Origin of the sequence: Trujillonella endophytica (genome assembly GCF_900110555.1) — a bacterium.
Taxonomy (GTDB): domain Bacteria; phylum Actinomycetota; class Actinomycetes; order Mycobacteriales; family Geodermatophilaceae; genus Trujillonella; species Trujillonella endophytica.
Window position 1 is genome coordinate 111,838 of record NZ_FOEE01000009.1, and the last position, 95,405, is coordinate 207,242.

General features: G+C 74.9%; 104 protein-coding genes, 1 tRNA gene and 1 pseudogene (1 of these 106 running past the window's edge). 48 read left to right on the forward strand and 58 right to left on the reverse strand.

Going from position 1 to position 95,405, the window contains the following annotated elements:
• From bcp to BMY88_RS15130, 3 genes are all read left to right on the forward strand, one after another.
• On the forward strand, positions 1-240 hold the 3' end of the coding sequence (bcp, locus tag BMY88_RS15120) for a thioredoxin-dependent thiol peroxidase (protein ID WP_091945064.1). The gene continues 258 nt to the left of window position 1, outside the view; the window shows 240 of its 498 coding nt (coding positions 259-498); its start codon lies off the left edge, out of view; its stop codon occupies positions 238-240.
• 181 nt (positions 241-421) lie between these two features.
• On the forward strand, positions 422-1,213 hold the full coding sequence (locus tag BMY88_RS24155; RefSeq protein ID WP_091945066.1) for a hypothetical protein: 792 nt from the start codon (positions 422-424) through the stop codon (positions 1,211-1,213).
• A complete protein-coding gene (locus tag BMY88_RS15130) occupies positions 1,210-2,757 on the forward strand; it encodes a multicopper oxidase family protein (RefSeq protein ID WP_211435675.1) in 1,548 nt (515 codons plus the stop codon). The genes BMY88_RS24155 and BMY88_RS15130 overlap by 4 nt, the downstream gene beginning before the upstream one ends.
• 8 nt (positions 2,758-2,765) lie before the next feature.
• Here the strand turns inward: BMY88_RS15130 and BMY88_RS15135 are convergent, their stop codons facing one another.
• The 6 genes from BMY88_RS15135 to BMY88_RS15160 form a co-directional block, all read right to left on the reverse strand.
• Entirely contained in the window at positions 2,766-3,251 is a 486-nt protein-coding gene (locus tag BMY88_RS15135) for a DUF4262 domain-containing protein (protein WP_091945071.1), read from the reverse strand.
• Between the two features lie 107 nt (positions 3,252-3,358).
• Positions 3,359-4,312 carry a DNA polymerase domain-containing protein gene (locus BMY88_RS15140; RefSeq protein WP_091945073.1) on the reverse strand — a complete coding sequence of 318 codons (954 nt, stop codon included), beginning with the start codon at positions 4,310-4,312 and terminating at the stop codon, positions 3,359-3,361.
• A gap of 39 nt (positions 4,313-4,351) precedes the next feature.
• Positions 4,352-5,089, reverse strand: coding sequence for an MBL fold metallo-hydrolase (locus BMY88_RS15145; RefSeq protein ID WP_091945075.1), 738 nt, complete (start codon positions 5,087-5,089; stop codon positions 4,352-4,354).
• A 140-nt stretch (positions 5,090-5,229) separates the two neighbouring features.
• Positions 5,230-6,180, reverse strand: a complete 951-nt coding sequence (locus tag BMY88_RS15150; protein WP_091945077.1) for a PLP-dependent cysteine synthase family protein — start codon at positions 6,178-6,180, stop codon at positions 5,230-5,232.
• 53 nt (positions 6,181-6,233) lie between these two features.
• Complete coding sequence (locus BMY88_RS15155) at positions 6,234-6,512, reverse strand: MoaD/ThiS family protein (protein WP_091945079.1); 279 nt, start codon at positions 6,510-6,512, stop codon at positions 6,234-6,236.
• Positions 6,513-6,693: 181 nt separating this feature from the next.
• A complete protein-coding gene (locus tag BMY88_RS15160; protein WP_091945369.1) occupies positions 6,694-7,167 on the reverse strand; it encodes a M67 family metallopeptidase in 474 nt (157 codons plus the stop codon).
• A 128-nt stretch (positions 7,168-7,295) separates the two neighbouring features.
• On the opposite strand from BMY88_RS15160, the gene BMY88_RS15165 reads away from it, so the two are divergent.
• On the forward strand, positions 7,296-7,652 hold the full coding sequence (locus BMY88_RS15165) for a hypothetical protein (protein WP_091945081.1): 357 nt from the start codon (positions 7,296-7,298) through the stop codon (positions 7,650-7,652).
• Here the strand turns inward: BMY88_RS15165 and BMY88_RS15170 are convergent.
• Both BMY88_RS15170 and clpS read right to left on the reverse strand, forming a co-directional pair.
• On the reverse strand, positions 7,591-8,088 hold the full coding sequence (locus BMY88_RS15170; protein WP_091945083.1) for a DUF2017 family protein: 498 nt from the start codon (positions 8,086-8,088) through the stop codon (positions 7,591-7,593). The two genes, BMY88_RS15165 and BMY88_RS15170, sit on opposite strands and share 62 nt — an antisense overlap.
• On the reverse strand, positions 8,085-8,381 hold the full coding sequence (gene clpS / locus BMY88_RS15175) for an ATP-dependent Clp protease adapter ClpS (RefSeq protein ID WP_091945086.1): 297 nt from the start codon (positions 8,379-8,381) through the stop codon (positions 8,085-8,087). The genes BMY88_RS15170 and clpS overlap by 4 nt, the downstream gene beginning before the upstream one ends.
• A 68-nt stretch (positions 8,382-8,449) precedes the next feature.
• Here clpS and BMY88_RS15180 point away from each other — a divergent pair, with 68 nt between their 5' ends.
• Positions 8,450-9,733 carry a nicotinate phosphoribosyltransferase gene (locus tag BMY88_RS15180; protein WP_091945089.1) on the forward strand — a complete coding sequence of 428 codons (1,284 nt, stop codon included), beginning with the start codon at positions 8,450-8,452 and terminating at the stop codon, positions 9,731-9,733.
• Positions 9,734-9,747: 14 nt separating this feature from the next.
• Complete coding sequence (locus BMY88_RS15185) at positions 9,748-10,323, forward strand: nicotinamidase (RefSeq protein ID WP_091945093.1); 576 nt, start codon at positions 9,748-9,750, stop codon at positions 10,321-10,323.
• A 123-nt stretch (positions 10,324-10,446) separates the two neighbouring features.
• On the opposite strand, the gene serB is transcribed toward BMY88_RS15185, so the two are convergent.
• The 7 genes from serB to BMY88_RS15220 form a co-directional block, all read right to left on the reverse strand.
• Positions 10,447-11,721 carry a phosphoserine phosphatase SerB gene (gene serB, locus BMY88_RS15190; RefSeq protein WP_091945096.1) on the reverse strand — a complete coding sequence of 425 codons (1,275 nt, stop codon included), beginning with the start codon at positions 11,719-11,721 and terminating at the stop codon, positions 10,447-10,449.
• Positions 11,722-11,931: 210 nt separating this feature from the next.
• Positions 11,932-13,689: an aa3-type cytochrome oxidase subunit I gene (ctaD, locus tag BMY88_RS15195; protein WP_091945099.1), complete on the reverse strand. Its 1,758-nt coding sequence runs from the start codon at positions 13,687-13,689 to the stop codon at positions 11,932-11,934.
• Positions 13,690-13,756: 67 nt separating this feature from the next.
• Positions 13,757-14,632, reverse strand: coding sequence for a putative RNA methyltransferase (locus BMY88_RS15200; protein WP_091945102.1), 876 nt, complete (start codon positions 14,630-14,632; stop codon positions 13,757-13,759).
• Entirely contained in the window at positions 14,629-15,132 is a 504-nt protein-coding gene (locus tag BMY88_RS15205; protein WP_091945105.1) for a metallophosphoesterase family protein, read from the reverse strand. Before BMY88_RS15205 ends, BMY88_RS15200 begins: the two co-directional genes overlap by 4 nt.
• Before the next feature lie 4 nt (positions 15,133-15,136).
• Positions 15,137-16,093, reverse strand: coding sequence for a cytochrome c oxidase assembly protein (locus BMY88_RS15210; protein WP_244524701.1), 957 nt, complete (start codon positions 16,091-16,093; stop codon positions 15,137-15,139).
• Positions 16,094-16,167: 74 nt separating this feature from the next.
• Positions 16,168-17,103 carry a cation diffusion facilitator family transporter gene (locus tag BMY88_RS15215; RefSeq protein ID WP_091945108.1) on the reverse strand — a complete coding sequence of 312 codons (936 nt, stop codon included), beginning with the start codon at positions 17,101-17,103 and terminating at the stop codon, positions 16,168-16,170.
• A gap of 127 nt (positions 17,104-17,230) precedes the next feature.
• Complete coding sequence (locus BMY88_RS15220; protein ID WP_091945111.1) at positions 17,231-18,484, reverse strand: M23 family metallopeptidase; 1,254 nt, start codon at positions 18,482-18,484, stop codon at positions 17,231-17,233.
• Between the two features lie 291 nt (positions 18,485-18,775).
• Between BMY88_RS15220 and BMY88_RS15225 the strand changes: the two genes are divergently transcribed.
• The gene (locus tag BMY88_RS15225) at positions 18,776-19,957 is read left to right on the forward strand and encodes an alcohol dehydrogenase catalytic domain-containing protein (protein WP_091945114.1); all 1,182 of its coding nucleotides are present in this window, start codon (positions 18,776-18,778) and stop codon (positions 19,955-19,957) included.
• A 37-nt stretch (positions 19,958-19,994) separates the two neighbouring features.
• On the opposite strand, the gene BMY88_RS15230 is transcribed toward BMY88_RS15225, so the two are convergent.
• The gene (locus BMY88_RS15230; RefSeq protein WP_091945117.1) at positions 19,995-20,612 is read right to left on the reverse strand and encodes a TetR/AcrR family transcriptional regulator; all 618 of its coding nucleotides are present in this window, start codon (positions 20,610-20,612) and stop codon (positions 19,995-19,997) included.
• A 1-nt stretch (position 20,613) separates the two neighbouring features.
• Positions 20,614-21,921, reverse strand: a complete 1,308-nt coding sequence (locus BMY88_RS15235) for a D-arabinono-1,4-lactone oxidase (protein WP_244524702.1) — start codon at positions 21,919-21,921, stop codon at positions 20,614-20,616.
• A 77-nt stretch (positions 21,922-21,998) separates the two neighbouring features.
• Here BMY88_RS15235 and BMY88_RS15240 point away from each other — a divergent pair, with 77 nt between their 5' ends.
• The gene (locus BMY88_RS15240) at positions 21,999-23,222 is read left to right on the forward strand and encodes an alanine racemase (protein WP_091945124.1); all 1,224 of its coding nucleotides are present in this window, start codon (positions 21,999-22,001) and stop codon (positions 23,220-23,222) included.
• Between the two features lie 37 nt (positions 23,223-23,259).
• Positions 23,260-23,649, forward strand: coding sequence for a Fur family transcriptional regulator (locus BMY88_RS15245; protein WP_280138723.1), 390 nt, complete (start codon positions 23,260-23,262; stop codon positions 23,647-23,649).
• A gap of 36 nt (positions 23,650-23,685) precedes the next feature.
• Here BMY88_RS15245 and BMY88_RS15250 read toward each other — a convergent pair whose 3' ends face one another.
• The 7 genes from BMY88_RS15250 to BMY88_RS15275 form a co-directional block, all read right to left on the reverse strand.
• The gene (locus tag BMY88_RS15250) at positions 23,686-24,699 is read right to left on the reverse strand and encodes a metal ABC transporter solute-binding protein, Zn/Mn family (RefSeq protein ID WP_091945129.1); all 1,014 of its coding nucleotides are present in this window, start codon (positions 24,697-24,699) and stop codon (positions 23,686-23,688) included.
• A gap of 76 nt (positions 24,700-24,775) precedes the next feature.
• On the reverse strand, positions 24,776-26,395 hold the full coding sequence (locus BMY88_RS15255) for an ABC-F family ATP-binding cassette domain-containing protein (RefSeq protein WP_091945132.1): 1,620 nt from the start codon (positions 26,393-26,395) through the stop codon (positions 24,776-24,778).
• 32 nt (positions 26,396-26,427) lie between these two features.
• Complete coding sequence (locus tag BMY88_RS15260; RefSeq protein ID WP_091945135.1) at positions 26,428-27,411, reverse strand: zinc-binding dehydrogenase; 984 nt, start codon at positions 27,409-27,411, stop codon at positions 26,428-26,430.
• Between the two features lie 34 nt (positions 27,412-27,445).
• Positions 27,446-27,667 (reverse strand): three-helix bundle dimerization domain-containing protein, encoded by a 222-nt coding sequence (locus tag BMY88_RS15265; protein ID WP_091945138.1) that lies wholly within the window; start codon positions 27,665-27,667, stop codon positions 27,446-27,448.
• 110 nt (positions 27,668-27,777) lie between these two features.
• Positions 27,778-28,209: a DUF1801 domain-containing protein gene (locus BMY88_RS15270; RefSeq protein WP_091945141.1), complete on the reverse strand. Its 432-nt coding sequence runs from the start codon at positions 28,207-28,209 to the stop codon at positions 27,778-27,780.
• 13 nt (positions 28,210-28,222) lie between these two features.
• Positions 28,223-28,348 (reverse strand): hypothetical protein, encoded by a 126-nt coding sequence (locus tag BMY88_RS24685; RefSeq protein WP_280138725.1) that lies wholly within the window; start codon positions 28,346-28,348, stop codon positions 28,223-28,225.
• 24 nt (positions 28,349-28,372) lie between these two features.
• Entirely contained in the window at positions 28,373-28,951 is a 579-nt protein-coding gene (locus tag BMY88_RS15275) for a class I SAM-dependent methyltransferase (RefSeq protein WP_091945144.1), read from the reverse strand.
• A 54-nt stretch (positions 28,952-29,005) separates the two neighbouring features.
• Here BMY88_RS15275 and BMY88_RS15280 point away from each other — a divergent pair, with 54 nt between their 5' ends.
• Both BMY88_RS15280 and BMY88_RS15285 read left to right on the forward strand, forming a co-directional pair.
• Positions 29,006-30,070 carry a winged helix DNA-binding domain-containing protein gene (locus tag BMY88_RS15280; protein WP_091945378.1) on the forward strand — a complete coding sequence of 355 codons (1,065 nt, stop codon included), beginning with the start codon at positions 29,006-29,008 and terminating at the stop codon, positions 30,068-30,070.
• A 50-nt stretch (positions 30,071-30,120) separates the two neighbouring features.
• Complete coding sequence (locus BMY88_RS15285; protein ID WP_091945147.1) at positions 30,121-31,092, forward strand: aldo/keto reductase; 972 nt, start codon at positions 30,121-30,123, stop codon at positions 31,090-31,092.
• Here BMY88_RS15285 and BMY88_RS15290 read toward each other — a convergent pair.
• From BMY88_RS15290 to BMY88_RS15305, 4 genes are all read right to left on the reverse strand, one after another.
• On the reverse strand, positions 31,089-31,577 hold the full coding sequence (locus tag BMY88_RS15290; protein WP_091945150.1) for a hypothetical protein: 489 nt from the start codon (positions 31,575-31,577) through the stop codon (positions 31,089-31,091). The genes BMY88_RS15285 and BMY88_RS15290 overlap by 4 nt on opposite strands.
• 81 nt (positions 31,578-31,658) lie before the next feature.
• Positions 31,659-32,120: a nitroreductase family deazaflavin-dependent oxidoreductase gene (locus tag BMY88_RS15295; protein ID WP_091945151.1), complete on the reverse strand. Its 462-nt coding sequence runs from the start codon at positions 32,118-32,120 to the stop codon at positions 31,659-31,661.
• A 9-nt stretch (positions 32,121-32,129) separates the two neighbouring features.
• The gene (locus BMY88_RS15300; RefSeq protein ID WP_091945154.1) at positions 32,130-33,395 is read right to left on the reverse strand and encodes a glutathionylspermidine synthase family protein; all 1,266 of its coding nucleotides are present in this window, start codon (positions 33,393-33,395) and stop codon (positions 32,130-32,132) included.
• Entirely contained in the window at positions 33,392-33,784 is a 393-nt protein-coding gene (locus tag BMY88_RS15305) for a hypothetical protein (protein WP_091945157.1), read from the reverse strand. The genes BMY88_RS15300 and BMY88_RS15305 overlap by 4 nt, the downstream gene beginning before the upstream one ends.
• A 104-nt stretch (positions 33,785-33,888) precedes the next feature.
• Between BMY88_RS15305 and BMY88_RS15310 the strand changes: the two genes are divergently transcribed.
• From BMY88_RS15310 to BMY88_RS15325, 4 genes are all read left to right on the forward strand, one after another.
• Positions 33,889-35,481 carry a helicase HerA-like domain-containing protein gene (locus BMY88_RS15310; RefSeq protein WP_091945160.1) on the forward strand — a complete coding sequence of 531 codons (1,593 nt, stop codon included), beginning with the start codon at positions 33,889-33,891 and terminating at the stop codon, positions 35,479-35,481.
• A gap of 64 nt (positions 35,482-35,545) precedes the next feature.
• Positions 35,546-36,394: a formate/nitrite transporter family protein gene (locus BMY88_RS15315; protein ID WP_091945164.1), complete on the forward strand. Its 849-nt coding sequence runs from the start codon at positions 35,546-35,548 to the stop codon at positions 36,392-36,394.
• A 28-nt stretch (positions 36,395-36,422) separates the two neighbouring features.
• Positions 36,423-37,340 carry a KPN_02809 family neutral zinc metallopeptidase gene (gene ypfJ / locus BMY88_RS15320; protein ID WP_091945167.1) on the forward strand — a complete coding sequence of 306 codons (918 nt, stop codon included), beginning with the start codon at positions 36,423-36,425 and terminating at the stop codon, positions 37,338-37,340.
• A 130-nt stretch (positions 37,341-37,470) separates the two neighbouring features.
• Positions 37,471-38,274: an enoyl-CoA hydratase/isomerase family protein gene (locus tag BMY88_RS15325; RefSeq protein ID WP_091945170.1), complete on the forward strand. Its 804-nt coding sequence runs from the start codon at positions 37,471-37,473 to the stop codon at positions 38,272-38,274.
• Between the two features lie 5 nt (positions 38,275-38,279).
• Here the strand turns inward: BMY88_RS15325 and BMY88_RS15330 are convergent, their stop codons facing one another.
• A complete protein-coding gene (locus BMY88_RS15330; protein ID WP_091945173.1) occupies positions 38,280-39,122 on the reverse strand; it encodes a siderophore-interacting protein in 843 nt (280 codons plus the stop codon).
• 316 nt (positions 39,123-39,438) lie between these two features.
• On the opposite strand from BMY88_RS15330, the gene BMY88_RS15335 reads away from it, so the two are divergent.
• The 10 genes from BMY88_RS15335 to BMY88_RS15380 all read left to right on the forward strand — a co-directional run bounded on the left by BMY88_RS15335 (position 39,439) and on the right by BMY88_RS15380 (position 46,542).
• On the forward strand, positions 39,439-40,299 hold the full coding sequence (locus tag BMY88_RS15335; RefSeq protein WP_091945176.1) for a hypothetical protein: 861 nt from the start codon (positions 39,439-39,441) through the stop codon (positions 40,297-40,299).
• Positions 40,300-40,302: 3 nt separating this feature from the next.
• Positions 40,303-40,824: a phage holin family protein gene (locus tag BMY88_RS15340; protein WP_091945178.1), complete on the forward strand. Its 522-nt coding sequence runs from the start codon at positions 40,303-40,305 to the stop codon at positions 40,822-40,824.
• 41 nt (positions 40,825-40,865) lie between these two features.
• Entirely contained in the window at positions 40,866-41,540 is a 675-nt protein-coding gene (locus tag BMY88_RS15345; RefSeq protein ID WP_091945180.1) for a DUF3618 domain-containing protein, read from the forward strand.
• Positions 41,541-41,701: 161 nt separating this feature from the next.
• Positions 41,702-42,091 carry a response regulator transcription factor gene (locus tag BMY88_RS15350; RefSeq protein ID WP_091945183.1) on the forward strand — a complete coding sequence of 130 codons (390 nt, stop codon included), beginning with the start codon at positions 41,702-41,704 and terminating at the stop codon, positions 42,089-42,091.
• The gene (locus BMY88_RS15355; RefSeq protein ID WP_091945185.1) at positions 42,088-43,362 is read left to right on the forward strand and encodes a sensor histidine kinase; all 1,275 of its coding nucleotides are present in this window, start codon (positions 42,088-42,090) and stop codon (positions 43,360-43,362) included. Before BMY88_RS15350 ends, BMY88_RS15355 begins: the two co-directional genes overlap by 4 nt.
• Positions 43,363-43,672: 310 nt before the next feature.
• Positions 43,673-44,284 carry a TasA family protein gene (locus tag BMY88_RS15360; RefSeq protein ID WP_091945188.1) on the forward strand — a complete coding sequence of 204 codons (612 nt, stop codon included), beginning with the start codon at positions 43,673-43,675 and terminating at the stop codon, positions 44,282-44,284.
• A 50-nt stretch (positions 44,285-44,334) separates the two neighbouring features.
• Positions 44,335-44,514, forward strand: a complete 180-nt coding sequence (locus BMY88_RS15365; protein WP_091945190.1) for a hypothetical protein — start codon at positions 44,335-44,337, stop codon at positions 44,512-44,514.
• Complete coding sequence (locus BMY88_RS15370) at positions 44,508-45,164, forward strand: response regulator (protein ID WP_091945193.1); 657 nt, start codon at positions 44,508-44,510, stop codon at positions 45,162-45,164. Before BMY88_RS15365 ends, BMY88_RS15370 begins: the two co-directional genes overlap by 7 nt.
• A 157-nt stretch (positions 45,165-45,321) precedes the next feature.
• Positions 45,322-45,963 carry a signal peptidase I gene (locus BMY88_RS15375; RefSeq protein WP_091945194.1) on the forward strand — a complete coding sequence of 214 codons (642 nt, stop codon included), beginning with the start codon at positions 45,322-45,324 and terminating at the stop codon, positions 45,961-45,963.
• 120 nt (positions 45,964-46,083) lie between these two features.
• Complete coding sequence (locus tag BMY88_RS15380) at positions 46,084-46,542, forward strand: hypothetical protein (protein WP_091945197.1); 459 nt, start codon at positions 46,084-46,086, stop codon at positions 46,540-46,542.
• Positions 46,543-46,546: 4 nt separating this feature from the next.
• Here BMY88_RS15380 and BMY88_RS15385 read toward each other — a convergent pair whose 3' ends face one another.
• Positions 46,547-47,248 carry a response regulator transcription factor gene (locus BMY88_RS15385; protein ID WP_091945200.1) on the reverse strand — a complete coding sequence of 234 codons (702 nt, stop codon included), beginning with the start codon at positions 47,246-47,248 and terminating at the stop codon, positions 46,547-46,549.
• A gap of 106 nt (positions 47,249-47,354) precedes the next feature.
• Positions 47,355-47,915 carry a class I SAM-dependent methyltransferase gene (locus tag BMY88_RS15390; protein ID WP_139220492.1) on the reverse strand — a complete coding sequence of 187 codons (561 nt, stop codon included), beginning with the start codon at positions 47,913-47,915 and terminating at the stop codon, positions 47,355-47,357.
• 145 nt (positions 47,916-48,060) lie between these two features.
• Here BMY88_RS15390 and BMY88_RS15395 point away from each other — a divergent pair, with 145 nt between their 5' ends.
• Both BMY88_RS15395 and BMY88_RS15400 read left to right on the forward strand, forming a co-directional pair.
• A complete protein-coding gene (locus BMY88_RS15395) occupies positions 48,061-48,351 on the forward strand; it encodes a flagellar FlbD family protein (RefSeq protein WP_091945203.1) in 291 nt (96 codons plus the stop codon).
• 50 nt (positions 48,352-48,401) lie between these two features.
• Positions 48,402-48,587 carry a hypothetical protein gene (locus BMY88_RS15400; protein ID WP_091945206.1) on the forward strand — a complete coding sequence of 62 codons (186 nt, stop codon included), beginning with the start codon at positions 48,402-48,404 and terminating at the stop codon, positions 48,585-48,587.
• Between the two features lie 6 nt (positions 48,588-48,593).
• On the opposite strand, the gene BMY88_RS15405 is transcribed toward BMY88_RS15400, so the two are convergent.
• Positions 48,594-49,385 carry a MerR family transcriptional regulator gene (locus BMY88_RS15405; RefSeq protein ID WP_139220493.1) on the reverse strand — a complete coding sequence of 264 codons (792 nt, stop codon included), beginning with the start codon at positions 49,383-49,385 and terminating at the stop codon, positions 48,594-48,596.
• 81 nt (positions 49,386-49,466) lie between these two features.
• Between BMY88_RS15405 and BMY88_RS15410 the strand changes: the two genes are divergently transcribed.
• The 3 genes from BMY88_RS15410 to BMY88_RS15420 are packed head-to-tail and all read left to right on the forward strand — an operon-like array spanning position 49,467 to position 53,099.
• Entirely contained in the window at positions 49,467-51,311 is a 1,845-nt protein-coding gene (locus BMY88_RS15410; RefSeq protein ID WP_244524703.1) for a hypothetical protein, read from the forward strand.
• Positions 51,308-51,757, forward strand: a complete 450-nt coding sequence (locus tag BMY88_RS15415) for a cupredoxin domain-containing protein (protein WP_244524704.1) — start codon at positions 51,308-51,310, stop codon at positions 51,755-51,757. The genes BMY88_RS15410 and BMY88_RS15415 overlap by 4 nt, the downstream gene beginning before the upstream one ends.
• Before the next feature lie 7 nt (positions 51,758-51,764).
• Positions 51,765-53,099 (forward strand): hypothetical protein, encoded by a 1,335-nt coding sequence (locus tag BMY88_RS15420; protein WP_091945214.1) that lies wholly within the window; start codon positions 51,765-51,767, stop codon positions 53,097-53,099.
• Between the two features lie 70 nt (positions 53,100-53,169).
• On the opposite strand, the gene BMY88_RS15425 is transcribed toward BMY88_RS15420, so the two are convergent.
• The 4 genes from BMY88_RS15425 to BMY88_RS15440 are packed head-to-tail and all read right to left on the reverse strand — an operon-like array spanning position 53,170 to position 56,885.
• Complete coding sequence (locus BMY88_RS15425) at positions 53,170-53,727, reverse strand: hypothetical protein (RefSeq protein ID WP_091945217.1); 558 nt, start codon at positions 53,725-53,727, stop codon at positions 53,170-53,172.
• 60 nt (positions 53,728-53,787) lie between these two features.
• Positions 53,788-55,251, reverse strand: coding sequence for an aldehyde dehydrogenase family protein (locus BMY88_RS15430; RefSeq protein WP_091945220.1), 1,464 nt, complete (start codon positions 55,249-55,251; stop codon positions 53,788-53,790).
• A 6-nt stretch (positions 55,252-55,257) separates the two neighbouring features.
• Positions 55,258-56,076 (reverse strand): mycofactocin-coupled SDR family oxidoreductase, encoded by an 819-nt coding sequence (locus tag BMY88_RS15435; protein WP_091945224.1) that lies wholly within the window; start codon positions 56,074-56,076, stop codon positions 55,258-55,260.
• Between the two features lie 35 nt (positions 56,077-56,111).
• On the reverse strand, positions 56,112-56,885 hold the full coding sequence (locus tag BMY88_RS15440; protein ID WP_091945227.1) for a carboxymuconolactone decarboxylase family protein: 774 nt from the start codon (positions 56,883-56,885) through the stop codon (positions 56,112-56,114).
• A gap of 90 nt (positions 56,886-56,975) precedes the next feature.
• Here BMY88_RS15440 and BMY88_RS15445 point away from each other — a divergent pair, with 90 nt between their 5' ends.
• Positions 56,976-57,647, forward strand: coding sequence for a TetR/AcrR family transcriptional regulator (locus BMY88_RS15445; protein WP_091945230.1), 672 nt, complete (start codon positions 56,976-56,978; stop codon positions 57,645-57,647).
• A 7-nt stretch (positions 57,648-57,654) separates the two neighbouring features.
• On the opposite strand, the gene BMY88_RS23455 is transcribed toward BMY88_RS15445, so the two are convergent.
• Both BMY88_RS23455 and BMY88_RS15450 read right to left on the reverse strand, forming a co-directional pair.
• A complete protein-coding gene (locus tag BMY88_RS23455; protein ID WP_139220494.1) occupies positions 57,655-57,843 on the reverse strand; it encodes a hypothetical protein in 189 nt (62 codons plus the stop codon).
• Between the two features lie 54 nt (positions 57,844-57,897).
• A complete protein-coding gene (locus BMY88_RS15450; protein WP_211435676.1) occupies positions 57,898-58,806 on the reverse strand; it encodes a Dyp-type peroxidase in 909 nt (302 codons plus the stop codon).
• A gap of 98 nt (positions 58,807-58,904) precedes the next feature.
• Here BMY88_RS15450 and BMY88_RS15455 point away from each other — a divergent pair, with 98 nt between their 5' ends.
• Positions 58,905-59,687 carry an acyl-CoA thioesterase gene (locus tag BMY88_RS15455; RefSeq protein ID WP_091945236.1) on the forward strand — a complete coding sequence of 261 codons (783 nt, stop codon included), beginning with the start codon at positions 58,905-58,907 and terminating at the stop codon, positions 59,685-59,687.
• Positions 59,688-59,699: 12 nt separating this feature from the next.
• On the opposite strand, the gene BMY88_RS15460 is transcribed toward BMY88_RS15455, so the two are convergent.
• The 5 genes from BMY88_RS15460 to BMY88_RS15480 all read right to left on the reverse strand — a co-directional run bounded on the left by BMY88_RS15460 (position 59,700) and on the right by BMY88_RS15480 (position 62,674).
• Positions 59,700-60,524, reverse strand: coding sequence for a VOC family protein (locus BMY88_RS15460; RefSeq protein ID WP_139220495.1), 825 nt, complete (start codon positions 60,522-60,524; stop codon positions 59,700-59,702).
• 210 nt (positions 60,525-60,734) lie between these two features.
• A tRNA-Ala gene (locus tag BMY88_RS15465) sits at positions 60,735-60,807 on the reverse strand.
• A gap of 92 nt (positions 60,808-60,899) precedes the next feature.
• Complete coding sequence (locus BMY88_RS15470) at positions 60,900-61,313, reverse strand: VOC family protein (RefSeq protein WP_091945241.1); 414 nt, start codon at positions 61,311-61,313, stop codon at positions 60,900-60,902.
• Between the two features lie 20 nt (positions 61,314-61,333).
• Positions 61,334-61,747, reverse strand: coding sequence for a helix-turn-helix domain-containing protein (locus tag BMY88_RS15475; RefSeq protein WP_170861130.1), 414 nt, complete (start codon positions 61,745-61,747; stop codon positions 61,334-61,336).
• A gap of 144 nt (positions 61,748-61,891) precedes the next feature.
• On the reverse strand, positions 61,892-62,674 hold the full coding sequence (locus BMY88_RS15480) for a M23 family metallopeptidase (RefSeq protein ID WP_170861131.1): 783 nt from the start codon (positions 62,672-62,674) through the stop codon (positions 61,892-61,894).
• 455 nt (positions 62,675-63,129) lie between these two features.
• On the opposite strand from BMY88_RS15480, the gene BMY88_RS15485 reads away from it, so the two are divergent.
• Genes BMY88_RS15485 through BMY88_RS15500 form a run of 4 tightly spaced genes read left to right on the forward strand, consistent with a single transcriptional unit; the run spans position 63,130 to position 67,421 of the window.
• A complete protein-coding gene (locus BMY88_RS15485) occupies positions 63,130-64,674 on the forward strand; it encodes a mannitol dehydrogenase family protein (RefSeq protein ID WP_091945247.1) in 1,545 nt (514 codons plus the stop codon).
• Complete coding sequence (locus BMY88_RS15490) at positions 64,671-65,489, forward strand: HAD family hydrolase (protein WP_211435677.1); 819 nt, start codon at positions 64,671-64,673, stop codon at positions 65,487-65,489. The genes BMY88_RS15485 and BMY88_RS15490 overlap by 4 nt, the downstream gene beginning before the upstream one ends.
• Entirely contained in the window at positions 65,477-66,613 is a 1,137-nt protein-coding gene (locus BMY88_RS15495; protein WP_091945250.1) for a CDP-glycerol glycerophosphotransferase family protein, read from the forward strand. Before BMY88_RS15490 ends, BMY88_RS15495 begins: the two co-directional genes overlap by 13 nt.
• On the forward strand, positions 66,600-67,421 hold the full coding sequence (locus BMY88_RS15500; protein ID WP_244524705.1) for a phosphocholine cytidylyltransferase family protein: 822 nt from the start codon (positions 66,600-66,602) through the stop codon (positions 67,419-67,421). Before BMY88_RS15495 ends, BMY88_RS15500 begins: the two co-directional genes overlap by 14 nt.
• 102 nt (positions 67,422-67,523) lie before the next feature.
• Here BMY88_RS15500 and BMY88_RS23460 read toward each other — a convergent pair whose 3' ends face one another.
• From BMY88_RS23460 to BMY88_RS15525, 5 genes are read right to left on the reverse strand one after another with little or no spacing between them, the layout of a single operon-like run.
• On the reverse strand, positions 67,524-68,594 hold the full coding sequence (locus tag BMY88_RS23460) for a hypothetical protein (RefSeq protein WP_139220496.1): 1,071 nt from the start codon (positions 68,592-68,594) through the stop codon (positions 67,524-67,526).
• Positions 68,595-68,597: 3 nt separating this feature from the next.
• Positions 68,598-69,266, reverse strand: coding sequence for an SCO family protein (locus BMY88_RS15510; protein WP_091945253.1), 669 nt, complete (start codon positions 69,264-69,266; stop codon positions 68,598-68,600).
• Complete coding sequence (locus tag BMY88_RS15515) at positions 69,263-70,018, reverse strand: YcnI family copper-binding membrane protein (RefSeq protein ID WP_091945256.1); 756 nt, start codon at positions 70,016-70,018, stop codon at positions 69,263-69,265. Before BMY88_RS15515 ends, BMY88_RS15510 begins: the two co-directional genes overlap by 4 nt.
• A 29-nt stretch (positions 70,019-70,047) precedes the next feature.
• Complete coding sequence (locus BMY88_RS15520) at positions 70,048-71,853, reverse strand: copper resistance CopC family protein (RefSeq protein ID WP_091945395.1); 1,806 nt, start codon at positions 71,851-71,853, stop codon at positions 70,048-70,050.
• On the reverse strand, positions 71,850-72,491 hold the full coding sequence (locus BMY88_RS15525) for a zf-HC2 domain-containing protein (RefSeq protein WP_091945259.1): 642 nt from the start codon (positions 72,489-72,491) through the stop codon (positions 71,850-71,852). The genes BMY88_RS15520 and BMY88_RS15525 overlap by 4 nt, the downstream gene beginning before the upstream one ends.
• A gap of 75 nt (positions 72,492-72,566) precedes the next feature.
• On the opposite strand from BMY88_RS15525, the gene BMY88_RS15530 reads away from it, so the two are divergent.
• The 5 genes from BMY88_RS15530 to BMY88_RS15550 all read left to right on the forward strand — a co-directional run bounded on the left by BMY88_RS15530 (position 72,567) and on the right by BMY88_RS15550 (position 77,574).
• A complete protein-coding gene (locus BMY88_RS15530) occupies positions 72,567-73,121 on the forward strand; it encodes a sigma-70 family RNA polymerase sigma factor (RefSeq protein WP_091945262.1) in 555 nt (184 codons plus the stop codon).
• 107 nt (positions 73,122-73,228) lie between these two features.
• The gene (locus tag BMY88_RS15535) at positions 73,229-73,846 is read left to right on the forward strand and encodes a DUF47 domain-containing protein (RefSeq protein WP_091945265.1); all 618 of its coding nucleotides are present in this window, start codon (positions 73,229-73,231) and stop codon (positions 73,844-73,846) included.
• 19 nt (positions 73,847-73,865) lie between these two features.
• Complete coding sequence (locus BMY88_RS15540) at positions 73,866-74,882, forward strand: inorganic phosphate transporter (protein WP_091945269.1); 1,017 nt, start codon at positions 73,866-73,868, stop codon at positions 74,880-74,882.
• 7 nt (positions 74,883-74,889) lie between these two features.
• Positions 74,890-76,329 carry an MFS transporter gene (locus BMY88_RS15545; protein ID WP_244524706.1) on the forward strand — a complete coding sequence of 480 codons (1,440 nt, stop codon included), beginning with the start codon at positions 74,890-74,892 and terminating at the stop codon, positions 76,327-76,329.
• A 249-nt stretch (positions 76,330-76,578) separates the two neighbouring features.
• Positions 76,579-77,574, forward strand: coding sequence for a sulfite exporter TauE/SafE family protein (locus tag BMY88_RS15550; RefSeq protein ID WP_091945272.1), 996 nt, complete (start codon positions 76,579-76,581; stop codon positions 77,572-77,574).
• A gap of 26 nt (positions 77,575-77,600) precedes the next feature.
• On the opposite strand, the gene BMY88_RS15555 is transcribed toward BMY88_RS15550, so the two are convergent.
• The 5 genes from BMY88_RS15555 to BMY88_RS15575 all read right to left on the reverse strand — a co-directional run bounded on the left by BMY88_RS15555 (position 77,601) and on the right by BMY88_RS15575 (position 82,573).
• Positions 77,601-78,578 (reverse strand): NAD-dependent epimerase/dehydratase family protein, encoded by a 978-nt coding sequence (locus BMY88_RS15555; RefSeq protein WP_091945275.1) that lies wholly within the window; start codon positions 78,576-78,578, stop codon positions 77,601-77,603.
• A gap of 74 nt (positions 78,579-78,652) precedes the next feature.
• Positions 78,653-79,147 carry a DUF5994 family protein gene (locus tag BMY88_RS15560; RefSeq protein ID WP_091945278.1) on the reverse strand — a complete coding sequence of 165 codons (495 nt, stop codon included), beginning with the start codon at positions 79,145-79,147 and terminating at the stop codon, positions 78,653-78,655.
• 291 nt (positions 79,148-79,438) lie between these two features.
• The gene (gene typA, locus BMY88_RS15565; RefSeq protein WP_091945281.1) at positions 79,439-81,331 is read right to left on the reverse strand and encodes a translational GTPase TypA; all 1,893 of its coding nucleotides are present in this window, start codon (positions 81,329-81,331) and stop codon (positions 79,439-79,441) included.
• Between the two features lie 213 nt (positions 81,332-81,544).
• Positions 81,545-81,886 carry a hypothetical protein gene (locus BMY88_RS15570; RefSeq protein WP_091945284.1) on the reverse strand — a complete coding sequence of 114 codons (342 nt, stop codon included), beginning with the start codon at positions 81,884-81,886 and terminating at the stop codon, positions 81,545-81,547.
• A gap of 123 nt (positions 81,887-82,009) precedes the next feature.
• Entirely contained in the window at positions 82,010-82,573 is a 564-nt protein-coding gene (locus BMY88_RS15575; protein ID WP_091945287.1) for a YceI family protein, read from the reverse strand.
• 85 nt (positions 82,574-82,658) lie between these two features.
• Here BMY88_RS15575 and BMY88_RS15580 point away from each other — a divergent pair, with 85 nt between their 5' ends.
• Positions 82,659-83,144, forward strand: coding sequence for a MarR family winged helix-turn-helix transcriptional regulator (locus tag BMY88_RS15580; protein WP_091945290.1), 486 nt, complete (start codon positions 82,659-82,661; stop codon positions 83,142-83,144).
• 102 nt (positions 83,145-83,246) lie between these two features.
• Here BMY88_RS15580 and BMY88_RS15585 read toward each other — a convergent pair whose 3' ends face one another.
• The 5 genes from BMY88_RS15585 to BMY88_RS15605 all read right to left on the reverse strand — a co-directional run bounded on the left by BMY88_RS15585 (position 83,247) and on the right by BMY88_RS15605 (position 88,820).
• Positions 83,247-84,833 carry an ABC transporter substrate-binding protein gene (locus BMY88_RS15585; RefSeq protein WP_170861132.1) on the reverse strand — a complete coding sequence of 529 codons (1,587 nt, stop codon included), beginning with the start codon at positions 84,831-84,833 and terminating at the stop codon, positions 83,247-83,249.
• A gap of 106 nt (positions 84,834-84,939) precedes the next feature.
• A complete protein-coding gene (locus tag BMY88_RS15590) occupies positions 84,940-85,959 on the reverse strand; it encodes an ABC transporter ATP-binding protein (RefSeq protein ID WP_091945297.1) in 1,020 nt (339 codons plus the stop codon).
• A 1-nt stretch (position 85,960) separates the two neighbouring features.
• Complete coding sequence (locus BMY88_RS15595; protein WP_091945300.1) at positions 85,961-86,992, reverse strand: ABC transporter ATP-binding protein; 1,032 nt, start codon at positions 86,990-86,992, stop codon at positions 85,961-85,963.
• A complete protein-coding gene (locus tag BMY88_RS15600) occupies positions 86,989-87,870 on the reverse strand; it encodes an ABC transporter permease (protein WP_091945303.1) in 882 nt (293 codons plus the stop codon). Before BMY88_RS15600 ends, BMY88_RS15595 begins: the two co-directional genes overlap by 4 nt.
• Positions 87,870-88,820, reverse strand: coding sequence for an ABC transporter permease (locus tag BMY88_RS15605; protein WP_091945306.1), 951 nt, complete (start codon positions 88,818-88,820; stop codon positions 87,870-87,872). Before BMY88_RS15605 ends, BMY88_RS15600 begins: the two co-directional genes overlap by 1 nt.
• A 167-nt stretch (positions 88,821-88,987) precedes the next feature.
• On the opposite strand from BMY88_RS15605, the gene BMY88_RS15610 reads away from it, so the two are divergent.
• The 6 genes and pseudogenes from BMY88_RS15610 to BMY88_RS15635 all read left to right on the forward strand — a co-directional run.
• Entirely contained in the window at positions 88,988-89,536 is a 549-nt protein-coding gene (locus BMY88_RS15610; protein ID WP_091945309.1) for a hypothetical protein, read from the forward strand.
• 83 nt (positions 89,537-89,619) lie between these two features.
• Positions 89,620-90,810: a sensor histidine kinase gene (locus tag BMY88_RS15615; RefSeq protein ID WP_091945312.1), complete on the forward strand. Its 1,191-nt coding sequence runs from the start codon at positions 89,620-89,622 to the stop codon at positions 90,808-90,810.
• Positions 90,807-91,508 (forward strand): response regulator transcription factor, encoded by a 702-nt coding sequence (locus BMY88_RS15620; RefSeq protein ID WP_091945315.1) that lies wholly within the window; start codon positions 90,807-90,809, stop codon positions 91,506-91,508. The genes BMY88_RS15615 and BMY88_RS15620 overlap by 4 nt, the downstream gene beginning before the upstream one ends.
• 325 nt (positions 91,509-91,833) lie before the next feature.
• Positions 91,834-92,586, forward strand: a complete 753-nt coding sequence (locus tag BMY88_RS23890) for an ABC transporter ATP-binding protein (protein WP_091945318.1) — start codon at positions 91,834-91,836, stop codon at positions 92,584-92,586.
• Between the two features lie 5 nt (positions 92,587-92,591).
• Entirely contained in the window at positions 92,592-95,048 is a 2,457-nt protein-coding gene (locus BMY88_RS15630) for an ABC transporter permease (RefSeq protein ID WP_091945321.1), read from the forward strand.
• Between the two features lie 129 nt (positions 95,049-95,177).
• Positions 95,178-95,405 (forward strand): annotated as a pseudogene (locus BMY88_RS15635) (leucine zipper domain-containing protein); the annotation flags it as partial.

The window sequence follows — 95,405 nt, forward strand, 5'->3', positions numbered from 1 at the left end:
AAGCTGCTGCGCTTCCGGGAGAAGGAGCAGCTGGGCATCACCCTCGTCTCCGACGTGGACAAGGCCGTGCTGAAGGCCTACGGCGCGTTCGGGCCGAAGAAGCTGTACGGCAAGGAGGTCATCGGGGTCATCCGGTCGACCTTCGTCATCGACGCCGACGGCCGGATCGAGAAGGCCGCGTACAACGTCAAGGCGACCGGCCACGTCGCCAAGCTGCGCCGGGATCTCGGCCTGGCCTGACCCGCCCCCGCTCCACCGACGCCCCGCCCGGCACCGCCGGCGGGGCGTCGTGCTGTCCGGGGACGCCCCGGCGTCCCGGGCGCGGCGTCCCGAGTGATCGGGACGGCGGTCCCTCGTGCTCGGGTCACGCGGAACGCGAGAGTCCGGTCGACGAGATCACCGACTCCGGGAGAGACACCTCATGCTCCGCACCACCCTGCCGACCCGCCTGCTCGCCGCGGGCTGTCTCGCCGCCGCGCTGGCCGTCACCGGCTGCAGCGCCGACGACGGCGACGACAACGCCACGGCGGCCGACGACTCCGCCGGGACCACCCCGGCCGCGGACCTCGCCGCCTTCTGCCAGGGCGTCGTGGACTACGACGCCACCCCCGAGCCGACGGGCGGCGAGACCGGGGAGCCCAGCACGGCCGACGTCGCCGCGTACGGGGAGGCGCTCGCGGAGCCCGTCGAGGCGATCGTCGACAACGCCCCGGCCGCGGCCACCGACGCCGCCGCCGCGCTGCACCACCTGCAGCAGCAACTGGCCGACGGCGACTCCAGCGGGCAGTTCGAGCCCGACGCCGTCGAGGCGGTCGGCACGATCGAGACCGTGGTCGCGCAGGAGTGCGACGTCACCGCCGTGACCGTGACGGCGGTGGACTACACCTTCGAGGGCGTGCCCGCCGACCTGCCGGCCGGGCTCACGACCTTCGTGATGCCCAACGAGACCACCGCCGACGAGGAGCACGTGATGCTCATCGCCCGCGTCGTGGACGGGGAGACCCTGACGCCGGAGCAGTTCGTCGCCGACCCCGAGGGCTCCTTCGCCGCGATCGAGCTGCTGGGCGAGACGTACGCCCCGGCCGGCGCCACCGGCGGCGTGACCCTCGACCTCGCGGCCGGCGAGTACCTGCTCATCTGCCCGGTCGCCCACGACGAGGCCAGCCCGCCGCACTTCGTGCTCGGGATGATCTCCGCCGTCACCGTCGCGTGAGCCCCCGTGCCCCCGGGGGAACCGGCCGCCCCGGTTCCCCCGGTCGGCACCCGGCCGGCGTCCTGAGCCGGCGGGCGTTGCTCGGTACCGCCCTCGCCGGGCTGGCCCTGCCGGCGCTGTCCGCCTGCCGGGGCGGTCCCACGCCCCGCGCCACCTCCTCGACGCCGCCGCGGCGCCCCGCCCCCGCCCTGGCCGACGACGGCATCCCCCTGGTCCCGACGCCGCCGCTCGCGCCGTCGACCATCGACCCCGACGGCGTGCGGGTGTTCCGACTCCGCGCCCGGGCCGGCACCACCGAGTTCCGCCCCGGCGTCGCGACCCCCACCTGCGGATACGAGGGCGCCTACCTCGGCCCGACCCTGCGCGCGCGGCGCGGGGAGACCGTGCGGGTGGAGGTGGTCAACGAGCTCCTGCAGGACACCACGCTCCACTGGCACGGCATGGAGCTGCCCGGAGCCGCGGACGGGGGCCCGCACGCCCTCATCCCCTCCGGCGGTTCCTCCTGGCCCACCTGGACCGTCGCCCAGCCCGCCGCGACGCTCTGGTACCACCCGCACCCGCACGGAGCCACGACGGCGCAGGTGCTGCGCGGTCTGGCCGGCGCCTTCCTCGTCGACGACCCCGACGGTCGGGGCTCCCCGGGCCTGCCCGACGAGTACGGGGTGGACGACGTCCCGCTGCTGCTGCAGGACCAGCGGCTGACCGCCGACGGCCGGATCGACGAGGAGACCCGGACGGCGATCGGTCCGCTCGGCGACGTCGTCCTGGTCAACGGCGTGGCCGGCGGCTGCCTGCCGGTGACCACCACGCGGGTGCGGCTGCGGGTGGTCAACGCCTCCCCGGCCCGCGTCTACGCCCTCGCCGCCGCCGATGGCCGCGACCTGGTCCTGGTCGGCACGGACGGCGGCCTGCTCGCCGCCCCGGTGCCGGTCCGGTCGGTGCGGCTCTCGCCCGGCGAACGGGCCGAGGTCGTGGTCGCCCTGACACCCGGCGAGCGGCTCGGCCTGGTCTCCCTGCCGCCCGACCTCGGCCTGCTCCCCCAGCTCGCCGGCACCTACGGGGCGGCGGGGACCCTTCCGCTGCTGGAGCTCCGGGCCGCGGCGGAGCTCCGCCCCTCGCCCGATCTGCCGGCGACGACGGCCGTCGTCCCGCCCGCCGACGCGGCTTCCGCGGGGGGCGAGCGGCGGTTCGAGCTGTCGGCCGGCCGGATCAACGGGCGCACGCCCGACCCGGGCCGCATCGACCTCCGGGTCCCGCTGGGCGCGACCGAGGTGTGGACGGTGACCAGCGCCCACGAGCAGCCGCACAGCTTTCATCCGCACGGGGTCCGGTTCCGGGTGCTCTCGGTCGGCGGGGCGGCACCGCCGCCGGAGCTGGCCGGCTGGAAGGACACCGTCTACGTGCCCCCGCGGACCCCCCTGCGGCTGCTCGTGCGGTTCGACCAGCCCGCCGACGAGCGGACGCCGTTCATGTACCACTGCCACGTCCTGTGGCACGAGGACCAGGGGATGATGGGTCAGTTCGTCGTCGACCCGGAGACCTGACCGGCTTCTCACGCCTCCCACGTGCCCGGCCGCGGCTGGCACGCCGGCGGGCCCGCCCAGCCGACGTCCCACGGATAGCGGCCGGCGTGGTCCGGCCACGCCAGCTGGTACGCCGGGACCGAGTGCTCGGCCGGCCGACGGTAGGAGCGGTTGGCGCCCAGCACGACCTCGCCCGGGTTGGGACAGACCTCGACGACCACCTCGCCCGGCCCGTGCCCGACGGACAACCGCTCGCCGGGGACGACGTCGCGGCCGTCGGCGACCTGCTCCGCCACCGGCTGCAGCAGCCCGTGCGCGTTCCAGGCATCGAGGCCGACCACGACGAGTTCCGGATGGCCCAGGCCGAACAGGCCGATGGTGTAGCCGAAGGCGGGCTGTCCGGGCTCGTCGCCGGCACCGACGTACTGCACCGCCCAGCGGTGTGCACGGATTACGGCGGCCAGGTGGGCGTCCTCCTGGTCCAGCCAGGCGGTGGTCTGCGGGTCGAGGTACATGCCCGGGATCGTGCGGTCCGGGGACGACGCGCCGCCGAGGATCGCCGCCGGGGCTGTGGACGCGCCCGACCCGGGGGACGGGACGACGGAACCGTCACCCCGACCTGCTAGCCGTCGCCGGCCTCCCGGCGGGCGCGGGCGCGGCGCCGCCCCTCGTGCATGGCCGCCACGCGGGCCACGGGGATGGTGTGCCCCTCGGCCACCAGCTCCGCCGGCAGCTGCTGCGGCTCGGGCAGCTCGGCCGCCCAGAGGTCGCCCCCGCCGAGCAGCTCCCCCGCCGTCCGCACGGTCACCCGCCCGGGATCGGCGTCGTCCAGGTCCGCCCAGTCGACCGGGGCGGAGACGGGCAGCCCGGGGCGGATCCGCGGGCTGTAGGCGGCCACGATCGTCGTCGTGCCGGAGCGCGTGGAGTCGACGAACACCCGCCCGTGCCGGTCGTCCTTGATGTAGGCGGTGGTGGCCAGCTCCGGCTCCAGCCGCTCGGTGCGGGCGGCCAGCGCCCGGGTCGCGGCGGCGGCGTCGTCCGGCTCGGCGTCCCGGATCGGGACGACGACGTGCACGCCCTTGGACCCGCTCGTCTTGACCGCGCCGGCCAGCCCCGCGTCCGTCAGCGCCCGCCGGACGAGGTGCGCCGTGCGCACCACCACCTCGAACGGGGCGCCCTCGGGCGGGTCGAGGTCGAGCACCAGGCCGGTGGGCCGCGTCGCCCCGGCCGGGAGGAACGGCACGTGGAACTCCACGGCGCGCTGGTTGCCCAGCCACAGGAGGGTGCGCCGGTCGTCGCACAGCACCTGGTGGATCTGCCGGGACGTCGACGCCGACCAGACCGGCACGGTGGCGACCCAGTCCGGCGCCCCCTTGGGCACGTTGCGCTGCATGAACGGCGCCGCTCCCGGGCGCACGCGCATGACCGACAGCGGCCGGCCCGCGAGCAGCGGCACCAGCCGGTCGGCGAACGCGTCGAGATGGTCGACGAGGTCGCCCTTGGTCACCCCGAGCCCGTCCCCGAGGGGAGAGTCCAGCGAGGTCAGCCGGACGCCGTCGCGCTCGTCGTCCACCACCGGGCCACCGTGCCCGTCGACCGGCGGGCCGGCAAGTCCTCAGACCTGGTAGGTGGCGCCCGGCGTGACCAGCTCGGAGCGCCGGAACGCCGTGCGGGCCGCGGCCAGCTGGGCGGCCGGGTCGACCCAGGAGGGCACGTGCGTGACCAGCAGCCGGCCCACCTGCGCCGCGGCGGCGAGCTCGCCGGCCTGCCGGCCGGTCAGGTGCAGCCCCGGCGGCAGGTCCGCCACGTCGGGGTACGCGGCCTCGGCCAGCAGCACGTCGGCGCCCTGCGCCAGCTGCGCCACCCGGGCGCTGGGCCCCGTGTCACCCGTGTAGACCAGCGAGCTCCCCTGCGCGCTCAGCCGGACGGCGTGGCACTCGACCGGGTGCTCGGTGCGGGCGGTCCGCAGCGTGAAGGGACCCAGTTGCGCGGTGACCGGCACGGGCACGAACTCGAAGACGTCGCTGAGCGGCTTGCCGCCCTCCTCGCAGACCACGGCCAGGCGCCGCTCCGCCCCGGCAGGGGCGACGAGCGGGATCCGCCGCCGGGAGCTGCGGCCCGACCACCGGTGCCAGACCACGAACGGCGCCACGTCCAGGCAGTGGTCGGCGTGCAGGTGGGTGAGGAACACGGCATCGACGGCGTCGGGGTCCACGACGCCCTGGAGCGGACCGAAGGCGCCGTTGCCGAGGTCGAGGAGCAGCCGGAAGCCGTCGTGCTCCACCAGGTAGCAGGAGGCGGCCGACACCGGCCCCGGTCCGCTGCCCGAGCAGCCGACGACCGTGAGCCTCACGCCTCACCCTTCCGCAGCATCCCCATGGCGGGCGCCAGGCTAACCGGCGGCACGATGCGCCGTGCACGGTGATCGAACCGCCCCCGGGCAAGGTCCCGCGCCGCGTGGAGCCGGGCGCGGGGGCCGAGGGGATCCTCCGACTACGCCCAGAGCTGGCCCTCGAGGGCTGCGGTCGCCTCGTCGAGGGTGCCGGCGTACGCGCCGGTGGACAGGTACTTCCACCCGCCGTCGCAGACGATGAAGACGATGTCTGCCCGCCGGCCCGCGGCGACCTCCTTGTCGGCGATCCCGAGCGCGGCGTGCAGGATCGCGCCGGTCGAGATGCCGGCGAAGATGCCCTCCCGCTCCACCAGCTGGCGGGTGCGGTGGATCGCGTCCTCGGGGCCCACGCTGAACCGCGAGTCCAGCAGCGAGGCGTCGTAGAGCTCGGGGATGAAGCCCTCGTCGATGTTCCGCAGGCCGTAGACCAGCTCCCCGTAGCGGGGCTCGGCCGCGATGACCTGGACGTCGGGCTTGTGCTCGCGGAAGTAGCGGGAGCAGCCCATCAGGGTGCCGGTCGTGCCGAGGCCGGCCACGAAGTGGGTCATCGACGGCAGGTCGGCGAGGATCTCCGGGCCCGTCCCGGTGTAGTGCGCCTCGGCGTTGGCCGGGTTGCCGTACTGGTAGAGCATCACCCAGTCCTCGTGCTCGGCGGCCAGCTCCTTGGCCATCGCCACGGCCTGGTTGGAGCCGCCCGCGGCGGGCGAGCTGATGATCTGCGCGCCGTACATCTCCAGCAGCTGCCGCCGCTCGACGGAGGTGTTCTCCGGCATCACGCAGATCAGCCGGTAGCCGCGCTGCCGGGCCACCATCGCCAGCGAGATGCCGGTGTTGCCGCTGGTCGGCTCGAGGATCGTCGCCCCCGGCGTCAGCGAGCCGTCCTTCTCCGCCGCCTCGATCATCGCGATCGCCGCGCGGTCCTTGATGGACCCGGTGGGGTTGTGGTCCTCGAGCTTGGCCCACAGCCGGACATCGGGGGTCGGCGACAGCCGCGGCAGCCCTACGAGCGGGGTGCCGCCGAGCGAGTCGACGAGGGAGGCGAAGCGGGCCATGGCGGAGCTCTTCCGGGGAGGGGGCGGGGCGGGGGGACGGCGGCGCGGCTGCCTCAGCAGCCGCCGGCGACCGCCGGGAGGATGGTGACGGAGTCGCCGTCCTTGACCTCGGTGTCCAGCGCACCGGTGAAGCGCACGTCCTCGTCGTTGACGTAGACGTTGACGAAGCGGTGCAGCTTGCCCTCCTCGGTGACGAGGCGATTCTTCAGGCCGGGGTGCTGGCCGTCGAGGTCGTCGACGAGGGCGCCGAGGGTGGCGCCGGAGCCCTCGACGGTCTTGGCCCCACCGGTGTGGGTGCGCAGGATGGTCGGGATGCGGACCTCGATGGCCATGGCGGACGGTTCTCCTCTGGGTCGGAACTGGCTTGGGGGGGCACCGCTGCGCACAGCGGCGATGGTGGTGCGTCTGTCCGGGCGAACGCCCGGCCGCCGCCCGAGATTCCTCTGGCGCGCGGCGGCCCCGTCCAGAGGCTCACCCCGAGCGTGCGAGGGGTGAGGAGGACGGGGTCCTTGATCAGTCGTAGACGACGGTGGTCGGCGAGTGGCCGAACAGGTAGGAGTCGAGGATCTCGACGCCCTCCTCCGTGACCTGGCCGTCGACGATCCGGAAGCTGCGGAACTCGACGTCGTCGCCGGCGAGACCGGTCTGCTCCCCGTGGTGGCGGGTGGACACCAGCACGTAGTGCGCGTTCGGCTCGGAGGCGAGGGAGACGTCGGTGCGGGAGGGATGCGCCTCGGTGGCGGTGTGCGAGTGGTAGATCACCACCGGCTCCTCGTCCCGGTCGTCCATCTCCCGGTACAGCCGCAGGAGGTCACCGGAGTCGAACTCGTAGAAGGTCGGCGACCGCGCCGCGTTGACCATCGGGATGAACCGCTCGGGCCGGTCGCTGCCCTCGGGGCCGGCGACGACGCCACAGGCCTCGTCCGGGTGGTCCTCCCGGGCGTGGGCCACGATGGCGTCGTAGGTCGCGCGGTCGATGCGCAGCACGCCCCCCATCCTAGGCGGCCGCCGCGCGCGATCCCCGCCGTCCTCCGGACGGGGGACCCCACGCACGGTGGGCGACGCCTCATCGGTGGCGCGGGTCACGCCGTGGCGGACGGGTTACGGTCCGTGCCGTGCTCGTCGACATCGTCCTGGCCGCCGTGACCGCGGCGCTCGCGCTGCCGGCGCTCGTCCTGGGGACCGCCGGGGTCCTGCGCCGCCGCGGGCGGTTCAGCGGCGACCCCGGCGCCGACCGCGCCTCGCGGATCGTGGTCGTCGTCCTGCGCGGGGTGGCCCTGCTGCTGCTGCTCGGCGCGGCCGCGCTCACGCTGGTCTCGACGATCGGCGCCGCGATCCAGGACGTCGAGCTGCACGGCTTCGTCTACGTGTTCTTCGTGCTCACCGCGCTGCTCGCGCTGCTGGTGCTGACTACCTTCGGGCGGCGCGCCCCGCGGCGAGCGAGTCCACGAGCGACCCCTGCACGGCGGTGAGCCAGTAGTAGACCGCCAGCTGCTGGTCGGTCTCGCTGACCAGCTCCGCGGGCGGCTCGGTGTCCGCGCTGATCCCCAGCCGGGTGCCGAGGGCCAGCCGCAGGTCGTTGGTCGTCCGCAGCCACGCCCCGGCCTGGTCGGCGTCCAGGTGCAGCGTCCCGCCGTCGGGCGGCAGGGTGGCGCGGACGGCAGCCAGGTCGTCGGACTTGCCGGCCACGAGCGAGTCGCGGGTCAGCTCGCGGTAGTCGGCGGCCAGGTGCGGGTCGCCCCGGTGCCCCTCGGGCAGCAGCCGCGCCAGGACCTCGTCGCCCTCGACGTCCTCGTCCTCCCCGGAGAGCAGCTGCTCCAGCTGGTCGAGCAGCAGCCCGACGATGCCCGCCTCGGCGGGATCCAGGCGGGCGACGTAGGAGTCCCCGCGACGACGGAACGGCTTCATGTGTCCTTCTGGTAGCTGGCCCACAGCCCGTAGGCGTGCAGCCGGCTGGTGTCGTGCTCCATGCGCTCGCGGGGGCCGGAGCTGACGATCGCCCGGCCCTCCTGGTGCACCTGCAGCATCAGCTCGGTCGCCTTCGCCTCGTCGTAGCCGAAGAGCTCCTGGAACACGTAGGTCACGTACGTCATGAGGTTGACCGGGTCGTCCCAGACGATGGTCACCCAGGGTCGGTCGAGGTCGGCGTCCACCTCGACCACGGTCTCGGGGGACCGGGTGGGAGCGAGCGGTCCGGCCACGCCCCCGAGCTTAGGACGCCGGGCACTGGCCGGGTCGACCCCCACGGCGCCGCCTAGTCTCGGGAGCCATGCCGACCGGAACCGCCCTGCTCACCGACCGGTACGAGCTCACCATGGTCGCCGCCGCGCTGGCCGACGGCACCGCCGACCGCGACTGCGTGTTCGAGGTCTTCGCCCGCCGGCTGCCGCACGGTCGCCGCTACGGGGTGGTCGCCGGCACGGGGCGGCTGCTGGAGGTCCTCCCGCACTTCCGCTTCGGCGACGAGGAGCTCGCCACGCTGCGCGCGCAGGGCGTGACCGACGCCCGGCTGCTCGACTGGCTGGCCGACTACCGCTTCGGCGGCGACGTGGACGGCTACGCCGAGGGCGAGTACTTCTTCCCCGGCTCCCCGGTGCTCACGGTGCGCGGGTCCTTCGCCGAGGCGGTGCTGCTGGAGACGCTGGTGCTGTCGGTGCTCAACCACGACAGCGCGATCGCCTCGGCCGCGGCCCGCATGATCGGCGCCGCCGCGGACCGGCCGTGCATCGAGATGGGGTCGCGGCGCACCCACGAGGCCGCCGCCGTCGCCGCGGCCCGCGCCGCGTCGCTGGTCGGCTTCGCGTCGAGCTCCAACCTGGAGGCCGGCCGCCGCTACGGCGTCCCGACCACGGGCACCAGCGCGCACGCGTTCACGCTGCTGCACGACGACGAGGCGTCGGCGTTCCGCGCGCAGGTCGCGACGCTGGGCACCGGCACCACGCTGCTGGTCGACACCTACGACGTCGAGCAGGGCATCCGCACCGCCGTCGAGGTCGCCGGGCCCGGGCTCGGCGCGATCCGGCTGGACTCCGGCGACCTGCCCACGCTCGCCGTCTCCGCCCGCGAGCTGCTGGACTCCCTCGGCGCCCCCCGGACGAGGATCATCGTCACCAGCGACCTGGACGAGTACGCGATCGCCGGGCTCGCGGCCGCACCGGTCGACGGCTACGGCGTGGGCACCTCCCTCGTCACCGGGTCGGGGGCGCCGACGGCCGGCATGGTCTACAAGCTCGTGGAGCGGGACGGGGTCCCCGTGGCGAAGCGGTCCGAGGGGAAGAACTCGGTGGGCGGCCGCAAGCACGCCGTCCGCCGGCACGACGCGTCGGGCACCGCCACCGCCGAGGTGGTGTGCAGCGGCCCGATCGATCCCGCCGACGGCGACCGCGACCTGGTCGTGCCCCTCGTCCGCGGCGGGGAGAGCTGCAGCGGGCTCGCCCCGGCGCAGGCCCTCGCCGAGGCCCGCGCGCACCACGAGCGGGTGCGCGCGACGATGCCGGCGGAGGCCTTCGCGCTCTCCCGCGGCGACTGCGCCATCGAGACCATCCACCAGTGACGGGAGGACGTCCCATGACCCGCGCCCTGCTCGTGATCGACGTGCAGAACGACTTCTGCGAGGGCGGCAGCCTCGCCGTGGCCGGCGGCTCCGACGTCGCGGCCGGCATCAGCGAGCACACCCGCACGGCCGGCGGCGACTACGCGCACGTCGTCGCGACCCGGGACCACCACGTCGACCCGGGGAGCCACTTCTCCCCCGCCCCCGACTTCGTCGACAGCTGGCCGGCGCACTGCGTCGTCGGCACCGGCGGCGTCGACCTGCACCCCCGGCTGGACCGCGGCCCCCTCGAGGCGGTGTTCGACAAGGGCGAGTACGCCGCCGCCTACTCCGGCTTCGAGGCCCGCTCGGCGGGAACGCCGCTGGCCGAGTGGCTCCGGTCGCGCGGGGTGGACGCCGTCGACGTCGTCGGCATCGCCACGGACCACTGCGTGCGCGCCACGGCCCTGGACGCGGTGGCCGAGGGATTCCGCACCCGCGTCCTGCTGGACCTCACCGCGGGGGTCTCGCCGGCCACGACCGAGGCCGCGCTGGAGCAGCTCCGCACGGCGGGCGTCGAGCTGGCCGGCGAGGTCCACCGCGCCGGCTGAGCTCGTCGTCGCGGGTGTTCCTCGCGCTCTGACGGTCCTGCGGGACCCGCAACGCACGGAGAAGACCGCCACTGGCATGGGCGCTCGCCACGCGGCCCCGATGTCGTCCGGAGGACCGCCCCGTCAGTCGCAGGCGTCGAGGACCTCGTCGCGCGTGAAGCCGAGCACCTGCAGGACGGCGTCGAGGTAGGGCTGGTTCAGGGCGGTGTGCGCCTGCTCGCGGACGACGGGCTTGGCGTTGAACGCGATGCCCAGGCCGGCCGCGTTCAGCATGTCGAGGTCGTTGGCGCCGTCGCCGACCGCGACCGTCTGCTCCAGCGGGATGCCGTACTCCCGGGCGAAGCGGGCCAGCGCCCGGGCCTTGCCCGCCCGGTCGACGATCTCGCCCACCAGGCCGCCGGTGAGCCGGCCGTCCGCGACCTCGAGGGTGTTCGCCGCGGCGAAGTCCAGCCCGAGGCTCTCCGCGAGCGGGTCGGTGATCTGCGTGAACCCGCCGCTGACGATGCCGCAGCGCAGGCCCAGCCGCTGCAGCGTCCGGATCAGGGTGCGCGCGCCGGGGGTCAGCACCAGCGCCTCCCGCACCTCGTCGAGCACCTCCACGGGCAGCCCGGCGAGGGTGGCGACCCGGGCGCGCAGCGACTCGGCGAAGTCCAGCTCGCCGTTCATCGCGGCCGCGGTGATGGCGGCGACCTCCGCGGCGCGACCGGCGCGGGCGGCGAGTTCGTCGATGACCTCGCCGCGGACCAGCGTGGAGTCCACGTCGAGCACGATGAGGCGCTTGCTCCGCCGGGCCAGGCCCACCTGCTCGACGGCGATGTCGGTGCCGGTCTCGGCGGCGACGGCGGCGAGCACGGTGCGCAGCTCGGTCGCCTCGGCACCGGAGACGGTGAGCTCGAAGCTGGTGACCGGGTAGTCCGAGAGCCGGCGGATCGCGTCGATGTTCGCGCCGGTGCCGGCGATGGCCGTGGTGGCGCCCGCGACGGCCGCCGGCGACACGGGTCGGCCCAGCAGGATCACGTGGTGGGGGCGGTCCGCGGCACCCGCCGCGGCGCCGGGGCCGGTGGCCTCGACGCGCACCTGCATCCCGGTGTCCCGGGCGACGTCGTCGGCGAGCCGGCCCAGCCGGGCGACCAGGGCCGCCTCACCCCCCTCGCCTCCCTCGCCTCCCTCGGCCGGCGTGCCGACGGCGACCACGATCCCGAGGACGAGCTGCCCGTGGACGACGACCTGCTCGAGATCGAGCACCTCCACCGCCGGCACCCCCTGCCCGGGGGCGGCCAGCGCGGTGAACAGCCGTGCGGTGACGCCGGGACGGTCGGGGCCGCTGACCGTCAGGACGGCGCTCGGCCGGGAGGAGCCCTCCGGGGCCGGCGTGCGGGGGGCGGGGTCCGGCGACACCCGGTCATCGTGCCGCACCGCCCGCGACCGGCCGGGACCCGGCCCACCGCCCGGACCGCGCCGCACCCGGTGCCGTCCGCCGGGTGGTCCGGACCCCGCCGGTCCCCCGGCCGCGCGCCCCGGCCACGCGCCCCGGCCACGCGCCCATGCCGCGCACATGACGACGCCCCGCCGGCCCGAAGGCCGACGGGGCGTCGTGAACAGGCTCTCCTACGTGAAGTCGGGGTCGTTCTCGCCCTGACGACGCCCGGCGGTGCCACCGATCTCGCTGACCCCGCCGTAGGGCTCGTGCCGCTTGCCCACGTGCGCCTCGCGGTGCAGCCGCTCCACCAGGTGCGGGTAGTGCGCCTCGAAGGCCGGCCGCTCGGAGCGGATCCGCGGGATCTCCGTGAAGTTGTGCCGCGGCGGCGGCGACGAGGTCGCCCACTCCAGCGAGTTGCCGTGGCCCCAGGGGTCGTCGCGCAGCGCGAGCTTCCCGTGCTTCCAGGACTTGATCACGTTGTAGAAGAACGGGATCACCGAGGCGCCGAGCACGAACGAGAAGATCGTCGAGACGACGTTCAGCGTCGTGAAGCCGTCGATCTCCTGGTAGTTGACGTAGCGGCGCGGCATGCCCTCGCCGCCCAGCCAGTGCTGGACCAGGAACGTGCCGTGGAAGCCGATGAAGGTCAGCCAGAACTGCAGCTTGCCCAGCCGCTCGTCCATCATCCGGCCGGCCATCTTCGGGAACCAGAAGTAGACGCCGGCGTAGGCGGCGAACACGACCGTGCCGAAGACGACGTAGTGGAAGTGGGCCACGACGAAGTAGCTGTCGTTCAGGTGGAAGTCCAGCGGCGGGCTGGCCAGCAGCACACCGGTCAGACCACCGAGGAGGAAGGTGATCACGAAGCCGAGCGAGAACAGCATCGGCGTCTCGAACGTCAGCTGGCCGCGCCACATGGTGCCGATCCAGTTGAAGAACTTGATGCCGGTCGGCACGGCGATCAGGTAGGTCATGAACGCGAAGAACGGCAGCAGGACCGCGCCGGTGGCGTACATGTGGTGCGCCCACACGGCGACCGAGAGGATCGCGATCAGCAGGGTCGCGCCGACCATGCCCTTGTAGCCGAACAGGGGCTTGCGGCTGAACACCGGGATGATCTCGGTGACGATGCCGAAGAACGGCAGCGCGATGATGTAGACCTCGGGGTGGCCGAAGAACCAGAAGAGGTGCTGCCACAGCATCGGCCCGCCGTTCTCGGCGGAGAAGATCAGCGAGCCGAGGTTGCGGTCGGCCAGCATGCCCATGATCGCGGCCGTCAGGATCGGGAACGCGAACAGGATCAGCAGGCTGGTGACCAGCGTGTTCCAGGTGAAGATCGGCATCCGGAACATGGTCATGCCGGGCGCGCGCAGGCAGATGATCGTGGCGATGAAGTTGACGCCACCGAGGATCGTGCCCAGGCCGCTGACCGCGAGGCCGGCGAACCACAGCGTCGCGCCCGCACCCGGGGAGTGCACCGCGTCCGACAGCGGCGCGTAGGCGTACCAGCCGAAGTCGGCGGCCCCGCCGGGGGTGAGGAAGCCCGAGACCGCGATGGTCGAGCCGAAGAGGAACAGCCAGTACGACAGCGCGTTCAGCCGCGGGAACGCGACGTCCGGCGACCCGATCTGCAGCGGCATGATCAGGTTCGCGAACGCGAAGAACAGCGGCGTCGCGAACATCAGCAGCATGATCGTGCCGTGCATGGTGACCAGCTGGTTGTACTGCTCCGGCGAGAGGTACTGCAGACCCGGCTGCGCCAGCTCCCCGCGCATCAGCATGGCCATGAGGCCGCCGATCACGAAGAACACGAACGAGGTGACCAGGTACATCAAGCCGATGGTCTTGTGGTCGGTGGTCCGCAGCAGGTTCGAGAGCCGCGAGCCCTTCTCGACCTCGCGAGCCGGGCTGGGCCTGCTCACGATCGGAGCCGGTGCGATCGTCACGCCGCCACCTTAGACGGTGCCTCCGGCCCACATCGCGCCGACGCCGGAGGCGACGGTCACGGTGCGGTCACACCCCACGGACCCAGCTGGTGACCTGCACGGCGACGGTCACCCGGACCGGCTCGGGCAGCCCCGCGACCGCGCCCACGAGGGCGTCGGGCGACAGGTGCCGGGCGTGCGGACCCATGCCCACGAGGGTGACGACGTCGGCGCGCGGCAGCTGCCGCACCTCCCGGTGGACGGTCGTCGCCGCGTGCGCCAGGTGCGGCTCCAGCGTCCCGGCGAGGCGGGCGTCCTTGTCGGGGTCGACCCGGAGCAGGCCCAGCGGAGCGACCAGCTCGACGAGGTGGTCCGGGGCCGGGGTCACGACCACCAGGCGCCCGCCGGGCGCGAGCACCCGCGCGGTCTCGGGTCCGTTGCGCGGCGCGAACACGCCGAGCACCCGGTCGACCGCAGCGTCGCGCACCGGCAGCCGCGCCCACGCGTCGGCCACGACCGCCAGCACCCTCGGCGAGACGCCGGCGGCCCGGCGGGCGGCGTAGCGGGAGGCATCGAGGACGACCCCGACGGCATCGGGCAGCCGCTCCAGGACGGCGGCCAGGTGATGGCCGGTGCCCCCGCCGAGGTCCAGCAGCGTCGCCGGCGGCTCCCCCGCCGGCCCCTCCCCCGCGAGGACGGCGTCCCCCAGGGCCCGGCTGACCCCGGCGAACGCGCCGGACCCGAGGAACTCCACCCGGTCGGCCACCATCTGCGCCGAGTCGCCCGTCGGCGGCGTCCGCCCCGGTGGCAGGAGCGTGACGTGCCCCTGGCGGGCCCGGTCGAACGCGTGCCCGGCGTCGCACCGCAGGCCCGCGTCGCCGTCCACCGGCGCCAGCGGCGCGCCGCACCCGGGGCAGGCGAGCAGGGCGACGGCGGCGGCGGGCAGCGGCCGCCGTCCGCTCACCGCGGGACCGCGTGCAGCGTGACGTCGTGCAGCGCCCCGCCGGCCGCGACGGCGGTGAGGAAGGTGCCGTGCGGCTGCCGCCGGCGGTCGGTCGGCGACCCCGGGTTGAGCAGGCGCAGGCCGGTGGCGGCGGTGGTGTCCCAGGGGATGTGGCTGTGGCCGAAGACCAGCACGTCCTCGTCGGGGAACCGGGCCGCGCACCGGACCTCCCGCCCGTTCGCCTCGCCGGTCTCGTGGACGACGCCCAGCCGGACCCCCTCGACCTCGACGCGGGCGACCTCCGGCAGGCGCTCGCGCAGCACGCCCGTGTCGTTGTTGCCGTACACCGCGACCAGCCGGCGGGAGCGGCGCTCGAGCTCGTCGAGCAGGCCGGCGTCGACCCAGTCCCCGGCGTGCACCACGACGTCCGCCGCCTCGACCGCCTCCCACAGCAGCGGCGGGAGGTCTCGCGCCCGCCGGGGGACGTGCGTGTCGGCGATCAGCACCAGCGAGGCGGGCACGGCGTCAGCCGTCGGCGGCCAGGGCGCGGAGCCTGGCGTTGTAGGCCTCCAGCTCGGCGTCCCCGGAGCGGTCGGCGCTGCGGTCCAGGCGCCGGGCCCGCCGCTCGTCGGACCGCATCCAGGAGAACAGCACGACGGCCAGCACGAGCGCCGTCGGCAGCTCGCCGAACGACCACGCGATCCCGCCGGCGATGCCCTGGTCCGCGAGCGGGTCGATGCCCCAGGCGGCCGGCGGCTGCGCGAAGCTGTCGACGACGAGGCCGGTCGCCATCATCACCGCGACGCCGAAGAAGGCGTGGAAGGGCACCGGGGCCAGCAGCTCGAGCATCCGGCCGGCGTGCCCGACCGAGCGGGGCCACGGGTCCTGGGCGAGGACCGGCCCGAAGAACAGCAGCCCGGTCACCACGAAGTGCGTGAGCATGAACTGGTGCCCGACGGGCGAGGACATCAGGTCGTCGAACAGCGGCGTGAAGTAGATGCCGTAGAGGCTCGCGATGAACAGCGGCACCGTGAACAGCGGCGAGGCGACCGCCTGCGCGAGCCGGCTGTGCAGCCCGTCGAGCAGCAGCGCCCGCGGCACCCCGGCGAGGCCGGTGCCCCGCGGCAGGGTGCGCAGGGCCAGCGTGACCGGCGACCCGACCAGCAGCAGCAGCGGCGTCAGCATCGACAGCACCATGTGCTGGGTCATGTGCACGCTGAACAGCACCATGCTGTAGCCGTTGAACCAGGTGCCCGTGACCGCGAACAGCGAGACCGCGCCGGCGACCCAGGCCGCGGTCCGCCACCACGGCCAGGCGACCCCGGTCCGGCGCAGCCGGACCACGCCGGCCAGGTAGACGACCAGCGCGAGCACGGCGAGCACCGGCAGGACCGACCAGGCCTCCAGGTGCGGCAGGAACAGCCGCCCCGGGCTCGGCGGCTCGCCCGGCACCCACATGCCCGAGTGGTGCCCGTGGTCCACCTGTACCTCCGGTTCCGACGACGTCGGCGTCCATGGTCCCACCGCTCCCGGAGCAGAGCGGCCGTCCGGGTCGCTCAGTCGTGGACGGGGGCCTCGTGCGCGGCATGGGTGGCCGCCTCGAGCTGGAAGGTGCAGTGCTCGACGTCGAAGCAGTCGTCGAGGCAGGCGCACAGGGCGTCGAGCACCCGGCCGCCGTGGCCGCCGTCGAGGGCCTCGTCGGTCACGACCACGTGCGCCGAGAGCACGGGCAGCCCGGAGGTGATGGTCCAGGCGTGCAGGTCGTGGACCCCGAGCACGCCGTCGACCTCGAGCATGTGCTGGCGCACCTCGTCGAGGTCCACGCCGCGCGGGGCGGCCTCCAGCAGCACGTCGAGCGCCTCGCGCAGCAGGGACCACGCGCGCGGCAGCACCAGGCACCCGATGAGCAGCGAGGCGACCGTGTCGGCCGGCGTCCAGCCGGTGACCGCGATGACGCCGGCCGCGACGAGGACGGCGACGGAGCCCAGCGCGTCCGAGAGCACCTCGAGGTACGCGCCGCGGATGTTGAGCGACTCCCCCCGGCCGCGGTGCAGCAGCGCGAGGCCGATCAGGTTGACCACCAGCCCGGCCCCGGCGGCCAGCAACATCACGCCGGCGTGCACCTCGGGCGGGTTCTCGATCCGGCGGGCGGCCTCCACGAGGACGTAGCCGCCGACGCCGAGCAGCAGCATCCCGTTGGCGACGGCGGCGAGGATCTCCACCCGCTGCCAGCCGAAGGTCCGGCGCCCGCGCGGGGGCCGCTGGGCCAGCGACACCGCGCCCAGCGCCAGGCCGATGCCGAGGGCGTCAGTGGCCATGTGCCCCGCGTCGGCGAGCAGGGCCAGCGACCCGGACACCACGGCCCCGACCACCTCGGCCACCAGGACGACGACGGTGAGCCCCAGGACGGCGGCCAGCCTGCGCCGCTGGCCCGCGGCCGCAGTGCCGTGCGCATGACCGTGCCCGTGCCCGTGCGAGTGGCCGGCACCCATCAGCGGCTCACCTCCCCGACGCATCTCCGCTCCCGCGAGTGTGCCCCAGGCCGGCCTCCCCGCACGGACGACGCCCCCGTCCCCGGGCAGGCCGGGGCGGGGGCGTCGTCGTGGTGGAGGGTGCGGCTCAGATCTGGACGCCGCGCTCCCGCAGCCAGGGGAGCGGGTCGACCTTCGGGCCGCCGAGCCCGCCCACGTGCACCTCGAAGTGCAGGTGCGGACCGGTGGACTGACCGCGGTTGCCCAGCAGCGCGATGGTGTCGCCGGCGCGGACGACCTGGCCGGCCTCGACCAGGATCCGGTCCATGTGGCCGTAGACGGTGACGTCGCCGTTGTCGTGCTGGATGTACACGGCCAGGCCGAAGCCGCTCGCCGGGCCGGCCTCGAGCACGACGCCGTCCATGGCCGCGTACTCGGGCGTGTGCATGGGGGCGGCCAGGTCGACGCCGGCGTGCAGCGTGCCCCAGCGGGCACCGAACCCGCTGGTGAGGCGGGCGCCCTGGACCGGGAGGACGGCGTCGGGGCGGGCCGCCTCGGCGATCGCCAGCGAGGTCAGCTGGTCGGCCTCGTTCTGCGCGGCCGCGGCGACGTACCGCTCCAGGTCCCGGCTCTGCCGGCTGGAGGCGAGCTCCGCGAGGTGGATCGCGTCGACCTGCACCGGTGCGGGCTCGCTGCCCTCGATGCCGAGGGCGCGGGCCACGCTGACGGACTCGTTCACCGGCTGCGCGGGGTCGGCGTGCGCCTGCGTCTCGCCGCCGGTGACGACGCCGAGCCCGGCGGCCGCGGCGAGCGCGGCGGCCACGTAGAGGGCGGGACGACGACGGGCCAGCGTGGCGCGGTGCCGACCGTGCCCGGCGGTGACGACCGGCACCGAGCAGCGCTCCGGACCCTCCTCGGCGGTCGCGGTGTCCTCGGCCCGAGCGACCTCCTCGGCCTGAGCGACCTCCTCGACGGGGGCCACCGCCTCGAGGCCGGCCCTGGCCGTCGCCTCGGCGGCGCCCGCGAGGTCGGCCAGGTCGTCGGCCCCCGCGAGGTGCGCGTCCGGGGTCGGCGCGGCGTCGTCCGGGCGTCCCCAGCGGGCGACGACGGAGCGGGCACCGACGGCAGACCGGGAGCCGGCCCGCACGGTGCCGCGCCGGACGCCGCGCGCCGCGGCGGCCGCACGGGAGGCCACGGAACGGGTGGAGGAACGGGACGCCCCGTCGTCCTCCCGTCGCTGCGCGTCCCCCGCGCGCTGCGTCGAGAGGATCGGGGAGACCTCCGCCCCGGCCGCGTCGGGGCGCCGAGCGGGCGCGTCCGGAAGGCCGTCGAGAGGCGTCCCGGCACCCGGAGCGGGCACCGTCGCCTCGTCGAGGACGGGGTCGTGGTGGAGCTGGGACATGCACCTGACTTCCGCAGGGGACAAGGACGTGTTGCGTGGTGGTCCGGGGAAGGAACGGGAGCCATGTAAACACGCCGTGATCGGTTCGTGATCTGCATGACGGGGTATCAGCGGTCAGTTCTGTGGTCTTGGCCACTGAGCTGCACGGATGTAATTCGACGTTGCGTAGAACTAACATGACTCTCCGTGAGCGCCGCGCCGGTTGAGCGTTGAACCAGGCGCGACGAGCCTCACCACCGGGCAGAAGCCCCTGGTCGGACCTGCCGACGACGACTATGAGGAGTTCCCCGCATGCGCGCAGTGACTTGGCACGGCCGAGCCGACGTCCGGGTGGACACCGTTCCCGACCCCACGATCCAGGAGTCCACCGACGTCGTCATCGAGGTGACGTCCAGCGGCATCTGCGGCTCGGACCTCCACCTCATCGAGGTCATGGCGCCGTTCATGAGCGTCGGCGACGTCATGGGGCACGAGCCCATGGGGATCGTGCGCGAGGTCGGCAAGGACGTGACCGCCGTCGCGCCCGGGGACCGGGTGGTCGTCCCCTTCAACATCTCCTGCGGCACCTGCTGGATGTGCGCCCAGGGTCTGCAGTCCCAGTGCGAGACCACGCAGAACCGTGACCAGGGCTTCGGCGCCTCCCTGTTCGGCTACACCAAGCTCTACGGCCAGGTGCCCGGCGGGCAGGCCGAGTACCTGCGCGTGCCGTTCGGCAACACGCTGCCGATCAAGGTCCCCGACGGCCTGCCCGACGACCGCTGGGTCTACCTCTCCGACGTGCTCCCCACCGCGTGGCAGGCCGTCCAGTACGCCGCGGTGCCCCCGGGCGGCACGCTGCTGGTCCTCGGGCTCGGCCCGATCGGCGACATGTGCACGCGCATCGCCCACCACCTGGGGATCGAGAAGGTCTACGCGTCGGAGGTCGTGCCCGAGCGCATCGCCCGGGCGACCCGGCGCGGCACCGAGGTCATCCGCTCGACCACGCAGGCCGAGGTCGTGCAGGCGATCCGGGACGCCACGGACGGTCGCGGCCCGGACGCCGTCATCGACGCGGTCGGCATGGAGGCGCACGGCTCCCCGCTGGCCAGCCTCGCCCAGAAGGCGACGGCGATCGTGCCGGACGCGATCATGGCGAAGGTCATGCAGGTGGCCGGCATCGACCGCCTGGCCGCGCTGAACACCGCCATCGAGGCGGTGCGCCGCGGCGGAACCATCTCGCTGTCGGGCGTCTACGGCGGCGCGACCGACCCGCTGCCGCTCATGCGCATGTTCGACAAGCAGATCCAGCTGCGCATGGGCCAGGCCAACGTGTGGCGCTGGGTGCCCGACATCCTGCCGATCCTCGCCGAGGGCGACCCGCTGGGCGTGGACGAGTTCGCCACCCACCACGTGCCCCTCGAGCAGGCGCCCGAGGCGTACGCGAACTTCCGGGAGAAGAAGGACGGCGCGGTCAAGGTGCTGCTCACCCCCTGAGCGAGCCGGACGTCCCCGGCCTGGGGGCACGCGCTCCTCAGGCGGGGACGACGGCGTAGCGGGCCACGAGGAGGTCGACCGCCGCGTCCAGCGTCGCCCGCGTCGCCGCGGTGTCCCGGTCGACCAGCCAGGTCGTCGTCGCCCCGTCGACCAGCGTCACCAGCACCCGGGCGGGCTCGGCGAGCGGTCCGCGCCACCGCGCGCCGGTGCGGGCCGCCGCGCGCTCGAGCAGGGCCGCCGCCGCGGCGGCGTAGGCGCGGTACTGCTCGCGGGCCACCGGGCGCAGGTCGGGCTCCCGCACGGCGTGCAGGGTCAGCTCCAGCATCAGCTGCTCGGCACCGGGGTCGGCCTCGAGGTGGCCGAGGTAGCCCCGCGCGGCGGCGCGCAGGCAGTCCGCCGGCCCGGCGGCGGGGTCGATCGCCGCGGCGTCCAGGGCGGCGGTGGCGGTGGCCAGCTCCCGGCCGACCACCCGGCGGACCAGCTCCGCCAGCAGCTCGTCGCGGGACGCGAAGACGTAGTGGAAGCTCGCCAGCGACATGCCGGCCTCGGCGACCACCGCGCGCGTGGTGCCGGCGGCGAGCCCGTCGCGCCCCATCACCCGCAGCGCGGCCTCGACCAGCGCCTCCCGCCGGTCGCCGGCGGCCAGCCGCGGCACCTCACGCCCGCCCGAGCACGCGGTCGAGGTGGGGGCCGGCGAGGACGCCGGCGGGATCCAGGCGGTCGCGCAGCTCGGTGAACGCGCCGAAGAGGGGGTAGCGCCCGGCCAGGTCCGCGGCCTCCAGGGAGTGCAGCTTCCCCCAGTGCGGCCGCCCGCCCACCGCGCCGGCGATGGCCTCGAACGCGGCGAAGTACTCCCCCGGGTCGCTGCGCGCCGGCACGTGGACGGCGACGTAGGCGGTGTCGCGGCCGTACGCCGTCGACAGCGGGACGTCGTCGGCGGCGGCCACCCGCACCTCGACCGGGAACGGCACCCGCCAGCCCGAGGCGTCCACGACCCGCCGCAGCTCGGCCAGCACGCCGGGAGCCGCGGCCCGCGGCACCGCGTACTCCATCTCCCGGAACCGGACCCGGCGCCGGGAGACGAAGACCCGGTGGCTGACGTCGGTGTACGTGCGGGAGCCCAGCGCGCCGGCGGCGAAGCGGGCGAGCGGCCCGACCAGCGCGGGCACCCGCCGGCCGGTGGCGACGACCGCCGCCAGCCCGGCGTTGGCGAGGACCTCGTCGTCCCAGAACGCGCGGGCGCGCGGCAGCGGCGCGACCTCCGACAGCGGCACCCGCGTGTTGCGCAGGGTGCGGCACCGGTCGGTGTGCGGGAACCAGTAGAACTCGACGTGGTCGGTCGAGGACATGTACCGGTCGAAGCTCTCGATCAGCTCCGGCAGCCGCGCCGTCCCCTCCTCGGCGCGCAGCGCGAAGGCGGGCACCGCCTGCAGGGTCACCGTGTCGAGCACGCCCAGCGCGCCGAGGGAGATCCGCGCGGCGGCGAGGACGTCCGCGTTCTCGTCCGGCGCGCAGCGGAGCACCTCGCCCCCGCCGGTGACCAGCGTGAGGCCGCGCACCTGGGTGGCCAGGCCACCGAACCCCGCGCCCGTGCCGTGGGTGCCCGTGGACAGCGCCCCCGCGACGGTCTGCCGGTCGATGTCGCCGAGGTTGGTCAGCGCCCAGCCGCGCGCGGCCAGCGCCGCGGTCAGCCGGTGCAGCGGCATCCCGGCCTGGACTGTGACCAGCCCGGTGGGGCCGACGTCGACCAGCGCGGCGTGCCGGTCGAGGGACAGGGCGAGGTCCACCGGCCGGCCGACGGCGCTGAACGAGTGGCCGCTGCCCAGCGGCCGCACCTGCCGGCCGGCGGCGGCCGCGGTGGTCAGCGCGGCGGCGAGCGCCTCCGTGCCCGACGGGTGCAGCACGGTCACGCCGCCGGCCCGCTGGTTGCCCGCCCAGTTCCGCCACGTGCCGGTCCGCGCCACGCCGCCTCCTCGCGATCCCGCGGCAGCGTACTGGGACGCTTGACCCACTTCGCCGCGGCGCAGCATGCTCCCGTTCCGTGAGCCGTTCCGCCAGCAGTGCCGACGCCGCCCGGGCCCGGCTGGACGCGGCGACGGCCCACCTGGACCCCCCGCTGGCCGTGCTCGACCTCGACGCACTGGATGCCAACGCCGCCGACCTGGAGCGGCGCGCGGGCGGTCGGCCGATCCGGGTGGCGAGCAAGTCGGTGCGCAGCCGGCCGGTGCTGCGGCGGGTGCTCGCCCGCCCGGGCTTCGCCGGCGTCCTGGCCTACACGCTGCCCGAGGCGCTGTGGCTGGCCGGCGGGCCGGACCCGGTGTCCACCGACGTCGTCGTCGGCTATCCCACCGCGGACCGGGCGGCGCTGCGGGCCCTGGCCGCGGACCCGGTGCTCGCCGGCCGCGTGACGCTCATGGTCGACTCCCCCGCCCAGCTGGACCTGGTCGACGCCGTCGTCCCGGCGGCGACCCGGCCCGCGCTCCGGATCTGCCTGGACCTGGACGCGTCGCTGCGGGTGGCCGGCGGCCGGGTGCACGTCGGCGTCCGCCGGTCGCCGGTGCACACGCCCGGCCAGGCCGCGGGGCTGGCCCGCGCCGTGACCGGCCGGCCGGGGTTCCGGCTGGTCGGGCTCATGGCCTACGAGGCCCAGGTGGCCGGCGTTCCGGACGCGCCCCCGGGGCGGCCGCTGCGGGGGCTGGCGGTCCGCGGGATGCGGGCGCTGTCCGTGCGCGAGCTGGCCGGCCGGCGGGCCGCGGCGGTCGCCGCGGTGCGCGCCGAGGCGGACCTGGAGTTCGTCAACGGCGGGGGCACCGGCAGCCTGGAGACGACGTCCGCCGATCCCGCGGTGACGGAGGTGGCGGCGGGCTCGGGGCTGTACTCCCCGCTGCTCTTCGACGGGTACCGCGCCTTCCGGGGCCGGCCCGCCGCGCTGTTCGCCCTGCCGGTGACCCGCCGCCCGGCGCCGGGGACGGTGACCGTGGCGGGCGGGGGGTGGATCGCCTCGGGGCCGCCCGGCGCGGACCGGTCGCCGCGCCCGGTGTACCCGGCCGGGCTGCGGACGGTGGGCACCGAGGGCGCCGGCGAGGTGCAGACCCCGCTGCGCGGACCGGCGGCCGACGGGCTGCGGATCGGCGACCGGGTGTGGTTCCGGCACGCCAAGGCCGGGGAGCTCGCCGAGCACGTCGACGTCCTGCACGCGCTGGCCGGCGACGAGCTGACCGGCGGGTTCGCCACCTACCGCGGCGAGGGCCGGTCGTTCGGCTGATGCCTTCCTCGTGGCGGCCCGTGTCACGATGGACGGCGTGACCCGCCCGACCCCGCAGCGCGATGCGATCCGATCGCTGTTCGAGGGCCTCGACGGCTTCCACAGCGCGCAGGACGTCTACGCCAAGCTGCGGTCCACCGGCGGCAAGGTCGGTCTCTCGACCGTCTACCGGGCGATCCAGTCCCTGGCCGACGACGGCGAGCTGGACTCGATCCGCACCGACAACGGCGAGGCGCTCTACCGGCGCTGCAGCAGCCAGCACCACCACCACCTGGTGTGCCGCTCCTGCGGCCGCACGGTGGAGGTGGCCGGCCCCGCCGTCGAGCGCTGGGCCGACGAGGTCGCCGGCGAGCACGGGTTCGCCGACGTCAGCCACACGCTGGAGATCTTCGGCACCTGCGCCGACTGCCGCGCCGTCGCACGCTGACCCCGCGCGGCGCCGGCCGCGCCGGGCCAGGCGTCGTCAGCCGCGCCGGGCCAGGGCGTCGGACAGGGCGCGCAGCTGGGCGAGCTGCCAGTCGACGAACGAGCCGCCCCGCTCGGTCCCGGACTCCGTGACCTCCACGACCGGGATCCCGGCCTCCTCGGCGGTCGCCCGCAGCTGATCGGGGACGCCGCCGTCGGTCTGGGAGTTGTGCACGAGCACGTCGACCCCGCCGGACCGCAGCAGCGACTCGAACGCCGCCACGTCCCCGGGCGTCGGGTCGGTCTCGTTGCTCGCCGACTCGCGGTAGCCCTCGGGCGTGGCGTCGGTCAGGCCGATCGCCTCGGCCATGTACTCGAAGACGGACTCGGTGGCCGCGTAGGACCGTCCGCCGGCCGCGGCCCGCAGGCTCTCGATCTCGGCCAGGTAGGGGGCCAGCTCCTCCCGCCAGGCGGCGGCCCGGTCGGCGAAGTGGCCGGCGGCCGCGGGCGAGAGCCCGCCGAGCTCGGTCGTCACGGCCTCGGCGGCCCGCTGCACGAGGTCCGGCGCGTACCAGACGTGCGGGTTCACCCCGCCGTGGCCGTGCCCCTCCGCCCCGGCGTGCTCCCCGCCCTGCTCCTCGGCGCGCTCGGCGCCAGCGTGGTCGTCCTCGTGCTCGTCGTCCTCGACCCCGACCACCTCGGCGAGGTCCAGCACGACGGGCGCCGGGTCGAGGTTGCCGGCGGCGTCGGCCGCCCACGAGTCGTAGCCGGCGCCGTTGAGGACGACGAGGTCGGCCTCCTCGAAGGCGGCGAGGTCGCCGGGAGTGGGCTCGAACTCGTGCGGGTCCACGGCGGTCGAGCCGATCACCGTCGTCACCGACGCGCAGTCCCCGCCGAGCGCCTCGACGACGTCGCCCCACTGCCCGACGGACACGACGACGTCGACGACCGCACCGGGGCAGGCGTCGGCGTCCCCCGCGCTGGTGGTGGGGCCGGCGCCGTCCGTTCCGCAGGCGGTGACGACCAGGCCCGCGGAGAGGACGACGAGGGCGGGACGGAGACGGCGGCGCATCGGGAGCTCCAGTGCTTGATGGGAATGATTCTCACTCCCATCCTGCACCACGCCGCCCGGCGGCGCGCACGCCGCCTCAGCGGGCGCGGACCACCCGGGTCTCGTCGAACACCGGCTCGGCCGACTCGTACACCCGGCCGTCGGCGCCGAACACCAGGAACCGGTCGAACGAGCGGGCGAACCAGCGGTCGTGGGTCACCGCGAGCACGGTGCCGTCGAAGGCGGCCAGCGCCTCCTCCAGCGACTCCGCCGACAGCACGTCGAGGTTGTCGGTGGGCTCGTCGAGCAGCAGGAGGGTGGCGCCCGAGAGCTCGAGCATCAGCACCTGGAACCGCGCCTGCTGCCCGCCGGACAGGGTGCGGAACAGCTGGTCGCCGGAGTCGGCCAGGCCGTACCGGCGCAGCGCCGCCATCGCCCGGCCGCGGTCGACGCCCGGCCGGCCCGGCTCGCCGTGCCACAGCAGGTCCACCGGAGTGCGGTCCAGCCACTCGGGGTGGGCGTGGGTCTGCGCGAACAGCCCGGGGACGACGCGCGCGCCCAGCCGCCACTCGCCGGTGTGCGCCACGTGCTGGCCGGCCAGCAGCCGCAGGAAGTGCGACTTCCCCGCGCCGTTGGCCCCCAGGACGCCGACCCGGTCGCCGTAGAAGATCTCCGCGCCGAAGGGCTTCATCAGGCCGGTCAGCTCCAGCCCCTCGACCGTCACCGCGCGCACCCCCGTGCGGCCACCGCGCAGCCGCATCGCCACCTGCTGCGGCGGCGGCGGCTCCGGCGGCGGCCCGGCGGCCTCGAACTTCGCCAGCCGGGTCTGCATGGCGTGGTAGCGGTTGGCCATGTCCGGGGAGTTGGCGGCCTGCTGCTGCATGGTCCGCACGAGGTCCACCAGTCGCTGGTGCTCCTCCTCCCAGCGGCGGCGCACCTCGGCCAGCCGCTCGTGCCGCGAGGACCGGGCCTCCGAGTAGCTGGGGAAGCCGCCGCCGTGCACCCACGCCGACCCGCCCTCGACCGTGACCACGCGGTCGGCGACCCGGTTGAGCAGCTCGCGGTCGTGGCTGACGAACAGCACGGTCTTGCGGGTCTCGAGCAGGCGCTCCTCCAGCCACCGCTTGCCGGGGACGTCGAGGTAGTTGTCCGGCTCGTCGAGCAGCAGCACCTCGTCGGGCCCGCGCAGCAGCGCCTCGAGCGCGAGCCGCTTCTGCTCGCCCCCGCTGAGCGTCGACAGCTCCCGGTACTTGCACCCGTCGTAGGCGACGCCGAGGGCCGCGACGGTCACGGTGTCCCAGGTGACCTCGGCGTCGTACCCCCCGACGTCGCCCCAGTGCGCCAGAGCCGTCGCGTAGGCCATCTGGGTGGGCTCGTCATCGGCCTCCATCAGCGCGAGCTCCGCGGCCTGCACGGCGTCCCAGGCGGATCGGACGGCGGGCGGCGAGAGGTCGACGAGGAAACGCTGCACGGTGGTGTCGTCGCGGACCGAGCCGATGAACTGGCGCATGACACCCAGGCCGCCGGTCCGGGCGACGGCGCCGTCCTCGGGCACCAGGTCGCCGGCGATGATCCGCAGCAGGGTGGTCTTGCCGGCCCCGTTCTCCCCGACCAGGGCGGCGCGGGCGCCGTCGCCGACCCGGAACGAGACGTCGGACAGCAGCACCCGCCCGTCGGACAGGGTGTGCCGGATACCGCTGACGTCGATGTAGCCCACCCGGCCAGTCTCCGGGCCGCGACAAGTCCGCGTCAGCCGGTCCGGAGCACGACCTTCCCCAGCGCGCGCCGCTGCTCCAGGTCGGCGTGGGCCCGGGCGGCCTCGGCGAGCGGATAGGCGCTGACCAGCGGCCGCCACCGGCCGGCCGCCACCCGGTCCAGGGAGCGCCGCGCCAGCCCGGGGATGCCACCGGGCAGGGCGTTCATCCGCGGCCCGAGGGACCAGCCGGCGGTGATCCCCAGGCGCACGACGTCGCCGGTGTCGAACCGGGTCGGCGCGCCGGAGGAGTAGCCCAGGAGGACCAGCCGCCCGCCGGGCCGGAGCAGCTCCAGCCCGCAGCGGCCGACCGCGCCCCCGACCCCGTCGTAGACCAGGGTGACGCCGCCGAGCGCGTCGCGGACGCGGGCGTCCCACCCGGCCTCGCCGTAGTCCACGACGAGGTCGGCCACCAGCTCGGCCAGCCGCGCCGTGCGCCGCCCGCCCCGGGCCGCGGCCACCACGGTGGCGCCGCGCTCGCGGGCCGCCTGCACCAGCAGCCAGCCCAGCCCGCCGGCGGCCGAGGGCACGAGGACGACGTCGTCCGGGGACGGCGGCTCGAGCTCGAGCACCCCCAGCGCCGTGCGCCCCGTACCGACGGCCGTCACCGCGTCCGACCAGCCCACCTGCTCCGGCAGGGCGAACAGCTGCCCGTCGACGGCGGTGACCGCCTGCTCGGCGTACCCGCCGGGGACCGGCCCGAGGTGGGCGACGACGCGCCGCCCGAACCAGGCCGGGTCGACGCCGTCCCCGAGCCCGTCGACCCGGCCGGCGACCTCGCGGCCGGGGATCGTCGGCAGTTCCGGCAGCGGGAGGGACACCGGCCCGGAGTCCCCGCGGCGCAGCGTCGTGTCGACGAGGTGGACCCCGGCGGCCGCCACGGCGATGCGTACCTGGCCCGGTCCGGGCGTCAGGTCCGGGAGCTCGTCGAGGACCAGGCGGCTCGGGTCGCCGAACTCGTGCAGTCGGATGGCTCGCATGCACGGGAGGCAACCGCCTCACGCGCACTGGAGGTCAAGCGGAACGGTCCTCCGACTGCAGGCGGGCGCGGGCGAGCCGCTCCACCAGCTCGGGGAGGGCGGTCGCCGGGACACCGCTGAGGTCCCTCCGGCTGTTGCGGACCACCGTGCCGATGACCTGGGGGCGCAACCGGGTCCGGAACTCCGCCGTCAGCCGCAGGACTGCCTGGTCGACCGCGGCGTCGTCGTCGGAGGCCCTGGCCAGCGCGTGCGTCATCCGTCGTCCTCTCCCCCACCGGATGCGCCGGGCCGATCCCCCCGACCGGCGCCCCGTCACGGTGCCCCCGCCGCCGCGGCCGGGCCAGGGACCAAGGGCCCCGGTGCAGGTCAGCCGGCGTAGTACGCGTTGTCGCCCGCGCGCGTCACCGCGAGGGCGTCGCGGACCAGTGCGCTCAGCTCCGCGGCGTCCACCCGGTCCAGGGAGGCGAACCGGATGCAGCTCTTCCCGCAGGAGACCCGGCCCAGCCGCTCCGCGCGGGCCTCGGCGATGTACTCGCCGTCGACGACGGCGCACACGTACAGCGAGAGGTGGCGCTTCTGCGCGGCGAGGGCGACCACGGGCCAGGTGGTGGCGACCTTCGCCGAGCGGGGCTTGTAGGGCATCAGGCCGTAGCCGAGCATCTGCCCGCTGCCCGCGGCCACCAGCTCGCGGTCGATGCCGGGGACGGCGGCGGTGACCAGCGCGTCGACGGCGCGCAGCTCGGCCTCCCGGACCCCCGCCGCGGCGAACCAGGCCTCGATCTCCCCGGACGTGGTCATCGGCGCCTGCCCCTCAGTCGAGGACGAGGGAGAGCGCGGTCGTGATCGCGGCGAGCACCATCACCGCGACGACCACGGCCGCCACGATCCGCCGGCGCCGCTCGGCGTCCCGCCCGCCGGCCCCGCCCATCCCCATCACGGGCCGAACGCTACCGCCGTCCGGTCAGGGAAGGCGGCGTCCGACGAGCACCGTGTCGAGCGCGGTGCCGGCCGGCGTCTCGCGGGGCACCTGCGCCAGCCGGTCGACCGCCAGCAGGGCCGCGACCGGGGCGAGGCGCTCGACGCTGTGCAGGATCGCCGTCTCCTGCGGGCCGCCCACCCCGTGCGCGACGTTGTCGACGTCGTGGCCGAGCACGAGCAGGCGGCCGCCCGGGCGCAGCCAGCCGACCGCGCGCACCAGCAGGCCCTCCATGTCGCGCGGCGGCAGGTGCAGGTAGGCGACCAGCACGAGGTCGACGGGCTCGTCGGGGCCGGGCCAGGAGACGACGTCGGCGGTCACCCACTCCACCCGCTCGGCGCCGGGACGGTCCCGGCCGCGGGCCAGGCCGGTCGCCGAGAAGTCGACGGCGGTCACCCGCCAGCCGCGGCCGGCCAGCCACAGCGCGTGCCGGCCCTCGCCCGCCGCCAGGTCGACGGCGGTTCCCGGCGGGACGTCGGCGAGCAGCTCGGCGATCAGCGCGTTCGGTTCCCCCGACCACTGCTGGCGCTCGGCGTATCGGGCGTCCCAGGCGTGCGCGTCCACGGGCCGATCCTGGCAGGACCGCCGATCGTCGTCGGTGCCTGGGACGCTGCCGGCATGACGACGTCGCCCCGCGAGCTGGCCCGGTTGCGGCTGGTCGCCCAGCGGCTGGCGGGCGCGCCGGCGGCGAGCGCGGCCGAGGCGGTCCGCGGCCTGCTGTGCGCGCAGGGGCAGGACCTCCCGGGCGCGGTGACCTCGGTGGCCCTGCGGACGCGGGACCGGTCAGCGACCGGCGTGCGCGCGGCCTTCGACGCCGGGGAGGTCGTGCGCTCGTGGCCGATGCGCGGCACCCTGCACCTGCTGCCGGCCGAGGAGCTGCCGTGGCTGCTGGAGCTGTGCGGGCCCCGTGCGGTGGCCGGGGCGGCGAAGCGGCGCGCGGCGCTGGGCATCACCGACCGCGACGTCGACCGGGCCCGGGAGCAGGCGGTCGGCGCGCTGACGGGCGGCCGGCGGCTGGGCCGGGCGGCCCTGCTGGCGGCGATCGGCGAGGCCGTGGACGTGAGCGGCCAGCGGGGCTACCACCTGCTGTGGTTCCTGGCCCAGACGGGCACGCTCGTGCTCGGCCCCACCGAGGGCACCGACCAGGCGTTCGCGCTGCTCGACGAGTGGGTCCCCGCGCCGCGCCGGCTGTCCGGCGAGGAGGCCCTGGCCGAGCTCGCCCGGCGCTACCTGACCGGCCACGGCCCGGCCACCGACGCCGACCTCGCCCGCTGGGCGGGGCTGACGCTGCGGGACGTGCGGGCCGGCATCGCGGCGGTGCGGAGCGAGCTCGCCGCGGTCGAGGTCGACGGCCGGGAACTGCTCATGGCGCCGGACCTGCCCGACCGGCTGGCCGCCTGCCGGTCCGAGGTCGAGGACGCCGTCCTGCTGCTGCCGGGCTTCGACGAGTACGTCCTCGGCTACGCCGACCGCACGTGCGCGGTGCCCGAGGAGTTCGCCGAGCGGATCGTCCCCGGCCGCAACGGGATGTTCCGCTCCACCGTCGTGCACGGCGGCCGGGTGCTCGGCGTGTGGCGGTGGGCCGGCAGCGGGAGCAGGCGGGTGCCCGCGCCCGAGCCGTTCACCACCTTTCCCGACCGCGTGGCCGCCGCGATCCCGGAGCTCGCCGCCGCCCTCCCCTGACGTGCAGTCACGCCGCGGGGAGGGAAGGCTGGCGGCATGGAGACGACGGCATGAAGTACGTCCGCCTGGGCAGCACCGGTCTCGAGGTCTCGCGGATCTGCCTGGGGATGATGAGCTTCGGCGATCCGCAGCGGGGCGCCCACCCGTGGAGCCTGCCGGAGGAGGAGAGCCGGCGGCTGATCGAGAAGGCGCTCGCCGCCGGGATCACGTTCCTCGACACCGCGAACGTCTACTCCGCCGGCTCCAGCGAGGAGATCACCGGCCGCGCGATCCGGAGCTTCACCACCCGGGAGGACGTCGTCCTCGCGACCAAGGTCCACGGCCGGATGCGCCCCGGCCCCAACGGCGCCGGGCTGTCGCGCCGGGCGATCCTCGGCGAGCTCGAGGCCTCGCTGCGGCGACTGGACACCGACTACGTCGACCTCTACCAGATCCACCGCTGGGACCCGCACACGCCGATCGAGGAGACGCTGGAGGCGCTGGACTTCGCCGTCCGGTCGGGGAAGGTGCGCTACCTGGGCGCGTCCTCGATGTGGGCGTGGCAGTTCAGCAAGGCGCTGTACACCGCCGGCGAGCACGGGTGGCACCGGTTCGTGTCGATGCAGGACCACTACAACCTGCTCAACCGCGAGGAGGAGCGGGAGATGCACCCGCTCTGCGCCGACCAGGGCATCGGGGTCATCCCGTGGAGCCCGCTGGCCCGCGGCCGGCTCACCCGCGACTGGGGCGAGGCCACGGCCCGGTCGGAGACCGACGAGTTCGGCAAGCGGCTCTACGACGAGGCGTCGGACCGGGCGATCGTGGAGCGCGTCGCCGAGGTCGCCGCGCAGCGCGGGGTGTCGCGGGCGCAGGTGGGGCTGGCCTGGGTGCTGAGCAGGCCGGTGGTCACCGCGCCGATCGTCGGCATCACCAGGGACGCGCACCTGGACGACGCCGTGGCCGCCGTCGACCTGCGGCTGACCGACGAGGAGATCGCCCGGCTGGAGGAGCCCTACCGGCCGCACGAGGTCGCCGGCTTCTAGCGGGAGAACAGCCGGGCGAGGAACCCCTTCCTCTCCGGCTCCCAGCCGGCGGAGGCGAGCAGGTCGAACAGCGGCTGCTTGATCCGCGACGTCTCGAACGAGTAGCTCCAGGTGTGCCCGGTCTCGCCGTGCGAGGTCGCGCGCAGCGCGGCACCGCCGCCCCACTGCTTGCCGACGGACCTCCCGCGGAACGCCTCCTTCTTCCCGGAGAAGCCGATCGTGCCGTCGCCGCGGAGCCCGCCGTGGGTCTCGCTCTCGGACTTCCGCTCCACGACGGCGTACGTGCCCGACCCCTCGTCGAGGGTGACGGTGATCGCGTAGTCCTTGTCGATCGTCCCGCCCGCCACGAGGTTCGAGTAGCCGACGTCGGCGACGTCCCAGGTGCCGAGCACCCGGTTACCGTCGCAGGTGTAGCCGAACGGCTGGCCGGGCGGGTTCAGCTCGGCGGCGATGCGGGCGCAGGTCTCGGCGACGGTGAGCGGCACGGGGATCCACCTCCGGGATGAGCGGGAGTCGGCCGCGCAGTGTGGCCGACTCCCGCCCGTCCCGCTACGGGTGCGGTCGCGTCAGGCGGGGTTCGCGGGAGCCGCGCGCTCGACGACGAACACGGGAATCTGCCGGTCGGTCTTCGTCTGGTAGTCGGCGTAGTCGGGGAACGCGGCGACCGACCGCTCCCACCACTGGGACCTCTCCTCGCCGGAGACCTCGCGGGCGACGCCGTCCCACGGCTCGGGCCCGTCCTGCACCGTCACCTGGTCCGGGTACGCGCGGAGGTTGGCCACCCACGCGGGGTCGTCCGGGGCGCCGCCCTGGGAGCCGACCATCGCGTAGGCGCCCTCGTGCTCCACGCGCATCAGCGGCTGCTTGCGGACCTTGCCGCTCTTCGCGCCCCGCGTGCTGAAGACGACGACCGGCAGACCGCGGTCCAGCAGGGTGTTGCCCTCCCGGCCCCCGGTGCGCTCGTAGAGCTCCACCTGGTCGCGGACCCACTTCTGCGGACTCGGCTCGTACTCACCCTCCAGCGGCATGCTCCGAACCTAGGCCGGTCCGCCGCCCGCGGCTCGGTGGGGCGGCCCGCCGGCGGTGCAGTCGATCGTGTGCGGCACGAAGAAGCTCAGGTTGTCGGTGATGAGCCCCTCGCTCTCGCGGATGCCCAGCCCGGCCGGCTCGCCGTCGACCACCCAGGCGCCGAGCACGGGGTGGTGCGGCCCGTCGGCGCCGGGGAAGTCCGGCAGCGGCGCGAACTCCTGGACCACGAAGCCCTCGGTCCCGTAGCGCCCCGGCAGCTCGACGTCGACCGTGCCGTCGCGCACGATCGACACGTTCGCGCCCTCCCGCCCCCAGAGCGGCTTGCGCACGTAGGTCCGCCACGCCGACGGCATCTCGTCGGCGAAGTAGGCCGGCAGCAGCAGCTGGGAGAGCACCGGGTCGCTGCCGAACATCTGCCACAGCACCGGCAGCAGCGCCTTGGTGCTCCACAGCATCTTGTAGGCCGGCTCCACCCACGTCGTCCCGCCGGGCCGGGCGGCGTCGGCGAGCACCGCCGGCCCGAACTCGTCCTCGATCAGCCACTCCCAGGGGTAGAGCTTGAAGACGACGTCGAGGTGGCAACCCTGCGGGTCGTAGAACCGGCCGTCGCCGTCGTCGAGCACGATGTCCTCGACGATCAGCTCGACCGCCTCGTAGCCGGCCTGGACGACGGTGTCCATCAGGTAGGCGACGGTCATCCGGTCCTCGCCCGAGCGCTCCTCGCTGGTCCAGGCCAGGTGCACGCGCGGCCGGACGCCGGTGCGCCGCTCCCATCGGACCAGGTTGCGCTGCCACGCGGTCACGAGCTTCTCGTGCAGGGCGTTCCACTGGTCGGTGCCCTGGCCGGTGAACAGGTGCCAGTTCCACTGGGTGACGGCGGACTCGACCAGCCCGGTCGGGGTGTCGGCGTTGAACTCCAGCAGCCGCGGCGGTCCGGTGCCGTCGTAGTGCAGGTCGAAGCGGGCGTAGACGCTGGGCGGCTCGACCTCCCACGTGCGGCGGATCTCCGGTCGGGCGATCGGCGGGATGCCCATCCGGTCGAACAGGTCCCGCTCGAGGACGTGGTCGCCGGCCGCCTCGCACATGGAGAACAGCTGGGCGATCCAGCCCTCCAGGCGCTCCACCTCGGCCATCGTGAAGTCGTAGAACGGCCCCTCGCGCCAGTAGCTGCGGGCCTCGCCGCCGGGCAGGCCGGTCCGGTTGTAGACCAGCCCCTGGGCCTCGATCTCGGCCTCCCACCCCGGCCGGACGACCCCGCTCTGGAGGCGCCTCAACTGCCGGCGCCGGTGCCGGCGCGCCCGCCCGTCCCCGAGCCGATGCCACCGCTCACCCGGGTGCCGCCGGTGACCTTCCCGGAGGCCGGCAGGCCGGCGTTGCGGCGGGCGGTGGTGTCCCGCGGGTCGATCCGCGTGCCGCCGCCGGGCAGCGCGTAGCCGAGCGGGAGACCGCGGCCGAAGCCGCCCACGTAGAGGAAGAACAGCCCGCCGCCGGAGTAGCCGTCGTCGCAGTAGTCGTCGTCGACGATCTCGCCGTCGGCGTTCGTGCAGTAGGCGACCTGCTCCTCGTCGTCGTCCTCGAGACCGCAGCCGGCCAGGAAGCCGGTGGCCGCGGTCGCCAGCACCGTCGTCGTCAGGGCGCTCTTGACGCGGTTGGAGACCGCCACTTCCCCTCCCCCGCTCGTCGAGGCCCCGACCCTAGATCCCGCCGCCGCGACCCCGCCGGGCGACGGGCCTGCGGGGTCGGGAGGCGGGCCGCTACCGTCGCCCGATGGTCGAGCCCACCGGACCCGCCGACACCGCCGCCACCCGCATCGCCGCCGGCTATCCGGCCACGGGCCCGGCCCTGGAGCTCGGCGCCGTGGTCGTCGAGGGGCGACCGCACGCCGGCGCGCAGGTCCGCGTGCCGCTGTCGATGCTCAACCGGCACGGGTTGATCGCCGGCGCGACCGGCACCGGGAAGACCAAGACCCTGCAACTGATGGCCGAGCAGTTGTCGGCGGCCGGGGTGCCGGTGGTCGTGGCCGACCTCAAGGGCGACCTCGCCGGCCTCGCCCGCCCGGGGGCCGACGGCGAGCGGGTGCGGCAGCGGGCCACCGCGACCGGGGACGCGTGGAGCCCGACCGGATTCCCGGTGGAGTACCTGGCCCTCGGCGGGCTCGGCACCGGCGTACCGGTGCGCGCCACCGTCACCGACTTCGGCCCGGTGCTGCTGTCGCGGGTGCTGGACCTGAACGCCACGCAGGAGAGCTCGCTGGGGCTGGTCTTCCACCACGCCGACGCCGTCGGTCTGCCGCTGCTCGATCTGGCCGACCTGCGCGCCGTCCTCACCTGGCTCACCAGCAAGGAGGGCAAGGCCGACCTGGAGGGGCTGGGCGGGCTGTCGAAGGCGACGGCGGGCGTGATCCTCCGGGAGCTCGTGACGCTGGCGGACCTGGGCGGGGACGTCTTCTTCGGCGAGCCCGCCTTCTCCCCCACCGATCTCATCCGCACCGCCGCCGACGGCCGCGGGGTGATCAGCGCCGTGGAGCTGCCCGCGATCCAGGACCGGCCGGCGCTGTTCTCCACGTTCCTCATGTGGCTGCTCGCCGAGCTGTTCGAGGAGCTGCCCGAGGTCGGGGACCTCGAGCGGCCGGGGCTGGTCTTCTTCCTCGACGAGGCGCACCTGCTCTTCACCGGCGCGAGCAAGGCGTTCCTGGAGGCGGTCACCCAGACGGTCCGGCTGATCCGGTCGAAGGGGATCGGGGTCTTCTTCGTGACGCAGAACCCCACCGACGTCCCCCGCGCGGTGCTCGCCCAGCTGGGCAACCGGGTCCAGCACGCGCTGCGCACCTTCACCCCGGAGGACGCCGACGCGCTGAAGAAGACCGTCAAGACGTTCCCGCGCAGCGAGGACTACGACATCGCGACCCTGCTGACCTCGCTCGGCACCGGCGAGGCCGCGGTGACGGTGCTCACCGAGCGCGGCTCCCCGACGCCCGTGGCCTGGACGATGGTGCGGGCCCCGCGCTCGCACATGGGCACCGTCGACGCCGCCGAACTCGCCGCGGCCGTGGCCGCCTCCCCCCTGCAGCCGCGCTACGGCGTCGCCGTCGACCGCGAGTCGGCCCGCGAGCTGCTCGCCGCCCGGCTGGCGCCTCCGCCCGCACCCGCACCGGCACCGGCACCGGCACCGGCACCGGCCGAGCCGCTGCCCAGTCCGTGGCCGGAGATGGAGCCGCCCGCGCCCGCGCGGCGCGAGCGGCGCTCGGGCGGCGACGACGTCCTCGGGTCTGCGCTGGGCTCCTTCGCCCGCTCCGTCGGGTCCGCGCTGGGCAGGGAGATCACCCGCGGGCTGTTCGGCACCCGGCGCCGTCGCCGCTGAGCGGGCGGGGGCGGCGCCCCGGCGTTAGCGTGCCGGAGCAGCGCCAGTGCCCCCGGAGGCCCGCATGACCGACAAGCAGCCGCCCGAGATCGCCCAGGCTGCGGCCGAGGCAGGGGCGAAGAAGGTCCACCGCACCTGGGACCGCGTCCTGGTCAGCGCCTTCCTGGCCGGCGCCTACATCTCCTTCGGGGCGCTCGTCGCCATCACGGTCTCCTCGGGGCTGGACCCGGAGACGTGGGGCACGCTGCCGACCCTCTTCATGGGGGCGGCGTTCACCCTCGGCCTGGTGCTCGTGCTGGTCGCGGGCTCGGACCTGGCGACCGGCAACATGATGCTGGTGCCGCTGGGGGCCATGCAGGGGCGGATCCGGGGCGCCGACGTCGTCCGGAATCTCACCCTGGTGCTGCTGGGCAACCTGCTGGGGGCCTTGTTCGTCGCCTTCTTCCTCGCCGTGCAGACCGGCGTCATCGGGCACGCCGGCGAGGCCGGCAGCCCCGGCCTGACCTTCGAGCGGCTGGCCGGGATCGCCTCGGCGAAGGCCACCGGAGAGTCCTACTGGCAGGTGTTCCTGCGCGGCGTCGGATGCAACTGGCTGGTCTGCCTGGCGGTCTGGATGTCCCTGGCGACGACGACCGTCTCGGGCAAGATCCTGGCGATCTTCTTCCCGATCATGGCCTTCGTGGCCATGGGGTTCGACCACGTCGTGGCCAACATGTTCTTCCTGCCGGCCGCGATCTTCGCCGACGTCGACGGCCTGACCTGGGGCGACACCCTGCTGAACTGGCTGTTCGCCGGGCTGGGCAACCTCGTGGGAGCCGTGGTCTTCGTGGCCACCTCGTACTGGTACCTGTTCCTCAAGGACGAGCCCGCCCAGGCCCCCGCGCACGGCGGCGAGACGGCCGAGCGCGCGTGAGCTCCGGCCGCCCGGGAGGATGCAGGTCATGAGGTACCGCGAGTCCGGCCGCCTGGACACCTCCGGAGTGCAGGACCGCCGCCGTGGCGGCGGAGGGCGGGGCCTCGCCGTGGGCGGCGGGGGGCTCGGCCTGGTCGGCGTCCTGGTGCTGGTGCTGGTCCAGTTCCTCGGCGGCGGCGGGGACGGCGGCGGCGCCGCGAGTGCCCTCGGCGGGCAGCTGGGCTCGCTCGGCGAGGGCCAGACCGCCGACAACAGCCAGCTCGAGCAGCAGTGCCGGACCGGCGCCGACGCCAACGACTCCGTCGACTGCGCGATCGTCGCCGACATCGAGTCCCTGCAGGACTACTGGGCCGGCGTCCTCGGCGACCGCTACGTGCCCACCGACACCGTCTTCTTCTCCGGGTCGGTGCAGACCAGCTGCGGCGGGGCCACGAGCGGGTCCGGGCCCTTCTACTGCCCGGCCGACCAGCTCGTGTACATCGACCTGACGTTCTTCGAGACGCTGCAGGAGCAGTTCGGGGCCGAGGGAGGGCTGTTCGTCAACGCCTACGTGCTCGCGCACGAGTACGGCCACCACGTGCAGAACCTGCTCGGCATCAACCGCCAGGTCACGCCCGGTGAGACCGGTCCGGACAGCGGCACCGTGCGGCTCGAGCTGCAGGCCGACTGCTTCGCCGGCACCTGGGCCAACCACGCCGAGACGGTGCCCGACGAGTCCGGCGAGCCGCTGATCGCCGAGATCACCGCCGACGACATCGACCGCGCGCTGGACGCCGCCGGGCGGATCGGCGACGACTTCATCCAGCGCGAGCTCGGCGGCGGCACCGTCGATCAGGACGCCTTCACCCACGGCTCGTCGGAGCAGCGGCAGCTGTGGTTCACCACCGGGTACGAGACCGGCGACGTGCAGGCCTGCGACACCTTCGCCACCGACGACCTGGGCTGAGCGGTACCGCCGCAACGGCCGGGTACCGCGGTGCGGCGCTCGGTGCCGCGGTATGGCGCGGCACCGGCGACGACGCGGCGGCACCGGGCCCCTGCGAGGGAGCCAGGAGGCGGGCGTGAGGATGTCGGCCATGACGGCGCACCCCACCACCGAGCACCTGACCCTCACCCACGACGGGCTCGGCCCGGGCGTCGCCGTCCTCACCATCGACCGGCCGGCCAAGCGCAACGCCCTGACCGCGGGCATGTGGCGGGACCTGCCGGCCGTGCTCGCCGGGCCCGCCGCCGACCCCGCGGTGCGGGTGCTGGTCGTGACCGGCGCGGGCAGCAGCTTCTGCGCCGGCGCCGACATCGCCGACCTGCTCGGCGGCCCGGACGCCGAGGATCCGATGGCCGCGCTGCGTCGCGACAACCTCGCCGCGCAGGCGGCGCTGCGCGAGTTCCCCAAGCCGACGATCGCGATGGTCCGCGGGCACTGCATCGGCGGCGGCGTGGAGCTGGCCACCTGCTGCGACCTCCGGTTCGCCGACGACACCGGCGTCTTCGGCGTGACCCCCGCCAAGGTCGGCATCGTCTACACCCCGGAGTCGACCAAGGCCCTGGTGGACCTGGTCGGCCCCGCGCTGACCCGCTATCTGCTGTTCAGCGGCGAGCTGGTGGACGCGGCGACGGCGCTGCGCACCGGCCTGGTCGACCGGCTGCTCCCGCCGGAGGAGCTGGAGCCGGAGGTGCGTCGCTTCGCGGGTGTGCTGACCGCGCGGTCGGCGCTGACCCAGCGGTCGACCAAGGAGGTCGTCGCCGCCGTGCTCGCCGGCGGCGACGGCCGGCCGGAGGCGGCCCGCTGGTACCGCGAGACGATCGCGGCCGGCGAGCTGGCCGAGGGCGTCGCCGCGTTCGGCGAGCGCCGCCCGCCCGCGTTCCCCTGGCGCGGCTGAGGGCCCTACACCGCCAGGCTCTGCTCCTCGGCCTCCACGGCGGCGTTCCACTCCGGCTTCTCGGCCTGCCAGCGGTCCTCGGTCCGGCCGATCCGCCAGTAGCCGGACACCGACAGCAGCTCCCGCGGCACGGCGAGGGTGCCGCGCAGCCACCGGCGCAGGTCCCGGACGGCGCCGGCCTCGCCGTGCACGAACGCCTGCACCGAGCCCTCCGGCAGCGGTGCGGCGAGGACCGCGGCCACCAGCGCCGTCCCGGGAACGCCGTCGCCGCGGTGCACCCAGGTCAGCTCGGCGCCCTCGGGGAGGACCACCTCCTGCTCCTCGGCCGCGTCGGCGATCTCGACGAACGCGAACGCCCGCGCCCCGGCCGGCAGCCGCTCGAGCGAGGCGGCGATCGCCGGCAGCGTCGTCTCGTCGCCCACGAGGAGGTGCCAGTCCGCGTCCGTGCCCGGCGTGTAGGCCCCGCCGGGGCCGAGCAGCACGACCGGATTGCCGGGCCGCGCGGCCGAGGCCCAGGGGCCGGCGAGCCCCTCGTCCCCGTGCGTGACGACGTCGAGGGTCAGCTCACCGGCCGCGGCGTCCCACCGCCGCACGCTGTAGGTGCGGGTGCAGGGCCAGAACTCCCGCGGCTGCTCGGCCCGGATGTCATCGGGGTCGAAGGGCGCGCGGTAGGGCGCACCGCGCGGCGGCAGCACCAGCTTCACGTAGGAGTCGGTGTGCTCGGGCGCGAAGCCGGCCAGTCCCTCGCCGCCGAGCACGACCCGCACCACGTGCGGGGTCACCCGGTCCGTGCGGACCACGGTCGCCTGGCGGGAGGCGCGCCGACGGCGCGGGGTGGGGTCGGCCATGGGAGCACTCCAGTCAGCGTAGGAAAGGCTCACCTTACCCAGTCGCCCGTGATCCTTTCCTGTTTCGGCTCCGACCAGCCGGGTACCGGCTCGAACGCAGGCCGGTGGCCCACTCAGACACGGTGGGACGACTCGGCCGGCGCCCACCGCGGGGTCGCCGGCCCCGCCTTCCACATCACTCCCGAGGTCGCAGCACGCGACCGGTGGAGTCGTGTCCGCAAGGGCCCGCACGGACGCGACCCGGTCGCGCCCCGGATCTCGGGGCAACCCCGGGCAGCGCATGCCCCCGACCACGACACAGTCCCCAGGAGGACCGATGACCCACTCCATCGACACCCCGTTCCCGCCGCCGCCGTCCACCACCACCGGGAGCGGCGCCCACGCCCCCGCCACCGGCGGGTCGCCGTCCACGGCGGACGTCGCCAAGGGCGAGGCCCGCAACGTCGGCCAGACCGCGGCCCAGGGCGCCGGCCAGGTCGCCTCCACCGCTGCCGACCAGGCCCGCGAGGTCGCACAGGAGACCAAGGCCCAGGCGGCCGACGTGCTCGCCCAGGGCCGTGACCAGCTGCGCCAGCAGACCCTCGCGCAGCAGCAGAAGGCCGGTCAGGGCCTCGCCGGCCTCGCCGAGGCGCTGCGCGGCATGGCCGACGGCAACGCCCCCGCCCCCGGACCGGCGCGTGACCTGGTCCAGCAGGGCGCCGGCAAGGTCGAGGAGTTCGCGCACTTCCTGCAGAACCGCGAGCCCGCGGACCTGCTCGAGGAGGTCCGCTCCTTCGCCCGTCGCAAGCCCGGCACCTTCCTGCTCGGGGCGGCCCTCGCCGGCATCGTCGCCGGGAGGCTGACCAGCGGCGTCAAGGCCGCGCACAGCGACTCCGGCACCGGTTCCCCGGGCACGTACCGCACGCCGACGAACTACGTCGACCCCGCGCCGGCCTACTCGAGCTACGGCCAGACCGACGTCTACGGCGAGCCGACCACCGGGTACGAGACCACGGCGACCCGCGGCACGGAGAACTACCCCGCCGAGAACTACGGGACCGAGACGTACGGCACGACGCCCGGCGCGCCGGTGCCGCCGCCGCCGTACGGCACGGTGCCCCCGGCCGGCAGCGTCGTCCCGCCGAGCGCGCCGTCCGGCTGGGACGACCCGTCCCGCCGTCCGGGTGGGGTGGCCTGAGCCATGTCGACCCCCTACTCCGGCGCCACCCCGGTCGGCACCCCGCCGGGCTACGGCGATCCGCAGGCCAACTACGCCGTCGGCCCCGATCAGTACGGCGCGCACGCGGGAACCATGGGCACGCCGACCACCGACGAGGGGCGTCCCGACGTCGGGGGCACCTCGGTCGGCCAGCTCATGGGTGAGGTCGCCAAGGACCTCTCCACCCTGATGCGCCAGGAGCTCGAGCTCGCCAAGGTCGAGGTCAAGGCCGAGGCCACCAAGGCGGGCAAGGGCGCCGGGCTGATGGGCGCCGCGGGCTTCGCCGGCTACATGGTGCTGCTGTTCCTCTCCATCGCCCTGTGGTGGGCCCTGTACCACCTGGTGGGCCACAGCTGGTCGGCGCTGATCGTCGCCGTCCTCTGGGCCATCGTCGGAGCCGTCGCCTTCGTGATGGGCCGCAACCAGCTCAAGCGGGTCAACCCCAAGCCCGAGCGCACCGTGGACACCCTGTCGCAGGTGCCCGGCGCCCTGAAGCCCCACTGACCAGCGGCTCCCCGCCCCCACACCCCCTGGAGACACCAGAGATGACCACTCCCACCAGCAACGACCCGGACGTCATCCGGCGGCAGATCGAGGAGACGCGGCGCGAGCTCAGCTACGACGTCGACGCCCTCAACGAGAAGGTCAACCCCGCGCGGGTCATGGACCGGCGCGTCAGCGCGGCCAAGGGCCGCATCACGCAGGCCAAGGAGAAGGTGATGGGCACAGCGCACGACTCGACGTCGACCGCCCAGTACCACGCCCAGAGCGCCGTGGGCTCGGTGCAGGGCGCCGCCTCCAGCGCCGCGGACTCGGTGCAGGGCGCAGCGTCCAGCGCTGCGCACGCCGTGCAGCAGGCTCCCGACACCATCGCGCGGCAGACCCAGGGCAACCCCCTGGCGGCCGGGCTGATCGCGTTCGGCGTCGGCTGGCTGGTGTCGAGCCTGATGCCCGCCACGCAGCGGGAGCAGGAGCTCGCGCAGCAGGCCGAGACCGCGTTCCGCGACAACAAGGACGCGCTGCTGGCCCCGGCCAAGCAGGTCGCGCAGGAGATCGGCGAGGAGCTCAAGCCGGTCGCCCAGCACGCCGTCGAGGAGGTCCGGGCCACCGCGACCGACGCCGCGCAGACGGTCAAGCAGGAGGGCCAGTCGGCCGCTCAGGACGTCCAGGGTCAGGCCCAGGCGTCCAAGCAGACGGTGCAGAGCCAGTCCACCAGCTGAGCAGGAACCGCACAGCGCGCCCCGCCGGGTCTCCCGGCGGGGCGCGCGCGCGTCCGGGGCCGCGTCACCTGGACGGGTGAGGGCCCGGACTCCGGGCTGCAGCACGCGCCCCGGGGCGCCGACGTCGGGAGGAGAGACCTCCGACCGACGGGAGCACCACCGTGGAGCGAGCGGCACCGCGCGTCCTCGTCGCCGACGACGAGGACGACATCCGCGGCCTCGTGCGCCTGGCCGTGCGGCGCGCCGGGTGCACCGTGGTCGCCGAGGTGGCCGACGGTCTCGCGGCCCTGGACGCCGCCCGGACCGCCGTGCCCGATCTGGCGGTGCTCGACGTGTCGATGCCCGGCGCCACCGGCCTGGAGGTCTGCGCCGCGCTGCGGGCGGACGCTGACCTGTCGGGCATCCGGGTGCTGCTGCTGTCGGCCGGCGCGTCCGCCGACGACGTCGCCCGCGGGCTGGCCGCCGGTGCCGACAGCTACCTCGCCAAGCCCTTCTCGGTGGCCGGCCTCGTGACTCGGGTCCGCGAGCTCGCCGCCGGGGGCACCGCATGACCGCCGTCGACGCGTTCCCGCCGACCACCGACGCCCTGCCCCTCGACGACGCCGGGCTGCTGCGCGCGGAGGTGGCCCGGCTGACCGGCGAGCGCGACGCGCTGCGCGCGCAGATGGAGCGCCGGGACGTCGAGCTCGAGACCGCCACCCGCATGCTTGCCGCCCGCGCGCAGACGATGACCAGCGTCATTGACGCCGTCACCGAGCAGTCGATCATCGGCACCGACGTCGACGGCGTCGTCCGCGTCTGGAACCCCGGCGCCGAGAAGCTGCTGGGCCGGCCGCGCGCCGACGTCGTCCGGAAGCAGCGGATCACCGACTTCCACCTCGCCGAGGAGCTGGCCGCGGCCGGCGGCGGGCTGTCCGCGCTGGTGCAGGTGGCCCTGGCCGAGGGCCGTGACGTCCGGGACTGGACGTACGTGACGGCCACCGGCGAGGAGCGCACGGTGTCGGTCGCGGTCACCCCGCGCAGCGACGACTCCGGGGAGCACGCCGGCTGGAACTTCGTCGGCACCGACATGACCGAGGCCCGCGCCGCCGAGCGGCTCAAGGACCAGTTCGTCAGCCTGATCAGCCACGAGCTGCGGACGCCGCTGAGCGCGATCCTCGGCTACCTGGAGCTCGTCCTCGACGACCCCGACCAGCCCCTCACCGACGAGCAGCGGTCCTACCTGTCGATCGTGGAGCGCAACGCCCAGCGGCTGCTCCGGCTGGTCGGCGACCTGCTGTTCACCGCGCAGGTCGAGGCCGGCCGGTTCACCCTCCAGCCCGAGGACGTCGACCTCTCCGCCGTCCTCCGGGGCGCCGAGGAGACCGCCCGCGTGGCCGCGACCGCCGGGGGCGTGCGGGTGGACCTGGAGCTGCCCGCCGAGGCTCTGGTGGTCCGCGGGGACGCCGTCCGGCTCGGGCAGGCCTGCGACAACCTCGTCTCCAACGCCGTGAAGTTCACCCCGGCCGGCGGGCGGGTCACCCTGACCCTGCGGGCCGGCTGGCAGCACGCCGACGGCCGGTTCGGCGACCGGGAGCTGCCCGGGACGGCGCCCGTCGTCCGCATCGCGGTCCGCGACACCGGCTACGGCATCCCCGCCGCCGAGCTCGACCAGCTGTTCACCCGCTTCTTCCGTGCCTCCACCGCGCGGCGCAATGCCGTCAAGGGCGTGGGTCTCGGTCTGTCGATCACCAAGGCGATCACCACGGCGCACGGGGGCACACTCGACGTCGCCAGCGTCGAGGGCCGGGGCACCACCTTCACGCTGACGCTCCCCCGCTGACCCCGCGCAACTCCGCGCTTCTGCCCCGGCGCAATTCCGCGCTTCCGCGCCGGGGCAATTCCGCGCTTCCGCACCAGGGCAATTCCGCGCTTCCGCACCGGGGCAATTCCGCGCTTCCGCGCCGGGGCAATTCCGCGCTTCCGCGCCGGGGCAATTCCGCGCTTCCGCGCCGGGCACTGTCCCGCCGGGGGTACGGGCGGCAATTGCGGAAGCCTTGCGGATCGCGGGCGGGTGGGCTGCGGTTGCCGGCCCAGAGTCGTTCCTGCCAGCCGGGACACCCCGCCCCCGGCCCAGCCCGCAGGAGACCGACATGACCACCACCGCCGCCACCACCCGCAAGATCGTCGGCTCCCTCGGCGTCCTCGGCGCAGCCGCCGCCGTCGCCGGCCTCGGCACCTTCGGCACGTTCACCGACTCCACCACCCCGGTCACCGCCAACGTCGCCTCCGGCACCGTCGACATCGACCTGACCAGCCCGGCGAACGCCATCACCGTCCCCGCCACGGGCCTGGTCCCCGGCGACTCCGCCTCCCGCGCCCTCACCCTGCGCAACCTCGGCACCGCGGACCTCTCCTCGGTCTCGCTCGCCGTCACCGCACCCACCAGCAGCGTCCTGGACACCAACACCGCGCTCGGCCTGCAGCTCTCCATCGACGCCTGCACCGTGCCCTGGACCCAGGCCGGCACCGCGACCGCCCCCACCTACACCTGCACCGGCGGCATCACCCGCTCCGTGCTCCCCGCCACCCCGGTCAAGGGCACCCACACGCTGAACAACCTGACCGGTCTCACCGCGGGCAACACCGACCACCTCGTCTTCACGGTCACCCTGCCCGCCGGCGCCGACAACACGTTCCAGAACAAGACCACCGTCCTGAACCTCGTCTTCACCGGCGTCCAGCGCAACGCCACCACCCGCTGACCGCCACCCCGGCCATCACCGACCACCGACCACGACGACGGAGGGACCCGATGACCCGCACCGCCTTCCCGGCGCACCGGCTCGCCGTCCCGGGGCTCGTGCTCGCCCTGGTCGTCACCGGCACCCTGCCGGTCTGGGCAGCTGCCGCCTCCGCCCGACCGGAGCCGACCCGCGTCTGCGCCGTCGACGCCTCCGCCCCCGCCGACCACGCGGAGCCGGGCCGATGCTGACCGCACTGGTCGTCGGGCCCGACGCCACCGACCGCGCTCGCACCGCCGCCCTGGTGTCGGCCGCCGGGTGGCAGGTCCGGGAGGCCACCGGCGTCCGCGAGGCCCTGGCCGTGGCCCGCTCCGCGGAGCTGGACCTGGTGGTGACCGACCTCGGCATGCCCGACGGCGACGGGCCCGCGCTGCTGCGCCGGCTGCGCCTGAGCGGCTGCCGCGCGCACCTGGTGGGCACCGCGACCGAGCCCACCGCCGAGGTCCGCGAGGCCGGGAGCGCGGCGGGGGCGTTCGCCGTCCTCCCCGCCCCGGTCGACGCCGGCGTGCTGCTGCGCTTCCTGCTGGGCCGGGGCACGGCCGCGGCGGACGGCGGACCCGCCGACGACACGACCGAGGACATCGTGGACGGCGACCTCGACGGCCGGCTGCAGGAGCTCTACGTCAGCGCCCTCCCGGGTCGCCTGTCCGCCATCGACGCCGGGGCCCGCGCCGGGGACGCCCCCGCGCTCGCTTTCGCCTCCACCACCCTCGCCGGCACCAGCGCGCAGCTGGGACACCCCGAGGTGGCGCAGCTGTGCCGGGCCATCGCCGCGGACGCGCGCCGCGGTGTCCTCGCGCACGAGCTGGTCGACCGGCTGCTGGACCTCGCGACCGCCTGAGCCGCGCACCGCCGTCTCCCCGGGCCCCGGCCGGCACGTTGCGGAGACCTTGCGGCGGCCGGGCGGGTGGGCTGCGGTTGCCGGACCAGTGTGGTTCCTGCCGGCGAGGAACCGGCGCCGCGCGCCACCGCCGACCACGAGATCCTCCGGAGACACCATGACCGCCGTCCTCCCCGCCCGCGCACCGGGCGCCGTCCGCGAGCCGGCCCCGGTCGCGGAGGCCACGGGCACCGCTCGCCCCGCCCCGATCCGCGCCGCGGCCCGCCTCGCCGGCCGCTGGACGCTGCGCGCGCTCGTCGCCGCTGCGGTGCTGGCCTTCCTCGGCCTGGCCGTCGGCCCGCACGTCCTCGGCTACCGCACCATGACGATGCTGACCGGGAGCATGGCGCCCGCGATCGCCCCGGGCGACGTCATCGTGTCCACGCCTGTGGACGTGGACGACGTCGCGGTCGGGATGATCATCACCTACCGCATCCCGGTCGACGACCACCGCGTCGTCACCCACCGCGTGGTCGAGGTGGAGCGGACCGCCGCCGACGGCACCCTGTCGGTCCGCACCCAGGGCGACGCCAACGCCGCTGCGGACCCCTGGACCGCTGTCCTCTCCGGCGACACGGCCTGGCAGGTGCAGGCCGTCGTCCCGAAGCTCGGGACCGTGATCACGGCCCTGCGCGACCCCGCCGTCTCCACGGCCCTCGTCTACGGCGCGCCGGCCCTGCTCGCCGCCTGGATGCTGCTGACCATCTGGCGGCCGGCCCGCGACGAGCAGCCCGCCGAGGCCCCCGCGCCTGACGCCTGACGCCCCCTTGTGCATCCCTTGCGGCAACCGCGCGGGGACCCCGCGCTCGGCGGACCAGAGTTCGACCTGTTCCCGGCAGCCCCCGCCGGTGACCACCCGCACCCGAGAGGAGTCCGAGCCATGATCCGCACTCGACGCAGCGCGCTCCTGCTCGTCCTCGCCGTCGCCGTCCTGCTCGGGGCCGCCCTGCCCGCGCACGCCCGGTTCTCCGACACCGGCGCCGTCACCACGGCCCCGATGCGCACGGTCGACGTGCTGCCGCCGACCAACCTCAGCACCGCGGGCACCAAGTGCGTCCCGGTCCACAACTCCGCCGGCCAGCAGACGGGCACCCGCCTGGAGGCCAAGCTGAGCTGGACCGCCAGCCCCACGCCGGGCGTCGTCCGCTACGTGGTGAGCGCGCACGTCAACGGCACTCTCTACCCGTACCCGGTGGCCGTCATCGACGCGCCGAACACGGTCGCCCGCGACGACTACGACGCCTCGGTGCTCGCCAACGACGTGAAGGTCAGCATCACCGCGGTGACCGGCTACGGCTGGACCGAGCAGTCGGTGCTGTCGGGCAGCATCCGCTGCTGATCGACTACGCGACGAGCCGGTAGCCCACGCCGCGCACGGTCTTGATCTCGGGCGAGCTGAGCCCGGCGGCCTGCAGCTTGCGGCGCAGGTTGGACATGTGCGCCTCGACCAGGCGGACGCTGCCCTCCCAGTCGGTCTGCCACACCTCGCGCAGCAGCGTCTCGCGCTGCAGCACCCGGCCCGGCCGCGAGGCCAGGGCCGCGAGCAGGTCGAACTCGGTGCGGGTCAGGTCGACGACGGCGCCGTCGACCCGGACCTCGCGGCTGTCCTCGTCGACCTCGAGCTCGGCCAGCCGGCGGACGGAGTCCTCGACGGGCGCGGCGTCGGAAGGGACCGCCACGCGGGGACGGCGCAGCATGACCTGCACGCGCGCCACGAGCTCGCGCGGCGAGAACGGCTTGGCCATGTACCCGTCGGCCCCGACCGCGAGACCGATCAGGAGGTCGACCTCCTCGGCGCGGGCGGTGAGCATCAGCACGTAGCACTCGGACTCGGCGCGGATCTGCCGGCACACCTCGGTGCCGTCGGCGTCCGGGAGCCCGAGGTCCAGGACGACGACGTCCGGAGCGGACCGCCGCACCTCCTCGAGCGCCTCGGCGCCGGTGCCCACCGCACGCACGTCCATCCCGGCGCGGGTGAGCACGGTGCAGACCAGCTCACGGATCTCGTCGGTGTCCTCGACGACCAGCACGGACTGCTCGGCCACGACCTGTTCCTCCCGTCCGTTCGGACGTCCTGCGGTGGCGCAGGAGGCGTCACCTGACCGGGTGATCGGCCCGGCCGGGACGGCGCTTGACCCGGGGCGCCTCCGATCACCCCGTGCGGGTGACCTCGGCCGCCGCCCGCAGCTCGACGGCCGCCGAGGGAAACGGGGCCGTCGCGCCGCGGTGCAGCCCGACCGCCCGCAGCCCCCGCGCGGAGGCGAGCCGGTCCACGGCGGCGGCGATGTCGTCCGCGGCACCCGGGCGCATCACCGAGAAGCCGACCAGCACCCGCCCGCCGGGCGCCAGGACGCGGGCGACGGCGTCCCACTCCGGCGCCGGAGGCGTCCAGAAGGCCCGCACGTCGAAGGAGACCACCACGTCGACGGGCCGGAACCCGAGATCTGCCTCGAGCAGCCCCGCCGCCTGCACCGCGACCGCGCCGGCGTCGACCCGCGCGCGGTTCCGCCGGACGGCCGCGGCCGCCATGCTCGGGGACCGGTCGACGGCGAGGACCTCGCCCCCCGCAGCGGCGAGGAGATCCACCAGCACCCCGTGGCCGCAGCCGACCTCGAGCACGCGCTCCCCCGGCGCCGCGGCGACCACGCCGGCCATCCAGGTCAGCCGCGCCGAGGCCGTGGGGCCGGGCCGGGCGGCGCGCGAGGGTGCCACGCCGGCACCGTAGCCGTGGCACAGGTCACCCCGACGAGCGGGAAGGCCGGCCTCGGCTCAAGGAGGACCCCCCGTCCGTCGATCCCTTCATTGCCCGACGAGGGCGCCGCCGGGGTCCGATGCCCCGTTTTCCGAGAGGACCGTCATGATCGGCCTCACGTGCCGCACGGGTGAGACGTGCCGGATCGACCCCACCGCCATCCAGCGGGTCGAGTCCACGCCCGACACCGTGGTCTTCCTCGTCGACGGCTCCCACGTCGCGGTGACCGAGTCCGTCGCACAGGTCGCCCTCCGCGTCCGCGACGCCCGGGCCGGCGACATCGTGGCCTGCTACGAGCTCGACCGCGGCGGCGTCGTCGCCCCCCGGGCCCTGCAGGACATGCTGTCCGAGATCGCCGAGAGCCGCAGCTGCCCGGTGGCCGGCCAGCGCTACTGACCGCTCCCACCCGGTTTGACACGTGACATCGACCGGTGTCACATGAGGTCGTGGACCTGACCCCCGACGCCGTCCTCGCGACGGACGGGCTGAGCCTGATCGCGACGGCGGGGTTCTTCGTGCCGGCGGCCGTCCTGGTCGCCGTCGTGATCGGCGCGGTGGTGCGCGACCGGCGGCTCACGGCCCGGGAGAACGCGCGCCTGGACGGATCGCACGAGGCCATCGACCCCGACTGAGCGGACTCAGCCCTCGGCGGTCCCCGGCAGCACCTCGGTCAGCGCCGCCTGCACGCGGGCGGCCATCTCGGTGCGGAAGCTCGCCAGCAGCGCCTGCGCGGCCGCCGGCTGTAGCCGGAGCACCACCTCCCGGACGGCGTCCAGCTGCTCCCCCGGGCTGCCCGCCTGCTGGGCCGGCCCCTCGAGCAGCGAGCGCCAGCCGGTCTCGAGGAACATCGAGACGTAGACGTCGGCGATGGCCCGCACGTGCTCGACCACCCGGGCCTGCGCCGCGATCAACGCGGTCGGCGGCACCCCGAGCTCCACGACCTGCAGCCCCGCGGTCAGCAGCGAGGGGTCCAGGACCCGCAGCCGGCCGTCGTCCAGCCGCTCGACGAGCCCGAGCGCCACGAGCTCGTCGATCAGTGCGGCGTCCGGGGCGACCCCCGCGCGGGCGGCGAGCTCCTCGGTGGTCGTCGTCTCGGGCTCGGGGGGCAGCCACGGCGCCAGCAGCGCCCGGTGCAGCGCCAGGGTGGCCGAGCTCGCCGATTCGGGGGCGTGCGCGAGCGTGCGCTCGATCATGGTGAGCGGGTAGCCCTCGGCGAGCATCTCCCGCACCAGCAGCAGCCGCGCCACGTGCTGGCGGCCGTAGTAGCCGGTGCGCCCCACCAGCCGCGGCGGCGGCAGCAGGCCGCGGGCCGCGTACGCGCGGACGTTGCGGACCGTCATCCCCACCCGCGCGGCGAGTTGGTCGACCGTGAGGTCCCGGTCCGACTCCTCCTCGGGCACGCCCGGCGCACTGACCGACAGCGCTCTCACCTCCCTCGCCTCGGGTCCACCGTAGCGCCGCACTCCATGTATCACTTGCCGATGTCACATGACCGGTGTTCCATTCTGGTCGTGTCGACGACGACGTCCAGCGTCCTGGCCGCTGACAGCCGGCCGGCCGGAGGTGCCGCCCTCGGGGAGGTGGCCCTGGCCACCGGCATCGGAGCCCTCCTCACCGTCGTGCTGCTGGGGCTGGTGTACCTGCACCGCACCCGGCGGACGACGCTGCTCACCCGCGTCGGCGGCCGTCTCGGGCGCGCCACCGGCGTTCCGGACTGGGTCGCGCTGCCCACGGTGCTCACGACGATCTCCCTGCTCGTCGCCCTGCTGGGCATGCTCTGGGACATCTCGCTGCACATCGGCGTGGGCCGCGACGAGGGGCCGCTGGCCAACCCGGCGCACTACCTGATCCTGTTCGGCCTCTTCGGCGTCTTCGCCGGCGGCGTGCTGGCCTGCGCGATGCCGTTGGACGGCCCGCCCGGGCCCGCGGCCGTGCACTTCATCCGGGGCTGGGACGTGCCGGTCGGCGGCGTGCTGATCGGCGCCGCCGGCTTCTACGCCCTGCTCGGCTTCCCTCTGGACGACGTCTGGCACCGCCTGTTCGGCCAGGACGTCACGCTGTGGGGCCCGACCCACCTGATGCTCATCACCGGCGCCGGCCTGTCGATCGTCGGCCTGCTGGTCCTGGAGATGGAGGGCCACGGCGGCGCGTCCTCCGACGACGGGGACCGCAAGGTCGGCCGGATCGGCCGCTTCGTCCGGCAGGGCTCGGCCATGGGCGGCCTGCTGCTGGGCCTGTCGGTGTTCCAGGGCGAGTACGACTTCGACGTCCCGCAGTTCCGGCTGGTGCTCGAGCCGTTCATGATCGCCGGCGCCGCCGGGCTGGCGCTGGTCGCCGCACGCCTCTGGATGGGCCGGGGCGGAGCGCTCATGGCGGCGGCGTTCTTCCTCGTCGTCCGCGGCCTCATCGCGCTCGTGGTGGGCATCGGCTTCGACGAGATCACCCCGACGTTCCCGCTGTACCTGGGCTCCGCCGTCGCCGTGGAGCTGCTCGCCCTGGGCCTCACCCCGGCGCGGCGCCCGCTGCTGTTCGGCGCCGTCGCCGGCGTACTGGTCGGCACCGTCGGCACCGCCACCGAGTGGGGCTGGACGCACCTGGTCCAGACGCTGTCGTGGAACTCCGACGTGCTGGTCGAGGGCACGGTCATGGCGGTCGTCGCCGGCGTCGCCGGCGGCCTGCTCGGCACGCTGCTCGCCCTGGGCCTGCGCCGCCGCCTGCCCCGCGCCGCCGTCGCCCGCACCGTGCTGGTGGCCTGCCTCCTCGCGCTGGCCGCCGGGGTCACCAACGGGTTGGTCGCGACCGTGCCCGAGGACGTCGAGGCGACGTTCACCGTCACCGACGTGACCACCGACCCGCGGACGGCCGACATCACCGTGCGGCTGAGCCCGGCCGGTGCCGTCGACGACCCGGCGTGGGTGCAGATCACCGCCTGGCAGGGCGACGGGCTGGTGGTCGACGACCTGGAGCGGATCGGGCCGGGCGAGTACCGGACGACCGAGCCGGTGCCGCTGCACGGCAGCTGGAAGACCCTGCTGCGGGTGCACGACGGCCGCCGGCTCTACGCCGTCCCGATCTACCTGCCCGCCGACGAGGCCATCCCGGCCGACGGGATCCCCGCCGAGGATGGCGTGACCCGCGGCGCGATCCCCGAGATCGACGTCCTCCAGCGGGAGCTGAAGGAGTCCGGCGGGGGGCTGTGGGCGCCGGCCAACCTCGTGGTGCTGGCCTGCACCCTCGCGCTCATCGCCGGCATCTCCTGGGGCGTGGGCCGCTACTCCCGCCGCGGGAGCGCCGGCGAGCGGTTCCCCGACGCCCCGGTCGCGGGTCCGGTGCCCAGCGACGCGGGCGCCCGGTGACCGGCCGGGCCCGGCTCCTGCGGCTGCCGGCGGTCCTGGGGATGGCCGCCGTGCTCGCCGCCGGCTGCGCCGGGACCGACCCGGACGACGGCGGATCGGCCGCCGGCGGCTCGACGGCGCCCTCCGCCGCCGCGGCGGCTGCGCCGGCCGAGCACGCGGGGCACGAGGACCCGGAGCGGGCCGCAGGCCGCGCGCTCGCCGTGGACGTCAGCGGTGGCCGGGTCACCGGCGACACCGGCCGCGTCCCGGTGGAGCTCGGCGAGCGGGTGACCCTGACGGTGACCGTCGACGCCGCCGACGAGCTCCACCTGCACGGCTACGACCTCACCGCGGAGCTGGTCCCGGGCGAGCCGGCGGTGGTCACCTTCCCCGCCGACATCCCCGGGGTGTTCGAGGCCGAGCTGCACGACGCCGGAACGGTGCTGCTGAGCCTGCAGGTCGGCTGACCGGTCGGTGGACCCCTCGATCGTCGACGGCCCCGCCGCCGACCTCCTGGCCCACGGCGTCGGCTCCCGCACCGACCTGCCGCTGCCCCTGGGGCTGGCGCTCTACGGCGCGGGCGCCGCGATCCTGGTCGGCTTCGTCGTCCTCCTGCTGTTCTGGCGCACCCCGAAACTCGGGGACGGCCGCTCCGGGCGCCCGCTGCCGGAGCGGCTGCAGCGCGCCGCCGACTCCGCCGCCGTCCGGCGGGGGCTGCAGGCGGTCGCCCTCGCGATCGCCGTCCTGGTCGTCGTCGCGGCGCTGGCCGGGCCGGAGGAGACCTCCCGCAACCTGGCCCCGTGGGCGCTGTACGTGACCTTCTGGGTGGGGCTGGTGCCGGCGAGCCTGCTGCTCGGGCCGGTGTGGCGGGTGCTCAATCCGCTGCGGCTGGTCGCCCGGCTGCTGCGCCCGCTGGCCGGCGCGCCCCGGGGCGCCGGCCGGCTCCCCGCGCTCGGCCTCTGGCCGGCGGCCGTCGCGCTGCTGGCCTTCGTGTGGCTGGAGCTCGTGCCGGCCGGGCGCACGGATCCCGACGTCGTCGCCGGCTGGCTGATCGGGTACGCGGCCGTGCAGGTGGGGGCGGCGCTGTGGTTCGGCGAGGAATGGTTCGCCGCCGGCGACGGCTTCGAGGTCTACTCCACCCTGCTCGGCCGCCTGTCGGCGCTCGGCCGCCGGGACGACGGGCGGCTGGTGCTGCGGTCGCCGCTGGCCAACGCGCTGACGACGCCGGCCCTCCCCGGCCTCGCCGCAGTCGTGCTGGTGCTGCTCGGGTCGACGGCGTTCGACGGGCTGACCCGGACCGCGTGGTGGCAGAGCGGGCCGGGGGCGGCGGACGACGTCGGATCGGGGACCTTCGGCCTGGCCGCCTCGATCGCCCTCGTCGGGCTGCTCTACCTGGCCGGCACGCGGCTGTCCGGCCGGCTCGGCGGGCTGCCCCTGGGCTCCCAGCCGCGCCGATTCGCCGCCACCGTGGTGCCCATCGCGCTCGGCTACACGGTGGCGCACTACTTCAGCCTGCTCGCCCTCGACGGGCAGACGACGTGGATCCTGGCCAGCAACCCGTTCGGGCTGGCCGGGGTCGACCTGTTCGGCACGTACGGCAACGCCGTCGACCTGCGCGCCGTCCCGCCCGACCTCATCGCCTACGTGCAGGTGGGCGCGGTGGTCACCGGGCACGTGGTCGGGGTGCTGCTGGCCCACGAGCGGGCGCTGCGACTGGCCCCGCGGGCCCCGGCCTCGGACCAACTGCCGCTCGTGGTCGTGATGGTGCTGTTCACCGTCGGCGGGTTGGGCCTGCTGTTCGGCTTCTGACCGGGTGCCTCTCCCGCTGTACCCCGGGCGCCCGTTCCGGACGGCGGAACGGGCCGCGGGGGTCCAGCGCTCAGATCCCGGTGCCGAGCTCTGCCTCGAGCGCCCGGCGGCGGGTGAGATCCTCGGCGCGCTGCCGGGCCAGGTCGACGAGGTCGGCCGACAGCCGGGCGGTCTCCTCCGCGGCCTCCTCGCGCAGCGCGGCAAGAAGGGCCTCGACGGCGTCCACGGCGCGGGACGCCCAGGCGCGCACCGTGCCGGCGTCGACGTCGGGAGCGAAGTTCTCCGGCAGCCGCAGCACCGGACCGTGCCCGGCCCACCGGTGCCAGTCACCCACCGGCGGCTCGACCGCGGGCGGGCGGCCCGGCCGGCTGGCGAAGAACCGGCCGTCGCCGTCGAAGGGAACGTGCACGGTGACCGTCAGCCGGGCGGCGGTGCCGGTGCCGAACGTCGCCTCCGCCCGGCGCAGCCGAGGCAGGTCCGGCCGGGTGGCCCGCAGCAGGTCGTCGACGCAGCGGATCGGGTCTGCGAGCTCGGCGTCCAGCGACCACTGCAGGACCTGCGCGGTCAGCGCGGTCCGCCGGCGGGAGGTCTCGTCGGCGAACCGGCCCACGGTGAACAGGTGCGGCATGCCGCCATCCTCCCGGAGCGCCGGCCCTCCCCCGTCCCGCGAGGAGGGCCGGCCTCGCAGTCAGCCCAGGGCGATGCGGATGTTCTTCACCTGGGTGAACTCGTGCAGGCCCTCGATCCCGCCGAGCCGGCCGTACCCGCTCTGCTTGTAGCCGCCGTAGGGACCGCTGGGCTGGATGTCGCTGTAGGTGTTGACCCAGACCGAACCCGACTCGAGACGGCGGGCGACGCGGTGCGCACGCGCGAACTCCCTCGTGTGCGCGTAGGCGACCAGGCCGAAGTCCGAGTCGTTGGCGATGGCCACCGCCTCGTCCTCGGTGTCGAACGGCATCACCGACACGACCGGGCCGAACGTCTCCACCTGGGCGAGCGGGCTGGCGTTCGGTACGTCGGCGAAGACGGTCGGCTCGATGTAGTAGCCCCCCGCCAGCGCGCCGCCGAGCCGGTTCCCGCCGGTGAGCAGGCGGCCGGTGCCGCTGGCCACCGCCCCGCCGATGGCCCCGAGGATCCGGTCGGTCGCCGCCTGGCTGATCACCGGGCCCATCACGGTCGACGGGTCCAGCGGGTCGCCCACCGGCACGTGGGCGACCGCCTGCACGAGCCGCTCCAGGAACTCCTCGTAGATCGGCCGCTCGACGAGGATGCGGCTGCCGCACGCGCAGCTCTGGCCCGACTGGGTGATCGGCCCCATGAACGCGGCGATCATGACGGCGGCGTCGAGGTCGGCGTCGGCGAAGACGACGTTGGCGGACTTCCCGCCCAGTTCCAGCGACAGCGGCTTGAGGGTGTCCGCGGCGGCGATCGCGATCTGCCGGGCGATGGCACCGCTGCCGGTGAAGTGGATCTTGCCGATCCCGCGGTGGCGGACCAGGGCCTCGCCGGCGGCCGGCCCGCCCGGGACCACGTTCACCAGCCCCGGCGGCAGGCCCACCTCACGGCACAGCTCCCCGAAGCGGATCGGCGCCATCGGTGCGAGCTCCGGCGGCTTGATGACCACCGCGTTGCCGGCGGCCAGCGCGGGGGCCACCGCCATCCCGATGCCGACCAGGGGGCCGTTCCACGGCACGATCACGCCCACGACGCCGTAGGGCTCGCGGTCGATCATGTTGACGTCGGCGTTGTGGGTGGTGGGAGCGGTCTGGCCGGTGGCCTTGTCGATCCAGCCGGCGTAGTACTCGAGGAACGAGGCCAGGAGCCCCGCCGTCCCCGACGCCATCGAGACGGGCACGCCGTAGTCGTGGACGTTGAGCTCGCCCAGCTCGTCGGCCGCGGCCCGGACCGCGGTGGCGAGGGCGAGCAGCAGGTCGCGGCGCTGCCCGACGGGCATCGCCGCCCACTCCCGCTGCGCGGCGGCGGCGCTGCGCACCGCGCGGTCGACCTCCTCCTCGCCGGCCATGGGAATGACGGCGTTGACCTTCCCGGTGCCGGGGAAGACGTGGTCGAAGGTGCCGCCCGAGGCATCGGTGATCGAGTCCTCGCCGATCAGGATCGACGTCGGGAAGCGGACGGGCGTGGTCGCGGTCATCGCCGGTCAGCCGATCCGGTTCACGAAGCCGGCGTCCACGGGGAGGTTCGTGCCCGTGATGTACCGACCCTCGTCGGAGCACAGGAAGGCGACGGCGTTGCTGATGTCGGACGGTTCGAGCATGTCCACGGGCAGCGCGTTGCGCATGTGCACGCCCTTGTCGACCTGCGTGGCGAGGAAGCCCTGCATGGCCTCGTTGGTCGCCATCAGGGTGTTCACGGCCGTCGGGTGGACGACGTTGACCCGGATGCTGTGCGGCGCGAGGTCGTTGGCCAGGCCCCGCATGATCCCGACGACGCCGTGCTTGGCCACCCCGTAGGCCCCGCCGCCCATGCCGCGCAGCCCGGCCGTGGAGCCGGTGAGCACGATGGCGCCGCCCCGGCCCCCGGCGACCAGGTGCGGGATCGCCACCTGGGTGGTGTTCCAGACCCCGGTGAGGTTGACGGCGATCCCGTCGTCCCAGGCCTGCTGGTCCTCCTCCGGCGTGGTCAGCCGGAACAGGCCGGGGCTGATGCCGGCGTTGGCGACGACGGAGTCCAGGCGGCCGAGCTCGGCGACGCCCTCGTCGACGGCGGCCTGCAGGGCCGACCGGTCCCGGACGTCGGCCACGCGGGCCACGATCCGCCGATCGAGTCCCTCGACGAGCGCGACCGTCTCCGCGAGGTCCTCGCGCGTGGACATCGGGTAGGCCACGGAGGCGAAGTCGGTGCAGGCGTCGACGCCGATGATGTCGGCGCCCTCCGCGGCCAGGCGCAGCGCGTGGCTGCGCCCCTGCCCGCGGCCGATGCCGGTGATGAAGGCGACGGTGCCCTCGAGACGTGCCATGGGGTCCTCCAGGGGTTGTGGGTGGGTGGGCGCGGTCAGCGGTCGGCGAGCATCTGGCCGAGCAGGTCGTCCTCGACGGCCCGGGCGAGCACGGCGCCCCTGTCGGCACCGGCGTAGGCGGTGAACTGCCGGACGACCTCGTCCATCTCCGGACGCGTCAGGTCACCGGAGTGCAGGGCCGAGCCGACGTGGCTGAGGATCGGCATCGGGGCCTCGCCGACACCGACGCACGGCACCGTGATGAAGCGCCGGTCGCGGCGGGTCAGGCCGGGGCGCATCCAGAGGTGCCCGAAGACGAAGTTGAGGATCCCGGCCTGCTGGTAGGGGGTGTTGCGGGCCGGCGCCGGGACGAGGTTGACGTCGCGGAACTCCTGCTCGCCGCGCTGGAGCCGGGCCTCCCAGTCGTTGTCGCCGAGGGTCTCGTTGGCCAGCATCGGCCACTCGGGGACCTCGTCACCGCGCTCGGTGTGGATCCGCGCCCACTGCTCCCGCAGGACCATCTCCATGCGCGAGGCCTTGGGCCAGCCGCAGTAGACGGCGAAGTGGAGGATGAACTCGAGCATCTCCTCCAGCGAGACGTCCCCGCTGTTGAGCGCCGCGTAGACGTGCTCGTCCATGGCCTGCTGGTCGGTGTCGAAGCCGACGCAGACGAGCGTGACCCAGCGCCGCTCGCGCCGGCCCAGCCCCGGCGCGGACCAGAGCGCGCCGAAGAGCTCCTCCCGACGGGCCGCCTCGTCCGGGCCGGCCGCGGGCGGTGGGTCGACCGTCATGACCTCGCGGTACACGTCGTCGGTGGTGGCGGTGGTCATGCGGGGCCTCCGGTCATGTGACGTGAGCAACTCCACTGCAATCTAAGTCACGTGTCTTCGGAATGTCCAGCCGTGTGGAAGAATCCCGGCATGTCCGCGGTGCCGATGTCGACGCAGGAGCAGCTCGTGCGGGTCGGGGAGCGGCTGTTCGCCCAGCACGGCCTCGACGGCGTCTCGCTCCGCCAGATCGGCGTCGCGGCCGGCAACGCCAACAACTCGGCGGTGCAGTACCACTTCGGGTCCAAGGACCAGCTCGTCCGGGCGATCTTCGAGTACCGGCTCCCCCGGCTGCACGCCCGGCGGGCGCTGCTCATCGAGCAGGCCCCACCCGGGGACCTACGGGCGTGGGTGGAGTGCCAGGCCCGGTCGGTGCTGGAGCAGGGCGAGCTCGACGACAGCCACTACGCCGGCTTCCTCACGGTGCTGCACCACTACGGCCGGTCCGACGTGTTCGAGCCCCTGCCCGAGCCGTTCGCCGGCAACTCGCGCGCCTACTTCGACCACCTGCGCTCGCTGCTGCCGCACCTGCCCGAGCCGCTGCGCGGCCACCGCGTCTCCCGGGCGATGAACCTCGTCGTCCACACGGCGGCGGACCGGGAGCGCAGGCGGGCGGCCGGCGCGCCGCTGCTCCCCTTCGCGATCGAGGTGGAGAGCGTGGTCGACGGCCTGGTCGGCTTCCTCGAGGCACCCGCCTCGGCCCGCAGCCTCGCCACGCTGGACGACGTCGCGCACGCCGAGCCGGCCTGGCCCCTCGGCGTCTGACCCCGGACTACTCGCGGACGACCCAGACCTCGGCCGGCCCGTCCGGCGTGTCCCGCAGCTGCACGGGCTGGAACCGCTCGTAGACGCCGTACCACTGCGGCCCCGAGTAGACGAGTACGGAGGAGGAGAGCTCCTCGGCAGCGACGTCGTCCACCTCACCGTGACGCGGTCCACCCCAGTGGAAGATCAACGGCATGCGGGAACCGTAGTCCCTCCGGCCGGACCGGCCGCAGCGCGTCCCCGGGGCGGGTCAGTCCTCGTCGTCGGGGGCGAAGCCGGCGAGGGCCTCCACGGCCGGGACGGTGTAGTAGGCCCCGGAGAGCGGCGTGGTCCAGTGGGTGAGGCCGTCGCGGATCCCGTCGGTCGCGCCGGCCATCCGCCGCAGCATCTCGTGCATCCGCCACCGGTCCTGCGCGAACCCGACGAACGCCGTGCCGTGGTCGGTGACCCCGCCGTAGGCGACGTTGCGGCGGAAGATCCTCAGCTCCTCGCCGTCCACCTCGATGTTCGTCCGCGCGATGTGGGCGCTGGGTGGCTTCTCGTCGTCGGGGAACTCGACGTCGTCGGCCTTGGTCCTCCCCATCGCCCGCTCCTGGCCGTGGACGCCGAGGGTCTCCCAGGCCCGAGTCTCGTGCCGCCAGATCTGGAACAGCAGCACCGACGATCCCGCACCCGGGCCCGCGGGCACCGCGACGACGCCCGGCGCCTCCAGGAGCGAGGGGTTCTCGGTGCCGTCGACGAAGCCGGTGAGATCGCGGGAGTGCTGGTACAGCCACCCGGTCGTCTCGCCCACGACGTCTGCGACGTCGCGCAGGGCGTCGATCACCGCCCGGGCGTTGTCGAAGACGGCGGAGCGGTTGCCCCCGGCGACCCAGACCCACGCGTCGTGCTGGGTGGCCGGCATCGCGAAGCCGCCGGGGCCGGGGATCGGCTCGTCGAAGCCCGCGGCGTCGGCCGGGCCCTCACCCGGCGCGACCTGCTCCCAGAGCTCGGGCCGGAAGCCGACCACGAGGTTGACCCCGCCGACGGTCGACAGCGGCTCGGTCAGGCCGGCCACCGCCCGCACGAGCTCCTCGGGCGCCACCCCGGGCACCAGGTCGAACTCCAGGTAGCAGTGCTCGGGCGTGCCGAGCGCGAAGATCCCGGTCTGCGGCGTCACGGGTGCACAGGGTGCCAGGTGCGAGGACATCCTCCGCTCCTTCCCGGCGGCGGATCGGGCGCGGAGGAGAGGACGGCGCGGTCGGCTACCGTGCGGAAGTGTCCGAACCGACCCTCCTGGACCTGTTGACCCTCGAGCAGACGGGTCCGGACCGGTTCCGGGCCGCGGCCGGTCCCACGGTCGAGATCCCGCACCTGTACGGCGGCCGGGTCGCCGCCCAGGCCCTGGTGGCGGCGGGTCGCACCGTGCCCACGGGCTGGCTGCCGCACTCCCTGCACGCGTACTTCCTGCGTGCGGGCCGCTCCGACGTGCCGACCGAGTTCCAGGTGATCAACGATCGCGACGGACGGTCCTACTCCGCCCGCCGGGTCGAGGCCCGCCAGGACGGCGAGCTCCTCTTCCAGATGCTGACCTCGCTGGGTTCCGACACCTCCAGCGGCCCCGACTGGCCACCTCCGGCCGCGCACGACCCGGCGGCGCCGACGGGTCTCGAGGTGTTCAACGCCCCGCACCTGCCGTCGATCGAGACCCGCGTCGCCGCCTTCCACGACCAGTGGGGCATGCCGACGCACCTGTGGCACCGGCTCACGATCCCGTTCCCCGACGACCCGTTGCTGCACCTGGCCGGCCTGACCTACGTCTCGGACTCCTACAACGGCTTCGGCAGCGGCCCGGGCCAGCCGGCCTCCGGCGTCGGAGCGAGCCTGGACCACGCCATGTGGTTCCGGCGACCGGTGCGGCTGGACCACTGGTTCTCCGTCGCCTTCGAGCCCACGTCGGTCGGCAGCGGCCGCGGCCTCTACCGGGGGACGATCCGGCAGGACGACACCGTCGTCGCCGACCTCGACCAGGAGATCGTCTACCGCCATCCCCGGATGTAGACCGGGGCGGTCCTACTCCGAGAACTCGAACATGAGGCCGTGGTTGTCCGCCGCGGCGATGGCCAGGGCACCGGGCGCATCGCCCGGCTGCACCCGGACGCCACGCTCGGTCAGACAGGCCTCCGTCTGACGGAGGTCGCGGACGGAGAACACCGTCGATCGGATGCCGTCGCCGTAGCGGTCGAGGTGCTGCTGGATCACGCCGGGCCCGGTCGGGGTGATCAGCTCGACGACGATGTCGCCGATGAGGAGACCGACCGCCTCGGCGGACACAGCCGGCCGCGCGGCCTCGTAGTCCTGGCTGCCGTTGAGGAAACCGCCGAAGTACCCGAGCGCGGCGTCCAGATCGCGCACCGCGACGGTGCACCGCTTGAGTCCGGTGGTGCCGAGCGGGTGCTCGTCGCGCCAGTAGGAGAGCGGCCTGATCGGCTCGTCGTAGGGAACCGGCGACGGCACCGCGTGGAAGCTCTGGTCGTAGCACTCGAGGGAGACGCCGAAGCTGTCGCCGGCGTAGGTGTGGAAGGCCGGGCCCAGCTCCCGCACGATCCGCATCCCCCGGGCCCGCACCGCGACGCGGGCCTCCTCGACGTCGGGGACGACGAACTCCGCGCCGACGTAGTGCGCGCCGTACCGGGAGTGCAGCAGCAGCTGGTGCGGCACCCAGAACTGGAAGATCACGCCGCCCAGCGTCATCAGGCACCCGTGCCAGTCCGGACCCGGCATGTCCAGCAGGAACTGCGCACCGAGGACGTCGCGGTAGTGCCCGATGGCCCCGTCGAAGTCCTCGACCATCGCGTTGATGTGGTTCATGTGCTCGGGTGCGATCGACGGCGGCAACGGGTCTCCCGGGAACGTGCTCGAGGGCGGTCCCGCGACACTACGGCGTCCCCGGGCGTCCGCCACGTCGTGCCGGCCGCGGCCCGCGAGGCCGGTGACCGGTCGGGCACCCTCCTGGCCGCCTGCCGAGGGCGGGCACCCGGCAACCACGGGGGCACCAAGAACGACTCAGGGCGTCCACCGAATCGGTGGACGCCCTGGTCATCGGGGTGGAGCTGAGGGGACTCGAACCCCTGACCCCCACACTGCCAGTGTGGTGCGCTACCAGCTGCGCCACAGCCCCGTTCCCGGCCCCGGTCGAGTGCCCCTGAGCCGTTGGCAACTGTACATCCCCCGCGAGCGGGCAACGGGGAGGGGGTCGGGCGCGGCGGGGGGTCAGGCCTGCATCAGCTGGGCGATCCGCAGGTGGTTGCCGAAGGGGTCGCGCAGGCCGAAGTCGATCCCGTACGGCTGGTCGACCGGCTCCTCGGTGATCTCCACGCCCGCGGCCTTGAGGTCGGCGTGCGTGCGGTAGGCGTCGACGCAGGCGAGGAAGAGGTGGCCCCCGGCGACGCCCTTGCTGATCGCCTGCCGGACCTCGGCGGCGGTCTCCTCACTCATCGACGGCGGCCCGGGCTTCTCCAGCAGGACCTGGCGGTCCGGCTGGCCGGGCGGCACGACGGTCAGCCACCGCATGGGGCCGAACTGCATGTCGCTGTGGACCGCGAAGCCGAGATTGCCGACGTAGAAGTCGAGCGCGGCGTCCTGGTCGGGCACGTAGATCTGACTGATGGTGATCCCGGTCAACATGCGGACGACGCTAGGCACCCTCACGCCCGCGGCGCTTCTCCGAAACTGCTCGGTCGCAGCCAGGCCATCGCGAAGCACGACGGCGCCGCCGGCAGCGGTCCGCGGCGCCGGTGGGCGCTGGGCGACTCCCCCACCACCGCGCGAAACACGCGGCTGAACGTGCCGAGGCTGCTGAACCCGACGGCCATGCAGATGTCGGTCACGCTGCGGTCGGTCGAGCGCAGCAGGAACATCGCCCGCTCCACCCGCCGCCGCTGCAGGTACCGGTGCGGGGTCTCGCCGAAGGTGGCCCGGAAGGTGCGGATGAAGTGCGCCGGCGACACGTGCGCGATCCCCGCCAGGGTGGGGACGTCGAGCGGTTCGGCGTAGGCGCGGTCCATCGCGTCCCGGGCGCGCAGTATCCGCCGGTTGGTGTCCTCGACGGCGCCGGTCACGCCCGCATCCCAGCAGATCCCGGCCGCGTCGCCCCGACCCGGGAGCGATGGCCCTCCCGCGGCCAGGCCCCCGCCCCGAACGGCGTCCTGCGGGCCATCGCCCCCGGGCCCGGAGGCTCGGAGGCCCGGAGCCGCGGTGCCGGGTCAGCCGACCCGGACGCCCCGCTCGGCCAGCCAGTCCACCGGGTCGACCCGCCGGCCGTCCATCCCGCCCTCGTGCACCTCGAAGTGCAGGTGCGGGCCCGTGGACTGACCGCGGTTGCCCAGCAGCGCGATGGTGTCGCCGGCGTCCACGTAGTCGCCGACCTCGACCAGGATCTCGTCCATGTGGCCGTAGACGGTGACGTCGCCGTTCTCGTGGAGGATGTAGACGGCCAGGCCGAACCCGCTGGCCGAGCCCGCGCGCAGCACCACGCCGTCGGCAGCGGCCAACTCGGGCGTGCGCATCGGCGCGGCCAGGTCGATGCCGTAGTGGAAGGTGCCCCAGCGACCGCCGTACCCGCTGGTGAACCGGGCCCCGGCCACCGGCAGCACCGTCTTGGGGCGGGCGGCCTCGGCCGCGGCCGCCTCCGCTGCGGCCTCCGCCTCGGCGCGGGCCGCGCGGGTCGCGGCGACCTCCTGCAGGCGGGCGTGGGCCTCGGCCTCGGTGATGGAGGCCATGGGCATGACCTCCTGCGTCTCGTCCACGATCCCCAGCTCCTGCTGGGCGGCGAGCACGCTGGTGGACTCGGCGGCGGCGTCCGGTGCGCCTCCCACCCCGAGCCACGCGGCGACCGCTCCACCGGCGACGAGCGCGCCGAGCAGCGCCCCGGGCCGGCGGTTGCCCCGCCCCGCCCGCCGGCCGGCGGGGGACGCCCGGTGCGAGCCGGCTCCCGGGCCGGCCGGGGCGCCGTGCGCCGAGGCGCCCGTGCGGGAGGGAGTGCGCATGTACCTGCCTGCTCCGGTGGGGGAAGCCCGGTGGGGCGGATCACTGGCGACCGCCATCCAAACACTGTGTGACCGATTCGTGACCCCCTGCGCGGCGTGTTCGTCGCGACACGCTGCGTGTGACACCCCGCACGTCCCACCCGTTGCAGTCCGGTCACGACGGCGTCCCCGCGGAACCGCCGCGACCAGCGGATCGTTTGACTGGTCGACGGGATGGGCATGGATGCCTTTCCCGGCGCCGTCGGTCCCCACCCCTGTCGACCGACATCCCTCCGGTGATCGAGGAGCTCCTCCTCATCCCCGAGTGGACAACAGCTCCGCCGTCAACCGATGATCGGCGTTTCCGCTGATCCGCCGCGCGCCGACCGGGCGCGCGGAACCCACCTGAGGGACCGCCCGCCCGGCGGACCCACTGGAGGTCACCGCCCCGACGAGAGTGAAGGAACGGATGCCGCATGACGACGCCGGAGCTCGCCCTCGGTTCGCCGGTCCCCGCCGGCGCCCCCCGCACGACCGCCCCGGCAGTCGCCCCCGTCCACCCGCTCTCCGAGAAGACCCTGGGGCTGCACGGTGAGCGACTCACCGTCCCCACCTACGACCGCGCCGGCCTCACGCCCGCCGTCGTCCACTTCAGCGTCGGCGGATTCCACCGCGCCCACCAGCTGACCTACTTCGACGACCTGGCCCAGCTCGACATCTCCGCCGGCTGGGGCGTGGTCGGCGTCGGGCTGCGGCACCGCTCGATGCAGGAGGCCCTCGCCCCCCAGGACCACCTGTACACGGTCGTCGAGCGCAGCCCGGACGGCGAGCGCGCCCGCGTCGTCGGGGTGCTGACCGACTACCTGTTCGCCCCCGACGCCCCCGGCGCGGTGCTCGACCGGCTCACCGATCCGCGCACCCGCATGGTGACCATGACCATCACCGGCGCGGGCTACCACCTCGACCCGCACACCGGCGCCATGGACCTCTCCGGCCCGGACCTGCAGCGCGACCTGGCCGACCCCGCCCGCCCGTGCACCGCCTTCGGCTACATCGTCGAGGCCCTGGACCGGCGGCGGCGGGCCGGCACCCCGCCGTTCACCGTCGTCTCCTGCGACAACATGCACCGCAACGGCGACGCCACCCGCGCCGCGGTCGTCGGCCTCGCCCGGCAGCGGGACGAGGTGCTCGCCCGCTGGATCACCGACCGGGTGGGCTTCCCCAGCAGCATGGTCGACCGCATCACGCCGCAGACCACGGCCGACGAGCGGGCCGAGGTCGCCCGCCGCTACGGCGTCGACGACCGCTGGCCCGTCATCACCGAGCCGTTCTCGCAGTGGTTCATCGAGGACGACTTCTGCAACGGTCGCCCGCCGCTGGACGCCGTCGGCGTCCGGTTCGTGCCCGACGTCGCGCCCTACGAGCTGATGAAGACGCGGCTGCTCAACGCCGGCCACTCGGCGCTGGGCTACCTCGGCACCCTGGCCGGGCACGTCCGGATCGACGAGCTCATGGGCGAGCCGCTGTTCGCCGCCTACGCCGCCCGCTTCATGGACGACGAGGTGACCCCGCTGCTCCCCCAGCCCGCGGGCGTCGACCTCACCGACTACAAGGCCGTCCTGCTGCAGCGCTTCGCCAACCCCGCGATCGCCGACCGGCTGGAGCGCCTGTGCCGGCGGGGCTCGACCAAGGTCGCCCACCACGTGCTGCCCTCGCTGCGCGAGTCGCTGGACCGGGGATCCCGGGCGCCGCTGCTCACGCTCGCCGTGGCCGGCTGGATCCGCTACCTGCAGCTGCACGAGCCGGCGGAGGACGAGCTCGGCCCCCGGCTCCAGGCCCTGGCCCGCGCCGGCGGCACCGATCCGCGGCCGGTGCTCGCGGTCCGGCCGGTGTTCGGGAACCTCGGCGAGCACCCGGCGTTCGTGGCCGACCTCGAGCGCGCCCTGCGCGACCTGACCGCCGACGGCGTTCGCGCCACCGTCGCCGCCGCCCTCACCCGCCCCGGCACGGTCGCCCGGTGAGCGCCGCCTCCCCGCCGGCCGCGGCCGGCCCCACCACCGCCCTGCCCGAGGAGGTCGTCGCCGGGCTGGAAGCCCTGCTGTGCGACGCCGACGGCAACCTGTTCCCCAGCGAGGAGCCGGCCTTCGTCGCCTCCGCCGAGGTCACCAACCGCTTCCTCGCCGACCTCGGCTCCGCCCGGCGGTTCACCGCCGAGGAGCTGCGGCTCGCCACGACCGGCATGAACTTCCGCACCACCTCGCGGCGGCTGGCCGACGAGGCCGGCCGGCCCGACGCCGACCTCGAGCCCTGGGTGGCCGAGGAGAAGCGCGCGGTCACCGCCCACCTGGGCGAGGTGCTGCGGCCGCACGCGGAGACCACCGCGGCGGTCACCCAGCTGGCGGCGTACCTCCGCCCGGCCGTGGTGAGCTCCAGCGCGCTGACCCGGCTCGACGCCTGCTTCCGGGCCACCGGGCTGGCCGACGTGCTGCCGGCGTCGGTGCGCTACAGCGCCGAGGACTCGCTGCCGGTGCCCACGAGCAAGCCCGACCCGGCCGTCTACCTGCACGCCTGCGCGCAGCTGGGCATCGCGCCGGCCACCGGCCTGGCCGTCGAGGACTCGGTCGCCGGAACCCTGTCGGCCGTCCGTGCGGGCTGCCCGACGGTCGGCAACCTGCTGTTCGTCCCCGCCGCCGAACGCGCGGAGCGGGACGCCGCCCTGCGGGAGGCCGGCGCGCTCGCCGTCGTCGCCTCCTGGCGGGAGCTCGCCGACCTGCTGCTGCCGGTGCTCACCCGCCGCGGCGCCGACCCCACGGGAGGGAACCGGTGGACCCGGTGAACATCGTCTACGTCGCCTTCCGGGGCCACTTCTCCGACAGCCCGCGGGCGCTCTACGAGGAGTTGCTGCGCCGAGGCGTCGACGCCACGCACACCTGGCTGTCCGCGCCGCACACCCGGGCGACCTTCCCCGCCGACGTCACGACGGTCGAGTTCGGCAGCCCGGAGTCGATCGCCGCGCTCGAGGGCGCCGACGTCGTCATCAGCAACGACCACATCCCGCTGGACTGGGACAAGCGCCCCGGGACGACGTACCTGCAGACCTGGCACGGCACCCCGCTCAAGCGGATCCACAACGACGTCCTCTGGGCGCCGGAGGGGCGGCTGGCCTACCTCGAGCAGGACATCGCCCGCTGGGACCTGCTGCTGTCGCCCAACCCGGCGAGCACGCCGCGGTTCCGCGGGGCGTTCGGCTTCGACCGCCCGGTGCACGAGACCGGTTACCCCCGCAACGACCTGCTGAGCAGTCCCGACCGGGACCGGGTGCGCGCCCGGGTGCGCGCCGACCTCGGGCTGACCGACGACCAGACCGCCGTCCTCTACACCCCGACCTGGCGCGACGACCTGGTGTTCAACAGGACCGGGCCCCGCGACTTCGAGTTCGCGATCGACCTGGAGGACTTCACCGCCCGACTGGGCACCGACCACGTGCTCCTGCTCCGGCTGCACAACATGGTGATGGACCGGCTGGAGATCACCGAGGGCTCGGCCGTCCGCGACGTGTGCGGATATCCCGACATCCGCGACCTCTACCTGGCCGCCGACGTGATGGTCACCGACTACTCGTCGACGATGTTCGACTTCGCCGTCACCGGCAAGCCGCTGCTCTACCTGACCTACGACCTGGAGTACTTCTCCGACGAGCTCCGCGGCTTCTACTTCGACCTGGCCGAGGTCGCCCCGACGCCGCTGCTGCGGACCAGCGGGGAGCTGGTGGAGGCCCTCGCCGACCTGGACGCGGTCACGGCGCGCGGCGCCGAGCGCTACGCGCGCTTCCGCGAGACCTTCTGCTCCCTGGAGGACGGGCACGCCACCGAGCGCGTCCTCGACCTGCTCTTCCCGGCCGACACCGTGTCCGCCGCAACCACGAGAACCCGAGGAGGGGACGACAGTGCGCATCGCTGACCGCGCTCTCGACGCCGGACCGGCCACCGGTCTGCTGGAGCTCGCCCACTCCGCCGCCACCCGGCAGCCCGTCGACGGACCGATCCAGGTCGTGATCCTGGCCGCCGGCATGGGCACCCGCCTGGGCCGCCCGCACCCCAAGCCGCTGACGCCGCTGCACGACGGCCGCAGCATCCTGCAGCGCCAGCTGGACACCCTGCGGGAGGTCTTCGGGGAGGCGGTCGACATCACCGTCGTCGTCGGCTTCAAGGCCAAGCGGATCATGCAGGCCGCGCCCGACGTCCGCTTCGCCTACAACCCGGACTACGCCCGGACCAACACCTCGCAGAGCCTGCTCCGCGCCCTGCGCGCCACCCGCGACGGCGGGGTGCTCTGGCTCAACGGCGACGTGGTGTTCGACGCCGACGTGCTGCGGGCCGCGCTGCCGTCGGTGGCCGCCGACCAGAGCTTCGTCTGCGTCGACACCTCCACCGTCGCCGACGAGGAGGTCAAGTACACCCTCGACGCCGACGGCTGCATCGCAGAGCTGTCCAAGACGGTCGCCGGAGGCCTGGGCGAGGCCGTGGGCATCAACTACGTCTCCGCCGCCGACAAGCCGGTCCTGGTGGAGCACCTGGTCGCCTGCGCCGCGCAGGACTACTTCGAGCGCGGCATCGAGACCGCGATCGGCGCCGAGGGGCTGCGCTTCCGGCCGGTGGACATCAGCCGGTTCTCCGCCGTCGAGGTCGACTTCGAGGCCGACCTGGACCGGGCCAACGCGCTGTTCTCCGCGCGGGCGCGCCTGCACCCGGTGAGCGACATCGCGTAAGCGGCGTCCTCCCCCGCCCCGCGGCGTCCCCCACCCCGAGGCGTCCTCCCCGCCGCCCGGCGTCCTCCCTCACCGCCCACGGTGCGGGAGGACGCTGCGGGATCAGGTCACCTGATCCCGGAGGGGGCCGGCCGGGCGGGCGGCTGCCGGCTCCCGGAACCGGCGGACGGCGGCGATGCCCCCCGGGACCAGGCCCACGCCCAGCCCCAGCAGCAGCGCCACCGCGACGCGGGCCAGCAGGTCCGGGCCGGCGGCGAGCACGTGGGCGCTCCACATCACGTCGACGTCGGGCAGGCCCTGCACCAGCAGCAGCCAGCCGAGGACGAGCGCGAAGAGCCCGGCCATCGCCCCCCGGCCGCGGCGGGCCGCCCGCGCGCCGAGGACGGCGACCAGCACCGCGGCCAGCGCCGGCAGCAGCGCCGAGGCGATCGCGCCCCCGTGCGAGGAGATGCTCTCCGGCGGCTCGGGCGTGGTCAGCGCGTGGACCAGTGCCGCGGCGCCGCCCACGAGCAGCAGCCCGCCCAGCGGCCGGGCGTCGCGGGCCAGCAGGCCGGCGGCGAGCGCGACGGCGGCCACGGCGAGGTGCACCGGCCACACCACCCACGGCGAGGGCGGCGGCTCCCAGGTCAGCTCGCCGGCCACCTCCACCGGCGCGCCCCCGACGGTCATCGGCACGACCCACGCCGAGATCAGGTGGGCGCTGTCCGGATCGGCCGCCACCTGCGGCGGCAGCTGCCCCTCGCTCATCCAGTGGGTGCGGTGGTCGTGCCAGACGTAGCGGGGCTCGGTGGAGACCTGGACCCACTCGGGCTCGGCGGCCACGTCCGCGGTGTCCGGCACGCCGGCCCGGCCGTAGCGGTCGAGGTTGAGGTACGTGGCGGGGCTGCGGCTGTTGCGCCAGACGCCGTCCGGGCCGATCCGCAGGTACGGCTCGTCGCTGTAGCCGGGCACCTCGACCTCGGTGCCGGAGGTGGTGACCACCTCGAGCTCGTCGCCGAACTGCAGCAGCCGCACGGTCACCCCGGGGACCTCGGGGGTGACCGACGTGATCCGGCCGTCGAAGTCGCTCCCGGCGACGTCGCCGCCGACGTGCGCAACCGCCGGGCCGGCCAGGGCGAGCACCGCGACGACGCCGGCCAGCACGGCCAGCAGCCGCGCCGGGGTCCTGCGCACGGGCTAGCTCCCCACGATCGCTTCGAGATCCCCGGCGATGTCACCCGCGGTGTTGCCGCCGTCGAACGCGACGTGGGCCTGGTCGTCCGAGCCGTACAGCAGCAGCAGCGTCGAGTGCAGCCGGCCCTGCTCCTCGGCCAGTGGCACGCCCGCCGACAGCTGCGCGCGGTCGATCGCGCCCTGGTCGCCGGTCAGCCCGACGAAGGAGATCGGCAAGTCCGCGGCGAAGCCGTCCAGGTAGTCGGCCAGCACCGCGGGCGTGTCGGCCGCCGGATCGGTCGTGACGAACACCATCTGCACCTGCTCGGCCAGCGCGGGGTCCACCCGGCGCAGGGCCAGGGCGACGTCGGCCATCGTGGCCGGGCAGATGTCGGGGCAGGTGGTGTAGCCGAAGAACAGCAGCGTGGGCCGCCCCGCCGTCCGCTCGGCGAAGTCGTAGGCCGCCCCGGTCGTGTCGGTGAGGGTGAACGACGGGCGCTGGTACGGATCGGGCAGGTCCACCCCGGCGTAGCGGTCGTCGGGGCCCTCCACGCTGGCGCCGCCGGAGTGGTCGTGGCCGCCGGCGGCGGACGAGGAGGCCGCCGGGCCGTCCGCGTCCGCCGCCGAGCACCCGCCCAGGAGCAGGCCCGCCGCCAGCACCGCGGCGGGCAGCCGACGGGGAGAGGAGGTCACGAGGACACGGTACGTCGGCCCGCCCGGTAGCCGAGGAGGACGCCGGCGAGCCCGGTGAGCAGTGCCAGGACCGCCAGGACGAGCGCGACCACACCCACGCCGTCGGAGTCGGAGTCGCCGTCGTCGGCCGCGCCGTCGTCGTCCCCCGAGGCGGCCGGGGCGTCGTCGGCCGCGGTCAGCGACAGCACCGGGGCCGGGCGCTCGGGCTCCTCGCCGCCGGAGACCGTCGGCTCGATCCAGGCCGCCTCGGTGCCGTCGCTGTAGGTCTGCACCGCCGGGAAGGTCAGCTCGTCGGCGTCGGGGAACGGCCCGCCGGACAGCGCGAACTGCTGGAACTGCCCCGGCGCGATGCCACCCCCGGCCTCGGCACGGAACTCCACGACCGACACGTAGCGGGTGATCTCCTGGCCGTGGTTGTCCAGCGGCTCGCTGAGCTCGGTCTGCGTCAGCGTCGCCGTCCACCCCGGGACCGGCTGCACCCGCAGCGAGGCCAGGGCCGACTCCTCCGGGATCTGGATGCGCAGGGCCACGGTGCTGGCCGTGTCGCTCTCGTTGGGCACCCGGAAGGTCAGCAGGCCGTACCCGCCCGGCGCCGCGTCGGCGGACGCGACGGTGACGTGGGCGGACGCCGTTCCGGCGACGGCGATCGACGCCGCCAGGGCCGTGAGCACCGCCAGCAGGACGACGCCGAGGCGGGCGAGCGGGCGGGGCGGGGTGGCGCGACCGCTCGGGGCGGTGGCGGGCGAGGACATGGTTCTCCTGTCTCGGGTGGGAGGGGCGCTCAGCGGACCGGGAACTCGGTGCTGGCGGTGATCGCGGTGAACTCGTCCAGGCGCACCGAGACGGCGAGCGTCCAGGTGCCGGCCGACGGGATGGCGGTGCCGTCACCGACGTAGTGGCCGGGTCCGGCCGGCTCCAGGTCGACGGCCAGCGGGCCGATCTCCTGGCCGGGCTCGGTGAGGGTGACCCGGATGTCCTCGGGCTGCACCAGCCGCCCGCCCTCGTCGAAGAGGTAGACGTGCAGGGTGTTGGCCCCGGGCGCCGCCGGGTCCAGCGAGATCTGCACGGAGCCGGCCTCGCCGGCGGCGGACTGCAGCGGCAGGGTGACGTCGACCGGCTCGGACACCGTCGCGCGGGCCGGCGGGGTGCCGACGAGCACCGCCGACAGGGCCAGGACGACGACGCCCAGCGCCAGCTCGACGAGGACGGAGCGGCGCAGCAGCCCGCGCTCGGCGGCCGCCCCCTCCGCCAGGTCCTCCTCGCGGGCCGCCGCGGCGGACACCACCTCGGGCGACGGCTCCGGCTCCCCGCCGGCCGGCGCGGCGAACGCGTGCGCGGTCACCCGGCGGCGCGGCGTCCGGCTGCGGCGGATGCCGAGCCGCTGCTGAACCCACACCCGCGAGACGCCCGCCGCCGCCAGGAGGAGCGCGACGACGGCCAGCTTGGCCAGCAGCAGCCGCCCGTAGCCGGTGGAGAAGAGCGCGTCGGGCGAGCCGACCTCCCGCACCGCCTGCACGACGCCGGACACCACCAGGACGCCGACCGACGCGGCCGCCAGCCGGGAGTACCGCGGCAGCGCCGCGGCCAGCTCTGCGGCGGGCACCCCGTTCCGCAGCACGGCGCCCAGCAGCGCGGCGAGCCCGCCGAGCCACAGCGTCATGGCCGCCACGTGGGCGGTGGCGGCGAGCACGGCGATCGCCGGGTAGGGCCCGGCGACCGGGTGGCCGACGGCGGCTGTGGTGACCACCAGGCCGGCGGCGAGCAGGCCGGCGAGCACCAGCGCCGACGGCGCCGGGACCGTTCCCCGGCGCAGCCAGGGCAGCAGCAGCAGCGCCAGGCCGGCGGTCAGGGCCAGCCGCACCAGCAGCATGACGCCGATCTCGGAGCCGGCGGTGGCCGACAGCAGCGCGCCGTCGGTCACCGAGCCCAGCCCGGTCGCGGCCGCGTAGGGCCCCTGCAGGGCGAAGGTGAGCGCGGCGCCGACGCCGAGGGCCGCCAGCCCCACGGCGGTGAGCCGGCGCAGCAGGGCCGAGGCCCAGCCGCCGGGCCAGCACAGCGCGACCAGTGCGGGCACGCCGACGGCCAGCGCCAGGCCGGCGAAGCCGGTCCACCGGGCGGCCGGCAGCGCGACGGCGACGGCCGGGTCCGTGTCGTCCGCGGCGCCGGCCACGGAGGCGTCGACGAGTTCGCCGTCGCCGACCACGAAGGAGAAGGACCCGGCGATCGGGTGCGAGTCGGCCGAGATCACCCGGTAGGTGACCAGGTAGCCGCCCTCGCCCAGGCCGTCGCGCAGCGCGACGCTCACCGTGCGGTCGTCGACCTCGGCGGTGCCGGCGTCGACGCGGCCGCCGGAGGCGTCCAGGACGCGGAGGTAACCGGCGCCCACCGAGACGCCCTCGCTGAAGTCCAGCGACACGCGCTCGGGAACGGCCGACAGCCGGGCGCCCTCCCCCGGGTCGGTGCCGACCAGCTCGGCGTGCGCCGCGGCGGGGCCGGCCGTGACGACGCCGGCGAGCAGCCAGCCCGCCAGCAGGAGCAGGAGGACGGCGGCGGGGCGGCGGGGACGGGGGCGGGCGGACGCGGTCACGCGGCCGCCCGCTCGGCGGCCAGCGCGGGCAGCGTGCGGCGGCGACTCCGCCACGCCACGGCCGCCACCAGGCCGACGCCGGCCAGCAGGAGGACGTGGGCCACCGCCCGGTCACCGTGGACGTGCCCCGCGGTGAGGTCGCGCGCGGTGAGGACCGTGAGCAGCACCCCGAAGGTGCCGAGGAAGGGCAGCGCGCCGGCGGCCAGCCGCGGCGCCGCCGCCACCGCGACGAAGGCCGCGCCGACCGCCAGGTTCCAGGCCCCGGTCTCGTGGGCCATGTGCACCGGCGCGCTCATCGCGGCCGCGCCCATGACCAGCGCCGGCCAGGCGATCAGCGCCTGCGCGACGCCCACGGCGAGCAGGGCCAGCCGCAGCGCCGAGGTCGCCAGCCGCGCTCGGGCCGCGGCGGCGCCACCGGGCAGCCGCGGCGGCAGGGCGGTCAGCACCGCCGTGGTGAGGTCGGGCACGGGCGGGGCGGGCGCCAGCCGCGCCCGCCGGGTCACCGCGGACGCCGCCGCGGCCCAGGACGCGCAGGCCGGGCAGCCGGCGAGGTGCGCGTCGAGCTCGACCGCCGGCACGCCGGGCGACTCGCCGTCGAGCCGGGCGGAGACCGCCTCGCGGATTGCGGGACACTGCATGGTGTCGTAGTCGTCCCCCGAGCCCCTGCGGTTCCCGGCCGGCTGTGTGACCTGGACGACGTCGGGAGCGGGGCGGTGGACGAGCTGGCGCGGTACGCGACCGCGGCCGTGGAGGGCGACGCCCTCGCCGCCGCGGCCCTGGTGCGCGCCACCCAGTCCGACGTGTGGCGGCTGTGCGCGGCCCTCGTCGACCGCGGCAGCGCCGACGACCTCACCCAGGAGACCTACCTCCGGGCCTTCGGCGCGATGCACCGCTTCGCGGGGCGCTCCACGCTGCGCACCTGGCTGCTGGCGATCGCCCGCCGGGTGTGCGCCGACGCGCTCCGGTCCCGGCGGCGCCGTCGGCTGACCCTCGTCGGGGACGACGCCGTCCTGGAGGCACTGGACGACGCGGCGGACGGCCCGTCGGACCCCGTCGGCGAGAACGCGGCGGTGGGCGACCTGCTGGCCCGGCTGGGTCCGGAGCGGCGCGAGGCGTTCGTCCTCACCCAGCTGCTGGGACTCCCCTACGCGGAGGCGGCCGAGGTGGCCGGCTGCCCCGTCGGCACCATCCGCTCCCGCGTCGCCCGGGCGCGCAACGATCTCGTCACGGCCCTCGCTGCGGAGGAGGGCGACGCGGCGCGCGGATGACGGCGCGGTGAACGGCGCGCAAACGGGGCACCTATGCTGCCCGACGGCCGTGCGCCCGCTCCTGACGGATCGGACGTCCGGGGACCCACTGCCGACCGGAGCGACACGTGCCCTTCAGTCTCACGCCCAAGGACTCGAGCTTCTTCCCCCTGTTCACCGCTTCCGCGGAGAACCTGGTGGCCGCGACCGACGTCCTGAGCGAGTTCATCAACGACCACGCCCGCCGCGACGAGCTGGCCGCGCAACTGCGCGAGCTGGAGCACGTCGGCGACCAGGCCACGCACGCGATCTTCCGGCAGCTCAACTCGAGCTTCGTGACGCCGTTCGACCGCGACGACATCTACAACCTCGCCAGCTACCTCGACGACGTCATGGACGCCATCGAGGCCGCTGCCGACCTGGTGGTGCTGACCGGGCTGGGCACGCTGCCGGCCGAGATGCACCAGCAGACCGCCCTGCTGCAGCGGGCCGCGCAGACGACCGCGGAGGCGATGCCGCGGCTGCGCACGATGAAGGGCCTGTCCGAGTACTGGATCGAGGTCAACCGGATCGAGAACGAGGCCGACAAGCTCTACCGCCGGCTGCTCTCGCGCCTCTACAGCGGCGAGTTCGACGCCCTGGAGATCCTGAAGCTCAAGGAGGTCGCCGACCAGCTCGAGGAGGCCGCCGACCACTTCGAGCACGTGGCCAACGTCGTCGAGACCATCACGGTCAAGGAGTCCTAGGCCCGATGGGTCCCTGCTGATGGACGCCGCCTTCCTGGCCCTCGTCGTCATCGTCCTGGTCGCCCTGGCCTTCGACTACACCAACGGTTTCCACGACGCGGCGAACGCCATCGCGGTCGCCGTCTCCACCAAGGCCCTGACCCCGCGGGTGGCCCTGGCGCTGGCCGCGGTGATGAACCTCGTCGGCGCCCTGCTCTCCACCGAGGTGGCCAAGACGGTCGGGGCGGGGATCATCGACGCCCCGGAGGGCGACGACGGCCTGCGGATCGTGTTCGCCGCCCTCATCGGGGCGATCGTGTGGAACCTGATCACCTGGTACTTCGGGCTGCCGTCCTCGTCGTCGCACGCGCTCATCGGCGGCCTGGTCGGCGCGGCGCTCGCCGCGGCGCACAGCGTGCAGTGGATGGGGATCCTCGACAAGGTCGTCATCCCGATGGTCCTCGCGCCGCTGATCGGCTTCGGGCTGGGCTACCTGTTCATGCTGGCGATCCTCTGGACCTTCCGCGGCGCCCACGTCAGCCGCGCCAACCGGGGTTTCCGCTACGCGCAGATCGTCAGCTCGGCGACGATGGCGCTGGGGCACGGCCTGCAGGACGCGCAGAAGACCATGGGCGTGATCACCCTGGCGCTCTACACCTCCGGCGAGCTCACCGCGAACTCCAGCGGCGACTTCGAGGTGCCGCTCTGGGTGGTCCTCGCCGCCGCGCTGGCGATCAGCGCCGGCACCTACGCGGGCGGCTTCCGCATCATGCGCACCCTGGGCCGGCGGATCATCCAGCTGACCCCGGCGGGCGGGTTCTCCGCGCAGACCGTCGCCTCCGGCGTGATGGTGACGACGGCGACGGTGTTCGCCGTGCCGGTGTCGACCACGCACATCACCACCACGTCGATCATGGGCGTGGGCGCCACCCGGCGGCTGTCGGCGGTCCGCTGGGGCGTCGCCCGCAGCATCATGGTGGCCTGGGTCGTCACGCTGCCGGCGGCCGGGGCGGTCGCCGCGCTGGTGTACTTCGCCACCGACGCCGTCACCGGCTGACCGGGCCGTGCCGGCAGGCGCGGGCCCGGCCCGGCCGGGGGACGCGGACCCCGGCGGCGGCGTCGCGCTGGGCACCCCCCGGGGGCGCCGCCTGATCGCCGCCACCGTGCTGGCGTCGGGGATGGCGCTGCTGGACGCCTCGGCGGTCAACGTCGCCCTCCCCGCCATCGGCGACGACCTGGACGCCTCCCTGTCCGGTCTGCAGTGGACCGTGACCGGCTACACCCTCGCCCTCGCCGCGCTGGTGCTGCTCGGCGGCTCGCTGGGCGACCGGTTCGGCCGGCGCCGCGTGTTCCTCGTCGGCGTCGCCTGGTTCGCGGTGGCGTCGCTGCTGTGCGGGCTGGCCCAGGACACCGGACAGCTCGTGGGCGCGCGGGTGGTGCAGGGCGTCGGCGCGGCCCTGCTGACCCCGGGCAGCCTCTCGCTGATCCAGGCCTCGGTGCGGCCCGCGGACCGGGCCCGCGCCATCGGGTTGTGGTCGGGCCTCGGCGGGATCGCCGGCCTGGCCGGCCCGTTCCTCGGCGGGGTGCTGGTCGACGCGGTCAGCTGGCGGCTGGTCTTCCTGCTCAACGTGCCGGTCGCGGTGGTCGTGCTCGTCGTCGCCTCGCGCCACGTGCCCGAGAGCCGGGCCGCTGCCCGGCCCGGCCGCTTCGACGTCGCCGGGGCAGCGATCGGCGCCCTCGCCCTGGGCGCGGTCACCCACGCGCTCATCCGGGCCGGGGATCCGGCCGCGGGCGTGGAGGTCGTCGTGTGGGGGACGGCGGGGCTGCTGGCCGGGGCGGGGTTCGTCGTCCGTGAGCGGCGGGCGACCGCGCCGCTGCTGCCCCTGCGGCTGTTCGCCGACCGGCAGTTCACGGGGGCGAACCTGACCACCCTCGCGGTCTACGGCGGCCTCGGCGGGGTGCTGCTGTTCCTGGTCCTGCAGCTGCAGACGGTGCTCGGCTACGACGCGACGGCGGCCGGGGCCGCGATGCTGCCCTCGATCGCGATGATCACCCTCCTGTCCTCGCGGGCCGGCGCCCTCGCGGCCCGCATCGGGCCCCGGCGGCCGATGACCGCCGGCCCCCTGATCGCGGCCGCCGGCACCGCCTGGCTCGCCACCGTCGACGGTCGCCAGCCCTACGCCCTCGACGTCCTGCCCGGGTCGCTGCTGCTGGGCCTGGGGATGGCGGCGACCGTCGCCCCCCTGACCGCGACGGTGCTGGCCGCGGCCCCCGACTCGCTGACCGGCGCCGCCAGCGGGGTGAACAACGCCGTGGCCCGCGCGGCGCAGCTGCTCGCCGTCGCCGCCCTGCCGGTGGCGGTCGGGCTCGGCGGCAGCGACTACGCCGATCCGGTGACCTTCGCCACTGCCCACCGGACCGCGATGCTGGCCGGCGCCGCCCTGTTCGCGGTCGGCGGGGCGCTGGCCTGGGCCACCGTCCGCGACGACGTCCTGCGGTCCTGACGGGGAATCCTCCCACCTGGTGGAACAGGACTGGCGTATGTCGACCGTTCTGGTGGACATTGACGTCGTGGCGGCGACGGCGGTGCTCCTGGTGGGGCGGATCCACGTCGACCTGCTGCGCGTCTGCGCCGCACGCTGTCCGGGCTGCTGACCTCCCGCGCCCGAGCGCGCACCCGCCCGTCCTGAACCCCCGCGTCGCCGCGCGCCCGTGCGCGCCCGCGGGCCGGCACCCCGGAGTCCTGGCCCCTCATGAAGACCCTGATCCTGCTGGCCCTCGCGGGCCTCGGTGCGCAGCTCGTGGACGGCAGCCTGGGCATGGCCTACGGCGTCACGTCCTCGACGCTGCTGCTGGCCATCGGCACGAACCCGGCCGCGGCGTCGGCGACGGTCCACCTGGCGGAGATCGGCACGACGCTGATGTCCGGCGTCGCGCACTGGAAGTTCGGCAACGTCGACTGGCGCGTCGTGCTCAAGATCGGCGTCCCCGGGGCGGTCGGGGCGTTCGCCGGGGCGACCGTGCTGTCCAACCTCTCCACCGCGGTGGCGGCGCCGGTCATGTCGCTGATCCTGCTGTCGCTCGGCGTCTACCTGCTGGTGCGCTTCACGCTGCGCGGCATCGACCGGCGCCACCTCGGCAAGCCGATGCGCAAGCGCTTCCTCGGCCCGCTGGGCCTGGTCGCGGGCTTCGTCGACGCCACGGGCGGCGGCGGATGGGGCCCGGTCGGCACGCCCGCGATCCTCGCCAGCGGCCGGATGGAGCCGCGCAAGGTCATCGGCTCGATCGACACGTCGGAGTTCCTGGTCGCGGTCGCCGCCAGCCTCGGGTTCCTGGTCGCGCTCGGGTCCCAGGGGATCGACTTCGGCTGGGTGGTCGCCCTGCTCATCGGCGGCATGGTCGCCGCGCCGATCGCGGCCTGGCTGGTCCGCCACGTCCCGCCGCGACTGCTCGGTTCCCTGGTCGGCGGCATGATCATCGCCACCAACAGCCGGACCCTGCTGCGCAGCGACTGGATCGACGCCCCGGACGCCGTCCGCAACGCGGTCTACGCGCTGGTCTACGTGGTGTGGGCCGCCGCCGTCGTCTGGTCCTACCTCCAGTACCGCAAGGACCGCACGCAGGAGTCCGCCGACGCCGTCTCCGCCCACGCCGCGCTGCTGGCCGAGCCCGCCCCGGCCGACGCCGCGACCGTCCCCGATCCGGAGCGGCAGCTCACCGGGGGCCGGCCGAGCGCGCCGACCGACTGAGGGTCGGCCGCCGACCGCCCGGGCGGTCAGTGGCCGGCGAGCAGCCGCGCCTCCCGGCCGGGGTCCAGGCCGGGGCGGGGCCGCCCGTGCGGGGGCGCCGGCAGCTCCCCCGCGTCGCGCAGCCAGGCCCAGGTGTCGGCGACGGACTCCCGCACCGGCCGGACGGGGAGGCCGAGCCGGCGCGCGCGCGTGGTGTCGACGGCCCAGGCGGTCGCCGCGACGTCCTGCGGCAGCCACAGCGGCAGGTCCTGCCAGGGCTCGACGCCCGCGGCCAGCAGTTCCTCCTCCGGCACGGGCACGAGAGCGGCATCGCTGCCGGTCACCTCGCGGCACACCGCCAGCAACCCGCCCAGTGTCGTCATGCCGACCGGGCCGGTCGCGGTGACCGGGCCGCCGACCCCGCGCTCGGCCATCTCGACCAGCCAGCCGGCCAGATCGCGGGCGTCCACCACCGCCAGCGGCTGCTCGAGGGCGTCCGGCACCGCGACCCGCCCGCCGCGCGCGATGCGCCGCAGCCACCAGCCGAGCCGGTCCACGGTGTCGTGCGGGCCGACGATCAGGCCCGCACGGGCGGTCAGGAAGCGGTCGCCGAGGACCGCGCCCAGCTCCCGCTCCGCCGCCGCCTTGATCGGGCCGTACTCGTCGTCGTCGGTCTGCCAGACCGGGTCGTCCTCGCTCCGGACCGGACCCGGCGGCCAGTTCCGGTAGGCGTTGAGGCTGCTGACGAAGGCGTACCCGCGGACGTCGCCCAGGACGGCCGCCGCGTGCCGGGCCGCGGCCCGGGATTGGCACGAGGTGTCGACGACGAGCTCCGGCCGCCACTCCCCCAGCGCGGCGGGCAGCACGCCGGGGTCGTCACGGTCCCCGTGCAGGGCGCGGACGCCGTCCGGAGGGGAGCCGGTGACGCCGCGGGTGAACGTCGCCACGTCGTGGCCGCGCGCGAGGGCCGCCGCGACCACGTGACGGCCGAGGAAGAGGGTGCCGCCGAGGACGAGGAGTCGCATGCCGCCCAGCTCAGCGGACCCGCTCGGCCGACGTCCAGGCGGTTCGCCGACGGCGCACCGCAGCCCGGGAGGCGCTAGACGGCGCGCAGCACCGGCACCTGCGGCAGCGGGGTCGCCCGCGCGGCCGCCATCAGCATCTGCGGCGACCGGGGCAGGCCGCGGCGGGTGCACAGGCGCAGCGCCCGCGCGCCGGTGACGACGTCGGTCTCCGGCGGCACCACGAGCAGGTCGGCCCGCTTGTTGCCGCCGGCCCAGGTCAGGCACACCGCGCCGGGCTCCATGCTGCGGAACCCGCCCGTGCGCACCACCCGCCCGCCGACGACGACCTTGCGCGGCGCCGGCAGCCAGGCGTCGAGCGCGTAGGTGAAGCGCTCCACCCGCACGCCGTGCCGGTCGAGCGCGGCGATCAGCTCCGGCACCTCGACGGCGAGGTCGCGGCTGCGGGGGAACCAGGCGCCGTCGAAGCCCTGGCCGCCGTCGCCGGCGTCGCTGCGGATGCTCACCCGGACGTCGATCCCACCCCGGTGGCCCTCGGCCTCGGGCAGCGGTCCCGTGCGGGGAGTCCTCATCAGCGTCGGCCAGCCTTCCGTCGTCCGCCCCTGCGCAGGTGCCAGGGATCCGAGACGAACGTAGGCGCGCCGACCCGCACCTCCGTGCGCGTCGTCGGCGGGCGCGTCGGCGCCCACCGGCCGGTCCTCACCACATGTCACGGATCGGTCACGACAACGCGCTGACCTGGGTCATCTCGCGCGAGAGCCCCCCTCCCCGAAGGGGGACGAGGGCTCTCGACGCACGCTCGTCCGGCCTCGTCCGGAGGCTCACCCCGAGCTCGCGAGGGGTGAGGCGGACGAGGTCCTTCGTCAGACCGGCTTGGGCTTGCGGTTCTTCGCCTTGCCGCGCTCGGTCTGGTCGAGGACCACCTTGCGGATGCGCACCGTGGCCGGGGTGACCTCCACGCACTCGTCCTCGGCGCAGAACTCGAGCGCCTGCTCCAGGTTGAGGATGCGCGGCGGGATGAGCCGCTCCAGCTCCTCGGAGGTGGACTTGCGCATGTTGGTGAGCTTCTTCTCCTTGGTGATGTTCACGTCCATGTCGTCCGGACGGGAGTTCTCACCGACGATCATGCCCTCGTAGACCTCGGTGCCCGGCTGGACCATCATCTGGCCGCGCTCCTGAAGCGAGAACATGGAGTAGGTCGTCGCCACGCCCTGGCGGTCGGCGACCAGCGAGCCGGTCGGCCGGGCGCGCATGTCGCCCAGCCACGGCTCGTAACCCTCGAGGTTGTGGTTCAGGACGCCGGTGCCGCGGGTCTCGGTGAGGAACTCGGTGCGGAACCCGATGAGGCCGCGGGACGGGACGATGTACTCCATCCGCGCCCAGCCGGTGTCGTGGTGCACCAGGTTCTCCAGGCGCGCCCGCCGGACGGCCAGCGCCTGGGTCAGCGTGCCCACGTAGTCGCCGGGCACGTCGATGGTGACCCGCTCGACGGGCTCGTTCAGCTTGCCGTCGATCACCTTGGTCACGACGGTGGGCCGGCCGACCGTGAGCTCGAACTCCTCGCGGCGCAGCTGCTCGACGAGGATGGCCAGCGCCAGCTCGCCGCGGCCCTGCATCTCCCAGGTGTCGGGACGGTCGGTGGGCAGCATCCGCACCGAGACGTTGCCGACCAGCTCCTGGTCCAGGCGGTTCTTGATCAGCCGGGCCGTGAGCTTCTTGCCGGACTTGCCCGCCAGCGGCGCGGTGTTGATCCCGATGGTGATCGAGATCGACGGCTCGTCGACGGTGAGCGGCGGCAGCGGGCGCGGGTCGTTCGGGTCGGCGAGGGTGTCGCCGATCATGATGTCCTCGATGCCGGCGATGGCCACCAGCTCGCCCGGGCCCGCGCTGTCGGCCGGGGTGCGGGTGAGCCCCTCGGTGACGAGCAGCTCGGTGATCTTGACGTTCTTGATCGTGCCGTCGACCTTGCACCACGCGACCTGCTGGCCACGCTTCATCTCACCGGAGTGGATGCGCAGCAGCGCCAGCCGGCCGAGGAACGGGGACGCGTCGAGGTTGGTGACCTGCGCGCGCAGCGGCTCCTCGGCGTCGTAGACCGGGGCGGGGACGGTGTCCAGCAGCGTCTTCACCAGCGGGCCGAGGTCCGGGCTGTCGGGCACCGTGCCGTTCTCGGGACGGTTCAGCGAGGCCTGCCCGGTGCGGCCGTTGCAGTAGACGATCGGGAACTCGAGGGCGTCGGCGTCCATGCCGGCGTCCTCCATGAGCTCCATGAACAGCTCGTAGCACTCGTCGACGACCTCGGCGATCCGCGCGTCGCCGCGGTCGGTCTTGTTGACCGCGAGGATGACCGGCATCCCCTTGGCCAGCGCCTTGCGCAGCACGAAGCGGGTCTGCGGGAGGGGGCCCTCGGAGGCGTCCACGAGCAGGACGACGCCGTCGACCATCGACAGGCCGCGCTCGACCTCGCCGCCGAAGTCGGCGTGCCCGGGGGTGTCGACGATGTTGACGACGACGGCGTCGCCGTTCTCGTCGGCCAGGTGGATCGCCGTGTTCTTCGCCAGGATCGTGATGCCGCGCTCGCGCTCGAGGTCCATCGAGTCCATGACGCGGTCCTGCGTGGAGTCGTTGTCCGTCCCCTCGCCCTTGGCGCGCCCGAGGGCACCCGCCTGGCGGAGGAGGGCGTCGACCAGGGTGGTCTTGCCGTGGTCGACGTGGGCGATGATCGCCACGTTGCGCAGGTCGTCGCGGGTGGGCATGCGGAGAGGCACCTCAGGAGAGTTCGGGGGTCGGCACTCCCGGACACTCAGCCTCGGGGCACCACAGACACCGGTGATAACGGCCGCCGGCCCGGCGACCTTCCCATGGTAGTGGACGGATTCCCCGCCCCCGACCGCCCGCGGGCCCGCAGGGTGCCCGTGGGGGGCAGCGGGCCGGTGATCGTGACCAGTCTCACCGCGCGGAGGCGCAGGTCAGGCGGCCTCGGGCCGGTCGGCGACGGCGGCGGTGACCCCGGCGGCCGCGATCGTCACGCCGCCGACGGCGAGCCAGGCCGGCAGGCCCGCGCCGAGCGCCAGCACGTGGGCGAGCACGAAGGCGCCGACGTAGAGCGCACCGAGGCCGAGCGCGACCGCCCACCCGCGCCGCTGCACCCACAGCGCCGCCGCGGCCAGGCCGCCGAGGGCGAAGACGGCGCCCCCGAGCGCGCGGACGCCGGTGCCCTGCGCGATGCCGAACCCCGCGGCCAGCCCGGCGGCGACGAGGGCGGCCGAGGGGAAGCGGGTGCGGGCACGGGTCAGAAGCGTCGTCGTCACATCCCGAGTGTCCCGGACGACGACGCTGCGGGATCAGGTGACCTGATCCCGCAGCGTCCTCCCTCACGGTGTGCGGTGAGGGAGGACGCGTCACGGCGAGGGAGGACGCGCGAGAGCCCCGGCTCAGGCGGTGCGGAGCACGGCCTCGATCTCGAGCTCGACGGAGATCTTGTCGCCGACGACGACGCCGCCGCCGTCCATCGGCATGTCGATGTCGACGCCGTAGGCCTTGCGGGAGATCTCGGTCTTGGCGCTGAAGCCGGCGCGCGTGCCGCCGTAGGCGTCGGGACCGAAGCCGTTGAGCTCGAGCTCCAGCGTCACGGGCTTGGTGATGCCCTTGATGGTCAGGTCGCCCACGACGGTCCAGTCGGCGCCGTCGGTGCGGACGGCGGTGGACCGGAAGGTCATCTCGGTGTGGTTGCCGACGTCGAAGAAGTCCGCGGAGCGGATGTGCGCGTCGCGCTGCTCCTGGCGGGTGTCGATCGAGTCCATGTTGACGCGGGCGGTCACGGTGGACTGCGCGGGGTCCTCGGCGGTGGTGATCACGCCGTCGAAGTCGCGGAAGTAGCCACGGACCTTGCTGACCATCATGTGGCGGACGGCGAAGCCGACGGTCGAGTGGGCGGCGTCGATGTCCCAGGTGCCGGCGACGTAGCCGGGGATCTGGACGGCGGTGGCGCTGGTCATGGGGTCCTCCAAGTAGTTGAGTGTTTGACCTTCTGGTGGGAGAGCGTAGTTGAAGGCTTGACTATTCCGCCAGTAGGGTGGGGTCATGACTTCGGGATCACCGGACGCGGCCGCCGACGGGACCCGCTGGCTCGACGCCGAGGAGCAGAAGGCCTGGCGCGCCTACCTCTTCAGCTCGATGCTGCTGCAGGACCGGCTGGACCGGGAGCTCACCCACTCCACCGGCATCTCCCACGCCTACTACGAGATCCTCGTCGCCCTCTCCGAGACCCCGGGCCGGTCGATGCGGATGAGCGAGCTGGCCGACCGGTGCCTGTCCTCGCGCAGCCGGCTGTCGCACGCGGTCTCCCGCCTGGAGGAGCGCGGCTGGGTGCGCCGGCAGACGTGCCCCGAGGACGGCCGGGGCCAGCTCGCCGTCCTCACCGACGAGGGGTTCGAGGCGCTGGACGCGGCCGCGCACGTGCACGTCGAGAGCGTGCGCACCCACCTGTTCGACCAGCTCAGCCCCGAGCAGATCGCATCGATGCGGGACGTCGGCGAGACGCTGCTGCGCCACCTCGGCCCGCGCTGACGGCCCTCCCCCGGACGGCGGAGCACCCCGCCGCGGAACACCTCTCGGTGTCCACGGCGGGGTGCTCCCCACCGATGCGCCGGGCCGGGCCCGGCGGTCGGGTCAGGCGTCCGAGACGAGCCAGAGGCCGTCCACCGGGGTGCTGCCGGATCCGTAGAAGCGGATGCCACCCACGCCCTCGCTCGTGATCAGGAACGCCGGGCTCCACGTGTAGACGATCATCGCGCTCTGGTCGACCAGGACCTGCTGGACCTCGAGGTAGGCCTCCCGCCGCTCGTCCGGGTCGTCCGAGAGCCGGCCCCGCTCGAGGGCGGCGTCGAGGGCGGGGTCGCTGATCCGGTTGAAGTTCGTCGCCGAGCCCGTGCCCACGAGCGTGTCCAGCACCGGGCTGGGGTCGACGTACGCCGCGCCGTAGATGGTCGCGTCGTAGTCGTTCTGCGAGAGCCTGCCGAACCAGCTCGCCGACTCCTGGGCCTCGATCGAGACGGTCAGGTTGTCGAACTCCTGCAGCTGGGCCTGCATGATCTCGCCGGCCCGGGCGACGTCGCTGTTGTTGCTCGACAGGATCGTGAACTCCAGCGGCCTGCCCTCGGCGGCGAGCTCGTCCAGCAGCTCCTGGGCGCGCTCGGCATCGGACTCGGGGAAGCTCGCCGAGTCGTCGTACAGCGCGGAGGTCTCCCGGATCAGCGAGGTGGGTGGCTCCTCACCGGCCCCGCCGTACAGGGTGTCGACCAGCGCCTGACGGTCGATCGCCAGCGTGATGGCCTCGCGGGCACGCGGGTCGTCGAACGGCGCCGTGGAGAAGTTGAACATCAGGTTGGTGAAGCCGGAGAAGCCTGCCGGCAGGGTCGTCATGCCGGCGTCCCCGGCCAGCTGGACCGTCTCGTAGTTGTTGCTGATCGCGACGTCGACCTCGCCGGCCTGCAGCGAGTTGTACCGCTGGTTGTCGTCGGGGTTGGCGCGGATGACCAGCTCGTCGAGGTAGGGCCTCGGCGCGTCCCAGTAGTCGGGGTTCGCCGAGAGCACCATCCGGTCCTGCCGGGTCCACGAGTCCAGCGTGAACGGCCCGGCCCCGACCGGGTCGGCGGTGAAGGCCTCCGGCCCCTCGGCGAGCGCCGTCGGCGAGCCGACGAAGTTGATGGCCATGATCAATGAGGCGAACTGCGCCGTCGGCTTGGCCAGGGTCACCTCGAGGGTGCGGTCGTCGACCACCGTGGTGCCGGCGATGGCCGCTGCGGAAGCGACGGTCTGCGAGCCGGCGACCGTCCGGTCCTTGGCGCGGTCCCAGTTGTACTTGAGCGCCTCGGCGTCCAGCGGCGTGCCGTCGGTGAACGTGAGCCCCTCGCGCAGGGTGACGATCCAGGTGGTGCCGTCCCGGTTCTCCAGGTTCTCGATGAGCCCGTACTCCACCTCGCCCCCGGGCGTGATCTCCAGGAGCTGGCCGTACAGGGCGTTGCCGTAGACGGACTGGGTCACCAGCGAGTTGCTCAGCGATGCCGGGTCGAGGTTCGCCGGCTCGGTGACGGCGAGGTAGGTGAGGGAACCGCCCTCGACCGGGTCACCACTGGCCTGCTCGCCGCTGCCCTCGGTTCCGCCACCCCCGCCCTCGTCCGCGCCGCAGCCGGCGAGGATCAACGACGTGGTGAGCGCGGCGCCGATGAGGGCGCTCCGCCGTCGGGTGAGTGTCACGAGACCTGCCTCGGGTCGGGGATGGAGGGGTAGCAACGGTGATGCATGTCATAGATAGCAATGATGGGGTCGAAGGAGGTCACGACACGGCCACGAGCGCGCCGAATCAGACGGACACCGGCACCCGACCGAGGTCGGCGGGCGCGTCGGCGTGGTGGCACGCGGCGAAATGGCCGTCGCCGACCGCCCGCACCTCCGGCACCTCGACCGCACACCGCTCGGTCGCCAGCGGGCACCGCGTGCGGAACCGGCACCCCGACGGCGGGTCGAGCGGGCTCGGGATGTCGCCCTCGAGCGCCGGTCCGGGGAAGCCACCGGCCGCACGCCGCCGGGGCACCGAGTCCAGCAGCGCCCGCGTGTAGGGGTGCGCCGGCGCCGCGAAGACCGAGTCGACGTCGCCGACCTCGCAGATGCGGCCCAGGTACATCACCATCACGCGGTCGCAGACCGATCGGACGACGGACAGGTCGTGGCTGATGAAGACCAGCGTCAGGGCGTGCTCGTCCTTCAGGTCGTGCAGCAGGTTGACGATCTGGGCCTGGACCGACACGTCGAGGGCCGAGACCGGCTCGTCGCACACGATCAGATCGGGCCGGATGGCCAGGGCCCGGGCGATCGCCACGCGCTGGGCCTGCCCGCCGGAGAGCTGGCGCGGGCGCAGGGGGCCGAACCGCTCGGGGTCCAGCCCGACGTCGGCCAGCACCCGGTCGGCGGCCTCCCGCCGCTCGGCCGCGGGGCGGCCCGCGATGGTCAGCCCCTCGACGACGAGCTCGCGGACGGAGCGTCGGGGGTTCAGCGACGAGACCGGGTCCTGGAAGATCATCTGCAACTTGCGCCGCAGCGGCCGCAGGGTGCCCCGCTTGGCGGACGCCAGGTCCTGACCGCGGTAGACCACCTGGCCGCCGGCGAGCTTCTCCAGCCGGAGCACGGCCTTGCCCGTCGTCGACTTGCCACAGCCGGACTCACCGACGAGCCCGAGCGTCTCCCCCGGCCGGACGTCGAAGCTGACGTCGCTCACGGCGTGCACGACACCGCCGGGTGTCCGGTACTCCACCTGCAGGTGGCGCACGGAGAGCACGGTGCCCTCCGCGTCGACCAGCAGGTGCGCCTCGCCCGTCCCGGCCATCTCAGATCCTCGTCTCGTCGGCGGCCACGGCCTTCGTCAGCGCGGTGGCGCCGGGCGTCCCCGTGGGGTGGACGCAGGCGTGCCGGTGGCCCAGCACGCCGTCCCGGAGGACGTCGACGCCGGATTCGTCGCACGCCTCGGTGCGCGCGGTGCACCGGGGGGCGAAGCGGCAGCCGGGGGGAGGCCTGCGCGGATCGGGCAGCGACCCCTCGATCACGCGCATCCGGCGGGCGCGCGGGGTGTCGAGGGACGGCGTCGACGCGAGCAGCGCCTCGGTGTAGCGGTGCCGCGGGGTGTCGAAGACGGCGTCCGTCGGGCCCTCCTCGACCATCCGGCCGGAGTACATGACCGCGACGCGGTCGGTACGGCCGGCGACCAGCCCCAGGTCATGGCTGATCAGGACCAGCCCCATGCCGCGGGAGGTGCGGACGCGGTCGAGCAGGTCGAGGATCTGCCGCTGGACGGTGACGTCGAGGGCGGTGGTCGGCTCGTCGGCGATCAGCAGGTCCGGCTCGCAGGCCAGCGCGATCGCGATCATGATCCGCTGCCGCATGCCTCCGGAGAGCTGGAACGGGTAGTTCGACAGCCGCCGCCGCGGGTCCGGCACGCCCACCTCGGTGAGCAGCCCGACCGCCCGTTCCTGCGCCTCGGACCGGGAGATGCCGAGGTGGCGCACCATGCCCTCGGTGATCTGGCGACCGATGCGGACGACCGGGTTCAGCGCCCGGCCGGCGTCCTGGAAGACCATCGCCACCTTGGGGCCGAGCAGCGCCTGCCGGGCCTTCTCCGACACCGTGAGCATGTCCACGCCGGCGAAGAGGACCGACCCGGAGGTGCTCGCCCGATCCGGCAGCAGACCCATGACCGTGCGGGCGAGCATCGACTTGCCCGAGCCGGACTCCCCGACGAGGCCGACGGCCTCGCCCGCGGCGACTTCGAGAGAGACCCCGTCGACCGCGCGGACGGGACCGGCGTCGGTGGCGATCCAGGTGTGCAGGTCCTCGATCTGCAGCAGCGGCGGAGCGCCCGTCATCGGGGCCCCTCCCCGAAACGGATCCGCAGCCGGTCACCGACGATGTTCAGCGCCAGCACGGTCAGCAGGATCGTCACCGCCGGCACGAAGACGAGGTTGGGGAAGCGGGAGATCAGGTCCTGCCCGTCGCTGATCATGCCGCCCCAGCTGGGGGTCGGTGAGGGGATGCCGAGGCCGAGGAAGCTCAGCGACCCCTCCGCCACGATGAGGGCGGCGATCACCACCGGCAGGTAGGCCGCCACCGACGGCAGCACGTTGGGCAGCACCTCGCGGCCCATCAGCCGCGGCAGGCCGGCGCCCATGTTCGTCGCCGCCATGACGAACTCCCGGGACGCCCAGCGCAGCGTGTTGGCCCGGGCGAGCCGGGCGAAGGTCGGCGTCATCAGCAGCGACAGCGACACGATCAGCGTCTCGGCGCTGGGCCGCAGGACCGAGGCCAGCGCCAGGAGCATCACCAGCGGGGGGAAGGCGAGCAGGGTGTCGGTGACGAAGGAGATGACCGTGTCGACCGCGCCGCGCAGGAACCCGGCGAGCAGGCCGAGGAACGAGCCGACGACGAACGCGATGAGCGCCGAGACCACGCCCACCAGCAGCGAGGCCTGCGCCCCGGAGACGAGCCGGGAGAGCATGCTGCGGCCGAGGACGTCGTAGCCGAGCAGCCCGTCGAGGGACAGCTCCGGCTTCCCGCGCGGAGGGCCGGCGATCACGCCGTACTCGGCCAGCGGGAGGACCGGCGCGAGCAGCGCGGCCAGTACCACCAGGGCCAGCCAGCCGGTGCAGAGGGCGACGAGCCAGGACCGGCGGGCCCGGGGGGCAGGCAGCTTCGGGCCCGCGCTCGGCAGGCTCGGCGGCGCGACGCCCGGTTCGACGATGCTCATCAGACGGCCTCTCGTCGGACGCGGGGATCGAGGAACCCGTAGCCGATGTCGACCAGGGTGTTGATGACGACGTAGGCGATGACGATGAAGGCGACCGCCCCCTGGACGGCGATCACGTCGCGGGACGCGATCGACCCGGCGATGAGCGACCCGAGGCCGGGCAGCGTGAAGACCGCCTCGACGATCACCGTGCCGCCGATCAGCCGGCCGAACGAGATGCCGGCCAGCGTCACCAGCGAGAACGACGACGGGCGCAGGGCGTGCCGCCAGAGGATGTAGGAGCGGGACAGGCCCCGGGCCCTGGCTGCGGAGATGAAGTCCTCGTGCAGCGTCGAGTCCAGGTCGGTGCGCAGCAGCCGCTGGAACGCCGCGATCTCCGGGATCGCCACCGCGATGGCCGGCAGCAGGGCGTGGTGCAGGTTGGCCCCGACTCCCTCGCCGACGCGTTCCCACCCGGCCACCGGGAACAGGCCCGCCTGCACCGACAGGAAGTAGACGAGGACCGGGGCGACGACGAACGCCGGCAGCGCCAGGCCGACCGACGCCAGGAAGGTGGAGACGCGGTCGATCGGGCTGCCCGGCCGGTTGGCCGCGGCGAGCGCCATCGGCACCGAGACGGCCAGGGCGATGACCAGCGCGAGGAGCGCGAGCTCCAGGGTCACCGGCAGCCGCTCGAGGACCGAGTCCAGCACGTCCTGCCGCGTCCGCAGGGACGTCCCGAAGTCGCCCGTCACGGCGTCGCCCAGCCAGCCGAAGTACTGCTCCCACAGCGGCTCGTCCAGTCCGAGTCTGGCCTCCAGTTCGGCCACCGCGTCCGGCGTCGCGGCGTCGCCGAGCAGAGTCACCGCCAGGGACCCCGGCGCGATGGAGAGCAGCGCCACCACGAGGAAGGTCGCGAAGAGGATGACGAGCAGCGCTCGGACCACCCGCTTCGCGGTGAAGACGAGCATGCGGCCCCACTTCCGACGTCGCGCGACCTGATCGGGCCGGACCCCGGAGGAGATCGGTGTCACAGCTGTCTCAGCAATCTTTATAGTGATAGCGCCCTAAGGTCAAGAAGCTGATCGGCGAGCCGCGATCTGCCCGCGGCGAGCCTCGGCGGCTGCACAATCCCCCGATGCCCGCCCACCGCCTCCCGCCGTCCTCCCCCGTCGTGCTCACCTGCCTGGCCGTCGCGCTGCTCACCGGCTGCTCGACCACGGAGGTCTCCGGGGCGGCGTCCCCCGCGGGCGGTACCAGCGCCGGACCGGCCGGGGACGGCGTCGAACTGGTCCGCGGGGCCGCGTGCGGCGAGGTCACCTTCTGGGCCGCGTCCGAGTCCGGCGAGGTCGTGGTGACGGTGACCGTCGACGTCGCCGACCGGCCGGCCGGCGAGCCCTCGGAGTTCGGCTACGAGCTGCCGGACCCCGCCGTCCTCGTCACCGTGCACAGCGGCCCGGGCGACCTCTCGGAGAACTTCTGCACCGACGTCCTCCTCGGCCCGGAGCCCACGCTGCGGCAGGACGTCGTCGCGGGCACCGTCGCGCTCACCGTCGACCCGCCCGGGGAGGACTGCGGGGACAGCGACGGCCGGCTGCGGGTGGAGGGCCTGGTCGCCGAGGACGGCACGACCTTCGCCCCGATCGACGTCAGCTCCGGCCTCGTCGGCTGCAACGTCGGCGGCTGACCGCCGTCCACCCCTGGCGGGAGCGGCGGGTCATCCCGCGGGTGGACGACGGCGCGCCGTCCACTGCCTAGATTCGATCCGCGATGGACCACCCCCTGGAGAACCTGGCCGCCTCGACGCGACGCCATCCGTTCGGCGTCGACGCGGGCCTCGCCGGGCTCCTGTGGTTCACGCTGGTGCTGCTGCCGGCCGGGGCCTGGGCTCCCTACGAGGCGACGGCGGGCGCGCTCGGCACGCTGATGATCGCGGCGCTGGCCTGGCGGCGGCGGGCTCCGGTCGCGGCCGCCGCGGTGGTCTGCGTCCTCGGGCTGGTGCAGCTCGGCGGCGTGCCGGAGCTCCTGCCGGCCGACGTCGCCGCGCTGGTGATGGTGCACGCGCTCGCGGCCTACGCACCGCGCTGGGCGGGCCTGGCGGGCCTGCTGCTGGGTCTGCTCGGGGCCGTCCTGGCGGCCACCGTGTACTACACCGCGTCGCAGGACCCCAACGACCTGGTCCTGGTCACCGGGACCATCGCGATCGCCGTCGTCGCCGCCTGGGCCCTGGGCCACCTGCGCCGCCTCCGCGTGCAGCGCGAGGCCGGGCTGGAGGAGCGGGCCCGGCTGCTGGAGATCGAGCGCGACCAGGAGATGCGGCTGGCCGCCACGGCCGAGCGTGCCCGCATCGCCCGGGAGATGCACGACGTCGTGGCCCACTCGCTGTCGGTCGTCATCGCGCAGGCCGACGGCGGCCGCTACGCCGGGCGCGCGGACCCCGCGGCGGCGACCGGCGCGCTCGAGGCGATCGCGGCGACCGGCCGGCAGGCGCTGACCGACATGCGGGCCCTGCTCGGCGTGCTCCGCGAGGGCCCGGGCGAGGCCTACGCCCCGCAGCCCGACGTCGCCGCGGTGCCGGCGCTGGTGGAGGACGTGCGGGCCAGCGGCCTCGACGTCGACCTGCTCGTCGAGGGCACGCCGCGGCCGCTGCCGGCCGGGCCGCAGCTGGCGGCCTACCGGATCGTGCAGGAGTCCCTGACCAACGTGCTCAAGCACGCCGGCTCGGCCGGCCGCGCCTGGGTGCGACTCTCGTGGCGGGACGACGGCCTGGAGGTGGCGGTGCTCGACGACGGTCGGGGCGCGTCGGCGGCGCTCGTGACGGGCGGGGCCGACGGCTCCGGTCAAGGCCTGCGCGGCATGGTGGAGCGGGCGCAGCTGCACGGGGGGCGCCTGACGGCCGGCCCGCGCGCCGGCGGCGGCTTCGCGGTGCAGGCGCTGCTCCCCTACCGGAGCCGGCGATGACCGCGCCCGACGGCCGGATCCGGGTGGTGCTCGTCGACGACCAGCAGATGGTGCGGGCCGGCTTCCGCATGGTCATCGACTCCCAGGCCGACCTCACCGTGGTCGGGGAGGCCGGCACCGGCGACGAGGCGGTGCGGCTGCTCGCGCGCACGCCGGCCGACGTCGTCCTCATGGACGTGCGCATGCCCGGCACCGACGGCATCGAGGCGACCCGGCAGGTCACCGCGCGGGACGGCGCCCCCCGCGTCGTCGTGCTGACCACCTTCGACCTCGACGAGTACGTGGTGGCCGCGATCGGCGCCGGGGCCAGCGGCTTCCTGCTCAAGGACGCGCCGCCGGAGGAGATGCTCGCCGCCGTCCGCACCGTGCACGCCGGCGACTCGGTGATCGCGGCGTCGTCCACCCGGCGACTGCTGCAGCACGTCGCGCCGATGCTGCGCGGGACGTCGTCGGCCCCCGCCGCGGAGCCGCGCGAGCTCGCCGACCTCACCCCGCGCGAGCGGGAGGTACTGGTGCAGATGGCCTACGGCGCGACCAACGCCGAGCTCGCCGCGCACTTCGTCGTCAGCGAGGCGACGGTGAAGACGCACGTCGGCCGCGTGCTGGCGAAGACGGGGTCGCGGGACCGGGTGCAGGCGGTGGTCCTGGCCTACCGGACCGGCCTGGTGCAGCCGGCCGACCTCCTCCGCGACGCCTAGCCTCCCCTGCCCCCCTCCCGCGCAGAAGCGCGAAACTGCCCCGGGGCAGAAGCGCGGAATTGCACCGCGCAGAAGCGCGGAATTGCCCCGGGGCAGAAGCGCGGAATTGCACCGCGCAGAAGCGCGGAATTGCCCCGGGGCAGAAGCGCGGAATTGCACGGTGAGTCCGACCCGGGGATGACGGCGGCATCCGACCCGGGGGGCACCTCCCGGCGCCCAGGACCGGCCCTCGCTCCGACGCGGGACGGCGGGCCCGACCGGCAGCGTGACTCCCGTCCCGCTCCCGTGTCGGAAGGCCCGAACCGTGTCCGCTGCCGTGCCCCTCATGACCGTTCCCGGCGCCCCGCCGCCGACCGCGGACGCCGTCCGCGCCACGGCCCTCACCCGCACCTACGGCAGCGGTCCGACCGCGGTGCACGCGCTGGCCGGCGTCGACGTCGCGTTCGGCCGCGGCGCCTTCACCGCGATCATGGGCCCGTCCGGGTCGGGCAAGTCGACGCTGATGCACTGCCTCGCCGGCCTGGACACCCCGACCGGCGGGCAGGTGTTCCTCGGCGGCACCGAGCTGACCCGCCTGCGCGACGACCAGCTCACCCGGCTGCGCCGCGAGCGGATCGGCTTCGTCTTCCAGTCCTTCAACCTGCTGCCGGTGCTCGACGCCCGGGAGAACATCGTGCTGCCGATGCAGCTGGCCGGCCGGCGCCCCGACCCGGGCTGGTTCGACGCCGTCGTGGCCCGCCTCGGGCTGCGCGACCGGCTGCGGCACCGGCCCGCGGAGCTCTCGGGCGGTCAGCAGCAGCGGGTGGCCGTGGCCCGCGCGCTGCTCCCCCGCCCCGACGTCGTCTTCGCCGACGAGCCGACCGGCAACCTGGACTCCCGCTCGGGCGCCGAGGTCCTCGGCCTGCTGCGCAGCAGCGTGCGGGAGACCGGCCAGACCGTCGTCATGGTCACCCACGACCCGGGCGCGGCCGCCTACGCCGACCGCGTCGTCCTCCTCGCCGACGGTCGCGTGGCCGGCGACCTGGCCGACCCGACCGCCGACTCGGTGCTCACCGCGCTGCGCGGGCTGGGGGCCTGACCCCCGTGCTCCGCATCATCACGGCGAACCTGCGCGCGCACCTGGCCCGGCTCGTCGCCTCCACCGTCGCCATCGTCATCGCGGTCGGCTTCGTCGTCGCCACGCTGACCCTCGGCGAGACCACCCGCGCCACCATGCTCGAGGCCGTCGGCGCGCGGTACGTGAGCGCCGACGTCGTCGTCACCTCGGACGGCGAGCCGGTGGACGAGGCGGCCGCGGACCTCGACGGTCTCCCCGGCGTGGCCGCCGTCGACGTCGCCGTCGCCACGTCGGTGCAGGCCCTCGTGCCCGGGCGCACCGGCGCCCAGTACCTCCTGGTCGACTCCGTCGCCGACGACCCGGCACTGCGCTGGCAGCAACTGGCCGCGGGCGCACTCCCCGACCGGCTCGGCGAAGCCGCGGTCAGCGAGCGCGTGGGCGCCGAGGTCGGGGACGTGCTCACCGTGACCACCTACGGCGAGGACGGCCGGGAGGACGCGTCGCAGGTCACCGTGGTCGGCGTCGTCGACCTGCGCGGCGACCCGTCCGCCGGGATCAACGGCCGCGCGTTCGTCATCGGCGCGCAGGTGGCCGCGTGGGGGGCGCTGGGCCCGACGGAGCTGCGGATCGCCGGGACGGCGGGCACCGACGCCGACGACCTCGCCGCCGCGGTGGGGTCGGCGCTGGCCGGCCGGGACGTCGCCGTGCGCACCGGCGAGGAGCAGGCCGTGGCCGAGACCGAGGCGCTCACCGGCGACGCGGACGTGCTCACCCTCGTCCTGCTGGTCTTCGGCACCGTCGCGCTGCTGGTGGCGGGCCTGGTCATCGCCAACACCTTCGCCGTCCTGCTGGCGCAGCGGACCCGCGAGCTGGCCCTGCTGCGCTGCGTCGGGGCCACCGCGCGGCAGATCCGCCGCGGCGTCCTCGCCGAGGCCGCGCTGACCGGCGTCGCCGCCTCCGCGCTCGGCGTGGGCGCGGGCATCGGCCTGGCCGCCGGCGTCTCCGCGCTGGTGGGCACCGACTCGCCGGTGCCGCTGGCCGGGGTGTCGGTGCCGCTGTCGGCCGTCCTCGGCGGTCTGGCGATCGGGACGCTGACCACGCTGGTCGCCGCGCTCGCCCCGGCGCGGGCCGCCACCCGGGTCGCCCCGCTGGCCGCGATGCGCCCGCTCGACCCGGCTCCCCTGCGCTCCCGTGGCGGGATGCTGCGGCTGGTCGCGGGGCTGCTGCTCGTCGTCCCCGGGGTGCTGCTGATGGCGGCCGGGGTGGCCGGCGGGAGCGTGCCGGCCGCCCTGGCCGGTGGCGCGCTGAGCTTCCTCGGCTTGGTGCTGCTCGCCCAGCGGGCGGTACCGCCGGTGGTGGCGGCGGCCGGGCGGCTCGCCCGCCGCGGCGGGGTGACCGCGCGGCTGGCCGGCGGCAACGCCACCCGCAACCCGCGCCGGACGGCCGCCACCGCCACCGCGCTGCTGATCGGCGTCACCCTGACCAGCGCGATGGTCGTGGGGGCGGCCTCCACCCGGTCGAGCGCGCAGGCGGGCCTGGCCGCGCAGTACCCGACCGACGTGGAGGTCACCGGCAACACCGAGGACGGCCTCCCGGCCTCGCTGGTCGGGCGGCTGCAGGCGGTGGACGGCGTCCGCGCCGCGGTGGCGCTGACCGCCGGGCCGGTCACCGGGCCCGACGGCTACGAGACCCGCGGCCTGGGCGTCGACCCCGCCCGGGCCGCCGCGGTGCTGCGCTCCACCGACGACCTGCCGCTGCCGGCCGACGGCACCGTCGTCCTGCCGTGGTGGACGGTGGAGGGCTGGGGCGTCGCGGCCGGCGAGGAGGTGACGCTGACCGGCGCGGGCGGCACGCGGACGTTCACCGCGCTGCTCGGAGACACCGAGGAGCCGCTGCTGACCGCGACGGACCTGGCGGCGCTGGCGCCGGGCGCGGTGGCCGACACCGTCTGGCTCCGGCTGGACGACGGCGCCGACCCGGCGGCGGTGGTCGACGAGGTGACCGACCTCGCCGGCGCCGCGCGGCCGACCGCCGCGGTGACGGGGCTGGCCAGCGAGCGGGCGGCGCTGGACGAGGTGCTCGACGTCCTGCTGCTGGTCGTCACGGGCCTGCTCGGCGTCGCCGTCGTCATCGCGCTGATCGGCGTGGGCAACACCCTCGCGCTGTCGGTGGTGGAGCGCCGGCAGGAGAACGGCCTGCTGCGGGCGCTCGGGCTCACCCGCGGGCAGGTGCGCGGGCTGCTGGCCTGGGAGGCGGCGCTCGTGGCCGGGGTGGCCGCGGTCCTCGGGGTGCTGCTCGGGACCGGGTACGGGCTGGTCGGCGTCGCGTCGTTGCTCGGCGGGCAGGGCGAGGTGGTGCTGAGCATGCCGTGGCTGCAGGTGGCCGCCATCGTCGTCGTCGCCACGGTCGCCGGGTTGCTCGCCAGCGTCCTGCCCGCCCGCCGCGCCGCCCGCACACCCCCCGTGGCGGCGCTGGCCGCCTGAGTGGAGTGCCACGGTGCAGGAAACCTGCATGTTGAGTCCGAGGACATCTGTCAGTCCTGAAGTCTCATGACATGTGTCGCTTGATCATCACAACGCCGATGAGGTGGTGTGGGGAAGCGAGCGCCAGTCATGAAGCTGCTGGATGCGACGTTGCAGGTCGGCGTGCCGATCGAGAACGTCGCGGAGTGGTGCCGGGTCAACGGGGTCGAGCCGCGGACGTTCTACCGGCATCGGGCGCGGGTGGCCGCCGAGGGCGCGTGGACGGAGCGCTCTCGGCGGCCGCACGTCTCGCCGTCGGCGACACCGGAGTGGCTGGTCGAGCGGATCGTCGCGTTACGCGAGCAGCTGGCGCCGGAC

Excerpts from the sequence above, each read along its gene's own strand:
- BMY88_RS15610 (WP_091945309.1), top strand. The coding sequence starts at position 88,988 with ATGCCCGCCCACCGCCTCCCGCCGTCCTCCCCCGTCGTGCTCACCTGC.
- BMY88_RS15330 (WP_091945173.1), bottom strand. The coding sequence starts at position 39,122 with ATGGCCGACCCCACCCCGCGCCGTCGGCGCGCCTCCCGCCAGGCGACC.
- BMY88_RS15395 (WP_091945203.1), top strand. The coding sequence starts at position 48,061 with ATGATCGGCCTCACGTGCCGCACGGGTGAGACGTGCCGGATCGACCCC.
- BMY88_RS15215 (WP_091945108.1), bottom strand. The coding sequence starts at position 17,103 with ATGGGTGCCGGCCACTCGCACGGGCACGGGCACGGTCATGCGCACGGC.
- BMY88_RS15250 (WP_091945129.1), bottom strand. The coding sequence starts at position 24,699 with ATGCGCCGCCGTCTCCGTCCCGCCCTCGTCGTCCTCTCCGCGGGCCTG.
- BMY88_RS15285 (WP_091945147.1), top strand. The coding sequence starts at position 30,121 with ATGAAGTACGTCCGCCTGGGCAGCACCGGTCTCGAGGTCTCGCGGATC.
- BMY88_RS15620 (WP_091945315.1), top strand. The coding sequence starts at position 90,807 with ATGACCGCGCCCGACGGCCGGATCCGGGTGGTGCTCGTCGACGACCAG.
- BMY88_RS15615 (WP_091945312.1), top strand. The coding sequence starts at position 89,620 with ATGGACCACCCCCTGGAGAACCTGGCCGCCTCGACGCGACGCCATCCG.
- BMY88_RS15280 (WP_091945378.1), top strand. The coding sequence starts at position 29,006 with ATGACGACGTCGCCCCGCGAGCTGGCCCGGTTGCGGCTGGTCGCCCAG.
- BMY88_RS15480 (WP_170861131.1), bottom strand. The coding sequence starts at position 62,674 with ATGCGCACTCCCTCCCGCACGGGCGCCTCGGCGCACGGCGCCCCGGCC.
- BMY88_RS15270 (WP_091945141.1), bottom strand. The coding sequence starts at position 28,209 with ATGACCACGTCCGGGGAGATCGAGGCCTGGTTCGCCGCGGCGGGGGTC.
- BMY88_RS15335 (WP_091945176.1), top strand. The coding sequence starts at position 39,439 with ATGACCCACTCCATCGACACCCCGTTCCCGCCGCCGCCGTCCACCACC.
- BMY88_RS15370 (WP_091945193.1), top strand. The coding sequence starts at position 44,508 with ATGCTGACCGCACTGGTCGTCGGGCCCGACGCCACCGACCGCGCTCGC.
- BMY88_RS15590 (WP_091945297.1), bottom strand. The coding sequence starts at position 85,959 with ATGGCCGGGACGGGCGAGGCGCACCTGCTGGTCGACGCGGAGGGCACC.
- BMY88_RS24155 (WP_091945066.1), top strand. The coding sequence starts at position 422 with ATGCTCCGCACCACCCTGCCGACCCGCCTGCTCGCCGCGGGCTGTCTC.
- BMY88_RS15605 (WP_091945306.1), bottom strand. The coding sequence starts at position 88,820 with ATGCTCGTCTTCACCGCGAAGCGGGTGGTCCGAGCGCTGCTCGTCATC.
- BMY88_RS15560 (WP_091945278.1), bottom strand. The coding sequence starts at position 79,147 with ATGAGGACTCCCCGCACGGGACCGCTGCCCGAGGCCGAGGGCCACCGG.
- BMY88_RS15580 (WP_091945290.1), top strand. The coding sequence starts at position 82,659 with ATGACTTCGGGATCACCGGACGCGGCCGCCGACGGGACCCGCTGGCTC.
- BMY88_RS23455 (WP_139220494.1), bottom strand. The coding sequence starts at position 57,843 with ATGCCGTTGATCTTCCACTGGGGTGGACCGCGTCACGGTGAGGTGGAC.
- BMY88_RS23890 (WP_091945318.1), top strand. The coding sequence starts at position 91,834 with ATGACCGTTCCCGGCGCCCCGCCGCCGACCGCGGACGCCGTCCGCGCC.
- BMY88_RS15430 (WP_091945220.1), bottom strand. The coding sequence starts at position 55,251 with ATGACCGCGACCACGCCCGTCCGCTTCCCGACGTCGATCCTGATCGGC.
- BMY88_RS15360 (WP_091945188.1), top strand. The coding sequence starts at position 43,673 with ATGACCACCACCGCCGCCACCACCCGCAAGATCGTCGGCTCCCTCGGC.
- BMY88_RS15550 (WP_091945272.1), top strand. The coding sequence starts at position 76,579 with ATGAAGACCCTGATCCTGCTGGCCCTCGCGGGCCTCGGTGCGCAGCTC.
- BMY88_RS15515 (WP_091945256.1), bottom strand. The coding sequence starts at position 70,018 with ATGTCCTCGCCCGCCACCGCCCCGAGCGGTCGCGCCACCCCGCCCCGC.
- BMY88_RS15375 (WP_091945194.1), top strand. The coding sequence starts at position 45,322 with ATGACCGCCGTCCTCCCCGCCCGCGCACCGGGCGCCGTCCGCGAGCCG.
- BMY88_RS15595 (WP_091945300.1), bottom strand. The coding sequence starts at position 86,992 with ATGACGGGCGCTCCGCCGCTGCTGCAGATCGAGGACCTGCACACCTGG.
- BMY88_RS15435 (WP_091945224.1), bottom strand. The coding sequence starts at position 56,076 with ATGGCACGTCTCGAGGGCACCGTCGCCTTCATCACCGGCATCGGCCGC.
- BMY88_RS15440 (WP_091945227.1), bottom strand. The coding sequence starts at position 56,885 with ATGACCACCGCCACCACCGACGACGTGTACCGCGAGGTCATGACGGTC.
- BMY88_RS15425 (WP_091945217.1), bottom strand. The coding sequence starts at position 53,727 with ATGCCGCACCTGTTCACCGTGGGCCGGTTCGCCGACGAGACCTCCCGC.
- BMY88_RS15540 (WP_091945269.1), top strand. The coding sequence starts at position 73,866 with ATGGACGCCGCCTTCCTGGCCCTCGTCGTCATCGTCCTGGTCGCCCTG.
- BMY88_RS15525 (WP_091945259.1), bottom strand. The coding sequence starts at position 72,491 with ATGCAGTGTCCCGCAATCCGCGAGGCGGTCTCCGCCCGGCTCGACGGC.
- BMY88_RS15220 (WP_091945111.1), bottom strand. The coding sequence starts at position 18,484 with ATGTCCCAGCTCCACCACGACCCCGTCCTCGACGAGGCGACGGTGCCC.
- BMY88_RS15325 (WP_091945170.1), top strand. The coding sequence starts at position 37,471 with ATGACGGCGCACCCCACCACCGAGCACCTGACCCTCACCCACGACGGG.
- BMY88_RS15575 (WP_091945287.1), bottom strand. The coding sequence starts at position 82,573 with ATGACCAGCGCCACCGCCGTCCAGATCCCCGGCTACGTCGCCGGCACC.
- BMY88_RS15150 (WP_091945077.1), bottom strand. The coding sequence starts at position 6,180 with ATGGCCCGCTTCGCCTCCCTCGTCGACTCGCTCGGCGGCACCCCGCTC.
- BMY88_RS15135 (WP_091945071.1), bottom strand. The coding sequence starts at position 3,251 with ATGTACCTCGACCCGCAGACCACCGCCTGGCTGGACCAGGAGGACGCC.
- BMY88_RS15155 (WP_091945079.1), bottom strand. The coding sequence starts at position 6,512 with ATGGCCATCGAGGTCCGCATCCCGACCATCCTGCGCACCCACACCGGT.
- BMY88_RS15470 (WP_091945241.1), bottom strand. The coding sequence starts at position 61,313 with ATGTTGACCGGGATCACCATCAGTCAGATCTACGTGCCCGACCAGGAC.
- BMY88_RS15345 (WP_091945180.1), top strand. The coding sequence starts at position 40,866 with ATGACCACTCCCACCAGCAACGACCCGGACGTCATCCGGCGGCAGATC.
- BMY88_RS15315 (WP_091945164.1), top strand. The coding sequence starts at position 35,546 with ATGACCGACAAGCAGCCGCCCGAGATCGCCCAGGCTGCGGCCGAGGCA.
- BMY88_RS15185 (WP_091945093.1), top strand. The coding sequence starts at position 9,748 with ATGACCCGCGCCCTGCTCGTGATCGACGTGCAGAACGACTTCTGCGAG.
- BMY88_RS15170 (WP_091945083.1), bottom strand. The coding sequence starts at position 8,088 with ATGAAGCCGTTCCGTCGTCGCGGGGACTCCTACGTCGCCCGCCTGGAT.
- BMY88_RS15555 (WP_091945275.1), bottom strand. The coding sequence starts at position 78,578 with ATGCGACTCCTCGTCCTCGGCGGCACCCTCTTCCTCGGCCGTCACGTG.
- BMY88_RS15265 (WP_091945138.1), bottom strand. The coding sequence starts at position 27,667 with ATGACGCACGCGCTGGCCAGGGCCTCCGACGACGACGCCGCGGTCGAC.
- BMY88_RS15310 (WP_091945160.1), top strand. The coding sequence starts at position 33,889 with ATGGTCGAGCCCACCGGACCCGCCGACACCGCCGCCACCCGCATCGCC.
- ypfJ (WP_091945167.1), top strand. The coding sequence starts at position 36,423 with ATGAGGTACCGCGAGTCCGGCCGCCTGGACACCTCCGGAGTGCAGGAC.
- BMY88_RS15600 (WP_091945303.1), bottom strand. The coding sequence starts at position 87,870 with ATGAGCATCGTCGAACCGGGCGTCGCGCCGCCGAGCCTGCCGAGCGCG.
- BMY88_RS15225 (WP_091945114.1), top strand. The coding sequence starts at position 18,776 with ATGCGCGCAGTGACTTGGCACGGCCGAGCCGACGTCCGGGTGGACACC.
- BMY88_RS15340 (WP_091945178.1), top strand. The coding sequence starts at position 40,303 with ATGTCGACCCCCTACTCCGGCGCCACCCCGGTCGGCACCCCGCCGGGC.
- typA (WP_091945281.1), bottom strand. The coding sequence starts at position 81,331 with ATGCCCACCCGCGACGACCTGCGCAACGTGGCGATCATCGCCCACGTC.
- BMY88_RS15485 (WP_091945247.1), top strand. The coding sequence starts at position 63,130 with ATGACGACGCCGGAGCTCGCCCTCGGTTCGCCGGTCCCCGCCGGCGCC.
- BMY88_RS15355 (WP_091945185.1), top strand. The coding sequence starts at position 42,088 with ATGACCGCCGTCGACGCGTTCCCGCCGACCACCGACGCCCTGCCCCTC.
- BMY88_RS15380 (WP_091945197.1), top strand. The coding sequence starts at position 46,084 with ATGATCCGCACTCGACGCAGCGCGCTCCTGCTCGTCCTCGCCGTCGCC.
- BMY88_RS15295 (WP_091945151.1), bottom strand. The coding sequence starts at position 32,120 with ATGCCGCTGGAGGGTGAGTACGAGCCGAGTCCGCAGAAGTGGGTCCGC.
- BMY88_RS15365 (WP_091945190.1), top strand. The coding sequence starts at position 44,335 with ATGACCCGCACCGCCTTCCCGGCGCACCGGCTCGCCGTCCCGGGGCTC.
- BMY88_RS15260 (WP_091945135.1), bottom strand. The coding sequence starts at position 27,411 with ATGCGAGCCATCCGACTGCACGAGTTCGGCGACCCGAGCCGCCTGGTC.
- BMY88_RS15445 (WP_091945230.1), top strand. The coding sequence starts at position 56,976 with ATGTCCGCGGTGCCGATGTCGACGCAGGAGCAGCTCGTGCGGGTCGGG.
- BMY88_RS15180 (WP_091945089.1), top strand. The coding sequence starts at position 8,450 with ATGCCGACCGGAACCGCCCTGCTCACCGACCGGTACGAGCTCACCATG.